At 43.6% G+C, this 115343-nt stretch carries 107 protein-coding genes and 4 pseudogenes (1 of these 111 running past the window's edge); 89 read left to right on the top strand and 22 right to left on the bottom strand.

What is annotated here, in order from left to right; genetic code table 11:
• Together ACUYLD_RS18860 and ACUYLD_RS18865 are read right to left on the bottom strand one after the other, a co-directional pair.
• On the bottom strand, window positions 1-806 hold an 806-nt coding region (locus ACUYLD_RS18860; RefSeq protein WP_446675724.1), incomplete at its 3' end, for an Ig-like domain-containing protein.
• A gap of 306 nt (window positions 807-1112) precedes the next feature.
• Window positions 1113-2873, bottom strand: a complete 1761-nt coding sequence (locus ACUYLD_RS18865) for a methyl-accepting chemotaxis protein (protein ID WP_446675725.1) — start codon at window positions 2871-2873, stop codon at window positions 1113-1115.
• 380 nt (window positions 2874-3253) lie between these two features.
• Here ACUYLD_RS18865 and ACUYLD_RS18870 point away from each other — a divergent pair, with 380 nt between their 5' ends.
• Window positions 3254-4456 carry an MFS transporter gene (locus ACUYLD_RS18870; RefSeq protein ID WP_250266394.1) on the top strand — a complete coding sequence of 401 codons (1203 nt, stop codon included), beginning with the start codon at window positions 3254-3256 and terminating at the stop codon, window positions 4454-4456.
• 105 nt (window positions 4457-4561) lie between these two features.
• On the opposite strand, the gene ACUYLD_RS18875 is transcribed toward ACUYLD_RS18870, so the two are convergent.
• Together ACUYLD_RS18875 and ACUYLD_RS18880 are read right to left on the bottom strand one after the other, a co-directional pair.
• The gene (locus tag ACUYLD_RS18875; RefSeq protein WP_446675726.1) at window positions 4562-5008 is read right to left on the bottom strand and encodes a hypothetical protein; all 447 of its coding nucleotides are present in this window, start codon (window positions 5006-5008) and stop codon (window positions 4562-4564) included.
• 215 nt (window positions 5009-5223) lie between these two features.
• Complete coding sequence (locus ACUYLD_RS18880; protein WP_446675727.1) at window positions 5224-5715, bottom strand: hypothetical protein; 492 nt, start codon at window positions 5713-5715, stop codon at window positions 5224-5226.
• Window positions 5716-6024: 309 nt separating this feature from the next.
• Here ACUYLD_RS18880 and ACUYLD_RS18885 point away from each other — a divergent pair, with 309 nt between their 5' ends.
• The 13 genes from ACUYLD_RS18885 (at window position 6025) to ACUYLD_RS18945 (ending at window position 18136) form a co-directional block, all read left to right on the top strand.
• On the top strand, window positions 6025-7035 hold the full coding sequence (locus tag ACUYLD_RS18885; RefSeq protein WP_446675728.1) for an ABC transporter permease: 1011 nt from the start codon (window positions 6025-6027) through the stop codon (window positions 7033-7035).
• Between the two features lie 36 nt (window positions 7036-7071).
• On the top strand, window positions 7072-7980 hold the full coding sequence (locus ACUYLD_RS18890) for an ABC transporter permease (protein WP_446675729.1): 909 nt from the start codon (window positions 7072-7074) through the stop codon (window positions 7978-7980).
• 35 nt (window positions 7981-8015) lie between these two features.
• On the top strand, window positions 8016-9608 hold the full coding sequence (locus tag ACUYLD_RS18895) for an ABC transporter substrate-binding protein (protein ID WP_025721038.1): 1593 nt from the start codon (window positions 8016-8018) through the stop codon (window positions 9606-9608).
• A 134-nt stretch (window positions 9609-9742) separates the two neighbouring features.
• The gene (locus ACUYLD_RS18900; protein WP_446675804.1) at window positions 9743-11014 is read left to right on the top strand and encodes a M20 family metallopeptidase; all 1272 of its coding nucleotides are present in this window, start codon (window positions 9743-9745) and stop codon (window positions 11012-11014) included.
• A gap of 13 nt (window positions 11015-11027) precedes the next feature.
• Window positions 11028-11963: a DUF1177 domain-containing protein gene (locus ACUYLD_RS18905; RefSeq protein WP_446675730.1), complete on the top strand. Its 936-nt coding sequence runs from the start codon at window positions 11028-11030 to the stop codon at window positions 11961-11963.
• A 64-nt stretch (window positions 11964-12027) separates the two neighbouring features.
• Window positions 12028-13017, top strand: a complete 990-nt coding sequence (locus tag ACUYLD_RS18910; RefSeq protein ID WP_023989675.1) for an ABC transporter ATP-binding protein — start codon at window positions 12028-12030, stop codon at window positions 13015-13017.
• Window positions 13001-14002 carry an ABC transporter ATP-binding protein gene (locus tag ACUYLD_RS18915; protein WP_272638634.1) on the top strand — a complete coding sequence of 334 codons (1002 nt, stop codon included), beginning with the start codon at window positions 13001-13003 and terminating at the stop codon, window positions 14000-14002. The genes ACUYLD_RS18910 and ACUYLD_RS18915 overlap by 17 nt, the downstream gene beginning before the upstream one ends.
• 214 nt (window positions 14003-14216) lie before the next feature.
• The gene (locus tag ACUYLD_RS18920) at window positions 14217-14660 is read left to right on the top strand and encodes an Hsp20/alpha crystallin family protein (protein WP_250266386.1); all 444 of its coding nucleotides are present in this window, start codon (window positions 14217-14219) and stop codon (window positions 14658-14660) included.
• Window positions 14661-14917: 257 nt separating this feature from the next.
• The gene (locus ACUYLD_RS18925) at window positions 14918-15925 is read left to right on the top strand and encodes a phosphotransferase (protein WP_446675731.1); all 1008 of its coding nucleotides are present in this window, start codon (window positions 14918-14920) and stop codon (window positions 15923-15925) included.
• An 84-nt stretch (window positions 15926-16009) separates the two neighbouring features.
• On the top strand, window positions 16010-16345 hold the full coding sequence (locus tag ACUYLD_RS18930) for a hypothetical protein (protein WP_446675732.1): 336 nt from the start codon (window positions 16010-16012) through the stop codon (window positions 16343-16345).
• On the top strand, window positions 16332-16850 hold the full coding sequence (locus ACUYLD_RS18935) for a hypothetical protein (RefSeq protein WP_446675733.1): 519 nt from the start codon (window positions 16332-16334) through the stop codon (window positions 16848-16850). The genes ACUYLD_RS18930 and ACUYLD_RS18935 overlap by 14 nt, the downstream gene beginning before the upstream one ends.
• Window positions 16851-16886: 36 nt before the next feature.
• Window positions 16887-17543, top strand: a complete 657-nt coding sequence (locus ACUYLD_RS18940; protein WP_322174558.1) for a DUF2625 domain-containing protein — start codon at window positions 16887-16889, stop codon at window positions 17541-17543.
• 56 nt (window positions 17544-17599) lie between these two features.
• Window positions 17600-18136, top strand: a complete 537-nt coding sequence (locus ACUYLD_RS18945) for an SMI1/KNR4 family protein (RefSeq protein ID WP_190297689.1) — start codon at window positions 17600-17602, stop codon at window positions 18134-18136.
• A 79-nt stretch (window positions 18137-18215) separates the two neighbouring features.
• Here the strand turns inward: ACUYLD_RS18945 and ACUYLD_RS18950 are convergent, their stop codons facing one another.
• A complete protein-coding gene (locus ACUYLD_RS18950; protein ID WP_446675734.1) occupies window positions 18216-18800 on the bottom strand; it encodes an RBBP9/YdeN family alpha/beta hydrolase in 585 nt (194 codons plus the stop codon).
• A 287-nt stretch (window positions 18801-19087) separates the two neighbouring features.
• Between ACUYLD_RS18950 and ACUYLD_RS18955 the strand changes: the two genes are divergently transcribed.
• Window positions 19088-20833, top strand: coding sequence for a methyl-accepting chemotaxis protein (locus ACUYLD_RS18955; protein WP_446675735.1), 1746 nt, complete (start codon window positions 19088-19090; stop codon window positions 20831-20833).
• A gap of 113 nt (window positions 20834-20946) precedes the next feature.
• On the opposite strand, the gene ACUYLD_RS18960 is transcribed toward ACUYLD_RS18955, so the two are convergent.
• Both ACUYLD_RS18960 and ACUYLD_RS18965 read right to left on the bottom strand, forming a co-directional pair.
• Window positions 20947-21516, bottom strand: coding sequence for a DUF1697 domain-containing protein (locus ACUYLD_RS18960; protein WP_446675736.1), 570 nt, complete (start codon window positions 21514-21516; stop codon window positions 20947-20949).
• Window positions 21517-21548: 32 nt separating this feature from the next.
• Window positions 21549-22199, bottom strand: a complete 651-nt coding sequence (locus ACUYLD_RS18965) for a hypothetical protein (protein WP_446675737.1) — start codon at window positions 22197-22199, stop codon at window positions 21549-21551.
• Between the two features lie 209 nt (window positions 22200-22408).
• Between ACUYLD_RS18965 and ACUYLD_RS18970 the strand changes: the two genes are divergently transcribed.
• The 7 genes and pseudogenes from ACUYLD_RS18970 to ACUYLD_RS19000 all read left to right on the top strand — a co-directional run bounded on the left by ACUYLD_RS18970 (window position 22409) and on the right by ACUYLD_RS19000 (window position 31872).
• Window positions 22409-23398, top strand: a complete 990-nt coding sequence (locus ACUYLD_RS18970; RefSeq protein ID WP_446675738.1) for a hypothetical protein — start codon at window positions 22409-22411, stop codon at window positions 23396-23398.
• A 32-nt stretch (window positions 23399-23430) separates the two neighbouring features.
• Window positions 23431-24369, top strand: coding sequence for an ADP-ribosylglycohydrolase family protein (locus tag ACUYLD_RS18975; protein WP_446675739.1), 939 nt, complete (start codon window positions 23431-23433; stop codon window positions 24367-24369).
• A gap of 234 nt (window positions 24370-24603) precedes the next feature.
• Complete coding sequence (locus ACUYLD_RS18980) at window positions 24604-26991, top strand: polyprenyl synthetase family protein (RefSeq protein ID WP_446675740.1); 2388 nt, start codon at window positions 24604-24606, stop codon at window positions 26989-26991.
• A gap of 227 nt (window positions 26992-27218) precedes the next feature.
• Complete coding sequence (locus tag ACUYLD_RS18985; protein ID WP_442434935.1) at window positions 27219-27758, top strand: CueP family metal-binding protein; 540 nt, start codon at window positions 27219-27221, stop codon at window positions 27756-27758.
• A 283-nt stretch (window positions 27759-28041) separates the two neighbouring features.
• Window positions 28042-30105, top strand: coding sequence for a methyl-accepting chemotaxis protein (locus tag ACUYLD_RS18990; RefSeq protein ID WP_446675741.1), 2064 nt, complete (start codon window positions 28042-28044; stop codon window positions 30103-30105).
• A 331-nt stretch (window positions 30106-30436) separates the two neighbouring features.
• Window positions 30437-31191: pseudogene (locus ACUYLD_RS18995) on the top strand (tyrosine-type recombinase/integrase).
• Window positions 31192-31404: 213 nt separating this feature from the next.
• The gene (locus ACUYLD_RS19000; RefSeq protein ID WP_061829661.1) at window positions 31405-31872 is read left to right on the top strand and encodes a GNAT family N-acetyltransferase; all 468 of its coding nucleotides are present in this window, start codon (window positions 31405-31407) and stop codon (window positions 31870-31872) included.
• Between the two features lie 292 nt (window positions 31873-32164).
• On the opposite strand, the gene ACUYLD_RS19005 is transcribed toward ACUYLD_RS19000, so the two are convergent.
• A complete protein-coding gene (locus ACUYLD_RS19005; protein WP_061829662.1) occupies window positions 32165-32452 on the bottom strand; it encodes a hypothetical protein in 288 nt (95 codons plus the stop codon).
• Between the two features lie 171 nt (window positions 32453-32623).
• Here ACUYLD_RS19005 and ACUYLD_RS19010 point away from each other — a divergent pair, with 171 nt between their 5' ends.
• The 11 genes from ACUYLD_RS19010 to ACUYLD_RS19060 all read left to right on the top strand — a co-directional run bounded on the left by ACUYLD_RS19010 (window position 32624) and on the right by ACUYLD_RS19060 (window position 42069).
• Complete coding sequence (locus tag ACUYLD_RS19010) at window positions 32624-32827, top strand: helix-turn-helix domain-containing protein (protein WP_010345194.1); 204 nt, start codon at window positions 32624-32626, stop codon at window positions 32825-32827.
• A gap of 200 nt (window positions 32828-33027) precedes the next feature.
• The gene (locus ACUYLD_RS19015; protein ID WP_061829663.1) at window positions 33028-33525 is read left to right on the top strand and encodes a hypothetical protein; all 498 of its coding nucleotides are present in this window, start codon (window positions 33028-33030) and stop codon (window positions 33523-33525) included.
• A 222-nt stretch (window positions 33526-33747) separates the two neighbouring features.
• The gene (locus ACUYLD_RS19020) at window positions 33748-34749 is read left to right on the top strand and encodes a hypothetical protein (protein ID WP_446675742.1); all 1002 of its coding nucleotides are present in this window, start codon (window positions 33748-33750) and stop codon (window positions 34747-34749) included.
• Window positions 34750-35131: 382 nt separating this feature from the next.
• On the top strand, window positions 35132-36067 hold the full coding sequence (locus ACUYLD_RS19025; protein ID WP_446675743.1) for a hypothetical protein: 936 nt from the start codon (window positions 35132-35134) through the stop codon (window positions 36065-36067).
• 247 nt (window positions 36068-36314) lie between these two features.
• Complete coding sequence (locus ACUYLD_RS19030) at window positions 36315-36974, top strand: hypothetical protein (protein ID WP_061829666.1); 660 nt, start codon at window positions 36315-36317, stop codon at window positions 36972-36974.
• A gap of 312 nt (window positions 36975-37286) precedes the next feature.
• A complete protein-coding gene (locus tag ACUYLD_RS19035) occupies window positions 37287-37763 on the top strand; it encodes a GNAT family N-acetyltransferase (protein WP_446675744.1) in 477 nt (158 codons plus the stop codon).
• A 337-nt stretch (window positions 37764-38100) separates the two neighbouring features.
• On the top strand, window positions 38101-38532 hold the full coding sequence (locus ACUYLD_RS19040) for an NUDIX domain-containing protein (RefSeq protein WP_061829668.1): 432 nt from the start codon (window positions 38101-38103) through the stop codon (window positions 38530-38532).
• A gap of 266 nt (window positions 38533-38798) precedes the next feature.
• Window positions 38799-39332 (top strand): YfiT family bacillithiol transferase, encoded by a 534-nt coding sequence (locus ACUYLD_RS19045; protein ID WP_061829669.1) that lies wholly within the window; start codon window positions 38799-38801, stop codon window positions 39330-39332.
• Between the two features lie 203 nt (window positions 39333-39535).
• The gene (locus tag ACUYLD_RS19050) at window positions 39536-40324 is read left to right on the top strand and encodes an aminoglycoside adenylyltransferase domain-containing protein (protein WP_061829670.1); all 789 of its coding nucleotides are present in this window, start codon (window positions 39536-39538) and stop codon (window positions 40322-40324) included.
• 198 nt (window positions 40325-40522) lie between these two features.
• Window positions 40523-41011, top strand: a complete 489-nt coding sequence (locus ACUYLD_RS19055; RefSeq protein ID WP_061829671.1) for a hypothetical protein — start codon at window positions 40523-40525, stop codon at window positions 41009-41011.
• 311 nt (window positions 41012-41322) lie between these two features.
• Window positions 41323-42069 (top strand): class I SAM-dependent methyltransferase, encoded by a 747-nt coding sequence (locus ACUYLD_RS19060; protein ID WP_025721319.1) that lies wholly within the window; start codon window positions 41323-41325, stop codon window positions 42067-42069.
• A gap of 217 nt (window positions 42070-42286) precedes the next feature.
• Here the strand turns inward: ACUYLD_RS19060 and ACUYLD_RS19065 are convergent, their stop codons facing one another.
• Window positions 42287-42574, bottom strand: a complete 288-nt coding sequence (locus ACUYLD_RS19065; RefSeq protein WP_341163552.1) for a DUF6809 family protein — start codon at window positions 42572-42574, stop codon at window positions 42287-42289.
• Between the two features lie 153 nt (window positions 42575-42727).
• On the opposite strand from ACUYLD_RS19065, the gene ACUYLD_RS19070 reads away from it, so the two are divergent.
• Together ACUYLD_RS19070 and ACUYLD_RS19075 are read left to right on the top strand one after the other, a co-directional pair.
• Window positions 42728-42952: a helix-turn-helix domain-containing protein gene (locus tag ACUYLD_RS19070; RefSeq protein WP_069291285.1), complete on the top strand. Its 225-nt coding sequence runs from the start codon at window positions 42728-42730 to the stop codon at window positions 42950-42952.
• Window positions 42953-43057: 105 nt separating this feature from the next.
• Window positions 43058-43513 (top strand): NUDIX hydrolase, encoded by a 456-nt coding sequence (locus tag ACUYLD_RS19075; protein WP_069292004.1) that lies wholly within the window; start codon window positions 43058-43060, stop codon window positions 43511-43513.
• A gap of 244 nt (window positions 43514-43757) precedes the next feature.
• Here ACUYLD_RS19075 and ACUYLD_RS19080 read toward each other — a convergent pair.
• Window positions 43758-44505, bottom strand: a pseudogene (locus ACUYLD_RS19080) (SDR family oxidoreductase).
• 239 nt (window positions 44506-44744) lie between these two features.
• Between ACUYLD_RS19080 and ACUYLD_RS19085 the strand changes: the two are divergent.
• The 8 genes and pseudogenes from ACUYLD_RS19085 (at window position 44745) to ACUYLD_RS19120 (ending at window position 48782) form a co-directional block, all read left to right on the top strand.
• Window positions 44745-45314: a TetR/AcrR family transcriptional regulator gene (locus ACUYLD_RS19085; RefSeq protein ID WP_446675745.1), complete on the top strand. Its 570-nt coding sequence runs from the start codon at window positions 44745-44747 to the stop codon at window positions 45312-45314.
• 128 nt (window positions 45315-45442) lie between these two features.
• Window positions 45443-45655, top strand: coding sequence for a hypothetical protein (locus tag ACUYLD_RS19090; RefSeq protein ID WP_104497136.1), 213 nt, complete (start codon window positions 45443-45445; stop codon window positions 45653-45655).
• A 174-nt stretch (window positions 45656-45829) separates the two neighbouring features.
• A pseudogene (locus tag ACUYLD_RS19095) lies at window positions 45830-46278 on the top strand (GNAT family N-acetyltransferase).
• Window positions 46279-46367: 89 nt separating this feature from the next.
• Window positions 46368-46787 carry a GNAT family N-acetyltransferase gene (locus ACUYLD_RS19100; protein ID WP_446675746.1) on the top strand — a complete coding sequence of 140 codons (420 nt, stop codon included), beginning with the start codon at window positions 46368-46370 and terminating at the stop codon, window positions 46785-46787.
• A 170-nt stretch (window positions 46788-46957) separates the two neighbouring features.
• Complete coding sequence (locus ACUYLD_RS19105; RefSeq protein ID WP_023989595.1) at window positions 46958-47455, top strand: GNAT family N-acetyltransferase; 498 nt, start codon at window positions 46958-46960, stop codon at window positions 47453-47455.
• 20 nt (window positions 47456-47475) lie between these two features.
• Window positions 47476-47655, top strand: a complete 180-nt coding sequence (locus ACUYLD_RS19110; protein ID WP_446675747.1) for a GNAT family N-acetyltransferase — start codon at window positions 47476-47478, stop codon at window positions 47653-47655.
• A 23-nt stretch (window positions 47656-47678) separates the two neighbouring features.
• The gene (locus ACUYLD_RS19115) at window positions 47679-48134 is read left to right on the top strand and encodes a DinB family protein (protein ID WP_235309201.1); all 456 of its coding nucleotides are present in this window, start codon (window positions 47679-47681) and stop codon (window positions 48132-48134) included.
• Between the two features lie 21 nt (window positions 48135-48155).
• On the top strand, window positions 48156-48782 hold the full coding sequence (locus ACUYLD_RS19120) for a class I SAM-dependent methyltransferase (RefSeq protein ID WP_446675748.1): 627 nt from the start codon (window positions 48156-48158) through the stop codon (window positions 48780-48782).
• Between the two features lie 152 nt (window positions 48783-48934).
• Here ACUYLD_RS19120 and ACUYLD_RS19125 read toward each other — a convergent pair whose 3' ends face one another.
• Both ACUYLD_RS19125 and ACUYLD_RS19130 read right to left on the bottom strand, forming a co-directional pair.
• The gene (locus ACUYLD_RS19125) at window positions 48935-49783 is read right to left on the bottom strand and encodes a sulfurtransferase (RefSeq protein WP_250260832.1); all 849 of its coding nucleotides are present in this window, start codon (window positions 49781-49783) and stop codon (window positions 48935-48937) included.
• A gap of 75 nt (window positions 49784-49858) precedes the next feature.
• Window positions 49859-50803: a DMT family transporter gene (locus ACUYLD_RS19130; protein ID WP_250260833.1), complete on the bottom strand. Its 945-nt coding sequence runs from the start codon at window positions 50801-50803 to the stop codon at window positions 49859-49861.
• 233 nt (window positions 50804-51036) lie between these two features.
• Between ACUYLD_RS19130 and ACUYLD_RS19135 the strand changes: the two genes are divergently transcribed.
• The 7 genes from ACUYLD_RS19135 to ACUYLD_RS19165 all read left to right on the top strand — a co-directional run bounded on the left by ACUYLD_RS19135 (window position 51037) and on the right by ACUYLD_RS19165 (window position 58059).
• On the top strand, window positions 51037-51945 hold the full coding sequence (locus tag ACUYLD_RS19135; RefSeq protein ID WP_250260834.1) for a hypothetical protein: 909 nt from the start codon (window positions 51037-51039) through the stop codon (window positions 51943-51945).
• 212 nt (window positions 51946-52157) lie between these two features.
• A complete protein-coding gene (gene dapD / locus ACUYLD_RS19140) occupies window positions 52158-52871 on the top strand; it encodes a 2,3,4,5-tetrahydropyridine-2,6-dicarboxylate N-acetyltransferase (protein WP_250260835.1) in 714 nt (237 codons plus the stop codon).
• Window positions 52872-53053: 182 nt separating this feature from the next.
• The gene (locus ACUYLD_RS19145; protein ID WP_250260836.1) at window positions 53054-54190 is read left to right on the top strand and encodes an N-acetyldiaminopimelate deacetylase; all 1137 of its coding nucleotides are present in this window, start codon (window positions 53054-53056) and stop codon (window positions 54188-54190) included.
• A 76-nt stretch (window positions 54191-54266) separates the two neighbouring features.
• The gene (locus ACUYLD_RS19150) at window positions 54267-55376 is read left to right on the top strand and encodes an ABC transporter ATP-binding protein (RefSeq protein ID WP_025720927.1); all 1110 of its coding nucleotides are present in this window, start codon (window positions 54267-54269) and stop codon (window positions 55374-55376) included.
• Entirely contained in the window at window positions 55366-56178 is an 813-nt protein-coding gene (locus ACUYLD_RS19155; protein WP_254325202.1) for an ABC transporter permease, read from the top strand. Before ACUYLD_RS19150 ends, ACUYLD_RS19155 begins: the two co-directional genes overlap by 11 nt.
• Window positions 56168-56989, top strand: a complete 822-nt coding sequence (locus ACUYLD_RS19160) for an ABC transporter permease (RefSeq protein WP_446675749.1) — start codon at window positions 56168-56170, stop codon at window positions 56987-56989. The genes ACUYLD_RS19155 and ACUYLD_RS19160 overlap by 11 nt, the downstream gene beginning before the upstream one ends.
• Window positions 56986-58059, top strand: coding sequence for an ABC transporter substrate-binding protein (locus tag ACUYLD_RS19165; RefSeq protein ID WP_446675750.1), 1074 nt, complete (start codon window positions 56986-56988; stop codon window positions 58057-58059). The genes ACUYLD_RS19160 and ACUYLD_RS19165 overlap by 4 nt, the downstream gene beginning before the upstream one ends.
• Window positions 58060-58573: 514 nt before the next feature.
• Here ACUYLD_RS19165 and ACUYLD_RS19170 read toward each other — a convergent pair.
• Window positions 58574-59737: an aminotransferase A gene (locus tag ACUYLD_RS19170; RefSeq protein ID WP_061829694.1), complete on the bottom strand. Its 1164-nt coding sequence runs from the start codon at window positions 59735-59737 to the stop codon at window positions 58574-58576.
• A 183-nt stretch (window positions 59738-59920) separates the two neighbouring features.
• Here ACUYLD_RS19170 and ACUYLD_RS19175 point away from each other — a divergent pair, with 183 nt between their 5' ends.
• From ACUYLD_RS19175 to ACUYLD_RS19225, 11 genes are all read left to right on the top strand, one after another.
• A complete protein-coding gene (locus tag ACUYLD_RS19175; RefSeq protein WP_446675805.1) occupies window positions 59921-63274 on the top strand; it encodes an S-layer homology domain-containing protein in 3354 nt (1117 codons plus the stop codon).
• Between the two features lie 115 nt (window positions 63275-63389).
• Window positions 63390-63791, top strand: a complete 402-nt coding sequence (locus ACUYLD_RS19180; RefSeq protein ID WP_061829696.1) for a VOC family protein — start codon at window positions 63390-63392, stop codon at window positions 63789-63791.
• A 109-nt stretch (window positions 63792-63900) separates the two neighbouring features.
• Entirely contained in the window at window positions 63901-64431 is a 531-nt protein-coding gene (locus tag ACUYLD_RS19185; protein WP_446675751.1) for an N-acetyltransferase family protein, read from the top strand.
• Window positions 64432-64631: 200 nt separating this feature from the next.
• Entirely contained in the window at window positions 64632-66041 is a 1410-nt protein-coding gene (aspA, locus tag ACUYLD_RS19190; RefSeq protein WP_254350347.1) for an aspartate ammonia-lyase, read from the top strand.
• A gap of 175 nt (window positions 66042-66216) precedes the next feature.
• Window positions 66217-66807 carry a restriction endonuclease gene (locus ACUYLD_RS19195; RefSeq protein WP_322160703.1) on the top strand — a complete coding sequence of 197 codons (591 nt, stop codon included), beginning with the start codon at window positions 66217-66219 and terminating at the stop codon, window positions 66805-66807.
• Between the two features lie 171 nt (window positions 66808-66978).
• Window positions 66979-67983, top strand: coding sequence for a BMP family lipoprotein (locus ACUYLD_RS19200; protein WP_446675752.1), 1005 nt, complete (start codon window positions 66979-66981; stop codon window positions 67981-67983).
• A 27-nt stretch (window positions 67984-68010) separates the two neighbouring features.
• A complete protein-coding gene (locus tag ACUYLD_RS19205; protein WP_061829704.1) occupies window positions 68011-69666 on the top strand; it encodes a methyl-accepting chemotaxis protein in 1656 nt (551 codons plus the stop codon).
• Between the two features lie 214 nt (window positions 69667-69880).
• Entirely contained in the window at window positions 69881-72286 is a 2406-nt protein-coding gene (locus tag ACUYLD_RS19210) for an AraC family transcriptional regulator (protein ID WP_446675753.1), read from the top strand.
• 165 nt (window positions 72287-72451) lie between these two features.
• A complete protein-coding gene (locus tag ACUYLD_RS19215; RefSeq protein ID WP_446675754.1) occupies window positions 72452-73459 on the top strand; it encodes a tripartite tricarboxylate transporter substrate binding protein in 1008 nt (335 codons plus the stop codon).
• Between the two features lie 48 nt (window positions 73460-73507).
• Window positions 73508-74509, top strand: coding sequence for a 2-keto-3-deoxygluconate transporter (gene kdgT, locus ACUYLD_RS19220; protein WP_254350445.1), 1002 nt, complete (start codon window positions 73508-73510; stop codon window positions 74507-74509).
• A 140-nt stretch (window positions 74510-74649) separates the two neighbouring features.
• Entirely contained in the window at window positions 74650-75003 is a 354-nt protein-coding gene (locus ACUYLD_RS19225) for a hypothetical protein (protein ID WP_013311244.1), read from the top strand.
• An 82-nt stretch (window positions 75004-75085) separates the two neighbouring features.
• Here ACUYLD_RS19225 and ACUYLD_RS19230 read toward each other — a convergent pair whose 3' ends face one another.
• Window positions 75086-75568, bottom strand: a complete 483-nt coding sequence (locus ACUYLD_RS19230; protein WP_446675755.1) for a DUF1641 domain-containing protein — start codon at window positions 75566-75568, stop codon at window positions 75086-75088.
• Window positions 75569-75580: 12 nt separating this feature from the next.
• Window positions 75581-78523: a formate dehydrogenase subunit alpha gene (gene fdhF, locus ACUYLD_RS19235; RefSeq protein ID WP_446675756.1), complete on the bottom strand. Its 2943-nt coding sequence runs from the start codon at window positions 78521-78523 to the stop codon at window positions 75581-75583.
• A gap of 651 nt (window positions 78524-79174) precedes the next feature.
• Between fdhF and moaA the strand changes: the two genes are divergently transcribed.
• The 8 genes from moaA (at window position 79175) to ACUYLD_RS19275 (ending at window position 86753) form a co-directional block, all read left to right on the top strand.
• Entirely contained in the window at window positions 79175-80191 is a 1017-nt protein-coding gene (moaA, locus tag ACUYLD_RS19240; RefSeq protein WP_061829715.1) for a GTP 3',8-cyclase MoaA, read from the top strand.
• A 40-nt stretch (window positions 80192-80231) separates the two neighbouring features.
• Window positions 80232-81044 (top strand): formate dehydrogenase accessory sulfurtransferase FdhD, encoded by an 813-nt coding sequence (gene fdhD, locus ACUYLD_RS19245; RefSeq protein ID WP_250268884.1) that lies wholly within the window; start codon window positions 80232-80234, stop codon window positions 81042-81044.
• Window positions 81045-81173: 129 nt separating this feature from the next.
• Entirely contained in the window at window positions 81174-81422 is a 249-nt protein-coding gene (locus ACUYLD_RS19250; RefSeq protein WP_061829719.1) for a MoaD/ThiS family protein, read from the top strand.
• Window positions 81423-81477: 55 nt separating this feature from the next.
• The gene (locus tag ACUYLD_RS19255; protein WP_446675757.1) at window positions 81478-82209 is read left to right on the top strand and encodes a molybdenum cofactor biosynthesis protein; all 732 of its coding nucleotides are present in this window, start codon (window positions 81478-81480) and stop codon (window positions 82207-82209) included.
• Between the two features lie 63 nt (window positions 82210-82272).
• Window positions 82273-83352, top strand: a complete 1080-nt coding sequence (locus tag ACUYLD_RS19260; protein ID WP_446675758.1) for a thiazole biosynthesis adenylyltransferase ThiF — start codon at window positions 82273-82275, stop codon at window positions 83350-83352.
• Window positions 83353-83454: 102 nt separating this feature from the next.
• The gene (modA, locus tag ACUYLD_RS19265; RefSeq protein ID WP_061829723.1) at window positions 83455-84276 is read left to right on the top strand and encodes a molybdate ABC transporter substrate-binding protein; all 822 of its coding nucleotides are present in this window, start codon (window positions 83455-83457) and stop codon (window positions 84274-84276) included.
• 27 nt (window positions 84277-84303) lie between these two features.
• Window positions 84304-84969 (top strand): molybdate ABC transporter permease subunit, encoded by a 666-nt coding sequence (modB, locus tag ACUYLD_RS19270; RefSeq protein ID WP_442436202.1) that lies wholly within the window; start codon window positions 84304-84306, stop codon window positions 84967-84969.
• Window positions 84970-85217: 248 nt separating this feature from the next.
• Window positions 85218-86753 carry a choice-of-anchor Q domain-containing protein gene (locus tag ACUYLD_RS19275; protein WP_446675759.1) on the top strand — a complete coding sequence of 512 codons (1536 nt, stop codon included), beginning with the start codon at window positions 85218-85220 and terminating at the stop codon, window positions 86751-86753.
• 236 nt (window positions 86754-86989) lie between these two features.
• Here ACUYLD_RS19275 and ACUYLD_RS19280 read toward each other — a convergent pair whose 3' ends face one another.
• Window positions 86990-88300, bottom strand: a complete 1311-nt coding sequence (locus tag ACUYLD_RS19280; RefSeq protein ID WP_446675760.1) for an amidohydrolase family protein — start codon at window positions 88298-88300, stop codon at window positions 86990-86992.
• A gap of 150 nt (window positions 88301-88450) precedes the next feature.
• On the opposite strand from ACUYLD_RS19280, the gene ACUYLD_RS19285 reads away from it, so the two are divergent.
• Window positions 88451-88885 carry a MarR family winged helix-turn-helix transcriptional regulator gene (locus ACUYLD_RS19285; RefSeq protein ID WP_419538109.1) on the top strand — a complete coding sequence of 145 codons (435 nt, stop codon included), beginning with the start codon at window positions 88451-88453 and terminating at the stop codon, window positions 88883-88885.
• 119 nt (window positions 88886-89004) lie between these two features.
• Complete coding sequence (locus ACUYLD_RS19290; RefSeq protein ID WP_134903409.1) at window positions 89005-89352, top strand: DUF2294 domain-containing protein; 348 nt, start codon at window positions 89005-89007, stop codon at window positions 89350-89352.
• Window positions 89353-89462: 110 nt separating this feature from the next.
• On the opposite strand, the gene ACUYLD_RS19295 is transcribed toward ACUYLD_RS19290, so the two are convergent.
• Window positions 89463-89897, bottom strand: coding sequence for a DUF4395 domain-containing protein (locus ACUYLD_RS19295; RefSeq protein ID WP_416381845.1), 435 nt, complete (start codon window positions 89895-89897; stop codon window positions 89463-89465).
• A gap of 235 nt (window positions 89898-90132) precedes the next feature.
• On the opposite strand from ACUYLD_RS19295, the gene ACUYLD_RS19300 reads away from it, so the two are divergent.
• The 5 genes from ACUYLD_RS19300 (at window position 90133) to ACUYLD_RS19320 (ending at window position 93548) form a co-directional block, all read left to right on the top strand.
• The gene (locus ACUYLD_RS19300) at window positions 90133-90870 is read left to right on the top strand and encodes a tRNA(His) guanylyltransferase Thg1 family protein (RefSeq protein ID WP_061830403.1); all 738 of its coding nucleotides are present in this window, start codon (window positions 90133-90135) and stop codon (window positions 90868-90870) included.
• A 2-nt stretch (window positions 90871-90872) separates the two neighbouring features.
• Window positions 90873-91325 carry an AAA family ATPase gene (locus tag ACUYLD_RS19305; protein ID WP_446675761.1) on the top strand — a complete coding sequence of 151 codons (453 nt, stop codon included), beginning with the start codon at window positions 90873-90875 and terminating at the stop codon, window positions 91323-91325.
• 10 nt (window positions 91326-91335) lie between these two features.
• Window positions 91336-92166, top strand: coding sequence for a siderophore biosynthesis protein (locus tag ACUYLD_RS19310; protein WP_446675762.1), 831 nt, complete (start codon window positions 91336-91338; stop codon window positions 92164-92166).
• Between the two features lie 701 nt (window positions 92167-92867).
• Window positions 92868-93344: a hypothetical protein gene (locus tag ACUYLD_RS19315; protein ID WP_446675763.1), complete on the top strand. Its 477-nt coding sequence runs from the start codon at window positions 92868-92870 to the stop codon at window positions 93342-93344.
• 24 nt (window positions 93345-93368) lie between these two features.
• A complete protein-coding gene (locus ACUYLD_RS19320; RefSeq protein ID WP_446675764.1) occupies window positions 93369-93548 on the top strand; it encodes a hypothetical protein in 180 nt (59 codons plus the stop codon).
• A gap of 555 nt (window positions 93549-94103) precedes the next feature.
• Here the strand turns inward: ACUYLD_RS19320 and ACUYLD_RS19325 are convergent.
• Window positions 94104-94319, bottom strand: a complete 216-nt coding sequence (locus tag ACUYLD_RS19325; RefSeq protein ID WP_025685628.1) for a helix-turn-helix domain-containing protein — start codon at window positions 94317-94319, stop codon at window positions 94104-94106.
• Between the two features lie 171 nt (window positions 94320-94490).
• Here ACUYLD_RS19325 and ACUYLD_RS19330 point away from each other — a divergent pair, with 171 nt between their 5' ends.
• The 5 genes from ACUYLD_RS19330 to ACUYLD_RS19350 all read left to right on the top strand — a co-directional run bounded on the left by ACUYLD_RS19330 (window position 94491) and on the right by ACUYLD_RS19350 (window position 104507).
• A complete protein-coding gene (locus ACUYLD_RS19330) occupies window positions 94491-95141 on the top strand; it encodes a hypothetical protein (RefSeq protein WP_446675765.1) in 651 nt (216 codons plus the stop codon).
• Window positions 95142-95225: 84 nt separating this feature from the next.
• Complete coding sequence (locus tag ACUYLD_RS19335) at window positions 95226-95339, top strand: putative holin-like toxin (protein WP_014282580.1); 114 nt, start codon at window positions 95226-95228, stop codon at window positions 95337-95339.
• 1796 nt (window positions 95340-97135) lie between these two features.
• Window positions 97136-98602, top strand: a complete 1467-nt coding sequence (locus ACUYLD_RS19340; RefSeq protein WP_446675766.1) for an Ig-like domain-containing protein — start codon at window positions 97136-97138, stop codon at window positions 98600-98602.
• Between the two features lie 212 nt (window positions 98603-98814).
• Window positions 98815-99693 (top strand): hypothetical protein, encoded by an 879-nt coding sequence (locus ACUYLD_RS19345; RefSeq protein WP_446675767.1) that lies wholly within the window; start codon window positions 98815-98817, stop codon window positions 99691-99693.
• Window positions 99694-99923: 230 nt separating this feature from the next.
• A complete protein-coding gene (locus tag ACUYLD_RS19350) occupies window positions 99924-104507 on the top strand; it encodes a fibronectin type III domain-containing protein (RefSeq protein WP_446675768.1) in 4584 nt (1527 codons plus the stop codon).
• A 49-nt stretch (window positions 104508-104556) separates the two neighbouring features.
• Here the strand turns inward: ACUYLD_RS19350 and ACUYLD_RS19355 are convergent, their stop codons facing one another.
• Window positions 104557-105066: a discoidin domain-containing protein gene (locus ACUYLD_RS19355; RefSeq protein ID WP_061830396.1), complete on the bottom strand. Its 510-nt coding sequence runs from the start codon at window positions 105064-105066 to the stop codon at window positions 104557-104559.
• Between the two features lie 791 nt (window positions 105067-105857).
• Here ACUYLD_RS19355 and sigK point away from each other — a divergent pair.
• Window positions 105858-106559 carry an RNA polymerase sporulation sigma factor SigK gene (sigK, locus tag ACUYLD_RS19360; protein WP_013311218.1) on the top strand — a complete coding sequence of 234 codons (702 nt, stop codon included), beginning with the start codon at window positions 105858-105860 and terminating at the stop codon, window positions 106557-106559.
• Window positions 106560-106887: 328 nt separating this feature from the next.
• On the opposite strand, the gene ACUYLD_RS19365 is transcribed toward sigK, so the two are convergent.
• Both ACUYLD_RS19365 and ACUYLD_RS19370 read right to left on the bottom strand, forming a co-directional pair.
• Entirely contained in the window at window positions 106888-107862 is a 975-nt protein-coding gene (locus ACUYLD_RS19365; RefSeq protein WP_446675769.1) for an alpha/beta hydrolase, read from the bottom strand.
• A complete protein-coding gene (locus tag ACUYLD_RS19370) occupies window positions 107859-108488 on the bottom strand; it encodes a TetR/AcrR family transcriptional regulator (protein WP_061830394.1) in 630 nt (209 codons plus the stop codon). Before ACUYLD_RS19370 ends, ACUYLD_RS19365 begins: the two co-directional genes overlap by 4 nt.
• A gap of 189 nt (window positions 108489-108677) precedes the next feature.
• Here ACUYLD_RS19370 and ACUYLD_RS19375 point away from each other — a divergent pair.
• Together ACUYLD_RS19375 and ACUYLD_RS19380 are read left to right on the top strand one after the other, a co-directional pair.
• Window positions 108678-108824: pseudogene (locus ACUYLD_RS19375) on the top strand (sigma factor); the annotation flags it as partial.
• A 140-nt stretch (window positions 108825-108964) separates the two neighbouring features.
• Complete coding sequence (locus tag ACUYLD_RS19380; RefSeq protein WP_446675770.1) at window positions 108965-109426, top strand: DUF523 domain-containing protein; 462 nt, start codon at window positions 108965-108967, stop codon at window positions 109424-109426.
• Window positions 109427-109529: 103 nt separating this feature from the next.
• On the opposite strand, the gene ACUYLD_RS19385 is transcribed toward ACUYLD_RS19380, so the two are convergent.
• Window positions 109530-110279 carry a YdcF family protein gene (locus ACUYLD_RS19385; protein WP_446675771.1) on the bottom strand — a complete coding sequence of 250 codons (750 nt, stop codon included), beginning with the start codon at window positions 110277-110279 and terminating at the stop codon, window positions 109530-109532.
• Between the two features lie 217 nt (window positions 110280-110496).
• On the opposite strand from ACUYLD_RS19385, the gene ACUYLD_RS19390 reads away from it, so the two are divergent.
• The 5 genes from ACUYLD_RS19390 to ACUYLD_RS19410 all read left to right on the top strand — a co-directional run.
• Window positions 110497-111384: a DMT family transporter gene (locus ACUYLD_RS19390; RefSeq protein ID WP_250268868.1), complete on the top strand. Its 888-nt coding sequence runs from the start codon at window positions 110497-110499 to the stop codon at window positions 111382-111384.
• A 242-nt stretch (window positions 111385-111626) separates the two neighbouring features.
• On the top strand, window positions 111627-112403 hold the full coding sequence (locus ACUYLD_RS19395; protein WP_250268867.1) for an NAD-dependent epimerase/dehydratase family protein: 777 nt from the start codon (window positions 111627-111629) through the stop codon (window positions 112401-112403).
• Window positions 112404-112637: 234 nt separating this feature from the next.
• Window positions 112638-113633, top strand: a complete 996-nt coding sequence (locus ACUYLD_RS19400) for an ABC transporter permease (protein WP_446675772.1) — start codon at window positions 112638-112640, stop codon at window positions 113631-113633.
• Between the two features lie 18 nt (window positions 113634-113651).
• Window positions 113652-114545, top strand: coding sequence for a carbohydrate ABC transporter permease (locus ACUYLD_RS19405; RefSeq protein ID WP_061830389.1), 894 nt, complete (start codon window positions 113652-113654; stop codon window positions 114543-114545).
• Window positions 114546-114655: 110 nt separating this feature from the next.
• A protein-coding gene (locus ACUYLD_RS19410; protein ID WP_446675773.1) for an extracellular solute-binding protein crosses the window boundary here: on the top strand, window positions 114656-115343 show its beginning. It continues 854 nt past the right edge of the window; only the first 688 of its 1542 coding nucleotides appear in the window; the start codon lies at window positions 114656-114658; its stop codon lies off the right edge, out of view.

The following is a 115343-nucleotide window of genomic DNA, read 5'->3' on the forward strand; positions in this document are numbered from 1 at the left end:
GAAGTTGTAGGCGCAGGTGCAGATGCATTTACGACCTGAATGTATGGCTCAGATGTACTGGGGGCAAATCGAGCATCTCCACTGTAAATAGCAGTGATCGAGTGACTTCCCACACTTAAGTCGCTTGTAGTGTAGTACCCATTGGCATAGCCATTCGAAATGCCCACTGGCTCCATCGTAAGCGTATCTAATACATCCGTGCCGTCCATAAGGATGACCGTTCCGGTTAAGTCGCCCGAAGTCTGTGGGTTTGAAGTTGTCCTCACGCTAAATCTTACTTCTTGACCTTGCTTAGACGGATTCAGCGAACTCAATACTGTAGTTGCTGTAGGTCTCAGTGAAGTTGTAGGCGCAGGTGCAGATGCATTTACGACCTGAATGTATGGCTCAGATGTACTGGGGGCAAATCGAGCATCCCCACTATATATAGCAGTAATCGGGTGACTTCCCACACTTAAATTGCTTGTGGTATAGGTCGCAGTGGCATATCCATTTGCAATCCCATTTGGCGTCATCGTAAGCGTATCTAATATATTCGTACCATCCATAAGAACCACGGTGCCAGTTAAATCCTTCGTAATTTGTGGGGTTGAGATGGTTTTGATGCTAAACGTTACGGATTGACCTTGTTTAGAAGGATTTGTCCAACTCGTTACCGTGGTTTCAGTAGCATACACAGCATCTGTTACACTAGGTACTGGTGAGGAGGTCGCATACACAGCACTCCCAGAAAAACTCCATGTCCAGGTCCCAAATAAGACGATAACAGCAAGATAAGATAAACAAAAAGACTTGATTTTACTCATAAACTTCCTCCATAAATTTCTGGTGTCACGATGAACAGACTAAGATCCTCCATGATGACTAACCTGCTAATATGATTTCTTACACTACTGGATTACTATACTAAATGCTTCTGAACCAATTCTGAACAAAATCGACAAAAACCATGCCCAATTAACAGATCACGATTTGCAAGCCCTTCATAAAATGAATGGTCAGTTTAGCGCGACGTTTTCGGAAAAAAATGAGCCTTCTTACCATGAACTAATGCTAATCTCACGGTAAGAAGGCTCTTCATGAAACCATATTGGAAACTACAGTTTATTCCACTAGTATTTAAATTTGACCGTTAGGTCCTGTAACTTCTGAGACATATCCGACAAGGTCGTTGCCAGGCTGGTGATCTGCTGCATTGAAGCCAGCTGCTCTTCTGCAGACGCTGCAATATTCTGCGAGTTGTCCGCCGCTTGAAGCGCTAGACTCGATACGTTCTCTCCGCTCGCTGAAATTTCCTGGACACTTGCGGTTATTTGCTCCGTAATGCTCGCGAGCTCTTCTGTTTGCTGTGCGATATGATTGGTGGACGCCACAATTTTGTTAAACTGCTGCTCCGTCTCATTGGCAATTTTAATACCGGAGTCTACATCATGTTTTACGCGTTCCATGGTCTTAAGCGAATGCTCCATATCTTTGCGCATATTCTGAATCAACTCGGAAATCTGCCCGGAAGACTGGTTCGATTGTTCGGCCAGCTTTCTCACCTCTGCAGCAACGACGGAGAAACCGCGGCCTTCTTCGCCTGCACGAGCAGCCTCAATCGAAGCATTTAATGCAAGCAGGTTGGTCTGCTGTGCAATATCCGTAATGGCATGCAGCATCGTGTCGATCTGTTGAGTGCGTTCATCCAACATTCTCATAACCGCATCGGTTTCATTGACGGAATGGTTAATCAGGTCCATTTGCTTCACCGTATGTTGTACAGCAGTACCACCAACGCTCGCCATTTCCATCGCGTCTGCAGACGAATCAGCAATGGCCAAGGAGCTCTCCGTGATCCGCTGCATACCTATTGAAATTTCTTCAAGCGAGCTGGTTGTCTTCTGGAGCATCATCTGCTGCTCCTTAGCACCGGCCGCCGATTCTTGAATCGCGATGGTGATGTGCTCGGTTGCCTGTCCAGTGTGCTCTGCTCCAAGGGTCAATTCTTTCGAGGAAGTAGCTACCTGCTTTGTGGACAGATTTACCTCACCGATCAGAAATCTAATATTTTTAATCATATGATTGAAGTCCTGTGCAAGCTCGCCGATCTCATCTTTTGAATGAATTTTGACTTCTTCGACCGTTAAATCACCGTCCGCAACTGCGTTAAGTCGTTTTGCGATCATGATGATAGGCTTCGTAAAACGTCCCGAAACAAAGCTTACGATAATTGCTCCCAGAATAACCGCAACAGTCGTAATAATCAGGACAATATAAAGGACTTTGGTCGCTCCGCTGTTAAATTCGTTAAAATATGCTCCAGAACCGATGATCCATCCCCAATAAGGATCCTTTTCAACATAAGAAATTTTCGTCTCCACTTGATCTGTACCAGGTAAAGCCCATTTATAAGTGACGAATCCCCCGCCGTTTGTACCGACTTCTACAAACTCTTTTCCCACATGCACACCGTCTTCCGACACGGCATTCATTAAATTCTGGCCTTCATTTGAAGGGTTCATCATTGAAACGGCACCTTGGTTGACTGCCCACGGATAACCTGTTTTACCTACAGTATATTTAATCTTTATCGGTCTTTTGTTATTAGCATCTTTTACGCCGAGCAGCTCGATGCGCAGTTTTTCCTGTGCTTCCTCCAATGTTAAATTACCGGCTTCGACTTGCCCATTGAGGAAACTAATCATACCAATTACCATTTGCACACTATTCTTAAGTGCCACTTTGCCTGATTCATTCATTTCATTCTTGGAAACAAAATAAGAACTGATTCCAATTACGAATGTGGGTACAATTAAAATAATCAAGCACATTATGGTTAACTTCGTTCTTAGTGATCTCACCTTCATATTTGATCCTATCTTTGTTTTCACTGCATTTCCCCCTTAGACATCGATATACAGACTCAACCCACAACTGCGCTAGTTACTAAAGGGTAAAAAGACTGTACATCATATATCGTAATAACATGCCAGGAAATTAAGCCCTTTCATCTTGTCAGCGATGAAACCGTCTAAACTTCGTATCATGTTACGGCCCCCAGGTGAACTATGCGTCAAGGCCACTATAATCAACGGAACCCATTGGATCATAGAATTAAGATCATCTTATACTGTGCTGAAGGCTGGCCGTTGTTTTATATGCTAAATTAAATCCGTTTAACCGCAAATTTATCCGTATACAGGCAGTAGTTTCTTGGTATGCTCCGTATACTTCTGCATAGAGAGAATCTATACCGGAGGAGTGTGCGAGGATGAATAGAATCAAAGGGAGCATCTTTTTCAGTGTTTTTGTGGCTATGCTAGGGCTCATGCTCATTGCTCCAATTATGCCGCCCCTTATTCGTGAGCTGGGGTTAAGAGAAAGTCATTCTGGGTTAATTATATCGCTTGGCTCCATAACGATGGCCTTAATGGCTCCAATTTGGGGGAATCTGAGTGATGCAAAGGGACGCAAGCCTGTGATTTTGCTTGGATTCATAGGGATGTGTGTAAGCTGCTTGCTGTTTACGCTTACTCTTTTTGCAGGATTAAAGGGTTGGCTCAGCGGCGGAATGCTGTTAGTCCTGCTGATTGTTACACGCGGCTTGATCGGCGGGTTTATCCCGGCGGTATTGTCATCCTCCCAAGCTTACATGGGAGACGTGACCGAGGGCGAAGATCGAGGTAGTGGGATGGCTATCATTAGCGCGGCCAATGGACTTGGATTAGTATTTGGGCCCGCTATTGCAGGCGCCTTTACTTTAATAGGCTTGCTGTGGCCTCTGTATTTTGGAATCGTGATTGCGGCTGTAGCATTTGTAGTGGCCTTGCTGGCAATTCCGTCTGCCAAGCCCGTTATTCAGCAAAAGCCAGCTCGGATTAATCCTTTTCAACCTGGTCTACGAATGTATTTGTTTGCAGGTTTGGTTACGATGATTAGTATTGTGACCATCCAGGTTATAGGTGGATTTTATTTTCAAGATCAATTAGGCCTTTCATCCGAAGAAACAGCAAGAGTGGTTTCCTTTGGGCTTATGTTTTCTGGGGCAGCGATGTTGATTGTACAGATCGTTCAAATGAAATGGCTTAAATGGCAACCCAAGCCGATGATTTTGCTCGGCTCTCTGTTCCTTATTGTCGGTATGCTGCTATTCCTCATGTCAGCCAGCATGGTCGTTTACTATTTTGCGTTCTTTATGTTTGGTATAGGTACAGGCTTGCTAATGCCTGGATTTATGGCCGGGGCTTCTCTTTCTGTCAGTAAAGAACAGCAAGGAGGAGCCGCTGGTCTGGTGGCCACTGTCCAAGGCATTTCTGCGATTATTGCTCCTATTTTGACAACGACGCTATATCGGGTGGATAAATATATTCCTTTTGCTCTTATAGCAGTTCTGGTAGCTGTTATGGCCGTCATTATGTTGGGGATAAGAAAGAGAAAAGGGAATAGTGAACTGGTATCTCAGAAGGCCAAATAAATAAAAGAGTGGTTTGATGAACCCATAGGCTTTCGCGCTATATTCACGGGAAGCCTATTTTGTTTGCTGGTTTGAATGATAGTCAAAAGGTCTCAATTGTCTATTTCATATTGGTGGCGAAGATGCGGTGAAGTGGGGGAAGGAATGTACAGGGTGCTGGAAGAAGAGGAGCGCGCTGCGGAATGGTTCGAGCTGTAGCCGAAGACAATACTGGATATACCTTTGAACCGCTGCTTCGAGGGGCGACCGAACGGCGAGTGCTGAGTCGAATGTCTCGTTCCTTAACCTCTGCTCCAATTTGGTATCTCCCATAAATTTGCTAACAGATATAGCAAGCTGATATTGATCGGTCCCCATATGGTTAGCGGCCGGTTGAAGAATCTCTTTTATCGTTTGCCATAACGAAGCGGCCTGCCGGCTTTCTGCTCCAAAATGGAAGATGATGTGGATAGAGGCCGTAATAATATTGCGTCCAAGTCCGTACAGAAACCATTCTTCTTCCTTAGTAATAAGCGAAATAATGGTTTCCATCGTTTCCCATGCCTCATCCAATGCCCTGCTTCAATGAACTTCTCTGCTAGGCTAGATGCAGTAGAACAGTAGTTATGATGATTCCCTTCGGTTTTATCTATTTCGGTCAGCTTTTTAAGAGCTTCAATTTCACCTTCTGCATGGTTGCGCCATCTCTCATGATAAACGAGTGTCTGCAAATTTCCTTTGTTCCAATCCGTCTGATCCTTGATCCACAAATCGATAAATAATGATAGTTAAACATCTTCCCCGAGCTCGCTCGCGATATTGATGCAATCCTCGATATTAGCTGCATCTTTGCTGAATAAATAATTTTCCAAAATCAACTCTGGGTCAAACCCGGCATATGTATCGAAATTGGCCTCCTTGGCCTGCTGGAACAAGATTTGGTCCTGCTCACGCTCATACTTTTGCAGTAAAAAAACGGCGTAATACAGAGCATCGCCAATCCCCTGAAAACTGTTCGTTCCCCTGTCTATAATCTCATTAACGAGCAACCTTCTAACAATCGGTTCGTAATGCGGGGCATATCGATCCTCGCGATTGTAAATAGCCAAAAGCACCTTCAAGCGATTGGTATAATTGGCATCACTCTTTCCATATTTCTCACTGTGCTTTTCCAAATAATCGACCTTCGAAAAATCGGCGTGATTACCTATTAGACTCTGCAGCATTTCATCATAGGGTGTCATCATCTGATCCAACAGCTTTCTGTAGTTCGTTTCCAATACTGTGATTCTCCTTTCCTGATCGACCTAATACTACAATCCATATTTACAAAAAACAAGCGATTTCCTTTTAAAAGGGGATTGCCTGTTTTGCATTATGCTGTTTTTGATTTTTCAAACCGGATGCATATATAACATTTAAACTACATATTGAGTCACTTTAGTGCACGGACGACAAATTTCGTCATTATTTTTAGTTATTCAGGACGTGGAAACCGTTCTTGTTCCTTAGTACAATGATAAAAATAACAAGTGATGAAAAGAAAGATGACAAAGAGACGAGGGATTACGGATAAGGGGGGACGGACTGTGGCCGTATACACACTACGTAGATTGGTACAAATGATTCCAGCACTGCTTGGTATTGTCGTCATTACATTCATGATCTCAAGAGTGCTTCCAGGTGATCCTGCTGTGATGCTTGCGGGGGAACAGGCTACACCCGAGACGATTGAAAATATTCGCAGCAGTATGGGACTGGATCAACCGAAGTACATTCAATTCTTTCATTATGTAGTGGGATTGTTCCATGGTGATCTGGGTCAGGCTTATCACACCGGACAGTCAGTGGCAAGCGACTTTGCTACCCGGTTTCCAGCAACCATCGAGTTGGCACTGGCAAGCTTGGTTATTGCGATTCTGGTGGCAATCCCGATCGGTATTCTGGCGGCAACCCGTAAAGAATCGATTGTTGATCACATTTCACGCGTGTTTTCCTTGATCGGTGCATGTATGCCCATTTTCTGGATTGGACTGTTATTCATTTATATTTTCTATGCTAAATGGGGCATCGCTCCTGCGCCGATGGGTCGAATTAGCGGTGACATCAATCCGCCGACGCACGTTACGGGACTTTATGTATTCGATAGTCTGATGACCGGTGATTTTGTAGCTTTAAAAAGCAGTTTATCCCATTTGGTTCTGCCAGCTGTCTGTCTCAGCACAGGCACCATGGCGATTGTGGCACGGATGATGCGCTCCAGCATGCTGGAAGTCATCGGTCAGGATTTTGTTCGCACAGCCAGAGCCAAAGGTCTGCGCGAAGGAATTGTCATCTATAAGCACGCACTCATTAACGCTTTTATTCCAACGCTTACCGTACTTGGTTTGCAGGTCGGTTACCTGATTGGTGGAGCGGTTATTACCGAAACCATTTTTACCTGGCCAGGAGTGGGCAGTTATGTGACGGACTCCATTTTGGCAGCTGATTACGCACCGATTCAAGCATTTACCCTCGTAAGTGCGCTGATTTACAGCTTTATCAATCTTGGAGTCGACTTGGTTTACGGATTGATTGACCCACGTATCCGGTACGAGTGATAACAATGAAGCACAAAAGTAGGGGGAGGTACTCGGATGAGCACTGCAAGTGATTTGGTGGCAAAAGCGGCTGTACCTCAGCTCAATGCAGCCGCTATACCGAAACGCAAGACCTTTTGGCGATTGCTGTTTGGCAATAAACTCGCTTTAATCGGATTCATTTTTATCGTTGGCTGGACGCTCATTGCCATCCTCTCATCATGGATCGTTCCACATGATCCTTATGTAACCGACCCGGCGAACAAGCTGCTGCCGCCAAGTGCAGAACATTGGTTTGGGACCGATAATTACGGACGTGACATTCTCAGCCGTGTCATTTACGGAGCCAGAATCAGCATATGGACCGGGATGATTGCCGTGTCGATCTCATTTATCATCGGCGTACCGCTTGGAGCCATCGCAGGTTTCTATGGCGGTCGAATGGGCAGCATTATTATGCGCTGTATGGATATTCTGTTGGCTTTCCCGTCGCTGGTACTCGCCATGGCCATTGCTGCAGCGATGGGACCAGGACTGATGAGTGCACTCATCGCCGTGGGCATTGTAGGCATACCCGAATTCGCCAGACTGATTCACGGACAAACCATCTCTCTCCGGGAAAAGGAGTTTGTTGAGGCCAGTCGGGCGATTGGTGTAACGAACGGAACGATCCTATTTCGCCACATCTTGCCTAATGCACTTGCCCCACTGCTTGTGAATGCAACGCTTGGAATGGGCTTCGCCATCCTCACCTCAGCCAGTCTCAGCTTCCTGGGACTCGGTGTGAAACCCCCGATTGCTGAATGGGGCGCAATGATTTCAGAAGGGCGAGCGTATATCATTTCCGGTGAGTGGTGGATTGTAACGTTCCCGGGTCTTGGAATTGCGACAGCTATTTTGGGCTTCAATTTGCTTGGAGACGGTTTGCGAGATGTTCTTGATCCTAGACTGCGCTCTAGCAAATAAAAATAAATAGATCATTAAAGGGGAGAACGTAAGCCATGTTGAAAAAAAGTCTTTCTCTAATTGTCGTCTTGTCTACGTTGCTATGGACGGCAGGCTGTGCGAGCAATGCTAACAGCCCGTCCGCTTCATCTGGAGAGAAAGGCGCAGATGCCCCATCCCCACCAAAGACGATTACACTTGCTTACTCGGAGGGAGGGTCAACCATGGACCCTGCTGAAGCGAGTGATCTTACATCGGACACCCTTGTGCTTGCGCTCTATGATCAGCTTGTGACCTACGGCAAAAAGTCTACGGATAGCGGCGAAGTGGCAGATACGGAAGCCATTAAGCCCATGCTGGCTGAAAAATGGGATGTGTCCGCTGATAACATGACTTATACGCTCCATCTGCGTAAAGACGTTAAATTCCAAAGCGGCAATCCGCTAACCGCCAATTCCGTGTTGTATTCCTTTGAACGGCTTAAAAATTCCGATTCAGGTAGCTTTCTGTATGGTATGAGCTCCATTAAAACCGCTACAGCGCCAGATGAGCACACCGTTGTCGTTACATTGTCCCAACCCAATCATATGTTTCTGCAAATCCTGTCATTGTACAACTTCTCCATTGTGGATGATGTGCTTGTCAAAGAAAATGGCGATGGTGACTATTTGAAAACACATGCGGCAGGTTCAGGTCCGTTCAAGCTTGAAAAATGGGACCCTGCGACAGAAGCTGTCTTTAATGCTAATGACAGCTACTGGCAAGGAGCGCCAAATCTGAGCAAAGTAACGATGAAGTTTACCAAGGAAGCTTCCAACCGTGTACTTCTGCTGGATAAAGGCGATGTCGACATGGCGATTGAGATTCCTGCAAAGGATGTTTCGAAGCTGGAAACCAACGCCGATCTAAAGGTTCAATCCAATGCAAGTAACCGGATTCTGTATTTCGCCATGAATAACAAAGTCAAACCTTTTAATGATCCAAAAGTGCGTCAAGCAATTGCTTATGCTATTCCTTACGACCAATTAATCGACGATGTCATGTACGGTCAAGCGAAACAAATGAAGAGTTCTGTAGCGAGTAACACGCCTGGCTACACCGATGCGGGTTACAGCTATAAGCACGACCTGGACAAAGCAAAACAGCTGCTTACAGAAGCGGGTTATCCTAATGGGTTTAATTTTGACCTGACACTGGGTTCCGGCTTCCAGGACTGGGCAGATGATGCCGTATTGATTCAAGCTGAACTTGCCAAGATTGGCGTAAAGATGAATGTTGTCAATGTTGCTCGTGCACAGTTCCTTGAACAGCAACGAGAAGGCAACCTGACAGCATACATTTCCAAATGGACTTCCTTCGTCAACGACCCTGGTTATCATCTCGGGTTTCTGATGTACAGCGGCGGTTCATCGAATTATATGCATTACGCTAATGCAGAAGTGGATAAGCTTTGGGAACAAGCAGGCAAAGAGCAAGATGAAAATAAACGTAAAGAGCTGTATGGCAAAGCACAAGAACTTATAAATCAAGATTCGCCATGGGCGTACCTGTATGAATACAATCGCGTTGTTGGCATGAGCAAAGACGTCACTGGATATGTCTACTACCCAGATGAGGTTATCCGATTCTATTCATTGAATAAAGAGTAAGTTGTGATCTTACCTTATGCCTTCGGTTTTTACAGCCGAAGGCTATCATTTTACACCTGAAGGAGGAAGCTGATCCCGATGGATCGTAAAAAATGTAGTTGGCTAAATGGAAAACGTGAAGGGACTGAATGGAAATGACAGATTGGAAAACGTTAGTTCTTGATGAAATAGATAAACGGCAGGACGAATTGCTTGAGCTATGCTCGCGGTTGATTCAATTTCCTTCGGAAAATCCTCCAGGTGATTCACGCGAAATTAGTCAGTTCATTATGGACTATCTTAAAGAAGCAGGTATAGAAACAACGGTGCATGAATCCGGGCCGAATATGTGGAATCTCATTTCTGATTATGGCGCTGAAACGGCGGACGGAAAAAAACTGATTTTCTGTGGGCATACAGACGTTGTGCCGGCAGGGGATCGTACTCGTTGGGATTTTGATCCGTTTTGTGGTGAAATACGTGATGGCTATCTCCTGGGTCGCGGTGCTTCGGACATGAAAGCCGGACTGAGCGGATTAATATTTACCGTTGCGCTGTTCTCCAAACTAGGCGTACCACTCGAAGGTGCGTTGTCGTTGCTTGTAGTTCCAGACGAGGAAACCGGGGGACATCTTGGAGTACCTTGGGTGCTGGAAAGAAAGCTGATTGAAGGAACAGCTGCTGTGATCGCAGAGCCCTCAGGCCCGCAAAACCCGACCATCGGGCAAAAAGGAAGCTGCTGGTTTGAATTTACTGTTGAAGGCACACCGGGTCATGGCAGTTTGCAGCCGATAGCAGGTGAAAGTGCTATTTTGAAGGCAGCAAAAGGAATTGAAGCGCTGCAACAACTGTGGGACATCAAGCCGGACATCCCGGAAGAAGTCAAAGAGATCATTGAAATTTCCAAGCGTTATGCAAGTGAACGGGAGAACCCAAGCTATGGACAAGCGTTTGATCATGTAACGGTGAACATTGGTACGATTCAGGGAGGCACCAAAGTCAATGTGGTTGCAGACCGTTGCACAGTGCAAGTGGATTCTCGTGTTCCATTTGGCGTAGACCACCGGGATGTACTGGCCAAAGCCAAAGAATTGCTTGCAAGTGTAGGCATTGACGCGGAACCCAAACAATTCGGATTTTATGGTAATGCCAACTGGACCCCTCCAACCGAGCCGATTGTACAGGAGCTTGTGGAATCTATCGCTGAGGTCAGCGGTAAAGAGGCCTATGGCGTACTGCAATGGGCAACCAGCGACGCACGTGCATTCCGCAAATACAATATCCCGGTATTGCAATACGGTCCTGCCGAACTGTCGACCATTCACAATTTTAATGAAAAAGCTCCGGTATGGCAGATCATTCAATCTGCGAAAGTATACGCCTTGACGGCGCTTAAATATCTGAAAACAACACAAAAAGAAGCATAAGGGGATCTGCCGTATGATGAAACAAGTTTTTGAAGTCTATGACCTTTTGGATAGTCCGTTTGCCAGCGGGGCAGAAGTCAAAGCTTATTTGGAACAACTGGGTCAAGCGGAGATTACGGTCTCCACCGTGAAAGGTGAAAAGGGAACTACGGATTTTATAAAAATTGTCATTGCCGGTAAAACGGGTCGCATTCAGGGGGGCGATTCTCCAACCTTGGGTGTAGTAGGGCGACTTGGTGGACTTGGAGCACGACCGGAGATGATCGGATTTGTATCCGATGGTGACGGTGCGGCAGCGGCAATTTCTGCGGCGGCTAAACTTTTGAGCATGCAGTCCAAAGGAGATGTGCTTGATGGAGATGTGATTATCTGTACACATATTTGTCCAGATGCACCTACTCAGCCCCATGATCCGGTTCCATTTATGGATTCACCCGTAGATATTTTGACGATGAACAAATATGAAGTGACACCCGAAATGGAAGCGATCCTGTCCATTGATACGACCAAAGGGAATCGGGTCATTAACCATAAAGGTATTGCCATTTCCCCTACTGTACGTGAAGGCTATGTGCTACGAATTAGTGAAGACCTCGTCGATATTGTTCAGACCGTTACTGGCGAACCGTGTGTCACGTTTGCTGTAACTACGCAGGACATCACACCTTATGGTAACGACCTGTATCACATCAACAGCATTTTGCAGCCAGCGGTGGCCACTTCCGCTCCAGTGGTTGGTGTAGCCATCACGGCCGCTGCTCCTGTCCCAGGCAGTGCAACGGGGGCCAGCCACGAAAGCGATATTGCGCTGGCGGCCAAATTGGCTGTAGAAACAGCCAAAGCTTATGGACGTGGGCAATGCTCTTTTCATTCGGAAAAGGAGTTTCAACATATTACTAAATTGTACGGTACTATGAAGCATCTACAAACGATGGGCAAGTCTGAATAAGCTTTATTCCCTAAGTTAAAAAGAACATGAAGGTTCAATGATGGACAAGGAGGAGGAAGAGGGCATGGCACAACTGCTTGAAGTAACCAACCTCCGGACGGAGTTCAAGACTGCGGCTGGCACCATCCGGGCTGTGGACGGCGTCGATTTATCGGTTGGCAAAGGCGAAACACTCGGAATCGTTGGCGAATCCGGGTGCGGCAAGAGCATTACCTCCCTTTCCATTATGCAGCTCCTCCCCAAGGGACTTGGGAAAGTAGCCGCTGGTGAAGTACGGTTTAACGGTGAAAACATGCTGGATTTTTCGGAGCGGAAAATGCGCTCGATTCGTGGCAACGAGATGGCCATGATTTTTCAGGAGCCGATGACTTCGCTAAATCCTGTGTTCAAAATCGGCAAGCAAATTGCGGAGTCTGCCCGCTACCACCACGGTGTAAGCAAACACAAAGCGAAAGATATGGCTGTGGACATGCTAACGAAAGTGGGAATTCCACGTCCAGAAAAAGTAGCCGCTTCTTATCCGCATGAACTCTCGGGCGGGATGCGCCAACGGGTGATGATTGCGATGGCGATGGTGTGCAATCCGAAGCTGCTGATCGCCGATGAACCGACAACGGCACTAGATGTAACCATTCAAGCACAGATTCTTGACTTGATGCGCGAGCTGCAGAAGTCCGAAGGAACTTCCATTCTGATGATTACTCATGACCTTGGTGTCGTTGCTGAAATGTGCGATCGGGTCGTGATTATGTACGCCGGACAAGTGGTAGAAGAAACCGATGTAAAAACGCTTTTTAAAGAGCCCAAGCATCCGTATACACAAAGTTTGCTAGCTTCACTGCCACAATTAAACAGTGATCAGGAGCGTCTGGCTTCCATTCCGGGCCAGGTTCCCAACCCACTTGATATGCCACATGGCTGCCGCTTTGCACCACGTTGTCAGTTTGCCAAGGAAATTTGCCGTGCAGAGGCCCCGGAGCTTACAGAAGTGGAACCCGGACACAAAAGCCGCTGCTTGCTACAGCAGGAGGGATATCATGAGTACACTGCTTGAAATACGTAATTTGAAAAAGCACTATCCGATCAAAAAAGGACTTTTTTCCAAACAAGTGGGAGCAGTCAAAGCGGTGGATGGTATTAACCTGACTGTACAGCAGGGTGAAACCCTAGCAATCGTGGGAGAATCCGGCTGCGGCAAATCCACAACCGGACGGGCAATACTCAGATTGATTGAACCGACGGATGGAGAGATTCTGTTTAATGGCACGGATATACGTAAGCTAAACACAGAGCAGCTGCGCAAATTCAGAACGGATATGCAGATGGTGTTTCAAGATCCGTTTGCTTCGCTTGATCCCAGATGGACAGTACAGCAGGTGCTGGAAGAACCGCTCATCACGCATGAAAAGCTAAGCAAAACGCAGCTCAAAGAGCGGGTGGAAGAGCTGCTCGAAGTAGTCGGATTGTCTCCTTATCATGCACATCGTTATCCGCATGAGTTCTCGGGTGGTCAACGCCAGCGGATCGGGATCGCACGGGCACTGGCGCTTCATCCCAAATTTATCGTGTGTGACGAGCCAGTCTCGGCCCTCGATGTGTCGATTCAGGCGCAAGTGCTCAATCTGATGAAGGACCTGCAAAAACAATATGACCTGACGTATATGTTCATTTCCCATGATCTGTCGGTCGTCAAATTTATCAGCGACCGCGTGGGTGTGATGTACCTGGGCAAGCTGGTCGAACTCGCACCGACCCAAGAAGTGTTCAAAGAGCCGCTGCATCCGTATACAAAGGCGCTAATGTCTGCGGTACCTGTAGCTGATCCGGAAGCGGAGCGTGATCGGATTGTACTTAAAGGGGATGTGCCCAGTCCAGAAAATCCGCCAAGTGGTTGTGCGTTTCATAATCGCTGCCCGGCAGCCATGGAGATATGCAGCAAAGTACAGCCCATCTTTGCCGAAGCTGCACCAGGGCGACAGGTAGCCTGTCACTTGTATCCAGCTTCCACGCCGGAACAAGCGATAGCAGGGCAAGCCTGAGTTGGCTGCCAAAGAATATGTAGTCTCTTGTGAAGTCAAAAGGTCAAAAAAAGTCAAATTGATTGAAATCTAAAACTATTTTTGACAGATCGCTTAGGATCGGGTTATTTCAGTATTTTCAGCCTCTTTTGAACTTTGAGCCTCGCTCTATTCGGTACTATAATATGAATCGTAAGGAACACAAACAACAACCAATTAAAAGGAGCTGATTTTCATGTTTGATCTGGTCCCATTTCGTAAAAGAAATGAAGACTTCTTTGGACAAATGTTTAAATCCTTCAATGGTATGGTTGATGACCACTGGCTTGCTCCATTTGGCAGCAACTCTCAGACGTTTCGGACGGATATTCGTGAAGAAAACGACAGATATCTGGTGGAAGCTGAGCTTCCAGGCATTGCAAAAGAAGATATCGACATCGATATTGCCCATAATTATTTGACGATCCGTGCTAAACGGAATGAATATCATGAAGAGAAGGATGATACGAATAAAATGATTCGACGGGAGCGCCGTTCTGGGGAATTTGTCCGACGCTTCTATGTGGATCATGTTGATGAAGAAGGCATTAAGGCAAAACTCGATCAAGGTGTATTGAAACTTGAAATTCCTAAACGTCAGGGTGATGATCGTTCCCGCAGACAGATCCAGATTGACTAAAGGGGTATGATGTACAAGACAGGGCTGATTAATCAGTCCTGTTTTTTGTGTACGTCCTGTTTAAAAGACTCGATCACATTGTAAGTGAGGTATTCCGCCTTCGGTTTAAATTCTTATGAATTAGAGTCGCTCTCTGCTATAAAATAGGCTATCTGCTATGCTAAAATAATGAAATTACCTGTAAAGCTATTATAACCATACTTCTCGCATGCCGGGGTCAGCCGATGCTATGGACACGAAGAAGGGAGGATACATCCTTGGAAGCAATACTAAGACGGCACTGGCCGGAGTGGAACGGAACGTTGCAGAGACGAACCGGGGGTTGGAATAATACGACGTATTTTGTTAAGAGTGGTGGACGAAGCGGGGTGCTGCGCGTCTACGATACACACAGGGATCGGGATAAAATTGAATTTGAGCATGCGGTTTTGCAGGAGCTGAGTAAGCATTCTCTATCATTCAGAATACCCCAGCCTATTCCGACGGTCACGGGAGAGACGCTTGCTCAACTGGAGAAGGAAAACGGTAAATATGTGTGTCTGTTCAAATACATAGAAGGTATATCACCCCTGGAGCAGGATTCAAGCTTTGCCTATTCTTTTGGCGAGGCTACGGGGGAATTATCGGCTGTGCTTGCGACATTCAATCTTGATATGACCCCAGTCTATCGACCGTATTATGCTTTGCAGCAATCCTATCCATTGTGTAACCGGGAAACGGTTCAAGGCTTTTGTTTACATCCGCCTGAGCCCCTAAAGGATTTGCATGAAGAGCTGCGATTGATAGGAGAAGTTTATGAAGAGATTACAGATTCGCTTCATGCATTGGAAGAGTTGCCGCATCAGCTTGTACATGGAGACTTGAACGCTTCCAATTTGTTAGTAAAGGATTCGGATCATAGTCTAGTAACTGCACTGCTTGATTTTGAATTTTGTACGCTAGACGTTCGGGTCATGGAGCCGGCAGTCATCTTATCTGGATTTTTGGGACAACCGGAGGAGGCGACAGCAGTTCGGGATTTTTGCCGGGGTTTCAGCCGCCAGGTTCATTTAAGCCACAACGAGATTGATGCTTTGCCTATATTGATGCTGCTTAGGAAGGTAGACGTATTTCTTCATTTTTTGAGTCGCTTTCTGGAAGGAACGGATCAATCACACGTATTGCAAGAGCAGGTCAAACAGATCTCTGCTGATTTGCTCCAACTGTCTACCAAAAGTAGCTGGATTCAGGAGGAGTTGATCCAAGCTGGAACAGTGTATGAATAAACGAGCTATATGCCGTGCTATGTTATAGTCTCTGGAAAAATTGAGCCTAAGTCCATTGAGATGTACTCGGAACTGGAGGAGTAGATGAATAGTTGGTTAACGAACACGTTACGACCGTACTTCGGGCTGGAGGCGCTGGAAGAACATTGGGATGTGGTAGAAATTAAAAATGGATACTTTATTTGTATGGACGGGGATGTCATTCGCAAGCGAATTTCTTTCACTGAGGATACCTATGGAGAAACCGATGTAGAGATTCTTACGCGTGACCGGGCATTTGTTTTGCCTAAAACGGCTCGTGGCAAAGAGAAAAAGCTGAATTACACAAGTGTTTCGAGCATCAAGGCAGAAGGCGTAACCTTTTCAGCAGGCATTCGAAGGTTTGATTTTTTAATAGGAGGAGCACATGAAATATCTTAAAGATTGCCCGGAGCCAGGCATGGGAACCTGGTATTTTGAAATAGATTCGGATGGAACAGCCTATCGACAAATTGTCATCCAGGATGATGGCACGTATATCGCCTCTAATCGGAAGCACGAGCAGTATCATTTCTTATTAGCTGAGAAAGCGATTGATGATACAGAGCCCTATTATACGCAAATTACAAAAAAAGAGTTTGAAGAAGTCTGGTCCAATTATCTTCACACCTTCAACCAGGAATGGCACCAAATCAAAAATGCACTGCCCGTTGGGACTAAGGTAAAGGGTTATATTGAAGCATTTTTCCCACACGGTACGATTATTCATATTTTCCAGCATCATGCGGTCGGATTGTCAGACACTCGTACATATGAGGAAAAGACACCATCCGAGTGGATGTATCCGAAGCATGAGGTCACGGCAATTGTAAAAGGATACGACGAAGTGAATCAGTGGGTGATTTTAGATCAAACGCAGGTTTTCAAAAATCAGTTCGCGGGTTGAAAGGGAATTTTAGGATATGCGGGAAGGGGAATGAACATGCATACTTTAACGGTTGATGAACTGGTGGATAAGGATAACCATGCATGGGAAGAGGTCACAAATATTCTGAAAGAAGGCCGGAATTCTCATCACATTGTATCGTCCAAATCGGAATCCGCTGGGGACACGCTGTACCGTTTGCAGGTGAGTACGAAATCGTATTTGGGAACAATTGCCTATGAGACAGGAGGAATCGTATTTGATTACGGTTGGATCACCTTGCTGGGTGCGGGTGGCTCTGGAATTTTTGGTAGCTTGACCTCATGGAACGGGCTTCAGGAGCCAGAAAGTGTTCCTGCACTTGAGGGGATGCTGATTGTAGCTTATGATGCAGCAGGTGGATTTTTTGGATTGGATACAGGGAAATTCGGACGTAGTGGTCATATCTACTATTTTGCACCAGATGCATTAGAATGGGAATCCACAGAGCTGGCCTATTCCGGTTTCTTGGGCTGGTTGGCTGAGGGAGATTTAGACTTGTTCTACCAGACATTCCGCTGGAACGGTTGGCAGAAGGATATGGAGCAACTTCAGCCGGGAGAGGTATTTGCATATTATCCGCCGCTATGGACTCAGGAAGGTGGAGGGGAGACCAGCAGCAAGTCGCCTATAGACATTACAAAAGCATGGCAGGCGGTAGTGGATAAGGAATAGCTTGCTCGGTAGAAATAACAACTCTTAGAGGCATCGAGGTATGGAGGTTGGCTGATATGTGGAGTATTCACTTTGAACAGCAGTTTGTAAAAAGTCTGGAAGCAACGGATGAACAAATCGCAAATTTTTTGAAAACATGGAACATAAAGCTATCGGAACAAGAGATTCACGAAATCAAGCAAAGACAAGTGAACCCTTTTCCAAAGTCGTCTCCATTCTATGATCAATATAAACCTTTAGATCCTGTGAGCTGGCATCTGCCCCAAGGGCAATTTCCTGACAGCTATATGGATTTTTTGAGATACTCTAACGGCGGGGAGTTTCAAAATGGAGAACGTTATTTTCAGTTTTTTAATACCGAAGATTTGAGAGAAATGAACCTTGCCTACGAGTTACCGGAATATATGCCGGGTGCTGTATCGTTTGCGATGGATGGGTGCGGAAACCACTATATGTTTGATATGAGAGAGGAAAAAAGAAACAATGAGTATCCCGTTCTTTTTGCTCATTCTGGTAGTTTGGGATATGACGAATGTGAACAGGTTGCCCATTCATTTATAGAGCTGTGTACGGAAAAATGGGCATTGTATTGATGTATTGAACCCGCAATAATGAACCCTTCGCCGGTTCCATTTTGCGGGTTATGTAAGTTTTCAAACTAAGCCTGTCATGCTACTTATTTGCATTCATCATACCAATTAACACTTGATGTACCATCGGTAAGGTGGTAAAACCGTCACTTTGTAAAAAGTGTCCTCCATGGTCTACTTCATGGAAATCGGCTTGGATGTCTTCAGCTAGTTTCTTACTGAGTGCAAAGGGCACAATTGTGTCATCCTTTGAAGCGATAACTGAACGCGCTTTTAGCGAATCCATGATTTGCTGATAATCCAAATGGCCATTTGTAAATTCATCTAATGACGGTAGACTCGGCACTGGATCAGTAAAACCGGAAACGAAAACGAGACCACCAAGTGGTTCTGGGATACTTACTTGCTGTAGGTATCTTAATATGGATACACATCCCAAGCTATGACCAATAAAATAGGTATCTTTATGTAGAACTTTAATATTTTGTAATAGATGCTCGATCCACTCATTAAGTTTGGGGGATTGCGAGTTGGGCATCTCCAGTATACCTACCGATACTCCATCTTCCTGTAATTTGTCTTGTAACCAAGGGAACCAATGATCGGCTGGCGAAGCTGTGTATCCGTGGATTATATATACTTGTTTTTTATTTTGTATGTTTGTCACAATACTTTCTCTCCCATCATTCAGCGTTCGTTGTTTATATGTGCCCTACTTCGTGTAAGGACTCCTCTTCTAGTTTAGCAAATTCTTTAAGCCCATGACTATCTAAAATTTTGAGTTACATAGCAAATCCAAATATGAAGTTGCCTACTATAATATTCTTATTTTTGCAGTACCGTTATTTTACTTATAAATTTAAGCGCTTTCTACCGATATATAGATATATATATCATCACGTTCTGTGATCTGCAGCGTGAACTATTATCCATAGACGATCTGGAGGGGTTTGGATGAGTAACAAGCTATCAGACAGGACTAAAAAAGGAAAAGGTTTTAGAGATTTAAAGGTTACGACAACGATGATCTCCATGATTGTAATCAGCTTAGTGGGTTTACTCATTGTATCGTTGGTAGGGGTTATCGGTATGTATCAAGCTAAAGAGGGTCAAGGTATTTTGTATGTGGATCGCTTTCAACACCAAACGAATATTCTTGAAGTCAAAAGTGATTTCTATAATATGCGGGCTAATTATACCAAAATACTTGACAATAAGGAGTACACAGACAAACAGTATAAGCAAGTGCAGAAAGGAAAAGATAGCGTTACAACCGGACTAAATGAATTCTCACAAAGGAATTTGGATGCTAAGGAACAGAAATTGTACGAGGAACTACGGGGGAGTATAGACACATATTATCAGGATATTGAGCAAATCATGGCAGTCAAAAAAAATAGCGGAACGTATGACACGGAAGAGAGAGGCCGGATTAATAAATCCAGTACGGCCATTGTTACGATGTTGACTACGATTTCAGATTATAACAATGAGCAATCCGCCAACTTATATCAAAATACGCAAAATGAGATTAAAATGCGTACAATTGTTTTGATCACGGTTCTGGCCCTCGTGCTGGCTATTCTTATCACCATCTCCTTTGCGGCTATTCGAAATATCCGTTTTCGGATGAGTACAATTACGAAATACTGTGAGGAGATTACCCAAGGGAATTTAGCGGCAGCACTTGATCCTACCTTGCTCAAAGGAAATAATGAGATCGCTGTCATTGCTCGTGCCATTCAACAAATGACAGATTCAACCTCAATGGTCATAACGGGGGTTATCAATGAGTCACGCCAAATTAACCAACTGAGTGACCAGACGAATCATAATATGACAGATCTCAATGAGCGGATTAGAGATGTATCTGCCACGGTCGAACAGCTGTCAGCAGCTATGGAAGAGACTTCGGCATACACCGAAAATATGAACCATTCTGCGGAAGAAATGCAGCGGGCAGCAGAGTACATTTCGGTCAAAACTCAAGAAAGAGCTCAGTCTGCCCATGATACAAGTGTAAAAGCCGAAACATTGAAGCATGCGGCTAGTGAATCCAATAAAGCAGCCAAGGAAATTTACCGGAAGGCCAATGAAAAGATGAAGGAAGCGCTAGAACGAGCCAAGGGCGTAGACCAAATTCGTTTACTTTCTCAGTCCATCTTAGAAATTACGGCACAAACCAATTTGCTGGCTCTAAATGCATCCATTGAAGCGGCTCGTGCGGGTGAGTCAGGTCGAGGGTTTGCGGTTGTGGCTAACGAGATTCGCAAGTTGGCAGACGGCTCCAAACACGCGGTAGACCAAATTCAGAGTGTTACTCAAGAAGTTGTGCAATCTGTAGAGAATTTAACTACTAATGCCGAAGAATTACTGCACTTCCTGCAAACCCAGATGGGCAAGGATTATCAGCTGCTTGAAGACACGGCAGGACAATATTACAATGATGCCGTGGAGCATACGAACACGGTCAATGATTTGAACGCCACCTCTAAGCAGGTGAATGAAACTATCCAAACCATGGTGAGAGCAATCCATGAGATTGCAACAGCCAGCGAACAGTCTGCTATATCCACTCAGCACATTGCAGAGAATATGGTTTCATCGACGGAGAAATCTCTTGAAGTGGCACACCAGTCTGATCAGGTGAAGGAAAGTGCTGCGCGACTGAATGAACTGGTCGAAGGCTTTAAAATTTAACGAGGCCCATCGTAAAGACTAGGGAAAACATTCCATCGAAGAAAAACAGTTGGGGAGCCGTAAATAGGCTCCCTTTTTGAGTTTACTCTTCCAAGATTGCTTTTGGACTACAGTCAGGAGCTCGTATCCCGTAGCTCTTCCTGTTCAGCCATTTGCATCAGCTTATAAATCTGACGAGTTGTGTTCACATTCCGCACCGTCATTTGCTGATACAGCTTGGAGCCGACTAATTTCGTTAACCCGCTTTTTGTGACTTGTTCTTTGCTGACAGAAAACAGAACGGCCCCGTTCGTATATATTACATGGCCTATTCCCGGTTTCAAAGGTAGCTTGTCCAGAACGGAAATATCGTTAATTTCATCCCACAGGAACAATACATCACTTTTCATCTGTGTATCATTAGACCATTCATTCGGCAGTGCCTCTATAATGGTCTGAATCTCCTTCATATTACGAACGATGACGCGGATGGGTAAGCTAAAATCCTCCAGAATCGCCTGTTCCAATATGAGCGACAATTCCTCGTTGGACTGACCTTGACTAGAAAAAATAATGTTTCCAGAATTAATGTAAGTTGTCACATGCTCCATACCTGCATGTTCAAACGTTTGCTTGAGCTTCTTCATCTCGATCTTGTTATTGCCGCCAACATTGATGCCCCGCAGTAATGCGATATAGATCATATAAGCTCCACCTCTCTTCAAAAAAAGGATTTCTAACAAAGGGATAGGTATTCCATTAAATACGTGGTTTGATTTTCGCTCAACAGCGGATGCAGCAATGGTTTTACGTGCTCGATATATGCTGTTTTGGTTTCGTATGTTTCTTCATCTTTCACTTCTCCCTTAAAGGTACAGGCACCTTCAATCAGGATGGAAAGAGCAGTAAAGAAGTTAGCCAAAGAGTCAGCCACCTGCTGCGGCGCACCGCCTTCGAATGCAGCATATACAGGGGAATCGGGTCCGCTAGTATCGACAATGACTGGATCGTCATTAAAAGTGGCAATCACGACATGATGGGGCGGCCACGAAGAAGATTCTTGGACAAGCTCACCAGATGTAATCCAGCGATAGCCTAGTTGTTGGCGATACAGGTGTTCTGGTGCAGCAAAAAAGAGGACAGCAGCATCCCCGATTTCAACTGCCGCATTTTTCAATTTGTGTGTTCCTGCTGCCTTAGCATCGATCATTTCATAATGGCTATACAGGTACTCAAGCTCAGGGGATACGGGAATCCGTCTGTCCCAGCAATCTGAAATTTTCTCCATCCGGGGCTGGATGTCGTGGTTTTGGAACAGCCCGTAGGCTTCATTATACAAGTTTTGTTGTTGTACAAAACGGGACAAAGCTTCACTTAGTTGTTTCAAGGATTTCCATTCCTTTCTAATTATAGGCTATGACCTCCGACAATAACGTTTCATTTAGCATAAAGATATCATAATACAGATATGGAGAACATATGTTTCTGTAATTGTGCCACCTTGCCAGTCTAACCAGATAATTTTACAATATAGGAGTTCGAACATGTTTTGTGCTTAGTTTAATATGCTCAGGCTTACTTGTAAGGAGGATAAGCATGTCATTTTCTAAAATATACGATTACAAATTAAGAGCTTATTTTAATGAGCGTATTTCTGATTTAAGTCATGAATATCTATTTTATTCTTATCCCGATCAAGAGCAAAATTTAAGAATATTAACCCTGAATATAAACGAGCAGGATTATGTTTCTCTAGTGCGATGGCATGATCTGTTTGACAGGTCGCAATTTACAAAAATGGATCATGTCATTCGAAGCGAACTGGATGCTGAACGCCTGATTCGATTGCTTTCGCTCATTTTTAATGTTTTTGATATACATAAAGATGTTGCTTATAGGAGAAAAAACTTATGTTGTTTTTATTATCAATATCAAGTTTCACATCTAGCAGAGAGAGGCAATGAATTCACGTTTGCTCAGGACAGACTATTTTTCCTTCAACATCTTTTATTTGAACTGGGTTTAGGTGACGACATTTATGATCGTTTAACGATTGAAAATAATAGGATCATGTACAGAATGGAAGACGCACAACATTATGATCTGCACATTCTTATTAACATTTTGCATGAGCATATTCACAAAATTAAGATGGATATGGATACACAAGCAGCGCTGGAAAAAATAAAATTTTTACAAGGCCAATGGGTTAACTTCATACTGGGTAGTCATGATGTATATGATTTTCCATTCGATGATTTCAACAAGCCGTTTGTAGAAGCAACGATGTTTATACAAGCCTATAACTCTAATAAAATTAGGGTATTAGAGGTGCTGATCGACTGTATCAATGAGCATCAATCTCCAACAGAGCAGTTCATCTCCAACTTGATCTTGATGAATTACTCCTATTTTGTTCTCAAAAGTAATCCTAGCGAAATTACATATCTTAAGTTGTTTTGCAAGAAAAAACCGGGAGTTTTTATGAAAATATTAACTGCATTGCTTGATATCAGATTTTTTGTTGATAAATCCAGCTTCACAAATGCGGGTATAAACCTGGCGAGATGGGAAAATATGCGTTAGTTATTACATTTGAAAAGGGGCGTAAAACCAAAATGGCACTTATCAAGGATCGTTTTTTGGGATGTCTGGTTGGGCTGGCTGTGGGCGATGCTTTGGGAACCACTGTGGAATTCAGCAGTCCAGGTACATTTGAACCTGTAACGGATATCGTGGGCGGCGGTGTATTTGGGTTAAAGCCGGGCCAGTGGACAGACGATACGTCGATGGCGCTCTGCTTGGCCGAGAGTATGGTACGTAAAGATGGCTTTGATCCGGCAGATCAAATGCGCCGATACACCAATTGGTACCACTTGGGGTATATGAGCAGCACGGGAACGTGTTTTGATATCGGTGGTGCAACGAGAGCAGCACTGCATCGCTTCGAAGCTACCGGAGATCCGTACAGCGGGTCCGTTGACCCCATGACTGCCGGCAATGGCTCTATTATGAGGCTTGCACCTGTGGCTATGGCCTATGCGAACCGTCCGGAAGAGGCGGTGATGTACGCTGAGATGAGCTCGCGAACCACCCATGGAGCAGTCGAAAGTGTGGAGGCTTGTGCTGTGCTTGCTTCAATCCTTGTGGCAGGTCTGCGAGGAGCGGACAAAGAATCCATGTTATCGGCGGAGGTCTGTTATAAGTGGCGGCAGGACGAGCCCGCTTATTCGGCAGCCATTGAAGAAATAATTCGGGGATCTTACCGGCATAAGGAGCCACCCGAAATACAAGGAACCGGGTATGTCATTCGTTCCCTTGAGGCTGCGTTGTGGGCATTCCACCATTCGAATTCATTTGAAGAGGGGGCACTGCTGGCAGTGAATCTGGGGGATGATGCCGATACGACCGGGGCGGTGTACGGGCAAATTGCAGGAGCTTATTACGGAATAAGTGGTATCCCGAGTCGTTGGCGCGAGAAGCTGGCGATGAAGGAGACGATAAATGAACTGACTGAGGCTTTATGGCAGAAGGTTGAGAAGGACCAAACACTCTAAGGAGATATCTATAAAATCAAGCTGGGCTGCTATTCTTATGAAGCAGAGCCCAGCTTTTTTTGTTCACTATATTTCATGACGATTCACCTCTTGGGATTACTTCTTATATCGCCTCGACCCCATTAAATTTCGTAACCTCACAGATTTTTTTCCGTATAAAGATAAAAACATGATCCGAATTCGTTCCCTTAGGGAGAAATGCAACCATGTTTAACAAAATGAGAAGTAGAGGTAATGCATCATATGAATGAAAAATTACAAGCCAATACAGGATATCAGCTGGCTGAGCGGAAGGCGATTCAGTATTTTGCATTACTGTATGATCAGGTCATAGACAAATCTTATGTGACTACCCTGACAGAAGACATTCAAAAGTGGAAAAAAAATCATCTTCAACATTCCTCATGGTTATCCTTTTTTTCACGGAGAAAAAGAAAACCTGATACTCGGGACTATAATAGATACATTCAATGGCTGAATTATACAGGCAAATTGGATGATTATCTGGACCGAAGTGTCTCCTATATTTATATGAGGGACCTAGGCAAAGCTCTGAATTCTCCTGATACACATACCCGGATTCAGCGTGTCATTGCAGACGTAAAAAAACACTTGATCCAATCCACCCGTGCAAACGGGGGAGACCAACCGGAATTTATGAATTTGGCAGGGGTGTATCGATGGGCCCAGAGGGAAGGTATAGAGACCGCGATAATTTGGGTGATCAACAAACTTAGGTCCGTATCCTCCCATATTCCCAAGGAGATGGATGCCGAGCAAGCCCAGCGCAAACTGATTAAGATCATTGTCGGGGTTATTCTGCATGTGATGGAAGAAATGGACGATACAGTGTCGCCTATGGAACGTGCTCGCAGACTTGATGAAGCCATCAGGCTTGGGTACTCCTATGGTCTAACCTATCCTTTCATTGATGATCTTCTCGATTCCCAGGTTTTGACCGCTCAAGAGAAAGTACAATACTCTCGTATGATACGTACCGCACTTCTCACTGGATCTGTGCCTGAGTTGGGCAATTGGACTGGAAATCATATGAAGTTGATTCAATACATACATTCGGAGCTCTCGGATGCATTTGAGTATATTAAGGAACATCAGCGACCGGACACACAGCAAACCTTTTTCGAGCAGGCCTATGTCTTTTTTCATTCTCAAGATATTGACCGTGTTAAGGATCTGACGCGAGCTACTTATACCAATGAAGAGCTTTATATACCCGTTATTTTGAAGTCTTCTTCGTCCCGCTTGATTGTACGTTCCGTGATTAGTGCTCCTGCGGATGAGGGTTTTGAGCAACGAACATTCTTTTATGGTATCTATAACCAGCTTGCTGATGATTTTGCGGATATGGTTGACGATATGAGAGACGGTGCGGTAACACCTTATACCTACTATTTAAAATTTCATCATCAGAGACCGGATTTGATCAATCCCTTTGAATTATACTGGGCGGTTATTTCCTATTTGATCCATAACGTATATGACTCCGATGCCATGGCTCGTGAGGTGATACTGGATCGGGCAATGAATGGACTCAAACGTTATAAAGAACGTGTAGGTATAGAAAAGTATAATGAAACGATGGAGATCTTTGCATCCGGAAATCCGGAATTTAATAATCTCATTCAGAAGATGGTACAAAAAGCGGATGATGTAGATTTCTTAGATAAGCTGCTTCGGGACCAGATGATTACCCATCTGAAAAACGATGCGAGGGAAAAGGAAGACTTTTTCAATACGGTCAAAATGGTCCGTGAGCAGATTAACAACCAATTGAAAATTACCAAGCCTCAAGGGATTCCGGCCATGAAAGAACAGCTTATTGAGGCTGCAAATTATAGTCTTGAAGGGGACGGGAAGCGGATACGGCCTGTATTGACTTGGGTCATGGGCGTGAATGAATATGGATTAGATGCATCGGCAATCGTGCCACTTCTGAGATCACTGGAGTATATGCATACCGCCTCCCTGATCTTTGATGATCTTCCTTCCCAGGATAATGCGTCTACCCGTAGAGGGCGTCAGACCTTGCATCAGGTGCACAATAGCGCTACCGCGGAATTAACCGGTCTGTATCTGATCCAGAAGGCGATTGGGGAACAATCGTCCCTTGACCAGTTCAATGCTGAAACGGTGCTTGCTTTGATACAGTACTCGGCCCAGAAAGCAGAAGATATGTGTATGGGGCAGGCGATGGATCTGGATTCCAAAGGAAAGGCACTGACCTTGGAGCAGCTGAATATGGTGTGCTTTTACAAAACCGGAGTGGCGTTTGAGGCTTGTCTGGTTATGCCAGCCATGCTTGCACAGGTCAAGGAGCCGGAAATTGCTGCTTTGAAGAAATTCGCCTATCATATGGGGATTGCTTTTCAGATTAAAGATGATTTGCTTGATGTGGAAGGAGATATGCTCTTACTTGGAAAACCTGTTGGCCAAGATTCTGATAACAACAATTCGAATTTCGTGTCCATCCTTGGTCTAGAAGGTGCCAGTAAAGAGATGTGGGAACACTATTGTCTCGCTATGGAAGCATTAGAAGAGATCCCACGCAATATTGCTTTTCTGAAGCACTTAATACATTATGTCGTGAACCGGGACCGTTAAAAAACGAATGTACCCCATTGCTCCACAAGAGTAATGGGGTGTTTTTACGTTGAGACAGAAGAACTACTCATGTTCCTTCGTTCATCGGTAATCCTCTAATGTTATACAAATATGACTGAATCACAGCACAGATATGTGAATATCTAGTGACTTCAGCACCCCATTTTGCTCATTATGGTGCATTCTCCCTTATAATAATACAAAACAGACGAGGAGATGAACTCCAGATGAAAAAAGGAATCTTGGTCGCTTCAGGGTTGGTTGTTGCCGCATTGGGGACGTACCTAATTGCAGGGAATATTCAGAGAGAAGGGACGGACAACCCGGGGAAGACAAATATTAAGCAATTGGTGCATGATATCAGTGCAGGCAAGGCAACAGCCCAGTCCGCTTCCATTAATTCCAGTCAGTTGATTGTCACAGAGGACGATACTCAGACCATGAATTATGATTTGCCTGACAACGAGTTTTTTGTTTCGATTGCGCCATATGTGGAACAGACCCACCCTTGTGCAACTCATAGTCTAACGGGCTGCCAAGGCGAAATAAAAAACGGAGCGTTCAATGTGACCGTTCACGACTCCGAAGGGAATGTCATCATGGAGAATGCCGCCATGAAATCACAATCCAATGGTTTTATTGATCTATGGCTACCGAGGGATAAAACATACCGTATTAGCGTGAATCATGAAGGTAAAACGGCTGAAACTGAATTCTCTACATATGAAAAAAACGATACGTGTATCACAACGATGCAGTTGGGTTAACGACGGAGTATGAGGGTTGAGCTTACGGATCGCTGAAACGCTCTAAATCCGCAAAACTCTGCGTTCTCATATATAGCTTTTAGTAAGAGCCTACGTCTGACGGAGGCTCTTTGTGCTGCCCTAATCTTTTGCTGGAGTTAACGAACAGGTTAGGAGGGAATCTATGAGGAATCAGATAGCAAAACTTTAAATTGTGTATACTAAAAACCTATTAAAATAGCTGCAAACTTCCGACATATTATCTAAGAGCTTTTCGCTCAATATTCCTCGGGGAGATGGCAGCATGTCACAAAATATAAAAAAGCGGGTAATCAGATCATCCAGCATCGCGAACACATTAGCCATGGTCTTGTTAATCATTATCGTTGTCGTCTTTGCAACCTTGGGGACGTTCATGTATGCTAGCACGCAAAGCATGCTTGTCAAGCAGCAAGAGGCCATGCTCCAGACCAAGACGCAGGCCACCGTCAGTCAATTTGATGCGTTATTTAAGGAAAAGGGCTCACTTGTCAAACAAATGGCAACAAATAATCTTTTTCGGCAGTATATAGAGACCACCGAATCAGCTGAAACGGTAAAAACTTCCCCACACGCTGCGGAAACCGAAGCGACTCTGGCAGCGATTGTAAAGGCAGAGCCATCATTTGCTGATGCTTGGATTGCGGGAATAGCTGGTAAAGGCTTCTTTCTACAAAATGATGGTGCTGTTTCCAAGCCGGATTTCGATATCAATACACGCCCATACTTCAAGCCAGCTGTTGAAGCAGACGGTTTATACTACTCAGAACCCTATAAGGACGTCAATACGGGGAATGTGGTCATGGGCATTTTCTATCCGATCAAGGATAGCGGTAACCAATTAATCGGATTTGCTGCTGTCGATATTGCTTTCAAAGACATCCCTGCTGTTATGCAAAGCTATTCGCTTGGAAGCACAGGCTATTCAATTCTTGCGTCCAAAACAGGTGATATTTTGTATCACCCTGATCAAAATAAAGTGCTGAAAGAAAAGATTAACGAAAGCACAGGTGATCTTGGCGAGATCGGTAAGAAAATGATTGCTGGTGAGTCTGGAGTACAGTTGATTAATGATAATGGCGAGCGTCGTTACATTGGGTATGCAACCAGTAAAGATACGGGGTGGTCCGTAGGCTTAACCATTTCTGAACAAGAGGCTCTCTCAGAACTAAGAACCTTTACCTGGATTACGATTGGCGGTTTTGCTGCAGCTACCATCCTGCTGGTTATAATTTGTTATATAACGCTCCGCTATCTGTTGAGATCAATCCCGAAATTGCTTGCCAAAATCAAGCTGATTGAAAATGGGGATTTGACCGTTCCGTTTGATACGCATTCCAACAACGAAATCGGGCAAATTTCTCAAGGAATTTACAATATGGTTCAAAAAATTCAAGGCATGCTCCAAATGGTGGGCGGCTCAGCTCAAGTCTTGAATCAGTCTTCAAATGATTTGCAATCCATTTCTTCCAGAACCGCGATCACGATGAACGATACGGCGACAGCAATTAATGAGATTGCCAATGCAACGAACTACCAATCCATGGAAACGGATAACATTTTACAAAAAACCGGAGCATTATCCGGCCAAATTGACGAAATTGCCAATGATGCCAAAGCCATCGAAACGATGGTGCAGATCTCTGCTGAGCAAAGCGGACAGGGGCTTGCTGTAGTAGATCAGTTATCCAGATGGGCGGAAGAAAATCACAATTCCACACAAGCGATGTCGTCTATTATTCAGGATATTGATCTGAGCCGTCATGAGATTTCAAGCATCGTGGATACGGTCAACCAAATTGCAACGCAGACCAACCTGCTGGCGCTTAATGCTTCCATTGAAGCTGCACGTGCAGGAGAACAGGGCAAAGGGTTTGCTGTTGTTGCCGGAGAGGTTCGCAAGCTGGCTGAGCAGACTGCACTGGCGACACAGGAAATCTACAAGAAGGTACGTGTGATTGAAGAAAAAACCAGCGTATCGGTTGAGCATACGGTTCACGGTCTGAAAATTGCAGAAGAAAATGCGAGATCGGTGGAGGACACGAAGCAAGTATTCTTTAGCATTAACAAGGATTTGGAAGATTTGAAATTGCGAATGATTCAGATCAGCACCAACACCTCCAAAGTCCACAAGCACAAAGATGAGATTTTGCAGGCGTTGGAGATCATCTCTTCTACCACCGAAGAGAATTCAGCTTCAACCGAAGAGGTCAGCGCCAGCACGCAGGAACAATTGGAGAGCTTCGAACAAGTTGCTGAACTATCCAAACAATTAAACCAATTGTCCAATAAGCTTCAAGACGAATTAAAACAGTTTAAGGTTGAGTAACATGGTAGGTGGCGGCGATGCTATGGTATGATGTGACGGAGGAACTGGACAAGTAAAGGTAAAACATTTTATGATAATGGGAATTGGACTTAATGGATCAATAATTCACTCTGAAAGAATCAGGGACTTAAGATGAATATCCATCTTAAGTCCCTTTTTTTGTGTAAAATTGGATTTCCAATTTTTTGAACGGCTGATATACTAAGGAGGCAAGTGAGATGAAGATAAACCTACTTTATCGGGATGAAAAAACGATTGGCGGGACGCGTAGGCTGATGCGGTTCCCTTTTCTTCGGAACGAGGTGAATGGAACCCGGATCAGCGGCAAGAAATGCGCGATGTATTGGTGGCAAGGGGCTACAGCAGCAAGACGATTAAAGCATACATATCGCAAACGGAACGCTTTTTTGCCGGATTGCAAGGGACCGAAGAAAGCATAAATGATGCGACGGTGCAAAAATATGCGTTGGCGCTGCTCGAAAAAGGCCTTTCGCACGCTTATGTTAACCAAGCGATCAGCGCGCTGAAATTTTACTTTCGCCATGTGCTAAAGCAGCCCAAATCCGCCGTCTATGTTCGTCCGAAAAAGGAGAGTAAACTACCAGATGTGCTGTCCCTGAATGAGGTTATGCGTCTGTTGAAAGCAGTGAAAAATCCAAAGCATAAGGCTATTCTGTACCTGACGTATACATCCGGGCTGCGGGTAAGCGAAGTGGTGAGGTTGCGTCTTGAAGACTGCGACCGTGAACGGAAAGTACTGAAAGTTCGTCAGGGAAAGGGCAGGAAGGATCGGCAAACGCTGCTATCCGAAGCGGCTTTTACGGTGGTCGAGCAGTATATAGGGGGGAGCGGCCAGAAGACTGGCTGTTTCCAGGGCAGAGGGAAGGCCGCCACCTGACGGAACGTTCAGCGCAGAAAGTGTTTGAAAAAGCGCTGGCTGAAGCGGACATTCGCAAACAGGTGAGTATCCATTCGCTAAGGCATTCCTTTGCGACCCACTTGCTGGAGAATGGGATTGATCTTCGCTATATTCAGGAACTGCTAGGGCATCAGAGTGTGCGAACGACGAGCGGTATACACATGTGAGCAGGCGGGACATTGGGCGGATTCAAAGTCCGTTGGATCGGAAGAGCGGGCAGGAGGATTGAAACGCAGAAAGTGCGGAAATCAGGAACAAAGTGCAGGATTCACGAAGTTCGTGAATATGACGAAGAGAACATTTTTTCTGAAGTTCGTAAATAAGACGTTAATACGAAACCACCCAAACATTTAATTCTATTCTAATAAGAGGTGAGATTATTGAATACTAATTTATTGATTCGGGATTTTATTGACGATGATTCCGGAATGGTATCAAGCATTATCAGAGAAAATTTAATAAACGTAAACATCAAAGATTATCCAGAAAAGATAATAAAGAATATGAGTAGAATCTTCACCTCAGAATATATATCTTCGATATCAAAAATCAGAAAAGTATATGTTGTAGTTGAAGGTAATAAGATAATCGGTACTGCAAGCCTTGATCAAGATACCATTTACACAGTCTTTATTGATATTCACCACCACAATAAGGGAATTGGTAGAGTTCTGATTGATTTTATTGAACGAATAGCTCTTGATTCCGGGACTACATCACTTAAGCTTCCTAGTAGCATTACGGCACAAGGATTTTATGAGAAGCTTGGATACCATGCATTAGAAATAATAGAGTCTGAAGATTTTGGTAGAGATATAATAATGACAAAGAATTTAATCAAGGAATAAGGTCTCGAAGAACGATTTTAAGAGATATCAAATAAGGATAGTGTTTTGATTTTAGGATTTTGAAAGTAAATTCGGTGAATTAAGTGACTTTGTATAACAACGTATTCCCGCTGTGAATGACTACGCCGAACCTTGGTCTGCCCGAGGTTTTCCAGTGAAGTGGAGTCAGGCAGACAACTCTGCGAGGCTAAGTGGCGGAGCCACCCGGTCCTGACGGACCTTAAGCCTCTCGGGTTCAGGAATACAACAACGTTATACGACAGAATCCAAATGAAAAAGAGCCAGAAGGCTCTCAATTTAAAGATATATGTAATTCGTTATGCAGGTGAAGAGCGTCCTTAAAACCTTGCAAATAAATTTCACGTTCTAAAATAGCTTGAACAGAAAGCTCAGCATCATCGTAAAGAAATAGGGTCTTCTGTATATTCTCCGGTACTCCTTCATGTAACTGCTTGAAGTAGAGATTCCGTTCGGATGAGAACTGGTTATAGCTGGGATTGTTTTTGATAAGCTTGCCATATAAAGATTCAATTCGAGTCTGAATCAGTGAATCAAGTAAGACTTCTAAAGAATTATGCATTTTGAACACCATCCAATGTATTTGATTTTATGAATAAAAGTTCAACTTATTAAATATAATTTTATCATGTCAAATAATTAAGTCAATACATGTTGAAGATGTTTTTGATAAAGAAAATATACTTTCATATAATTAAAGAAAAATTCACTTGATGTGTGAAAGGAATATCAGATGATTAGTTATAAGCCTTTTCAAAAATTATTGATCGACAGGGAGATTAAGAAGCAGGATTTATTGAAAATGACGGGTATTTCGTCTGCTACAATGGCGAAACTCAATACAAACGAATATGTATCGTTAGAAGTGATTGATAAATTATGTGCGGCTTTAGGTTGTCAGCCAGGAGATTTATTGGAACATATAGCAGAACAATGACAGATTAGAATCAAGAATGAATGTTGGTTAATCGTAGAAGATTCCATCGTATAACATAATATTCAAGCAGCGGCTCCTTTGGAGCCTTGGTCTGCGGGAAGGATTTCGGAGAGGCATTTCAGCAGACAACCCCTACGGGGTTCATGAATACAGAAACGTTATGTGAAATCAGCTTAAATAAGAGAGAAAGAGTGAGATAGATGATTCAAAGCAGATATTTATTTGTATCTCGTGCAGGCAAAGTTATAAAGATCGCCCGACCTAAAGATCATAAGCATAAATCTGTTCCTCAATTAGCAGGTGAGGAAGTACTTGAAGTGATCTTATATTACAGGAATAAAGACAGGAAGCCGCATAAACTACTTATGGTGGAATTTGATAGATTCCATTTAGATTCGGACGGAAATTATAAACAGACAGAAGAAGATAGAAAAAGAGCTATTCATAATTTTCTTTCTTTTGGGATGGCTGATTTGCATGAAGGAATAGAAGTAGAAGATAAGCCACTACCTATACCTGTTGCGCCGATAATTCCGACGACTGCTGAGAAAAAATCATTATACGATTACATAAATGAGAAACTACCCAGTTTTTCAGATGATGCTCCTTATGTAGTGGAAAGTAAAATTAAAGCTGCTAAAGAGAAATATGAAGAGTTTAAAAGCATGGCAAAGAAATCAAACAAGCTGTCTAAGTAGTTCGAAGAAGAAGCAGACATCACATAACATAATATTCACGCTGCGGACATTCGTCCTTGGCCCGGCATGCGCCGGACACCCAGCATATGCTGGGTCGTGAATACAGGAACGTTAGGTGAAACTCTTGAAAAACTATAAAAATGAGAAGATGGCTGGTATAAAAGCTGTGAGATTTGTTAGATAGATTTTAGAAGACCAAAACGTTATATAAGGAGACAGGTAATGAAAGAAGAACTTACATATATACAAAGTGGGAAATACAATTATTTGGATAGAACTAATATCACCAATATGGTTTATTTGTGCTCATGTTCTGCACTTTCATTTCATAAAAGTCTTATTGGTTTATCAGAATTAAGGGCACTTGAATCAGTTAAAGATGTAGAGAGTGCTGGGGGATTAAGAATTAGTAGGGCAGTTTTGACTTACTACTCGGTGTATCATTTATTTATTTCGTTAATGTTATTAGATGAGCGTTTTAACTTAAAAGTTCCCAAAAGGTTATGCTCGAACGGTATTGTAAATCTTGAAGTCAATTTTAATGATTTATCAGATCCCTCCGAATTACCAAATGTATGGAATGAGTTTAAATTACTTGAACAAGACCTTTCAACACTTATAACACATACTGACGTTAAAGAATATTGTGATTGTTTAAGAGAAGAAAGTGAAAAATTGGATGAGGTATTTAGAATACTTTATAACAACTTTATATTTGCTGATGAAAATAAACCAAATGAAAGTATTAAAGGGCTTTATGAAAAGCTTTGTTATGTAAGAGACAGAACTATATACCGACCTTCTAATGTAATTGATGTAGAGGGTGGATATATTCAAACTTCGAAGTATGTCAGAAAAGAAATAGATGAGTTACCTGATTCGGCATATATATTCGACGCAATCAGGAAAATTTACAGAGAAATATTAATAAAATCCAATATCAAAGGGAGGAGTATGTATAAATCGTTCTATTCCCTGCTTTGGGTTAGTCATGTTTTCGAAACGGTAGAAGAAGTCAAAAAACTCGGTATTACTGATAGCGAAATAGATAAATTGAGATTTATGAAGTCCTTCAATGCAGATGAACTGAGCTTTAGTAGTTATATTTCACAATTGATTGAATTAGTAAACCCAAACCGTCTATTTAGTGATTTGGAAGATTTTTGGAATGAATTAATTAGAATGTCCATGGAACATTATGGGACGTCAGAATGGCATTATTAGAACCGCACTCGCTCGAGTCCGTGTTGTTAAAGAGCGTTAGGAGAAATTGTTGAAGGTTTTTATAGAAACGATCAAAAAACAAATAAAAGGCTATTCTCCGCAAGCTAACTGAAGTTATCATCGGATTTGAATCAAGGTACTTGTGAATTTTGTCAAAGAAAGAATAAAAAGACTTACGAAGAACTGGTAAATTTATTCGAAGATGCCGTTAGCATCGCCTAACATAGTATTCAAGCAGCGGCTCCTTTGGAGCCTTGGTTTGCGAGAAAGGATTTCAGGGAAGCATTTCAGGGAAGCATTTCAGCAGACAACCCTTCGGGGTTCATGAATACAGGAATGTTAGGCGAAACTCTCAAAAATATTAACTGAAAGAGTGAATTACATGGAAGTTATTGATAACTATCTACAGAATGTATTGTTCCCACGATTTGAACAATATGAAATGAATAAAGACAACATTGAAAGAGTAGGACTTGATATAAAGACCCGGCTCTTGTCTTTATTTAATAACTGGAATAATTGTGATAATAGAAGAGCGTTGTTAGTTACGAGTGTTGAGGAAGCACATTATTATCAGCCTCCTGAAGACATAGAAATTCGATGTCTTGTTGTATTGACTATTAGAAATAGTCTAATAGAGGATCTTGCGAGCACTAATGAAGCCGCAAAGTTAATGGGGCTGCAGAAGACAATTATTCCTGAACGAGATATCAGAAAGTTTACCTCTGATGCAATAAAGTATTTCTGTTGTATTGATATTAGTACAGTCTCAAAAAGTGTTATTATTGATAATGATGTTTACGGTAAGCTAATGTCTTCATATCCACTAGCATGGGGCATTATAAAAGAATTAGGAAAAATCGTTTTTCAAAATAAGAAATATTCGATTATTGATGACAAGACTAACAAAAGCATAGTTAAGAATTCGAAACAGAAATCTGATAATTTATTAAGAAATGACCAATATTTTAAGGAGAATACAGTAGTCTTGAGTGGTATGGATCCTAATATTGACCCTTATTTGTCAAATGTGCTTAAAGCAATAAGCGAAGGTTATCCAATCTTCTTTACTGATTCTTTTAAAACAATAACAAGGAATCCTGAAAAATTGTTAAAGATAATTGATTATGTTCTAGCGAATAATGCAAGTATTGTAACATGTAATTTTTATATTAGTAGAGACTATGTGAGCGCTAGAAGTGAGCTTCAAAGACCGATGCATAGTGAGAGTGAGACAATTGAAAAACTAAAGAACAAAAACGGTTTATCAAAAACACATTTGAAGGCACTGAATTATATAATTAACAATATAAATTGAAGGTATTTCGAAGAAGTCGAGAGCATCGCCTAACATCGCATTCAACGCTGCGGGCCGAGACAAGCTCGACCCATGGTCCAGAAGGGGCATTTCAGGGAGGTCAATTCACCGGACACATTCAACCAGCTAAGTGGCAGAGCCACCCCGACCTACGGTCCTTAAGCTGCTTGAACGTCGTGAATGCGGGAACGTTAATTGAAATTCCGGCAAGTTCATGATTGAAGGAAATATCAAAGGAGGAATTAATTTGCCTTGGCCTATGGTACACTTTGCAATCTCAGAAAACCTTTCTATTAATGACCCCTCACCCAATTTTTTATTAGGCAGTATTGCTCCGGATGCGATTCATATGAGAGGGAAGGTATCCAGGGAAGAAAAAGGTGTGACTCATCTCGTACATAACGATAAATTACCAGCCAAGGAATTGATCATGGAGAAGTGCAAGGAATATTTACTGAAGCAAGCGGGGCCAGAATGGAAGGACTTTGTTATAGGTTACTTTTCACATATTTATACAGATTTAAGGTGGACAGATACCGTCTATTTCGATTTTGAGAAAAACTACAAAGGCGAAAAGAATGATATTAGAAAGACATATAACCTTGAAGTTAGCCAAGTAGAATTTGATCTCTTAAGATCAATGGAAAGTACTGAAAAACTGTTTACAAAACTCTTAAAAGCCAAGGGCTATACAATAAATCCTTACATTACGCAGCTTGAAGTCAATCAGTATAGGGATAGTAAGGTGAGATGGCTGCAAGATCTAAAGAATGAACCTCATATAGCACCTATCTATTTTAAAGCAGAAATTATTAAGATCTTTATTAGTGAAACATCAAGGGAATTGAAAGAACTATTTAAAGACCAGAGTATTGATTATTTCGAAGGAGGCCGCAACATCAGTTAACATCGTATATACGCTGCGGCCTGACGGCCTTGGTCTGCAAGAGGGATTTCGAGGAAGCCTATTCACCAGACAACCCTGCACCACCTAACCGCATCGCGGCCGGACCTACGGTCCTTAAGGTGGTGAGGGTTCGTAGATACACAAACGTTATCTGAAAGATCGGCCCCAAAAACTTTGAAAGTAATTCGTTTGCAACGTCCTGTTGCCTGATGTACAAAATTATTTAGAGGATTTTCTTTTTGTACAACTCAAACATGTTTTGTAGAAAAATAGGAACAAGGAATTCAAATTTAAATGAATAGGGGTTAATAAATGATAAAGATTCGAAATATGTCAGAAAAGGAATTTGAACAATTTAAAGAGTGGTCTGTTAATGACTATGCAAAAGATTTAATCAAATCTAAAATGAGTAGCGATAAAGATGCTTATAAATGTGCTGAAAAAGAATTCGATGAACTACTTCCGATGGGTTTATCAACAAAAAATAATTTCTTATATGTAATGATAAATCATAGTTTAGAAAAAATTGGTTTTATTTGGTATGAAAAAGAGAATACATCAGGATTCATTTGTGATTTTTTGGTTATGCAAAATTACAGAAATAAGGGATATGGATTTAAAACTATGAAATTGATTGAGAAGAATGCCAAAGATAAAGGAATTAGAAAACTCAGACTTAGTGTATTTAAATTCAATGAACCAGCCTACAATCTATATAATAAACTAAAATATAAAGTAGTTGAGGACAATGATGGAAATGTGATAATGGAAAAAATACTTGAGAACTAATATATGGGAAAATTCAAACGACCCTTGTGTACTGAATCAGTAAATGATCGGTGGGTAAATCGGAAATTAGATAAATATCATGTGGGCCGAGGTCCTGTCTCTATTTGAAGAAGTGGGACCGGTCAATCAGATAACAAAGTATTCACGCTGTGGGTCGGCTGCGCCGCCCCTTGGTTGCCCGAAGTCATTGAAGCAATTTCACTATGTAGATAATTCAGTGGCAAAGAAGTGAATCTATGCGACAACCCAGCACTACCTTAAGGCAGTGCTGGGTTCGTGAATACAGAAACGTTATACGCAACCCTTGCTAGAGTAAATAAAAGGAAAGAGGTACAAAATGAAGCGATCCCATGATGCCTCAGGAATTATCATTATTGATGAGCATAATAGAGTGCTATTGGTTCATCAAACATATGGAAAGAAACAATGGTCTGTACCAGGCGGAGTAGTAGAAGAAGGGGAATCAGTATGGGATGGTGCAAGAAGAGAACTGAAGGAAGAAGTCAATATTGAAGTCAATGAAATGGATTTATCAGGTATCTATTTTATGTCTCATCGGAATGGATACATTTATACTTTTAAGTCAGATGGATATGTTGGTCGCATAGAAGTTGATAATAAAGAAATAGATGAATATGGATTTTTTGATATTGATAATTTACCAAGACCGATTTCAAATTTTACAGTAGAAAGATTGATAGATGCAGTAACGAACAATAAAACCGTATTTAAAGATCAACACATTGATAATTACCTCGTAATAGAATGAATAAAGAACAATATGATAGTCACTTAAGAGGGCAAGGGCAGCGTATAACACCATATTCAAGCTTCGGTCCATCCGGCCCTCGGTCCGGCAGAAGTACGATGTTATTCGCAGAGGCATCTCAGTAGCGGGGAAGCATATTCGGCCCGACACATCCGGACCACCTAACCGCATCGCGGCCGCCCTTCGGGGTTAAGGTGGTGGGACGTCGTGAATACAAGAACGTTACGCGTAATTACTACAATTCTAAAGAAGAAAGGAGAAATACAATGGATCAAATCAAATATCCGATTGGTCAATTTCAACCCAAAAACAATCTTTCAAATGATGAAATAATAAATCTTATTAAACAAATTCCTGAACTAATTAAGCGATTAAATACATTGCTGAGTGGTCTCGAACAATACCAATTGGAGACTCCGTATCGGCCGAATGGTTGGACAGTAAGGCAGGTCATACATCACTTAGCTGATAATGATATGAATGCGTACCTAAGATTTAAAAGAGGATTAACTGAAAATAATCCATTAGCAAATACATATAGAGAAGATCTGTGGGGAGAATTAATTGATTACAAGAAGTTGCCCGTAGAGAATTCGCTATCACTTATTGAAGTATTGCATCATCGCTTTTTGGTGTTGCTGAATGAACTTAGTATAGAAGACTATAAACGGACTATACAGACTGAAGTATTAGGAATAATTACATTAGAGACAGCTATACAAAGATTTATTTGGCACAACAAACACCATGCATCCCAAATCGAAAACCTAATAAGAAGAGAGAAATGGAAAGACATATAAGAAAGAGGGTAATTGTAAGGAGTTCAAAGATGGCAGTAACAACGCATAACATAATATTCAAGCTGCGGCTCCTTTGGAGCCTGGGTCTGTGAGAAGGGTTTCGGAGAGGAATTTCAGCAGACAACCCCTTTAGGGTTCATGAATACAGAAACGTTATAAGAAAATGGCGCAAAACGTTAAAAAACCAAAGGAGAGATGACACATTGAAGAAACACTTTAAAGATGAAAAACTTCAAGAAACTCTTCGTATTTTCATTCAGGATATACGAGCTATATTCGGGGATAAATTAACTAGTGTTTACATATATGGTTCATCGTTACATAACGATTTGAGTCCTGGTTATGGAGATTTGGATTTTTTAGCTTTGCTTTCTGAGAATATTACTATGGAAGAGATCACGAGATTGAATGAACAGAGGGTCATATATAGAAATGTATTGGTAGATCTATATACCGATATGTTGGAAGGTGCATTTTTACCATATAAGTTGATTTTCGGCGAACAGGGACGAGCATTGTGGTGGGGAACGAGAGGAGAACGGATGTGGGAGAAGAATCAACTCGATACATTCACAATGTATTCAATTAAGAAACAAGGACTTTTAATATACGGAGATTTACAGGAACATATTTTTCCTGAGATCACAAAGGAAGAAATAAAAGGATTTCTTATAGAATTTTCTCTATGTATGAAGGAACATGGCAAGGGTGGAAGTTTACATTCAATAGATTGGTTGCTATTAGCTGCAAAATTCATAGGTTGGTTACGTGAGGAAATAATATTTTCAAAAAGCCAAGCTGCTGATTGGGGACTAAGACATATTACCTCTGATTGGAAGGAACATTTATTGAAATGTAAGGAATTGAGAAAGGAACCTATGGAAGCAGACTCTCAAGAATACACCGAGTGGTTGAATAAATTAGACTCAGTAATAATTGAAGCATCAAAGGATCTAGATAGAGAAATCGAAGAAGGCGCCAACATCTTATAACATTGCATTCAACGCAGCGGGTCGAGACAAGCTCGACCCTTGGTCCGGGAGAGGGATTTCGGAGGAGCTGATTCACCGGACACATTTACCGGCTAAGTGGCAGAGCCACCCGGCACTACGTGCCTTAAGCCGCTTGAACGTCGTGAATGCGAGAACGTTATCTGCAATTTCTCAAATACATTTAGGGAGGGAGAAGTAATGAAAAATCATGATGATGAAAAATCTGCCTTAGAAGAAGCTGCCGTTAGCATCTTTGTAGATTTATATAATTTAAATCGCGAAGATCACTTAGAAGTAATAGAGAGACGTGAGCGTCCAGATTATATCTTAAAGAGCATAAAAGATGGATTAGTAGGTCTAGAAGTAACTCACCTATTCTACGATGCCGCCGAAGCTAAAATGTTATTTGGAAGATCGGCTGAGGAAATGCATGGATTAGAAAATTCAGCAAGCTATATGCAGGTTCTTAATGAACTACTGAAACAGAAGGAAAAAAAGATAGAGAAGTATGATGCTGCATATCCAATAGCGCTTTTAATTAGGAACGCTTCTCCTATATTCGGAATGAGTGATTTTCTTAGAAATAAAAATGCAATATACAAGCCAGAAAAATACACTCATATTTGGTTTGTTTCAAAAGACGGAAATGATAATGAATGGTCGTTAAAAGACTTGCTTACTGTTTAGTCAAAGAAGAGAGAAACAGCAGATAACATAATATTCATGCATCGGACATTCGTCCTCGGTCCGGCAGTCGCCGGACATCCAGCATGCGCTGGGTCATGAATACAAGAACGTTATCTGAAATCAGCTAAATCATAGACACTTAAGTAATGAGGTGAACACCTTTGGATGGACACCAGATAATGTTACAACTAATTTTATTCTTTCATTTATTGCTGCTTACTTTATTTCAGATAAATTAACTAAACCTAATAAATGACTAATAGGTAAACACCTGAGCAGCGAACAAAATTTATATTAGAGGAGGTCACAGGATGAACAAGCATAGTGTTTATGAAACAAACAGCTTCTATTGGGATACAAAAGGAAATGATTTTTTAGGAGCAATCGTACTTCCTTTTTATGGAGCATTTGTCTCAGAAGAAAAATGCCAACTTTTTGGCGATGTCTCAGGAAAAAAGATGTTAGAGATAGGCTGTGGAAATGGTCAATCCTTGCAATATCAGGGGGATCGAAAAGCATCTGAATTATGGGGGATGGATATATCAGAAAAACAAATTGAGAAGGCAAAACAACATTTGACGGCGTGTGGTCTTTCGGCAAAATTGATCTGTTCTCCCATGGAAGAAGAATGTGACATACCTGTAGATTATTTTGACTTTGTTTATTCGATTTACACCATAGGCTGGACAACCGACCTAGAAGGCACTTTTTGTCGAATTGCTTCTTATTTAAAAAAAGACTGCGTTTTTATTTTCAGTTGGTCTCATCCTATACACAAATGTGTTGTTGAAGAAAATAATAGATTTGCTTTTAACAAGTGTTATTTCGATGAATCTTGGTATTCGGTATCTCCTGATTTTTGTCAAGGCGCGCTAACCTTATCTGACCGTAAACTATCAACCTATATAAATGCGTTGGCGAAAGCAGGGTTTGTTATTGAACAAATGATTGAAGAAACCGAGAATGAAATCATACAATTGCACGATGAAAATAATGATTTCGTAAAAAGAGCGAAGATGTTTCCTGTAACCTTCGTTATCAAAGCAAGAAAACTTTAAAATTACTGAAGAAGCCCAAAATAAGTGAGTTAGTGGCTCTAAGGAGGGCTGACATCAGATAACATTATATTCACGCATCGGGCATACGCCCTCGGTCCGGCAGGAGGATTTCGGGGAAGCGGGGACAGCCGGACACACCCAGCATTCGCTGGGCGTCGTGAATACGGGAACGTTAAACGACAGAATCAAACAACAGAAAAGAGGATCATATGATCCTCTAGATGTTAGAATTTTTCAATTCGCTAAAGAGTTGTAGAGCGTCTTTGAAACCTTGTATGTAGATGCTTCTTTCTAAGATGGATTGGAGAGAAATTTGAGCATCTTCGTACAGAAAAACCGTATGTTGAAGTTGATCGGGTAACGCTTCACTAAGTGTTCTAAAGTATCGATCTGTCTCCGAAGAAAGCTGATTGTACTCCGTATGGTACTCCAGAAGCTCAGCAAAGAGTAATTCTAAACGTATTCTTATAAGTGGCTCTGTCAATGATTCTAATGTATTAATCATATATTTTTCCTCCATCAATTAACTCTATAGAGTTATTATATAACCTTATAAAGTTAATTACAAGGTGGATATTTAACTTTGTAGAGTTAAATCTTTGCTTTTCGTTGATGATTACTGATATGGGAGATAAGATAGAATTATGGAGGGGAAAAGATGACCGTAATCAAGTGCAATATAAGGGAACTCATGGCAGAACATCGAATAGATGATATAACAGAATTGATGGCGAAATCTGGATTGAGTCGGAATTCAATTAATAAGCTATATAGGGAAACGAATATAGAAACAACAAAGCTGGAGACTTTATTCAAGCTTTGCGATACATTTAACTGTAAATTATCTGATTTGATTGAATATCTACCTGGAGATAATCAATAGTGAGGGCAGATTCAAGAAGTGAATCCGTCGTATAACGTCAAATTCTAGCATTGGCTCCTAACGGAGCCTTGGTCTGTTGGAGGATCTCAAAGGGGCGTGAAGATATTGAATTACATAAGAGAATTAAGAGAGTTAGTAGGTACCCGACCTATAATTATGGCAGGAGCATGTGTGATTCTCATAGATGATGAGGGACGATTATTATTGCAACAGAGAACTGACAATGGTCTATGGGGATTACCAGGAGGTTCAATGGAGCCTGGTGAGAATATGAAGGAGGTTGCAAGCCGGGAACTTTTTGAAGAGGTAGGCTTAGAAGCTGAAGAGTTAGAATTACTTGATATATTTTCAGGCCCGGAACTTTACTATCGATATCCTCATGGAGATGAAGTATATAACGTAGTTGCAGCTTATATATGTAAAGAATACAGTGGAATAATGAAAGGTGATGAAGCTGAAGTACAAGATATACGATTTTTTGATTTAAACAAGATACCTAATCAAATAAGTCCTCCCGACCTACCGATAATAACAAGATTTTTAAATGAAGTAAGATCATGAAAACATTTTTTTAGTAAATCGAGGATGTCCCTGACATCACCTAACAAAGGGCTGTTTGAACTTCAGGAATACCCAAACGCTATGTGAAATCAACTAAATTATTTAAGAGGTTAAACATGGGTGTGACCGCTAGGCGTGTTTTCTTACTTCACGAGCAAGTTGCAATAAAATGAACATGAAGTAGACGGAGCTGAGTGTCTACTTCATGTTCGCTTAAATTTTTGCAAATTGAGTCACAGGTGGATCAATGAATCTTTGGAGGTTCAGAGTTCATCGTATCGTTAAGCTGGGTCACAAAAACACCTTCGTTCGGGCCAGGGGTATTTCGAAACATTTTCGCTTCTTCCACCAGAACTTCGTCTGTATCCCTGCCAAGTATCTTTATTGTTGCATCAATGAATGAATCAAGTAGCATCGCACGCGGTTCATCGTTGTTGCTTTGAACCCATGGGGGCACAATTTCTATTACTTTGACCGATGTGTCTTTAAGCATGTACCTTTGGGACAGCGTATAGGTATGAAGTGCTGCCTTCGTCGCGGAGTATACAGCAGTTGTCGCTAACGGTACAAATCCAAGTATTGAAGTCGTGTTGATGACAACCGCTTCCTCTTTGGACTTCAAATGCTCGATGAATGCAGAAGTCAACCGAATGGGACCTAGCAAGTTTGTAGTGACAGTCGAAATCAAAACATCCTCATCGATCATGCCCGCCGCGCGTCGGACTGTATGATGCCGGCGTTGTTAATCAAGACATTAACATCCGGGTATTCTTTGATTAACTGCTTGGCGGCCGCCTTTATGCTGGCAGGATCTTGTACATTCAATTCCACTGCGGACATGCCGGGATTCGCTTTAATCGTCTCCTCCAGACGCTCTTTACGTCGACCGGGGATAATAACCTTGTTTCCAAGATTGTGGAGAGCTTCTGCTAACGCACGTCCAATCCCCGAACCGCCGCCTGTAATAAAAATGTGTTTCCTGTAAGTTTCAATTTTTAAACCCTCCTAATTCATTGTAAATTAAATTATCCAAAGATTGTAAAACAATAGATTTCATGAGTATGGCTCCTCTAAAATTGAACATATGTTGAATCATCAACATAAATTTTATAAAGTGAATGTATCAGAGCGGTATATGGGGTTCAATGGTTAAAACAAGCGTGGTTGTTGATTTTTCAACAGAGGACTTCGAAGTGTTCATTTTTTCGGATAGTACCAAGGGGAGAAGGATATGGACAGGCGTATTCAAAAATCGAGGCAAGCCATTATTGATGCTTTTATGAGGCTGATGTCAGAAAAGGAATTCGAGAGAATTACGATCATTCAAATTGCGGAGGAAGCGAATGTCAATCGCGGAACGGTTTATTTGCATTTCGCTGACAAGTATGATCTGCGCGATCAATGCATGGAAGCTCAAATTAACGAGTTATTACGCAATTGTATGTCTGAAGATAACTTCTTTCATCTCCCTTCCAAAACCGCATTACTGCGTACGTTTGAATATTTGGAGCAGCATGCTTCATTCTATTCTAGAATGCTGACGAACAAGGGAAGTACGATTTTTCGGAACCAAATGGAGACCATGTTTCGGCAAAGTCTGAGCGAGCATCTGGATTCGATCAACCTCGATCAGGAAATGAACAGGGACATTACGGTGCAATTTTTAATTTCAGCGGCAGTGGGGGTATTGGAATGGTGGATTACCCGTTCGATGCCATATCCGGCATCGGTCATGGTTGAACAATTTTGGAATTTGCTGAACTGTGGTGTCGAGGGACACGAACGAACATCGTCCATATGAGCCTCTAATTTAGAGGCTTTATACACAAACGTTATCAGAAATTCTTGAATTACTAAAACATAATAATAAGATCTCAAAAGTACTAAAAACTATAGTATAAAGAACGCGAAAGATCTGGAGGTCATTTTATGGATATACTCTTTGCCAAGTATGGGATTAATATAATCCGAAGAGATGGGGGAATATTCATTAGTTTTGATGCTGGTGGAATAGTGGTTCAAATGATAGAAATAGAAATAACAGAAGAAGAGTCACTAAAAGCTCAGAAAAGTGAAAGAGATGCATATGAACTAATAATCAAACTACAAAATGAAAAAAGACCATATAAGAAAATTCGCTGATAAAAAAATTTGCAGATTGGTTTTGAATGCATAGTGAAGAAGTTCGGTAACTTCTGATAACATAATATTCAAGCATTGAATCCTTACTGAGCCTTGACCTGTTGGGGTGGAGTTCGAAGAGGGATTTCAGCAGACAACCCCAGAAAAAATAAAAAGACAATGGAGGTATGTTTGGTGCTGACACTAGAAAAAGCTAGAAAAAATGATGCACAAAAACTTGCTGAAATACAAAAGGCCAGTTTTGAGGATGAGTCAAAGCATTTTAATAACAACGAAACCGTTGGGCCAATAGGATATGACTCCATAAGTTGGCAAGAAGAGATGATGCAAAATTGCGAATATTTCAAGGTGCTCTTTAATGGAGAAATAATCGGGGGAGCTTTGATATTCGTAGAATGTAATCAAGTGCATAATCTAGGAAGAGTCTTTATTGATCCAAATTTTAAAAATCAAGGAATCGGAACGAAGGTGATGGAGAAAATTGAAAGTAAATTTCCAGACAGCACTGAATGGTGGTGAATACTCCTAGCTGGAGTGTCAAGAATCATCACTTCTATTCAAAGTGTGGGTTTACCAAAGTTAGAGAAGAAGGTGACTTATACATTTTTAAAAAGACTTTATAAACTTATGTAATGTACAAACGTTATGAGACATCAGTGCTAAGTGTTACCAAGAAGATATTCAATGAGAAGAGTAAAAGGGAGGATTTACAATGAAGATTGATTTTGCGATTGAATCAGATTATGAGTATATCTCGTTAAGAGACAAGCACATACATAAGACACTGATAAGACCAAAAATAAAAGAAAATGAAATTCTAATATTTAGAGAATCCAATCAAGAAATAGGTTGGATGAGATATGGATTTTTTTGGGACAACACACCATTTATGAATATGATATGGATAGATGAGGATTATAGAGGAACAGGTATTGGTAAAAAAGTTGTCCACTATTGGGAAGAATTAATGAAACAAAAAGGATTTGAAATGGTCATGACCTCAACACAGTCGAATGAAGGAGCTCAACATTTTTATAGAAAGCTTGGATATAGAGATGCTGGATGTTTAATGTTTGAGAATGAACCTCTGGAAATAATACTGACAAAGAAGTTGAACAAAAATTTACGTTGAGGAAATCAATGAAGGAAGTGACATTTAAAATATTATTCAAGCTGCTGCTCAAATGGAGCCTAGGTCTGCGAGTTGGATTTCGAAGAGGAATTTTGCAGACAACCCCTTTGGGTTCAGGAATTCAGAAACGTTATGCAAACCTTTGAGAATCTAGAAATGAGGTAACTTCAATGATGCAATACAGAATCCGACCAATAATAGAAGATGATGTGTTTTTTTTATGGGAGATGTTATATGAATCATTATTTGTCCCAGAAGGTCAAGAGCCATTCGATAAAGCGATAATAAAAGACCCTTATATATCAAAGTATATTGAAGGTTGGGGAAGAGATGGGGATTTTGGATTTATAGCAATGAACCATGAGGGTGAACCCGTCGGATCAATAACAGTTCGATATTTTAACGAGGATAATAAGGGATTTGGATTTATTGATAATGATGTACCCGAACTAGGAATGGCTTTGTTAAAAGAATACAGGGGAAGAAAAATCGGAATGGCCTTAATGGATGAATTATTTAAAGAAGCTAGGAAGAGGAATATAAAAAAATTATCCCTCAGTGTTGATCCGAGCAATGCAGCGGCAATGAAACTCTACGAGAGATTCGGATTTAAAGAAGTTGGGAAAGTTGATTCATCAATCACGATGGTTGTCGATTTGAGAAGTTAAAATACAGTAGTAGAAGAGTATTGCAATATGGATTTGAAGAGTTAAAGGCTCATCGAATTATTGCGATGTGTAATCCAGAAAACGCTTCATCATGGAGATTATTGGAGCGCTTGTTGATGCGAAAAGAAGGACAACCCATTTGGTATAATGCATATCAATATGCGATTTTGGCAGATGAATGGCAAAGGAGCAATGAATAATTTGAAAAAAGGAGGGTGAAACCATGAATGAGAAGTCGCGGTTACTAGAGGAGTTCAAGGAATGGATTCGTTTTGTTTCTGAGATTCGTGAAATGGATTGGCAAATAACGATTGCTGAAGGTAAATGGTCAGTTCAGGATATCGTAAGTCATATACTGCTGTGGGATAAATACTTTTTTGAAGCAGCAATAAGTCCCATATTAAACAATACACCTTTGACATTAACACATATGGATTTTGAACAATTTAATCAAGATGCTATTGAATATGGAAAAACAAAAACGAAAGAAGAATTAATTAAAATGACTATTCAGTACCGTAACATGATATTGGAGAGTATAGAGAGTTTTGAAGACGATAAGTTTACTAAAGAATATGCTGACGGGAACTTTACTGTAATATCCTATTTAAGAGATTTTATCTGGCATGATCAACATCATATCAGACAGATTGATGAGCTTAAAAGAAGAGCTATGTGAGTATATAGGCGGGTGAATCATATGGAGGATTATTGGAACAAAAGATTTACTGAAGAAGGGATGATTTGGGGTTGTGAACCAAGTCAAACTGTAACCCAAGCTATAGATTTGTTCAAAAAGAATCATGTACATGATATTTTGGTTCCTGGTGCTGGATATGGAAGAAATACGAAGGCGTTCTCTTCTTATTTTCAGGTTGATGGAATTGAGATATCTAGTTCAGCTATAAATCTAGCAAAAGAATGGGATTTAAAAACGAATTTTATTCAAGAATCGGTATTAGAGTTTACTACAAGCCAAAGGTATGATGGAATATATTGTTATGATTTATTGCATTTATTTTTGTTAGAAGACCGAAAAAAACTGATACAGAATTGCGTGAAACATTTGAAGGAATTGGGAGTAATGTATTTCACATGTTTTTCTAATTGTGATTTTAATAACGGTGTGGGTAGGGAAATTGAGGAAGGAACTTATGAATACAAGGAAGGGAAATATGCTCACTTCTTTACTGAAGAAGATTTAAAAGGACATTTTAATGATTTGAATATATTAGAAACGGGTTCCATAAGAGAAACTCTGATATATGCAGAAAAACAACAGAAAAAATATGAATTAAGATATATATTTGTTCAAAAGATGGGATAGCTATTCAAAAAAAGCAAGCAACTTCAACTACATCGTTTTATTGCTTCACTCAGCTCAAGTTGTTTTTTAAACAAAGACAAATACACTGCCGTAAGCCTAATCGCTAGGACAGTGTATTTGTCTTTAGAACCTGTATATCCGTTGAAAACTTTTTATTCCTCTCCGGTCGCCACCGGATTCTCCTCATAACTGATCCAGTCGCTCCAGCTTCCCGGATATAAACGGACCTTACTAAATCCAGCTTCATTCAGGGCCAGTACATTGGGACAGGCGGATACGCCGGAACCGCAATACACGATAATTTCTGCGTTTGGATCAAGGTCAGCAAAGTGCTGCTGCAATTGTTCCGCATTTTTAAAGCTGCCTTGTTCGTCCAATACTTCTTTCCAAAAGAAATTCACCGCACCTGGGATATGCCCCGCTGCTTGATCAATGGGCTCCTCCAGCCCCAGGTAGCGAGGCCGCTCTCTCGAATCAATCAATATGGAAGAGCCACCAGGAAGCGAATCTTTGGATACACGGTGCACCTCTTGCATATTTGTGAGCATTTGCGGCTGTAAATTCGGTGTGAATGTACTTGGAATGCGAATTGGCTGGTCTGACGTAACGGGGAACTTCGCTTCTTTCCAAGCGCTGTAGCCCTCTTCCAGAACATATACCTGCTCATGCCCGAGATAGCGCAGGAGCCACCAGAAGCGGGAAGCCATCATACCGCCTTGGTCATCATAAGCGACGATGCGTGAAGATGCGTTGATCCCGGCACGACTTAGACGTGCGGCAAGTGTATTCACATCAGGTAAGGGATGGCGACCACCATGCTCACCAAGAGGAGCGGTAAGGTCTTCTTCCAAATCGAAGTGGATCGCCCCTGGAATATGGTCTTCATTAAATTGAGTCCGTCCAGCCCCGGCTTGTCCGAGCAGGGAACGGCAGTCGGCAATGATCATGTCCGGCTCATACAATCGGGCCAGCAGCCAGCGTTTGGATACGATGGATTTCATAGAGGATTCCGCCTTCCTTTATTTAACAGTAAATTTAATTCATTGAGTATGGTTTATGAAAATGGGGTAAATAAGTTAAGAGTTGGCCTTCAAGGGGTGCTCAGTGTCGGGCAACTCACTTTGATGGATGACTTTCTTTTTAAAATCCGCTCCGTATCGGATAAAAATCCATACCCCGAATAGGATAAAAAAGCCTGCACCAAATTGTAAGGCAGACAGCCTTTCACCGAGCAGCACCCAAGCTAGCAGGGAAGAAATAACAGGTTCGCCGAGAACCGCCATCGATACCGCAGTGGCGTTAATGTATTTGAGCAGCCAGTTAAACAGGTAATGTCCGAACAGCGTAGGCACAATGGCAAGCAGCAGGAACAGTCCCCATTCCCGTGGAGCGTATCCGGTAAAAGGAATGGCATTGACCATATTATACAGCGCAAGTGAGGTGGCTGCGATGGCGAAAACCCAAAAATTATACACAAACGCGCTCAAATGCTCGCGTAGATGCTTACCCATCAGCATATGGATGGACACGGCTACCATACCCAAGAAGGACAGTGCGTCCCCGAGCAGGGCTTGTCCCGAGACATGAAAGTCTCCAGCTCCGATGGCCAGTGAGCCGATAAAAGCCATACCCATTCCGATGAGCATAGCGCGATTCGTGCCCGTCCGGAAAAACAAAAAAGAACCGAGCATGACAAGGATCGGCTCCAATGTCATAATAACGGTAGAGCTTGCAACGGTGGTCAGTCGCAGTGAGCCCATCCAGAGCAAGAAATGCAGCCCCAGCGCTATGCCGGACCAGAGGATCAGCATCCACTGCTTGCGGGTCAGGCTAAACAGCTCGGTGCGGTATTTCCAGACCAAAGGCAGCATGATCAGATTGGTTAGGTACAAACGGTACATAGCGATGACGGACACCTCGGCTTCAGACCATCTTACGAAGATCGAGGAGAACGAAATAGCAATAATACCTATGATGTACAATAATTCAAAGGAAAACGACGGTTTGTGTGCTTGATTCATGTGGCAGCTCCATCCGTATGGAGGAAAATAAATACGTTTATGTTCCTTCCAAGCGGTATCTCGAAAATTGGGTTTAATACAGCCCATTATACCGTACCTGACATTCCCGTGGTATTAGGATTTTGCAAAATCCTGAGAATATAATAAACGGGAGCAGGAGGTAGGGGTTTAAGTGAGATGCTGCGTAGAACTTTTGCTGCACAAGCTCGTCTATCATAGTGGAGGTGGATTTTATGAAAAAACAAAACACATTTTCAATCATACTACTGACTGTAGTGGCAGTGCTGGCTCTGTCAGCCTGTGGAACGAAACCGCAAACCAATAACACCGCACCTCAAGGGTCAGACCAACCGCAAACGCAACAGCAGCCGCAAGTTAAACCGGAGCCAATCGCTGAGCCGGAAGTTAAAAAAGGCACAGGTGTATACAATGGAGCTGCTGACCCGCATACGGTAGAGATTGAAACCAATGGTGAAGCCCAATCCTTCCAATTGGGGGAGGGACTGGACACGGTAATAGCTGGACTTAAAGAAGGCGATACAGTAGCGTTTGAATACAACGAAAAAGCAGTAGAGGGCGACGCGACGGCGAAGCAACTGACTTTAACGAAAATACAAAAAACAGAGGCTGCAACAGATGGCAATCAAAACGGAAGTTCTGGTCAAGCAGTAGGCGGAGAACGCTCGAAGACTCAAACTTTTGAGCTTACCCTTGAAGGAAAAAAGGAAAAGCAGACAGCAACATTGGCAAAAGGAGAGGGATATTCACTGTATGTGTTTGATCCGATGTCCCTGTTTCCCGATCAAAACCGTGTTGCCTTGGCTGTAGATGATAACTATTATGCTGAAATTACGAAGCTGCCTTCCGATTTTAATCTGGATGAACTTCAGAAAGAAGGCGAAAAGGACCTAGCTTCCATCGGCAAAGTGCAAAAGCTGGACAAAGCAGCCGTACCTCAAGCGCTGTCCAGTAGCCGTCTGTTCTTGCAAGCGAGCGGTTCGAAGATGACACAGCAATATATTGTTGTAGAAAATAAAACAGGTGGTTTCATCGTGAAAGTGAACATTCCACAAGGTGAACCTGCTGAAGGATTCGAATCCTTCATTTATACATCGCTGGAGAGCCTGCAAGCTAATAAATAACCCTACTTTGCTGTGGGATGGTCGGCGGCTTACAATTATGAATTTAAGGCAGTCATGCCGCTGGAAATTGTTATTTTAAGGGTTAGATTAGAGCTATAAGGGTCTAATCTATAATTGCGAGACCTGCACTTTTGTGCTATAAAGGATGAGAGAATAAGATCATTCCGGCTTGCGAAGTCGTATGAAGCGATGAAGGAGTTGTTAGATTTACTATGTCCATCGAAATGAATACACAAGAAGTCATCAACGTGATTAAAAACAGCAAGAAAAAGACGCCTGTTAAAGTATATGTAAAAGGAGCTTTGGCTTCCGCATCTTTTGGCGAGAATGTTCAAGCTTTTATTTCTGGAGACAGTGGTGTTGTATTTGGGGATTGGGCTGATATCAAGCCTGTACTGGATAGCGCAAACGCGAAAGAAGAAGACTATGTGGTGGAAAATGACCGCCGTAACTCTGCTGTTCCTATGCTCGATCTGAAAGGCATCAATGCCCGCATTGAGCCAGGCGCATATATTCGTGATTTGGTTGGCATCGGTAACAACGCAGTCATCATGATGGGTGCAGTGATTAACATCGGCGTTACGATTGGTGAAGGCACGATGATTGATATGAATGCTGTGCTGGGCGGTCGTGTTAAAGTAGGTAACATGTGTCACATCGGTGCAGGCGTTGTCCTGGCGGGTGTCATTGAACCACCATCTGCACAGCCAGTTGTAGTAGAAGACGATGTATTGATCGGTGCAAACTCGGTTGTATTGGAAGGCGTGCGAATTGGTAAAGGTGCAGTTGTTGCAGCCGGAGCTGTCGTAACTGAAGATGTGCCTGAATACTCCGTAGTGGCGGGTACACCTGCACGTGTGATCAAACAGGTTGACGATAAGACCAAATCTAAAACTGAGATTTTGAAAGAACTGCGCGTTCTGTAAGAAGGCAAAAGTTTTTTAATGTACCAAAGGTGAACGATTCCTTGTCAGAAGCATGATGCACTGACAGCATAACTTAGGGACGAAGCACAACGGACAAGGCTCGGCGGCTGCGCCGGGCTTTTGTCCTTTTGTTCTTTTGCCCGATAAGAGCTGATGAGCTATAAAGAGGAGGCGTAGTAGCAATGAGTACGGTCGACTATCGTTCTTTTGTCCAAATACGAAGGGATTTACACCAAATTCCCGAACCGGGTTTTGAGGAATACAAAACACAACAATATTTGCTGGATTATTTGGAAACGCTCCCTCAGGAACGGTTGGACATTCGTACATGGCGTACGGGCGTGTTAGTGTTCATTCATGGAACGGCTCCTGAACGCCGCTATGGATATCGTTGTGATATGGACGGTTTGCCGATTGAAGAAGAGACAGGGTACGATTTCCGTTCGACCCATCCCGGCTATATGCATGCTTGTGGACACGATTTACATATGACGATTGGATTGGGAATTGTTACTCACTTTGCAAGCCATCCGATTAAGGATGACCTGGTTGTGCTGTTTCAACCTGCTGAGGAAGGGCCGGGCGGAGCCTTGCCTATGCGGGACAGCACGGAGCTGGCAGACTGGATACCCGATGAAATTGTCGCACTGCATGTTGCGCCCGAATATCCTGTTGGCACAATTGCGACTCGCCCGGGCATCCTATTTGCCAATACGTCGGAGCTTTTCATCGACCTGAAGGGTATGGGTGGGCATGCTGCGTATCCACACAAGGCGAATGATATGGTAGTGGCTGCTTGTCAGCTGGTGGGACAATTACAGACGGTTGTAGCCCGTAATGTGAATCCACTCGATGCAGCGGTCATTACCGTGGGTAAGGTTAGCGGAGGCACGAAGCAAAATATTATCGCGGAAACCGCCCGTTTGGAGGGTACGATCCGAACGTTATCAGCCGATACGATGAAGCTGGTTAAATCACGGATTGAAGCACTAGTGCGCGGTGTGGAGGCTGGATTTGAATGTCATGCCGAGATTCATTATGGCTCCAATTATTTGCAAGTGTACAATGAGGCTCAGGTAACCCAGGAATTCATGAACTGGGTCCGTAATCGGCAGGATGTGCAGCTTATTGAATGCGGAGAAGCGATGACCGGAGAAGACTTCGGGTATTTTCTGGAGCGAATTCCCGGTCTGATGTTCTGGCTTGGTGTTGATACGCCTTATGGTTTGCATCATGCCAAGCTGGAGCCTGCGGAGGAAGCGATTGGTGTAGCCATTCGTGTGCTGACAGACTATTTTACCTGGAAGTCTCAAGGGTAAATGATACGCCCTGAATAAATAGGTTTAATGAAAAGAATGAAATGGAATGAAGTCGAATTTTTTGAAGGAGGGTGTTATGGGAGAGCAAACCATCATCCGATTTGAACGGGTGACCAAGCAATATGACAACGATCCCCCAGTGCTGGCGGACGTCAGCTTTGAGATTGAGCGTGGTAAATTTTATACACTGCTGGGGCCTTCCGGCTGTGGTAAAACGACGATTCTGCGTATGATTGCAGGTTTTGCGGAGCCGACAGAAGGCTCTATTTATTTAAATGGAAAACTCATTAATCGTGTTCCAGCCAATGAGCGGCAGGTCAATACGGTTTTTCAAGATTATGCGCTATTTCCGCATCTGAATGTGTTTGAAAATGTAGCCTTCGGTCTGCGAATTAAAAAGATGAACAAAAAGGACATTCAGGAGAAGGTGACACAGGCGTTGTCCTTTGTCAATCTGGAAGGCTACGGCGAGCGGGAAATTTCTGAGATGTCCGGGGGACAGCGTCAGCGTGTGGCCATCGCACGGGCTATCGTCAATGAACCTGATGTTCTCTTGTTGGATGAACCATTGTCTGCACTGGATTTAAAGCTGCGTACTGAAATGCAGTACATTTTGCGCGAAATGCAGCAGCGCCTTGGAATTACCTTTATTTTCGTTACGCATGATCAGGAGGAAGCACTGGCCATGTCGGACGAAATTTTTGTTATGAACAAAGGTAAGATTGAGCAGAGTGGTACGCCTAATGATATTTATGATGAGCCGATCAATCGGTTTGTTGCTGATTTCATCGGCGAATCCAATATTGTCCCAGGACGGATGATTGCGGATTATCAAGTGGAATTTAACGGTCGACAGTTTGAATGTGTCGACGGAGGATTACGTCCGAACGAACCCATTGAAATTGTGATCCGGCCAGAGGACTTGGAGATTACGAATGTTGCTGAAGGCAAGCTGCGTGTGAAGGTAGATACCCAATTGTTCCGCGGTGTTCACTATGAAATAAGCTGCTATGATGATTCGGGTCAGGAGTGGCTCGTGCATTCTACCAAAAAGGCGGAGCTGGGCAGTGAAATCGGTCTGCGATTTGACCCGGAAGCGATCCATGTGATGCGGTTTGGGGAAACAGAAGAAGAATTTGATCGGCGTCTGGAAGCCTATGAAGAGGTGGATCAGCATGTCCGGTAATACAAGAGCAGCGTATCTGCTGCCTTACTATTTATGGATTGTGCTGTTCGTGGCAGCTCCGGTTGTACTTGTGTTTTACTATTCGCTATTTGATGTGGATGGTCATCTCACATTCAGCAACTATGCTCAGTTTCTGACACCCGTTTATTTGAGCATGACGCTTAGCTCGTTTTGGTATGCATTTCTGATCACTGTATTTTCACTATTAGTTGCTTACCCGGCAGCATATTTGCTTACACGTACCAAACATAAGCAGCTGTGGCTACTGCTCATTATTTTGCCGACCTGGATTAACCTGCTGCTCAAAACGTATGCTTTTATCGGGATATTTGGTACCTATGGCCCGGTGAATGCGGTGTTAGGTATGGTTGGGTTGGGAGGTCAGCAATTACTGTTTACCAGCTCCAGCTTTGTGTTTGTATCGGTTTATATTTTTGTGCCTTTTATGATTTTGCCCATCTATAACGCGCTGGAAGGGTTAAACCCTTCATTGCTGGACGCTGCCCGAGATTTGGGAGCCTCCAAGTGGACCGCGTTTCGTAGGGTTATTTTCCCGTTAACGCTTGCGGGTGTGCGATCCGGTTGCATGGCTGTGTTTATTCCAGCGTTGTCGCTGTTTATGATTACCCGCCTGATTGCAGGTAACCGTGTGATTACACTGGGGACGGCGATAGAGCAGCATTTTCTGGTTACTCAGGATTGGGGGATGGGCTCTACGGTTGCCGTGTTCCTGATTTTGGCGATGGGGATCATTATGCTGCTCACCTCGGGAACGAAACGGAGGGTGCGGCATGGTAAATAAAAACCGGTTCGGGAATATTTATTTGGTGATTGTTTTTCTCGTGTTATACGCACCTATTTTGTATTTGATGTACTATTCCTTCAACAGCGGCGGGACGATGCATGAGTTTGAAGGTTTTACACTCCAATATTACAAAGAGGTGTTTGCAGACACTCGCTTGATCATTATTGTTATTAACACCTTGGTGATTGCTTTGCTGTCGTCTGCGTTGGCTACAATTATTGGCATCATGGGTGCGCTGGCTATTCATCAGATGCAAAACCGTCGAGTCAAAAATACGCTGCTATCGCTCAATAATGTATTGATCGTGAACCCGGACGTCATTATTGGCGCTTCCTTCCTCATTTTGTTCACGATGGTCGGGATTAAGCTGGGTTTCTACTCCGTTTTATTATCCCATATTGCATTTAGTGTGCCGATTGCGGTCATTATGATTTTGCCGCGGTTGCAGGAAATGAGTCTATCTCTGGTCGATGCCGCGCGTGATTTGGGTGCCAGTCGAATGGATGTGCTGACCAAGGTGATTCTACCCTTTATCAAGCCAGGGATTTATGCGGGATTCTTTATGGCATTAACGTACTCGCTGGATGATTTTGCGGTGACCTTTTTTGTGACAGGCAGTGGCTATTCGACCTTATCGGTTGAAATATACTCACGTGCCCGTCAAGGGGTTTCCTTGTCCATCAATGCGCTATCCACGCTCATTTTTCTGTTTACAGTGCTGCTGGTGGTGGGTTACTACTTTATTATGCGCAAGGCGAATCGTAATGGTAAAAAAGAGCCTGCGGCAGAAATGGGGGTGCCTAGATGAAGTCACTTGTGCGCGTGTTTCTGGCGATTTTCATCATCTCGTTTGGGCTGATGGGGGTGGCCGCATGGTTGAATTCCAGTCAAGGCTACTCCGGTGGTAACACGCTGACGGTGTACAACTGGGGAGACTACATTGATCCTGAGCTGCTGGAACGGTTTCAAAAGGAGACGGGGATTACCGTCATTTATCAGACCTTTGACTCCAATGAGGCGATGCTGACGAAAATCGAGCAGGGAGGAACTTCGTTTGATGTAGCGGTTCCCTCGGAATATGCTTTGGCAAAAATGAAGCAGGAGCACTTGTTGCTCCCGTTGGACCACAGCAAGCTGCCGAATTTGAAGCATGTGGATTCTCATTTTCTAAACCTTTCGTTTGACCCAAATAACCAATACTCGGTCCCGTATTTTTGGGGTACGGTCGGGATTGTGTTTAACCCGGAGCTGACGAAAGGCATTGATTTTCATAGCTGGAACGGTCTGTGGAATCCAAAGCTGCGTAATAATCTACTGTTGGTTGATGGTGCGAGGGAAGTCGTAGGGATGTCACTGAACAGCCTTCACTATTCCTTGAACGATACGAATGAGGCACATTTGCAGCAGGCTTTGACGAAGTTGGAGATATTAGCGCCCAATGTCAAAGCGGTTGTCGGTGACGAGATTAAAATGCTGCTGGCAAACGAGGAAGCCGCTGCCGGGGTGGTATGGTCCGGTGATGCGTCTGAAATCATGGATGAGAACGAGAAGCTCGATTACATCGTGCCAGATGAAGGCTCCAACTTGTGGTTTGATAATATGGTTATTCCAAAAACCGCCACCCATGTGGATGCGGCCCATAAGTTCATCAATTTCATGATGCAGCCCGATGTAGCCGCTCAAAATGCCGAATTTGTAGGATACTCCACACCCAACGAGGATGGAAAGAAGTTGTTGCCTGAAGATATCTCTGGTGACGAGCGTTTTTACCCTCCGTCCGAAATTACAGACAAGCTGGAAGTATACAACAATCTAGGCAAGCGCATGCTCGCTCATTACAATGAATTGTTCCTGCAATTCAAAATGCATTTAAAGTAGGGGAGTGGCGTTGGGATTAGGGGTTGGTGCTTTAGAGGTCGCTGCGGTGGCGGATGGTGCTTACCATCGCTGTTAAATTCCGATTTTTTGATTGAATATTTAAAGGTTAAAATCGGAATTTAAAGGCGACCGCTTTGCTTGTCCAGCACCATTCCGCCCCCTCCGCTGCACCGTGCTTAAAGGTACGCACCCATGAATCCCACACCCAGGTGAGGGAGTAGAGGAAGAACGAACAGGCCCTTGAACCACCCGTGTAGGTGGTTCAAGGGCCTGTTTTGTTTATTCACCGTGTAAAGCAGTGAGTATTGTACTTCTTTTCCCCATACTTCACACACGTTAGAGAATCGTGGGACTTTGAGGCGGGCAGTGAGCGAAGCGGGCCATTTGAATCTGGAGAAGCGGTAGCGTTCGCCTTTGCTGAGGGATTCTTACCTATAAATGTTTTATCTAATCCAAGAATCCCCCAGCAACAGCGATCGGAAGATCAAATGGACTGCGTAGCGCCTCTGCTACCTTAACTCCTCACAATTCCCCTAACAAACCTCTCTATTTTATCCAACCCTTGCTCCAGCACATCCTGTCCGTAAGCATAGGACAAACGAATGTATCCTTCGCCATAGGAAGAAAAGGCATCTCCAGGTACGACAGCTACTCCATGCTCTTCCAGCAGCTTCAAGGTAAAATCCATCGAGTTTAATCCAAAATGGGCGATGGAAGGGAAAAGGTAAAAGGCTCCTTCGGGTTTCTCCAGCGGGATACCCATGTCTGTCAGCCTACCATGTACATAATCACGACGCTTGCGGTATTCCTCACGCATCGGGAGTGCATCATCGACACCAACAGTCAAGGCTTCCAGGGCAGCATATTGGCTAATCGAGCTGGCACAGGTTACGTTGTATTGATGGACTTTGACCAAGTGCTGTGTAATTTCAGCGGGTGCAAGTGTAAAACCAATGCGCCATCCCGTCATAGAATGTGATTTGGACAGACCGTTAATGACGATGGTGCGCTCCCGCATACCTGGTAGAGCTGCAATGGAAACGTGGGGTGTATCGTAAATCAGTTCACTGTATATTTCATCCGAAATGATAAACAAATCGCGCTCCTTCAGTAAATCCGCGACCGCTTCCAGTTCTTCACGGCTCATCACTCGTCCGGTTGGATTTGAAGGATATCCGAGAATGACTGCTTTTGTCCGTTCGGTCAGATAAGGCTCCAGCACCTCGGCCGTGAGTTTGAAGCCGCTACTGCGGGTATCGGCAAACACAGGAATACCGCCTGACAAACGGATCAATGGCTCGTACCCTGGGTAGATCGGGACAGGTAGAACAACTTCATCGCCGGGGGACAAAATCGTGCGTAAGGTAATATCCAGCGCTTCACTGGCTCCGTTCGTTACGATCACCTCATCCTGTCCACGGTAATTCAGGCCGTATTTACGAGCTACAAACGCCGCTGCGGCTTCTCGTAATTCCGGCAGTCCCGGATTAGGTGTATAGGAGGTGCATCCTTCGTTAATCGCCCGATGGGCAGCTTCCATAATATGCGCAGGGGTAGGGAAATCCGGTTGTCCGATCGTTAATGACAGGGTTCCGGGTAATGCGGCAACTTTGTTGGCGATTTTGCGGATGCCGCTGATTTGAATGTTTTTAACCTGATCGTTAAGCAAATGCTCCATAGCGTATGTGCCACCTTTTTCTGTATTAGAACAAGTTTACAATAATTTGATCTGAATATGCTACGGCAAGAAGAATTCATTTTACATAATTCAGGTACTAAATTGACTAATTTATGGTATCTTAAAAGAAGAATATATTTGTAAGCGTAATCATAGTAAAAATGGGGAGGGGAGTATCTTTTGATGAAACAAGAATACATAGAAAAAATATTACCTACGAAATTAAAAAGGTTCGGGATCACATGGCTCAGTGCTATACTGCTGCTTTCAGCTGGAGGGCCGGCAGGGTTGTCCAGTGGAAAAGCTTCGGCAGAGCCTGCATCTTTTGAAGGAAAAGAGGTGCAACCTTCACCCGTAACTGTAGGGGCAAGTGTATATGCAGATGTCTATTTTCCTAAAAAGCTTCGCATCCACGATGTACAGGGGGCAGCACACCGTTCTCCATATGAAGGACAAAAAGTAGCGGATATTGAAGGCGTTGTCACGATGGTGAAGGGGAGCAGTTTCTATATCCAAGAGTTGGATGCTCAAGTGGATCAGGATGAAAAAACATCCGAGGCCATTTTAGTGTACAAGCCTAGTCACGGTGCACAGGTAGGGGATGAGGTAAGGGTTAGCGGTTCGGTAAAGGAATACACGGAAAGAACATATGCAAGCAAGCCAATCGACTTGACGACCACAGAAATTGTGGCTTCTTCGGTTAAGGTAATTGCCAATGACCGTCCATTGCCAGCTCCAATTTTGCTAGGTGAACAGGGACGTGTGATGCCCACATCTGTTGTGGATCATGACGGAATGACGGTGTTTGATCCACAGGAGGATGGCTTGGACTTTTTCGAAAGCCTGGAAGGCATGCGTGTAGAGTTGAAGGATGCCACTGTGATTGGTCCCTATGGCTATGAAATTCCAGTCCGAATTGTTAACGGTCCAAACACAGGTGAGGTTGTAACGGAGGCAGGCGGACTCATGCTGACAGAAAGAAGTCTGAACCCGCAACGGATTCTGATTGATGCGAAGCCTTCGACACCGTTGAAAACAGGCGATCGTTTTGCGGGTTCTATCACAGGTGTGGTGAGCTATAGCTTTAGCAATTATAAGCTGCTGCCAGAGCGTCTGCCGGATATTGTACCTGGCGGCCTCCAGCCAGCCAATACGCGTTTGATAGGGGATGATCGTAAGCTGACAGTAGCTTCTTTTAATGTGGAAAACTTCGATCCCGGTGATGGAAAACGGATAGATCAGCTGGGGCAGGCTATCGCTGTAAATTTGAATCATCCGGATATCATAGGATTGCTGGAAGTGCAGGATAATAACGGTGAGAAGGATGATGGCACCACAGACGCTTCCGAAAGCTTCCGCGTGCTCATAGAGGCGATTCGTGCTCATGGAGGCCCGGAATACAATTTTACAGATATTGGCCCTGAAAATAATAAGGATGGCGGTGCCCCCGGTGGCAACATCCGTGTTGGCTTCTTGTACAATCCGCAACGTGTTACGCTGACCGACAAGCCCAAGGGGGATTCAGTTACGTCTGTCACTTATGGAGTGCAGGGACTTTCCCTCAACCCGGGTCGGATTGATCCCCTGAATGCGTCATTTGAAGACTCGCGCAAGCCGTTGGCCGCTGAATTTGAGTTTGAAGGCCAGCAGGTGATTGTGGTCGCTAACCATTTTAATTCCAAAGGGGGCGATCAAGCGCCATTTGGAGGAATTCAACCACCTGTGAGAAGCAGCGAAATACAGCGTGCGAAGATTGCAACGATTGTGAATGGCTTTGTAAAGTCGGTACTGCAAGTAAACCCTAAGGCCAATATAGTGGTGCTCGGTGACCTGAATGATTTTCAATTTTCGGAAACGCTGGCTTTACTACGGGGGCAGGAATTGACCAATCTGATTGACCATTTGGATGAAAAGGAACGGTACTCTTATATTTATGAAGGTAATTCGCAAACATTGGATCATATGCTGGTCAGCCCGTCACTGAGCAAAACATCCGTGCTGGATATCGTTCATATGAATGCAGACTTTAGTGCGGCGGACGGGCGGGTCAGTGATCATGATCCGTTGGTTGCGCAAATAGATGTGCCGCGCAAAACGGAAGAACCACCGACAGATGATGGGAGTGGCCGAAATGACGATGATGATGAGGATCAGCAGGATAACGAGGGAAATGGTAACACTGGAAATGGCAGTAGCGGTAACGTGAATGGAACGGTAAATGGACAGGGTCAGACTGCCAGTAGTGAGCCCAATGGAAGCAGCCTGTCTGGTACAAATGTGGTGCAAGTTAAGTCTGTAATGACCGGAGTGGAGAAAAACGGACTGAAAAAGGCAGTTGCTCAAGTAACAGCTGCTGAAATACAAAAGGCCATTCAAAATGGTGCGAAGGGTACGCTTGTGATCCGTGCAGGGGAGCAAGTAGAAGCGGGGACGTACGAGGTTCATTTAAACGGGGAAGCTTTGGGAGCCGTCTTGAACGACCGTATTCGTACCCTTCGAGTGGAAACGCCACAAGGTGGATATGAAGTAGCAACAAGTCGTTTGCCGGTGCCTGTAAAACAAATTTCCTTGAATTTTTCCATCGCTTTGAACGAAGAGCTGGCTAAACGCTTGGATGTTCCAACAGGGCGTACCCTGTTACAGGCTTTGGATATCGCCGCTGAGCTGAGAAGCGAGGATGGACGGAAACAGCTTTTGGCAGGTAACGGAGACTCTGGTAGTGGGTATGAACGTTATCTGTTACGTGTTCCTGCAATGGTCGATACAGACCAGCTTGCTGTAGTGAAGGTATCATCGACCAACCAAGCCGGACAGCTGTCCTATCAACCTGTTCCTTTTCACACTTCGAATGAGGAAATAACCGTGTATGGACGTTCGGGAGGGACTTACGCTGTGCTTGATGGCGGGTCTTCTGGTGAAGTCAGATCGTTCATGGATATATCCGGCCATTGGGCACAGCAGGACATTACACGGCTGGCGACTCGCCTGCTTGTGACGGGGACCCATTCAACAGCGTCTACAGCTAGTGCGACTCGTGAAAGGGACTTAGCGAACGTGCATTTTGAGCCTGAAGGCCAGGTACAACGCTCTGAACTGGCAGCGATGCTGGTTCGTGTGCTTGGACTGGAGCGTACTGATCGCACGCTGACGAGCTTTGACGACGTTCAACCCGAATCGTGGTATGCGGATTCCGTACGTACCGCAGCAGCAGCTGGGCTGATCAACGGCTATACTGACGGAAGCTTCCGTCCTGATACCCCGGTATCGAGGGAGGAACTGGCTGTGATCATAGAGAGAGCCTTGCGCTTCGTTGGGAACACAGAAGAAAATACAAGAGAAGTGAGTGAAAGTATATCCGTATCATTGTCGGATGCGCAGGAGATTTCTACATGGGCAGCTCCGGCTGTGAAGACTTTGTCTGGACTAGGTATTCTGAGAGGAGACGAGAAAGGCCGTTTTGGCCCGGCTACATCCGTGACGAGGGCAGAAGCTGCGGCTGTATTATCTCGCACGCTGGCTAAGCTTCATTGGGAATAGGAGATTTCCCTATACAAATGTTAGATTGATTGACTTTATACGATAGTTAAGTTATCTTTTGTGGAGAGGTAGTATGATAAATTAGAATGAATGACAAATGAAGAGGTGAAATGTCGTGGGAGTAAAAGCTAAACAAATTTTTGTGAATTTGCCAGTTAAAAATCTGCAACAGTCCATTGATTTTTTCACTACCATCGGATTTGAATTCAGTGCTCAGTTCACTGATGAACATGCAACCTGTATGGTTGTTAGTGAGCATATTTTTGTCATGTTATTGGTTGAAGAACGTTTTAAAGCGTTCACGACAAAGGAAATTTCAGATGCTACAAAAAGCACAGAAGCAATTGTTGCCTTATCGGTGGAGAGTCGAGAAAAGGTAGACGAGATCGTCCACAAGGCTTTGGAAGCGGGCGGCAAGCCCTCAAACGAACCTCAAGATCATGGTTTTATGTATGGATGGAGCTTTCAGGATTTGGATGGTCATCTGTGGGAGTTCTTTTATATGGCAGAGCAGTAATGGAAATGAGAATGATGAAGTAAGCGAAGTATTATGGAAAGTAAACTATCCTAAAAAGATAGTTTGCTTTCTTTATTGTATATTATCGAACTCATCGGGAGGAATCACAATGTCTAACGAAATGAGAGTCTACCCTGTTCAAGCTCTGGATGAAGCCCTGGTAGATTCGCTAAGTCGACTGTTAATCGACGTGGTTGCAGACGGTGCATCTATAGGGTTCTTACCCCCATTAGGTTATCAGGAAGCAGCAGCTTATTGGAACAATGTACTTGAGGACGGCGTAGTTCTGTGGATTGCCGAGAAGGACGGAGTACCTGTAGGGACGGTCCAGCTTCATTTGGCTCAAAAAGCTAACGCTATTCATCGTGCGGAAATTGCAAAGCTTATGGTACATCCGTCCGGTCGCAGGCTGGGGATCGCACGGCAGTTAATGAAGGCGGCGGAAGAAGAGGCACTAAGTCAGGATAGAACGTTACTGGTGCTAGATACGCGGGTGGGTGATCCCTCCAATGGACTATACGAGTCGATCGGGTTTGTAGAAGCTGGTGTTATTCCGGGTTATGCTCAATCAGCCGATGGTCAGCTTCATGCCACTCGATATTATTATAAGTCATTAAATCCGTATTCAAGTCATAGCTGAGCATTTACCGAATAAGTGTGGTATATACGGGTAATCATAACTTGTCATAGGATTACATAGCTTTTTCCGCGTTTATTCAACTGGAAAAGCACGGGAATAGAAACGTATAATGAAGAGGGGATCAGAGAAGGTCTTTTTATGTCAATTTGGCTGTACTGAATTGAAGAAACGTAGCAAACACAGCGGAGGAATCAGAGAATATGAGGTTGGAGCATGATTTTTTAGGTACCAAGGAAGTGCCATCAGATGCCTATTATGGTGTACAAACGCTGAGGGCAAAAGAAAATTTTCCAATTACAGGCCAAAGACTGCACCCTGAGTTGATTAAAGCCATGGCGATCGTGAAAAAGGGAGCAGCGACGGTGAATATGGAACTAACCCGTTTACACCGCCCCAAAGCAGAGGCCATTATTCAGGCTGCTGATGAGATTATACAAGGACAGTTGCATGATCATTTCATCGTCGATCCGATTCAAGGCGGCGCAGGCACGTCCATTAATATGAATACAAATGAAGTGATTGCGAACCGCGCGCTGGAGCTGATTGGCAAGCAACGCGGAGATTATCAGGAGATCAGTCCTAATAATCATGTTAATATGGCGCAATCGACGAACGATGCTTTTCCTACAGCCGTACACTTGGCTGTATTAAGTATGATTGATAAGCTGTTAGCTACCATGAGTGAGCTTCAGGAAGCATTCTCCCGCAAGGCAAATGAGTTTGATAGTGTGATTAAAATGGGGCGAACTCACTTGCAGGATGCAGTGCCGATTCGATTAGGGCAGGAGTTTCAGGCTTATGCGCGTGTGTTGGGTCGTGATATCGGACGCGTCCGTGCGACCAAGCAGCACCTGCTAACGATTAATATGGGCGCAACTGCGGTGGGTACTGGCCTGAATGCAGACCGTCGTTATATTCAGCGTGTCGCAGAGGTACTGGCAGACGTCAGTGGCTTCCCTGTGGAAGCTGACGAAAATCTTGTAGATGCTACACAAAATACGGATGCTTATACTGAAGTGTCTGCCGCCTTGAAAATTTGTATGATGAATATGTCTAAGGTGGCAAATGACATCCGTTTGATGGCTTCTGGACCACGTGCGGGTCTGGGGGAACTGAGTCTGCCTGCCCGCCAGCCAGGGTCATCCATTATGCCGGGCAAGGTAAATCCGGTGATGTGTGAGGTCATTAACCAAATTGCTTTTCAGGTCATTGGTAATGATCATACAATCTGCTTGGCTTCAGAGGCTGGTCAGCTCGAGCTGAATGTAATGGAGCCCGTACTGGTGTACAACCTACTGCAATCGCTGGAAATTATGAAGCAGGGCTTCCACGTCTTCCGCATTCATTGTGTAGAAGGAATTGAAGCGAATGTGGAGCGTTGTCGTGAATATGTAGAGAACAGTGTAGGCATTATTACAGCGCTTAATCCGCACCTTGGATATGAGGTGGTATCACGCATTGCTCGCGAAGCAATTACGACTGGGAAATCGGTGCGCGAGCTGTGCTTGCTGTACAATGTACTGACCGAGGAGGAGCTGGACATTATATTGGACCCGTACCAAATGACTCAGCCTGGTATTGCCGGAGAATCTTTGCTGAATCGCGAATAATGATGCGGAGTATGGAGTTTAGACAGCTTTGAGGCAAGACGAAGATAGCCCCGTCGAATCTGGCGGGGCTATTGTTATGTGATAAAGAGAGATGTAATACGGGAGCCAGCGAGCATAGAAAAGTTCCCTGTTAAGGATGATACAGCTACGCTTATGGTAGAAAAGGGAGAGTTGGATGTTGCTAGAGAAATTATTGGCATACAAGGAATTAGGAATAGGACTCATTGTACTTTTAGTGTTGTTTGCGCTCATCATCAGAGGATTGATACGTGGTCGCAGAAATCGGATTTTACGTGATCTGGACCCGCGCAAAATTGGAATTCAGGATATAGATCGTATGGAGGATGGGTCGGAATTTGAGCTTTATTTGCAGCGGTTATTATCCGCGCTTGGCTATAAGGACATCTATAAAACAACCAGTAGCCGGGATTTTGGAGCGGATCTGGTTTTTACAGACCGTGAAGGCGTCAGAGTTGTCATACAGGCCAAACGTTATGGGGTACAACATCCGGTAGGTTTGGGAGCAGTGCAGGAGATCTATACCTCTATGCGTTATTATGCGGCCGACAAGTCTGTCGTCATCACCTCCGGCCGTTATACGGAATCCTGTAAAACACTTGCTGCTGTCAACGGGGTTAAATTATTAGACCGCAACGACTTGATCGACATGATTGATTTATTCAAGGCTAGGCACCGCGAGGAGGTTATGGATCTCATAGAAAGTAAAACCGAAGTGATTGCTTCCAAATGGAGTAAAAGTAAATAAGATTGGGGACTGATTGTTAGGCGATGTTATTCAAGCCTGGTGGTCAGTCCCTTCTATTTTTTCATAATAAAATAGAAGAACTGAGTTTACAGAAATTATTATGAAAAAATATGCTTTTATAACCGATATAAAGATGTTGGGGATTTCCAAATTATGCTGAGGTGATATGTCATGAAGAAGCGAGCTGTATTATTAAATTTTAGGTGGATTCCCATTGTCACAATCTTTGCATTATTGCTAAGTGCATGTGGGCAATCGGCAGCACAAACCAAGGCTCAGCCCATTAAGGTGGGAATCGTACTGTCAGATATTGGTCTGGGTGACCAATCTTACAGCGACGCTGCTTTCCGAGGTTTGGTCCAAGCACGGGATGAGGGGAAAATTGTTTTTGAATACCGAGAAATAACGGAGACCAAGACGTATGATGCGGCTTTTGAACAGCTTGCTCAGGAAAAGGCTGATTTAATCATTGGGCTGGGTTACATGGTGAAGGACAGTTTGGAATCCATTGCTAAAAAATATCCAGACCGTAAATTTTTAATCGTGGATGAGAAATCAGATTTACCGAATGTGGCCTCTATTAGCTTCAAAGCAGAAGAGGGCAGTTTTATGGCTGGAGTCGTTGCGGGTTTGACGAGTCGCACCGAACAGGTGGGTTTTCTCGGAGGTGCGGAATCTCCTCTGTTGAAAAAATTTGAAATTGGGTATCGCGCAGGGGTGCAATCAGTCAAGCCTAATGCCAAAGTTACTACAACGTATGCAGGAGATTTTGGAAAGCCGGAACTGGGTACGGAAATTGCAGATGACATGATTAATCAGGATCAGATTGATGTCATCTTTGCAGCCGCAGGTCTTACGGGTGTAGGTGCGCTGCAGGAAGCGCAAAAGCAGCATAAATTCGCCATCGGGGTCGATAGCGACCAGTTTTTTATTGCGGAAAAAGCGGTAGTGACCTCGATGTTTAAAAATGTAGACATTGCAATTTATACAGCAGTCAAAGGATTTGCAGATCATCAAAGAAAATTTACGGAGAAGGATATGGTGTTTGGTCTTGCGGAAGATGGTGTAGGTTTGGCGCCTATTCGTGTCGTGACACTGAGTCCGGATCAGCAAAAGTTGTTGGATGATTTAAAGGAAAAAATCAAATCCGGCACACTGACTGTTCCCACCCAATAAATTTTCGCAAACGGAGGATGAAAGCTGATGAAACTGCAAGGTAAACTGGTTCTGAACGCGATGATTTCCTTGATCGCTTGCCTGGCTTTAGTGGCATATATCATTTTTGAATTAATTCGTATTAACTCGCAAAGTAGCAATCTGGTTCCGGCTATGTTGAATGTACAGCAGCTCAATGCCTATTTGATTCAGTCAGGGCAGGCACTGCAAAATTATTCAGCTTCCATGACGGAGAGCAACAAAGCCGATGTGCAAAATCAACTGACTCAGTCTGAAAAGACGATTGCTTTGCTTTCACAGGGCATGATGCAAACCGAAGCGCAGCAAAAGCGACTGAATACGATTAAAACAAAATTCAGCCAATTGAAAGTAGCAACGGAGAAAGCCATGAGTACCCAAAACAGCCCGGAGTCCAAGCGGGAGGCCATGCGTGCCCAAGGGATTCAGAACGATGTATTTATGCTGGATCTGCTGACCAAAGCACGTTATGACCAATACACAGAAGATTTGACCAAGAGCATTCGTTTTACATGGCAATTGGCCTTGGCAGGTGCAGTTATACTTCTGGTGGCAGTTGGGCTATATAATACATACACATCCAGGCAGCTTGCCCTTAGAACACGCAAATTAACGGATGCCGCAAAGCAAATTGCTGAGGGAAATCTGACAGTGCAGCTTGCCCAAACCAAGGGACGCGATGAGCTGGACGAGCTCAATGAATCTTTCCGGGTGATGATCGGGAACTTGCGCAGCATTGTACTCTCCATTGATCAGGCGGGTAATCGTGTCGATCTGATGGCTCGGGATATTGATCAGCATAATGAGGCCATGAAGGAAATTGTGACACAAGTCAGCACGTCAACAGAGGAACTGGCAATAGGCAGTCAGAAAATTGCTGAGGATCTGTCGTCGACAGTTGGCGTTGTGGACGAGATGCAGCAGAAGTTTGAATCGAATCTACTGGAGACCACACAATCGACCGCGTATAGTGAGGATGCTTTGCGTGTCATTGAGCAGGGTACGCGGGTCATGAGCGATCAACTGCGTATCGTTGCAGAAAATCGTTCAGCCATGTCCGAAGTGGAGCAGACGGTCAAGGAGCTGGAGGCTAATGCAGCCGAGATTACAACCATGACTGGATATGTATCCGAAATTGCCAGCCAAACATCACTGTTGTCCTTGAATGCCTCTATTGAGGCTGCACGTGCAGGTGAAGCAGGAAAAGGTTTTGCTGTTGTTGCCAATGAAGTGAAAAAGCTGGCGAATCAATCAGAGTCTGCTGTAAAGAAAATTTATACTGCTGTTGACAGTATCACGCAGGCTATGGATAAGGTGAAGACTTCTGTGGCGCAAAGTCAGGAGCTGTTCCGTGAGCAGGAGAAGGCAACCTCCTCGACTGGAGAATCGTTTACAGAGATTAGTGGTAAAGTGCAGCAAATCGCCAGCCAAGTCAGCAAGCTATCAACGGACATGAATGTATCGCGAGAACTGAGCGTACAGGTGCAGCAAGCTATCGAAAATATCAGCGCAATCACTCAGCAGTCCGCCGCAGGCAGTGAAGAGATTACGGCTTCCACGGTGGAGCAGAAGCGTTCATTTGAGGAATCGGCTGAGAAGGTAAAAGAGCTTCGTCAGATTCGCGAAGAGATGCAGCGGGAGCTAGATCGTTTTCAGGTGGAATAGACAAGCTAAAACCTGTGCAGCTAGTATCTGTTTTTGCTGAATAAGGTTACAAGCAGTGTCAAAGAAGGAGTTCTACCTTGTACAGTACAGGGAGGCTTCTTCTTTTTTATATGAATCCTTATATTAAGTTTGATATACATAGGCAGGGAATTCCAACTCTTACGTCAAATAGATTTAGGGAGAATATGTCACCACGTATATTGGCAAGAGGAAGATGGACAACGAAGTCCGGAAGGATGAAGTTACGGGAATGTTGCGACTTAAGCTTCGATTGATATTGAAAAATAAACAGACAAGATTGATTCTACTGCTCACTCTGTGCGTGTCGCTTGTAATTAGCGTGATCGGCTTGCTATCGTATTCACGATACCGTGAAGGTTTGGATACCGAGCTGAACACACCCAATATAGAATTGCTGCAAATCAATCTGGATGTGACCAATCGGGCTTTTCGTGAGTCTGATAACAAGGCGCTGGACGCAGCATATCATCCAGACGTAGAGGCCTTTGTACGTGTCCAAACAGATGGGGAATCGCTGGAAGACAAGGCCTCCGTCATAGATCGGCTTCACAAATACTTGAAAACCCTTTCTTCGCACGAAGAAATTTACTCGGTTGAAGTTATTTCTTTGGACAATCATGCTCTCGTATCCAGCAATTATGGTTACAGGCCTGATTGGAAGCAGGCACCGGATACCACATGGGTTCCCTGGATTCAGGATATTGAAAAAAAGCCGTTGTTGATTAAGCGGCGATGGTACGGCACCGATCGTGAGCAGGGGGCGGTAGAGCTGCTTTCGCTGGCCAGGCCCATAGTAGAGAATGGTCAGGTCATGGGTGCGGTGCTAATCAATCTGGATTATGACCGTTTTTTCTCCAAACTATATATTCATTTATCCAACTCGCAATACGTGTATGATCTGGAGGGCGAGTTGATCTATCCCAAGCTGAGATCGTCCTTACCCTTAAATGATATGGGCAGGATTTTAAAAGAACTGGATGTGAGTCCCTATGCTTATGTGGAGATAGGGGACATGGAATATATGGCGAACCAAACCTTTTCTGATGTAACGGGCTGGCGTCTAGTATCGCTCGTTCCGATGGACAAGCTGCTGAAAAATGTAAAGCTGGCGCGCAATATGATGCTGTGGCTGGCCTTTATCTCCATACTGGCTGGGTGCTCAGCAGTTTACTATTACAATTATGCAGCTTTTCGCCCCATGAAAAAAATTAATAGCCTATTAAATTCGGGCAATAAGGGAACGCGCCAAGGAGGATTGTATGACCTGGAACCTGTGATTAGCAAACTGGTTGGAGAGTTTCACCGCAAATCATTGGTGGTAGAGCGAAGCCTACCGGAGCTGCGTTCCAAATATATGGAAGATGTCATCCAGCGTAGAATGGGCATACAGGAAATGCGTATGAAATGGGAACAGTATTTTTCCGATTGGGACGGCCATTCTTTGTTTGTCATGATCGTGTCCATTGACCGGTATTCTGCGTGGGCCGCAAGCTTTCCAGAAGAAGATAAAATGCTGCTCAAGTATGCGCTGAACAATATTTTGCTAGAGATGCTCGAACCTCACTGGAAAGCAGTATGCTCGCCGGAGGAGGAAAGTGGTTTTATTGTGCTGTTACAGTTCAGCGAGAGTTCGAATGAAGTTGGTACAGAGACTGACCTCCAAGAGAGCATTTTGTTTCAAAAAAGCGTGGATAGGCTGATTCAGGTTGTCGGTGAGTATCTTCCTTTGACTATTTCTATAGGGATTGGTCATATGGTCACGGATATTCGAGAGGTACGGGCGTCTTTTATAAAAGGAAAAGAGGCCCTTAATTTGCGTTTGTATGAGGGGTATGGACGTTCATATACGAATATAGACAGCAGTATAAGTGTGAAAAAGGATAATACGGTGGATGAACAGTCAAAGGAGCAGATTCAGGATTCAACATTGCTGGACAATCGGCGTGTGGAAATGATCCGTGCCCTGGAGTCACAGGAACCTGGTGCAAGTGTAAAGCTAATCAGCCACTGGGTAGAAGAACTTCGACTCCACAGAACATCCCCAGCTCAGGTCTACTTGTTTGTTCATGAATTGCTGGAAGATTTGCTAAAATGGTGTGCCACTCAGAGTGTGACGCCGCCGGATCAGCTTGCTGATTACCACTGGAATCAGATTCTGACGCTAGACCTTCAAGACATGGAGGTATTGCTGGTCATTATGTTGACTGATATTGAAGAAAAATGGAATGGACGCATCCAGTCCAAAGATTTTGTGCGTGTACAAGAGATGATCGAGTATATGGAACATCATTTACATTTGAACATCGGGCTTCAGGAAATTGCGGATCATGTTCACATGAGCGTGTCCTCGGTGAGTAGCATGTTCAAGGAAGAAACGGGGACCACCGTTTACGATTATTTGACTGGATTACGCGTAAAAAAGGCATGCACATTACTATGTGAAACCCATTTGAAAATCGGCGAAATTGCAGAACAGGTCGGATACCGAAATGAGAACAGCTTTATCCGGGTATTCCGCAAGCACAAACAAGTGACCCCAGGGAAATTCAGACAAATCAGCAAATCTTCCAATGAATATGCAGATCGGTCAAAAGGTTGATACTTTGGCGAAATAGAAGATAAATACGAAGATTAAGCGATAGCTGTAGCCCTCCACGTTGCGGTACATTGACTTCATGTAAACGCAAACAACAAGACCGAAAACGTTGGAGGTGAAAACGGGCGCATGACGGGCCCAGTTCATTTTTAGAGAAGAGGAAACGTAATGAAGAAAAAGCCATGGCAAAAATATGTGCTGGTTGCGGCGGGAGTAGCTATGCTTTCTGCCTTGAGTATCAGTGAATATGTGGATCACCACACCTTGCAGGATCACAGCCGTATATTTCCTACGAAGCCAATAACACTCGTCGTTCCTTATGCAGCCGGAGGCGGTACAGATATTACCGCGAGAGCGTTGGCGAAAGCCGCCGAAAAGCATCTCGGTCAGCCGATCATCGTCGTTAATCGAACGGGAGGAGGCGGTTCTGTCGGGCTAATGGAAGGGGCTGAGGCGCAGGCGGATGGTTATACCGTAACGTATCTGGTCGCTGAGCTGACTACGTTGCCTCATTTGGGGCTGCTACCGCTCACCTATGAGCGATTTAAGCCGCTGCTTCAAACCAATATGGACCCTTCCGCCATTACGGTCCGGGCGGATGCACCATGGAAGACAGCGGAGGCATTTCTGGAGGATGCTGGGGCCCATCCCGGTAAGCTCAAAATGGGGAATGCAGGCACAGGGAGCATATGGCACCTTGCTGCCGCGATGCTGGAGCAGAAAAGCGGAGTTCGCTTTACCCATATCCCTTATGAGGGAGCAGGCCCAGCCGTCTCCGCTTTAATGAGCGGATTTGTGGATGCTGTACCCGTCAGTCCCGCAGAAGTGAAGAAATACGTGGACGAAGGGAAACTTCGCATACTGGCGATCCAGGCAGACACTATTTCGGAAGCGTTTCCAAAAGTGCCGACACTACAGCAATCCACTGGGCTGCGTGTACATTTTATCGGCACTTGGAGAGGGCTGGCTGTACCCAAGGATACACCGGATGAAGTTGCTCAAACGCTGACGGATGCACTGATCAGGGGGACGAAAGACGAGGAATTCAGGGAGGAAATGCGTAAGCATGGGTTGGGATTGCGTGTACAGGATGCAGAGGCATTCGCGCGGCAACTGAAAGAGAGTCACGATACCTTCGCGAGACTGATTCCCGAGCTCGGCTTGAGCCGCAAGTAACAAGGCCTTGTTTTTGCATTGGCAAAAACGAAAGGGTTGAACGAAGTTATGAAAATCAAACAAAACATTGATAAAATTCCAGGGGGCATTATGCTGGTGCCGCTGTTTATTGGCGCGCTTTTTCATACATTTACTCCATGGGCAGGCGACTATTTTGGATCTTTTACCAAGGGGCTGATGACAGGTACGGTACCCATCTTGGCAGTGTGGTTTTTTTGTATGGGTGCTTCTATAGATGTGCGAGCGACGGGTACTGTATTGCGTAAATCAGGAACGCTCGTATTGACTAAAATCGCGGTCGCGTGGGTAGTGGCGATCATTGCATCCAGATTGCTGCCTGTTGGTGGTATAGAAAGTGGGCTATTTGCAGGTTTGTCGGTGCTGGCGTTGATCTCGGCTATGGATATGACGAACGGCGGGTTATACGCCTCTATTATGCAGCAGTATGGCTCCAAGGAAGAGGCAGGAGCATTTGTACTGATGTCACTGGAATCGGGTCCGTTGGTGACCATGATTATTTTGGGTAGCACCGGGCTGGCCGTTTTTGAACCGCAGACCTTTGTGGGAGCGGTATTACCATTTTTGGTCGGATTTATGTTGGGCAATCTGGATCATGATTTCCGAAAATATTTTGGGAACGCAACGCAAGCTTTGATTCCATTTTTCGGTTTTGCACTTGGTTGTTCCATTGATCTGAGTGTCATTGTCCAGACAGGTATGCTTGGTATTTTATTAGGTATTTTTGTCATTATCGTTACAGGTATTCCGCTGATTTTGGCTGATAAATATATCGGTGGTGGCAACGGTACAGCAGGGATTGCAGCCTCCAGTACAGCAGGTGCAGCAGTAGCCAATCCAGTCATTGTGGCCAACATCAAGCCTGAGTTTCTGCCTGTAGCGCAATCTGCAACGGCCTTAGTTGCTGCTTCGGTCATTGTGACCTCGATTTTAGTACCTATTCTGACGGCATACTGGGCCAATTATATGAAACGTAAGGGGAAATCCCAAGGAGCAGGACCTGTAAAACCAGGTGTGAATGTGCCTAAATAAAGTTTGGATGATGATGGCTCAAACTCATGGAACTTTCCATTACCCGGGAAATGCTTTTGCAGTTGTACCTTCAATCCTAACATCACAAAACTTGTCCTAAAACGCTTCTGCAAACATACATATGTAAGCAGAGGAGCGTGATGGGATTGGAAAACAAGGTGCGTCGCTACTACCAGTTAAAGCAAAAGCAAAAAGAAATTGAAGGTGAACTGACTGATTTGCGTAATGACATTACCGCACATTGTGCACAGCAGGAAGTATCAGATTGGGAAATTGGCAACTACCGAGTCAAGATTATACAGCAGCACCGCAAGGAATATGATCATACAAAGCTGTATGATTCACTGCCTGATCCGCAGCTATGGCGCTTGTTTTCCAAGCCGGATACGTCGAAGATTGCCAGTTTGCTTAAGCTCAAGGTCATCGCAGAGGAGCAAATAAAAGATGCCGTTTCTCTTAAAACGGTGACGCTATTACAGGTGGATAAAAAATAAATAAAAAGAGCTGTCCCCGTTTTCGGAGCCAGCTCTTTTTATTATCTGTTGTTACTAGTCTTCCATCTTCACGCTCTATGAGCTATTTATCAGACAAACTTTTTCCCACTCCTTTGAGAAAATGAATGCCAAATCCCATTGCCCGGTTTACATCTGGATCATTCATCGCCTTCATAAGATCGCGCAGACGAGTCTTTTTATTCTGTTTTTGATGTTTATCGGCTTCGTTCAGGCCATTAGTAACACTGTTTGCCAGCTTTTTCATCAGCTCGGGATCTACCTCAGACAGCATCCCTGCTGCTCCCATGAGATTATTGATGATGTTCGTCACAGGCTTACGCGTTGCTTGTCCTACAGCGATTTTGGCGATGCTTTCTTTAGCCTTTAGCATAGACTGAGCTGCTTCGAGAAGACCACTATCATGCAGTTCACGTACGATTTCAAGTGTCTTCTGCAATGCCGCCCCATTGTCCGCCAGATCAGCAGTAAGCTGATCCAGCGATTGTTTTTGCCGTTCTTCTTCTGTCAAAATGCGTTTTCTCACAATTGAAATAGGCTTAGCCACGGCTTGACCTCCTTATTTTTGATCCACTAAATCGACGTAACCGGGACGATTCCACTTACGGTCCACTTCAACCCCATTTTGCGGATGACGCTTTTTGTAACGCGGATTGATACGTGGTAGTGGATTTTGACCGTCTACCTCCAAAATTTGCATCCGTACTTTGGCTTGTTTATAGGCCGGTGTACGGGTGACTACATCGAACGCCCCACCAGTTAACAGATTGACCGCACCATCATGGCTGGTAGAGTGCATCGGCACATAAATTTCAGTTCCCTGCACCCGGTCTGTAACCAGAACGCGTAGCTTGACCGCACCATAAGGGGATTCCAATCGAACCAGCGATCCATTATGGATTCCGCGCTCTTCAGCCAATTCAGGGGACACTTCTACAAATACTTTTGGAAGTTTGAGCTGAATGCCTGCCGATTTGGTCGTCATATTTCCTTCATGAAACTGTTCGAGCAGTCGACCATTATTTAAGGTCAGATCGAATTCAACGGGGTACTCTTTCGGTGGCACATATTCGAAAAGTCCCAAACGCGCTTTTTTATCTGGAAAGTTAAAGCCGTTGGTGTGCAATAGCGGTGTATTGCTACCATCCGGCGATCCCCAGTGGAAGCTGTTCCAGCCTTCCAATACGTCATAATTACATTGGGAGAAAAATGGAGTGAGCGACGCCATTTCCTCGAAAATTTCACTTGGATGGCTGTAATCCCAATCAAATCCCATGTGCTTGGCAAATTGGCTGAAAATCCACCAATCCGGCTTACTGTCTCCCATAGGGCGGAGGGCTTCATATAAACGCTGGACACGACGTTCGGTGTTCGTAAAGGTTCCGTCTTTTTCGAGTGAAGGTACGGCTGGCAAAATAACGTCAGCGAATTCAGCTGTTTTGCTCAGAAATACATCCTGAACGACAAGGAAATCCAAGTTCGCCAGCATTTCTTGGGTATGGTTGGAGTCGGCATCCACCCATGCCATCTCTTCTCCAGCGATATACATCGCTTTGAGCTTACCTGTTTCAATGGCTTCCAGCATCTGAATGTTGTCTAGTCCGCGTTGACCTGGAATTTGTACGCCGTAGGCCGCTTCGAACTTGGCACGAACGATATCGTTCGTCACGGGCTGATAGCCCGGGAAAATATCCGGCATTGTACCCATATCGGCAGCACCCTGAACATTGTTATGTCCGCGAAGCGGATATGCGCCTGCACCCGGACGCATAAAGTTTCCAGTCACCAGCAGTAGGTTGGCAATTGCAATCGAAGTGTAAGAGCCTGCGATGTTTTGCGTCACACCCATGCCCCAGCAAATGGCAGTGCCGTCGGCTTCGTGAATCATAGTCGCTACCTGAATCAGTGTCTCTTTGGAAATACCAGTTTCCTGTTCGGCAAATTCCAAGGTGAAACGATCTAGCAACTTCAAATATTCAGGATAGAAGTTTACATGCTCTTCAATGAATTTTACATCATGCCAGTTTTGCTCAATGATGTATTTGGCTACAGCGGATAACCATACATAATCCGTACCTTGCTTCGGACGAATGAACAGATCTGCGCGTTCTGCCATTTCATGCTTGCGCAGGTCGACCGAGATCAACTTTTGACCGTGTAGCTTATGCGCACGTTTGATACGAGTAGCCAGCACGGGATGTCCTTCTCCCGGCGCGCAACCGACCAGCATGACCAAACCTGCTTTGGCAATGTCTTTAATCGTACCGCTGTCCCCACCGATGCCTCCGGTGTATTGCAGCCCCCATGACGCAGGAGATTGGCAATACCGTGAGCAATTATCGACGTTATTCGTTTGGAAGACCTGACGAGCCAACTTTTGCATCAAATAGTTTTCTTCATTGGTAAATTTGGACGAAGAAATAAAGCCGAGTGCCTCACCGCCGTAAGTTTCTTGAATAGCTCCCATTTTGCTGGCCATCAGGCTCAAGGCTTCTTCCCAGGTAGCTTCCACAAATTCGTCACCTTGACGAATTAAAGGGGAGGTCAAACGCTGATCGCTGTTCACAAAATCCCAGCCAAATTTCCCTTTTACGCATGTTGAGATACCGTTAACAGGTCCCTCAGAGGTAGGTTGTACCTTCAAAATTTTGCGGCCTTTGGTCCAAACCTCAAAGCTGCAACCTACACCGCAAAACGTACAGACGGTTTTCGTTTTTTTCGTACGGGTTTCACGCATTGCTGCTTCGACTTCGGAAATAGCAAAAATCCCACTATAGCCCGGCTCCACTTCCTTTATTAAATCCACCATCGGATTTAATAAATCCTTGTTCATGCCACTCATGAAGCCTGCTTCTCCCAGCATGGATTTCTCCATCAAGGCATTGCATGGGCAGACGGTTACACACTGACCGCAGCTGACGCAGGAGGAATCGTTAATCGCAACCCTGTCATCCCATATGACGCGAGGGCGTTCAGCTTCCCAGTCGAGGGACAGCGTTTCATTGACCTGAAGGTTTTGGCATACCTCTACGCATTGGCCGCATGCAATACATTGATTGGGGTCATATCGATAGAAGGGATGAGACATATCTACTTCTGTCGGGTCAACTTTCGGTTGATACGGATATTTTTGATGTTCAATCTCCATAAGCTCTGCTGTATTATGCAAAGTACAATTACCGTTGTTGTTATCGCACACTGTGCAGTAGAGGAGATGATTTTCTAGCAATCGGTCCATAGCCTCGGTTTGAGCTGCTTTCGCGCGATCCGAGTGTAAATGAATATTCATTCCATCCGAAGCCAGTGTTGAGCAGGAACGCATAAGTTTTCCGTCCACTTCCACGATACAAGTGTCACAGGTGCGGATCGGATCGACTTCGGGAACGTAACACAGCTGGGGATGGGCGATGTTGTTTTCGTTAATCACTTCAAGAATCGTTGCGCTGTTCTTCGTTTTCAGTTCCTGTCCGTTTAATGTGATTTTGATCGTACTATCAGTCACGGTTCAGGCTCCTTTCAGATTTTAAATTTAAAAATTAGGAATAAAAAAACTCCACCATAAACACAAGTGCTCGTGTTTCAGCACTTGTGTTTATGGTGGAGTAGTGACCAAGCTCTAGGTCCTGGAGGCCAATCCGCCATTTGAATATGTATTAATAACAAACAGTACGCACCGTCTGTATATCAATAACTTCCGAATAACTTAGATATGTCATTTTCTGCATGTCATCTCGTGTAACTATAACGTAAAATTTAAGATAGTTCAACGGTACATTATTAATTTTTTAATTGATAATGATTATCGTTTGAGAAATCGAAAAATCATTGACAAACGTTCCAGGATTGCTAACAATAGGAATGTAATCTATTTCAGAGCAATCGTAAATGGAGTGTGCGTGGGAACCGCGTATATTTTATTTGTCGCAGCGCTTGTTAGTTTGATTTTTCTATATCACATGAAGTGGGATTCGTAAAATCCTGATGTAGATAAATTAACCGGCATTTAGCAGATTCTTCGATATTCATAAGCGAAGAAGTTGTTGTGATGCCGGTTTTTTGGTTCAGTATAAAATGAATGGAAATGCCGTTCCAATTTAGAGTGTAAAGAGTTTTATTAGAGTTTTATTAATGAAGACGGATTGAGGTGAACAGGATGGCGAACCGGAGCGACGATCAATGGAATCGTCCGTTACGGGACTTAAGAATATCCGTCATAGACCGATGTAATTTTCGGTGCCGATATTGTATGCCGGAAGAAATATTTGGCCATGACTATCCGTTTTTGCCAAAAGAAAAAATATTGACCTTTGAGGAAATTACGCGCCTTTCCCGTATTTTTGTCTCGCTGGGCGTTACGAAGTTGCGTATTACTGGTGGTGAGCCGTTGCTGAGGAAAAATTTGTCCTTGCTTATTCATTCGTTAACTCAACTCGATGGCGTTGAAGATATTGCAATGACGACAAACGGCGTATTTTTGCCTAAATATGCTGTAGCACTGCGAGAGGCGGGACTGAAAAGAGTGACGGTTAGTCTGGATTCGCTCGATGATGATCGGTTCCGCCAAATGAACGGGGGCAGAAGCAGTGTAAAGGCGGTGCTGGATGGTATTGAGGCTGCCGCTCAAGCAGGGATGCAGGTGAAAATAAATATGGTCGTGCAAAAGGGCTTTAACGATCAGGATATTGTTCCCATGGCTGACTATTTCCAAAAGAAAAAGCATATTTTACGTTTTGTTGAGTTTATGGATGTAGGCAACACCAATGGCTGGAAATTGGATCAGGTCGTTTCCAAGCAGCAGATCATCGAAGCCATTCATGAGCATATGCCGTTAGAGCCTGTTCCGCCCCAGTACAAAGGTGAGGTGGCGACGCGCTACAGGTATCAGGACAGAGACGGGGAAATCGGTATTATTTCGTCTGTTACGGACGCCTTCTGCTCCACATGTACACGAGCGAGAATTTCTGCTGAAGGCTCCTTGTACACGTGCCTGTTTGCCTCTCAAGGGTACAAGCTTCGCGCGATGCTGCGTTCCGAACAGTCCGATGACGAGATTAGAGCTTACATTGAGCGTGTTTGGAGAGAACGTACCGACCGCTATTCAGAGGAACGACTGAATCATACACAGCAACAAGCAACGTCTAAAATTGAAATGTCACACATCGGCGGGTGAGCCGAAGAGTCCGCCTGTCAGAAACAAGGGAGTGGAGCACATGGAAAAGCCAGCTGAGGTAAAACGTGAGATTCTACGTTATCGTGACGGTCAGATCAAGCGTTTTGAAGACACTGTGGTGACGGAGCATCCGGTGACCATCAAAATCAATCAGCAGGAATTTGCTACCATGGTTTGTACACCAGAGTATGTGGAGGATATGGCAGTAGGTTTTTTGGCCTCTGAAGGCGTCATCCAACGGTACGATGATATTGAAGATATTTGGGTTCAGGAAAAAGAAGGTTTTGTTCATATTAAAACCCGTCGAATGAATGAGTTTTATCAAAACTTTCATTCCAAACGGTACATTACCTCCTGCTGTGGAAAAAGCAGACAGGGCTTTTATTTTATGAATGATGCCAAAGTGGCAAAAAGAATGAATGATACCCATGTTACGCTGTCTTTTGACGATTGTTTCCGCTTGATGGATTTAATGCAAAGCTCGGCACTTACGTTCCAAGAGACCGGTGGTGTTCATAATGCAGCGTTGTGCGATAAAGACGGGATGATCCTGTCCAGAATAGATATCGGCCGACACAATGCGCTGGATAAAATCTATGGGCATTGCCTAAAACATGATATTGTATTACAAGACAAAATCATAGTTTTCAGCGGGCGCATTTCGTCTGAAATTTTGTTGAAGGTTGCAAAGATTGGCTGTGAAGTTGTTTTGTCCAAGTCAGCTCCTACAGAGCTTGCACTTGAGTTGGCTGAGGATCTGGGAATTACAACCGTCGGCTTTATACGCAGTCATTCTCTGAATGTATATACGCATACCGAGCGGATTGATGAACTGGTTGAATCTAAAATATAATATACAAATCCTCATTGTACACCGTCATAGTTAACCAGCATGAAATAAAACCTTTCGGGGTATTCATGTTGGTTTTTCTTGGTACATATGTGGTGGACAGTCACTGTACTGAAAAGGAGGGGATGTTAAATGAACTATCATATTCAAGTATTTGCCGGACTTGCGGAACAGATGGGAGGGCCTATAATCACGGTGCCTACTGATCAAGAAACGATGAGCGTTGCCGCGTTAAAAGACTTGCTATCCGAGTGTTTCCCTGAAGCAGCAGCCCAGTTGCAAGGTTCTTTTGTTGCCAGAAATCAAGCCTACGCCGCTCCTGAGGACCTCGTAAGTATCCATGATGAGATTGCGATTATTCCTCCGGTTTCAGGAGGGTAAATTCTATTAATAGAATGGATGAATTCGATAGAATAGGTGCAAGGGGGCAGATCATATGCAATACCGTATTCAGCTATTCGCAGGTATGGCGGAGCAACTTGGTGATGTGATCACGGTAGAACTTTCACAGGAAGCGGTGACCATTGCAGACATTCGAAAAAGGCTGAATGAGCTGTACCCGGAAGTAACTTCACAACTGCCAGGTTCTTTTTTTACCCATCATAAAAAGTTGGCTTCTCCAGATGAACTTGTGCTTCCATCAGATACAATTGCTCTTCATCAGTCAGCACCCGGGATGGAGACGGTCGTTTCAAAATGTGGCTTATTTGCCATTACGTACGACCCGATTGATGCCGATGAAGTAACCTCAAAGGTGCTCGACCCTTCTCATGGCGCCTCGCTGACCTTCAATGGTACGACTCGGGAATTTACGCAAGGTCAACGAACGGTGCTGCTTGAATATGAGGCGTATGTCCCGATGGCCATGAACACAATGAAGCAGATTGGTGACGAAATTGCAGAGCGTTGGCCTTCTACACGTACTGCGATTACACATCGGCTTGGTACGGTAAGAATTGGAGAGACGAGTGTGGTGATTGCTGTCTCTGCTGCACACCGCGATACTTGCTACGAAGCCAGCCGCCATGCCATTGAACGGTTAAAGCAAATCGTACCGATTTGGAAAAAGGAAGTGTGGGAGGACGGCTCAGAATGGAAGGGGCATCAGCTGGGTGGCTGGAACCCTCAAAATACTCCAAAGCTTTCAAATAAGGGCGAGGACATTTGAACTTTTAGCTTGTCTGATCAACTTGTAGCTATCAATGGATAAGTATGGAGGCGTAAATCAACGATGTCAGAAATGGACAAAAATCAGAAAATAGAAGTTGATGCACAAGCACATGCGCATGCGTCTCATGCCCGTTATTCTAGACAGGAATTATTCTCGAAAATTGGACCGACAGGCCAGCAAAATATCCGTAGTAAGCACGTGCTGATGGTGGGGGCCGGCGCACTGGGCACTGCCAATGCTGACATGCTGGTGCGAGCGGGCATCGGACGGCTGACGTTGGTAGACCGTGATTATGTAGATTGGAGCAATTTGCAGCGCCAACAGCTCTATGACGAAACGGATGCCCGTGATCAGATCCCCAAGGCAGTGGCCGCGCAGAAGCGATTGCAGCAAATCAATTCCGACGTGGACATTCGTGCGCTAGTCCGGGACGTCTCGCTGGAGGAAATCGACGATATCGCAGCAGGAGTGGATCTTATCGTAGATGCCACCGATAATTTCGATACACGTCTGCTTATGAACGATTATGCGGTCAAGCACCGAATTCCTTGGATTTACGGGGCGTGTGTGGGCAGCTATGGGACAACCTTTACCATCGTGCCAGGGCAGACACCGTGCCTGCATTGCCTGCTCGGGACCGTACCGCTTGGCGGTGCGACCTGTGATACGGTCGGTGTGATTAGCCCGGCTGTACAGATGGTGGCCGCTTATCAAAGCGCCGAAGCATTGAAGCTGCTCACCGGGGACGATTCGGCTTTGCAAAATAAGCTGATATCTTTCGACTTGTGGAACAATCAGCATCAGGCGATTCAAATCAGCGCCATGAAGAAAGCCGATTGCCCAACGTGTGGTGAGCACCCAGTGTTTCCTTTTTTACAATCGGAGCATCAGGCTAAAACGGCTGTCTTGTGCGGACGAGATACGGTTCAAATCCGCCCTGCCCCGGGTACTGTACGTGATCTGAATGAAGCGGCACGTTTGTTATCCCGTCAGGGGGGCAAGGTGGAGCATAATCCATACCTGGTATCCGTTGTTATCGGAACGCATCGAATCGTTCTTTTTCAGGATGGACGCGTCTTAATTCATGGCACGAAGGACATTGCCGAGGCGAGATCGATTTATCACAAATATTTGGGTTGACCCAATAGATTCGACCCGTTATGAGATGTACAATGTTTCCTTATTTTCGCTATCACATTTCGTCATCTCATTTTGGAATTTATAGGATAGGGGAAAAACAAGTTGAAAAAGAAATTTGGGTACATATTCACGTTCGTTGGATTGTTGGCATGGGTTCTGGCGGGCTGCTCGTCTCCGGCTGCTGTACAATCGGCACAGTCCGCACCCAAGACAGAACTAGTTGTATCTGCCGCTGCAAGTCTTCAAGATAGTCTGAATACGCTCAAAGGCCAGTATGAGAAACAGCACCCAGATATCAAACTTACCTTTAACTACGCTTCATCTGGTACATTACAAAAACAGATTGAGCAAGGCGCACCCGCTGACGTATTTATTTCGGCAGGCATGAAGCAAATGAAGGCATTAACCGATGCTTCATTGGTGGAAAAGGATAACGTGCTGCTTCAAAATAAACTGGTTGTGGTTATTCCGCAAGATAAGGCGAAAAGCACAGATAACAAAAGCATTACGCTCAATGACTTGATGGGTCCTTCTTTCCTGAAAGTGGCTGTTGGGGAGCCTACTACCGTTCCCGCCGGACAGTATTCCAAAGAATCGTTAACGAAGGCTGGACTATGGGACAAGCTGGAACCTAAGATGGTATTCGCCAAGGACGTAAGACAGGTATTAAATTATGTTGAAACAGGCAACGCCGATGCAGGACTCGTCTATCTAACGGATGCCAAATCATCCGATAAAACGGTCATAGCACTGGAAGTGCCCGAGGAATTGCATGCACCCATCCTGTATCCTGAAGGCATTGTAAAAGCAACCAAACATAGCCAGGAAGCAGGCGAGTTTCTTGATTTTCTACGGACAGATGAAGCAATGAGTGTGTTCAGTAAAGATGGATTTTCAGCCCCTACAGAAATGACGGGAAAATAGAATTTACAGATAAAGGAGGGGGTCCCGTTGGATTGGTCAGCTTTTCTTCCTCCGGTTATCGTATCTGTTAAAGTCGCTGTCGTCGCCAGCATCATCGTCTTTTTATTAGCTACTGTGGTAGCGCGAATGATGGCGAATTGCACGCCGCGGAGGGGAACCAGCGTGATCGAGACCGTCCTACTTCTTCCGCTCGTTTTGCCTCCCACTGTTGTCGGCTTTATTTTGCTCATCTTGCTGGGAAGGAAAAGCTGGATCGGCACTGCCTTCGAAAACCTGTTCGAGCAGACGATTGTATTTACGTGGGGAGCTGCAGTGGTGGCGGCCGTAGTTGTTGCTTTTCCACTGGCTTACCGTACGATTAAAGCAGGATTTGAAGCTGTAGACCCGGAGGTAGAGCAGGCTGCACGTGCGCAAGGTGCCAACGAATGGCAGGTGTTTCGCCACATTACGATGCCCCTTGCCTATCGACCGCTCATTTCAGGATACATTCTCGGATTTGCCCGAGGGTTAGGGGAATTTGGCGCTACGCTGATGCTTGCAGGTAATATTCCTGAACAGACCCAAACTCTGCCTACAGCAATTTACACTGCGTCCGAGGTCGGAAATATGACACTCTCCTGGAGCTGGGTAGCCGTCATCATTTTATTCTCTTTTATCATGTTGATGCTTTCTAATCGACTGGTAAAGGATTAGTCCGTCTGGAGTAAGAACATGCGCAGTCTGCCGATAGGGCAGCTGCGGCAACGTTATAGAGCAGCTTAGATCACCAAGAAACCCTGCGATTACTAAAACGCAGGGTTTCTTGTTCCTTTCGACAGCGATTACGGTGACCTCCCGGTCCTTGGTATCGCGCATTAGGTTGCACTAATGGCCGATGCCATAGAACAGATTTAGTGGAATTACGGTACAATTTACTAGAAAAACAAAGGGGGATGAGGAACATGAAGAAATTCGGGGAAATGTTTCTGGTAGGTTTAGCCATGGCTTTCGGGCTTGGTCTGGTGGCCGGAAATGTGCAACCTCCCGCCGCTTCCGCGGCTGGTACAGAATATTATGTGGCCACGAGCGGCAGCGACTCTAATGCCGGAACGAACGATGCGCCGTGGAAGACGTTGCAGCACGCGGCCGACGTGGCTCCTGCGGGCAGCACGGTTTACGTCCGAGGCGGCGTGTACAAGCAGAAATTAAAGATTACCCGCTCTGGCTCCGCTTCGCAGGGTCCCATTGTGTTCACCAACTATGGGACAGAGACCGCCATTATTGATGGCAGCGGACTTTCGGTTAGCGGGAACGAAGGGCTGATCGAACTGGCCGATGTCAATTACGTTACTGTTCAGGGGTTTGAAATCCGCAATTTTACCACTGCTTCCAAGAACGTGGTGCCTGTAGGTATTTATGTTCACGGTTCGGGCGGCTTCATTAATCTGTCCAACAACAAAATCCATGACATCAAAAACACGGTCACCCCGACCGGCAAAGATCGGCTGGGTCGGGATGCTCACGGTATCGCTGTTTACGGCACGAAAGCTCCGGCTTCGATTCACGACCTTACGATCAGCGGCAATGAGCTGTACAATCTCGTGCTGGGCTCCAGCGAATCGCTCGTTTTAAACGGCAACGTGGATGGCTTTGTGGCGACCAACAACCTCATTCACGATAATGACAACATCGGGATTGATTTGATCGGCTTTGAGGGAACTGCGCCGAATACCGTTTACGATCAGGCGCGGAACGGGTTGGTGAAGGGCAATCGGGTGTATAATAATTCAGTTCAAAATAACCCATCTTACAAGAGCGATGACAACTCGGCCGGCGGCATTTATGTAGATGGAGGCAAGGACAGCATTATTGAGCAGAACTACAGCTACAACAACGATATCGGCGTCGAAATTGCCTCCGAGCACGCCGGTAAAGCAACCAGTAATATTACGGTCCGCAGCAACGTGATATATAACAACCGACTGACCGGCATTGCCATGGGCGGTTACAATGAGGAGCGTGGCTCCACGGTAAACTGCAAGATCGTGAACAATACACTATACAAGAACGATACGTTTGACGACGGAAGCGGTCAGCTTTTGGTTCAATATGATACGCGAAACAACGTGATCAAAAACAATATTTTCGTGGCTAGCTCTACGGATATGCTGATCTCCAATGGATACACCAAAAATTCCGGCAATGTTGTGGATTATAATTTATATTTTGCTCCAGGCGGCAGCTCGGAAGCCAATTGGACTTGGAAAAATAAAGAGTATACGGGATTCTCCGCGTACAAATCGGGGACCGGCAACGATACGCATTCTCTATTTGCCGATCCTAAATTCGTGAATGCCGCGAACAGCGACTTCCATTTGCAGTCTTCGTCACCTGCGATCGATGCCGGGAACACGGACCGTGCCATCATTGGAACACTGGATATCGACGGGAAGCCAAGAGTACAGGGAGCCGCTGTGAACATCGGTGCCTACGAGTAAGTCCTATATTTTATGACAAACAGTGCATGGCGAAAGTATTTGGGGCCACTGTTTGTACGTCTTTACAATGTTCCTTGCAATTAAAACACCTTCAAAGTGAAACTCCATGTCGTAAGATATGGAGATAACCTTGAAGGTGTTTTTGCGTTGGCAACAAGATTAAGCTGTCCTCGGAAAGTAAAAATGGAAGTCATACAAATGAGATTAGAAAGTTGTTCCTGTTCGATAGGCTCCGATTAACATAGTTGCTGCACACCTTTTAACCATACGGATTTGATCGACAAAGTATCCGAGATGTTGGTTGTCGGATCACCGTTTACTAGTATAAGGTCAGCGAGCGAACCTTCGGCAATACAGCCGCGATCGTTAAGCCCAAAGCAACGGGCCGGTTTCGCGGTAGCCGACTGAAGCGCTTCTATGGGAGTAAATCCGGCCTCAACCAGCAATTGCATTTCATGATGAACGCTGGCTCCATGAGCAAGGCCGCCAAGATTGGGAACAGGAACGGGGGCGACATCCGTCCCGACCAGAATATCCACACCGGCACGGTGAAGATCCATCACATTTTTAAAGCTATTCTCCAAATTGCCTTGCGGGAAAGTATGGAAGCTTGAGTTCAAAATATCGATCCATTCCGGACTTAATTTGGAATAAACACGTGAATCATTCGCCAATTCTGATGCCGGATTCCCCAGAATGGATGAGTTCAATACCAAGCACGGTATAACAAATGCGTCTGAATCCGCTATGGATTTCACCAACTCAGATGTGAATTCGGGCCTGTCGAGAAATAAGTGACCCAATCCGTCGACTCCCATATCGATGGCGGTTTGCGAAGAATGAGCCGTCAAGACGTGAGCTATGACTATTTTATCGAATTTATGGGCTTCTGCCACGGCTGCTTTTAAAATCTCGTCGCTTAAAATAGGCAGTCCAGGGGCACCCAAGACCGTCCCTTCTTCAATCATGATTTTAATATAGTCGGCGCCACTCTCCACCTGGGTATGCACATGTTTGATCGCTTCTTCCACTGTCGTCACTTGGGGCACTTTTTCGTGATCGTGAGCGTAGGCGGCTAGCATAGCTTCCCGGTCTTCGTTGGGTAACTTCTCCAATTCCTTTAATACGAACTCAGGAATTTCATCCTCATCCTGCAATAATTCATCCGGATGACCACCTGGAGCAGTGATCGCTGTGCCGGCGGAACGGACTTCAGCGGCGTCATTCACGTTTTTCAACTGGATCTTGCGCCCTCTTTCTGTAAAACTGCCGTTCATTTCGAGTTCTGTCGTGACGCCGAATTTTAAAGCATCTCGTAACCCACCGATTGAAGTGTGGACATGCGCATCAATCAGGCCAGGCAATAATGTCGCATTTTCCCCATCGATGATCGTTGCATGTGTCGGAAGGTCTCCGCCTACCGAAATAATGGTTTCCCCCTGGATGACAACATTTCTGGGCTCAATAACTTTTTCTCCATCGAAAATACGTACATTCGTAATCGCTGTAACTTTTTCTACCGTAGAGCTTTGAGTTACATTCTTCATGTCGTTCCTCCTTAGTGTTCAGTTTTAAACACTTAGAATTCTAACTATTAGTTTTATAACTGTCAATAAACTGATTTTCATTTGACAAACAGTTTAGAGATTTATATAGTTTATTTACTGACAATTAGACTTCTAATAATTTGAGGAGGTATGATTATGGAAACCCAAAAGGATACGGTTTTTCTGGATTTGTTTCAGGTTATCGGTCTTAAGTTAAAGAAAAGAGCGGACGAGAGCATAAAAGAGTTGGGATTAAATGCTCAACAAGGAAAAATGATTAGATATATCTACGAGAATCAAGAAAATAATTTAATTCAGAAGGATCTGGCCGATCGGTTTCATCTGCGCGGAGCCAGCATTACAAGCATACTTCAAGGTCTTGAGCAAAAAGGATTCATCGAGCGCAAAATCCCGGCCAATAATGAGCGGCAAAAAAATATTTATGTTTTACCAAAAGCCATTGAATTGATTGAAGCTTTTAGTGACTCTTTTCAAAAGGTGGAGGACGAAATTGTTCAAGCCCTGACCGAAGAGGAGAAGCAAATCTTAGAGGAAATGTTAAACAAAATTAATGAACGTTTATAATTTTAGATAAAATCATGTTCCAAAAATCACTTTCGCTAGTCTCTGTTTTATAGGAGAGGAATCGGTTATGATGGATATAGTAATAGGGATTTTAGTAGATTTTAGGAGAGCGGTGCGATATGAGAAGGGAAACGGGTTTTAACGAAATTATTCGAAAAGTACGTAAAGAGCTGTTTGGGAAAGGCCCGGAGCGCATACATACAACCTTTGTAGATAATATGGCCATCACGATGCTGTATGGAAATTTAACCCCATCCGAAAAGTTTCTGGCACAAGAAGAATCTGGGAAAGAGATGGTGCATGCAGCTCGAACCAAAATGGTTCAAAAAATATATCCCACACACTTCAATAAAGAACTGGAGGATTACATGGGTTCGCGGCTGCTGCACCTCTTTTCAGATATTAAAGTGGAGGAAGATATAGCCATCTCTGTTTTTGTATTTGAAGATAATATTACCGCAAAATAAAAAGAAGGCGGAACCGATATAGCATCCATATTGTTGGAGAGTTCGGCTACACCCTCGATTTAATTAACGATGTCCTAATTGAAATGGAATGAATAGAGAGTTTTTTCTGTTTACACGTTTTTTCTTCTTCGATATTGATATTGGGACCATTGGTAGAGAACAAAACATCCTATGCAAAAACCAAGGATAGCCACCAAGGCCGCCACTAGGACCATGGCCGAAAATACATAAGCGACAATACTCCACTGGAGCATAAATCCTACCCAAGCGACCAGCAGAAAAAAGACGGCAAGAAGCTGATTAAACCTTTGCTGTTCTCGGTTCTCCTGCACATATGAGGAGGGGCTTTTCTTCAAGAAAAGCTTGGCTATCCGCATTACTGGATTGAAGTTAAAAAGGACGCCGAGCAACCCCGCGATAAGAGGAATTACTAGCACCCCATATCCCCCTGTAATCCAAGTGAAAACTACAGATAAAACAATTACCCATTGATTAGCCCTGACTAACGGGCGCGGAATGGATGGATTTTGGCTCAAATATATCATCCTTTTCATATCGGAATAAATTCAAAGATGGAAATATTATAGCCTAACATTTGGGGAATAGATACCAAAAAACCAAAGACTCTGCAAGCCCATCTGCTAAGGTTTTTTGTCTTGCTTAATTCCTAGCAATGCATAATCCAATTAGTTACAATTCTTATATACGCCTATTGGGGAAGATAGACATTGTTGTACTCTATGCGCAAATCACGGATCAGGAAAGGGACCTACATAGTTTATGAAAAAAAATGATTTTGGAAATAGGATGAAGGAATATGAAAATGCCTATAGATTAAGCCTACCACGCCGTTTACCCGTAATTATCAGAATTGATGGTGCGCATTTTCATACCTTTACACGTGGGATGACGAAACCTTTTGATGAGAAACTAATTTTTGCATTATGGGAGACGTGTAAATATTTGGCCTATAACATTATGGGGTGTAAATTGGTGTATCATCAGAGCGATGAAATCTCACTGCTTCTTACGAATTATGATAAATTAACGACGCAATCCTGGTTTGAAAATAATCTTCAAAAGATGGTGTCCATATCTGCCTCGCTGGCTACAGCCAAATTTAATGAGGAAATCCAAAAGGTTTACCCAGGTCAGCCTTTAGCCACTTTTGATGCGAGAGCATGGGTTTTGCCCCAGGATGAGGTTACAAACTACTTCCTATGGAGACAACAAGATGCTACTAAAAATAGCATTTCTATGGTAGCTCAAGCCCATTTCAGGCATTCAGAACTAGAAGGATTGAACGGAAATCAGCTCCAAGACAAGCTTTTTGTGGAAAAAGAGCTAAACTGGAACGATCTTCCGGTCTGGCAAAAGCGGGGAATTTGCATTACCAAACAACAGTACAACAAAGGCGAAGCCGTCAGAAGCAAGTGGGATGTTGATCATGAGACACCGATTTTTTCACAGAATAGAGATTATATTAACCAATATGTATACTTGGACAAGGATGTGTAGATTTGGAGTGTGTCATTTTTATAGGAATTCAGGCTTCGGGCAAGTCGACATTTTATAAAGAACATTTCTTCAAAACACATATGCGAATAAACCTTGATATGCTTAAAACACGGAATAGGGAAAATATTTATCTACAAGCCTCCATCGAAACGATGCAGCGCTTTGTTGTAGACAATACAAATGCCACTGTTATAGAACGGAAGAAATATATAGATGCTTGTAAAAATAGGGGGTTTAAAGTTATTGGCTACTATTTTGAGCCCGATTTTGCAGAATCTATTAAGCGTAATGAGCAGCGCACAGGCAAAGAGTATGTTCCTGAAATCGGTATTAAAAGTGTAATGAGTAAACTTGAGATCCCAAGCTACGAAGAAGGATTTGATGAACTCTATAGCGTGATTTCCATTGAAGGAACGTTTCAGATCAAAAGGCTACTGGAAAACCATACAATATAGGGGGAGTACCATGAACATACCTGAGAGATTCATCAAACGTTTTCCAGCATACGAGGACGTATTTGCCAGCGATCTGGAACATCATCGCAAGCACTTTCTGCCGATTTGCTCGATTAATCTTCAGTTTTTATTCCCGGAGCAGGACGAGTGGCTGCATTTTGTTTCCGTAAAAGAAATCTACGAAGGCTGTGTGGGTGAAAATACTCAGCAATTTCATACCTCATATACCAAGGAAGATATGCTGGGTTTCGATGTAATTGACGGCAAATACAAATTCGAAGCAGACTGGAATTATTTTAGTCTTCATCAGAAAGAGCAATTGGAAGCTACCTATGAAGCGCTGAAATCTACCGGGGATAAAGCGTACCTACGTATGAAGAGAGAAGTCATGGCGTTGGACGGACTGGAACAGGTGTACATGGCTAATGAACAAGACTACCAAGCTCGCAAAGCATTTTTCCTGGAAAACAATAAAATTTATCCATATTCCTCCTTTGGGGAGGCCAAAAAGTCTGTGGAAGAACTCACCCGTGATTTTGAGGAAAAGCAATCCAGTGGTTGGGGACTGAGTTTCCCTGAAGTTAACGGAATTTTGGATGATATCGCTTTTCAGTCTGATAAGGCTCAAAGCTACATCAAGGAATATGGGGAATCATTGGAAGAAATGCTCCAGTTTGAGCAAACCAATTTGCTCCATGTACCTAAACGTCCCAATGGTGAGACTTTTACCTATATCGGTTCCATTACCGGATATTATTTTCAAGCATGCGGGGCGGATACCGTCTATTTATTTTACGATAGAGAATTGAGTAAAGCGGTAATTTGCTTCGAGTATTCCTAGAATATAGAAAAAGCTCCCTATAAGGGAGCTCAGAGTGTCGAGAAAGTCCAAAGGACTTTCCGGCACTTTATTTTTTATTTGGGGAGACTCAACTTTTAAAACAAAAATCGATTTAAAACGATCTGAGGACCCATTTTTAATTGATCAAAATGACCATTTTAAACCTCATTAAAAAAACAGGGGGTTTCTCGACAGCCTGAGCTCCCTATAAGGGAGCTTTAAAATTTATTTCTTATTGATCTTCACATCGTGCTCTTTAGCCAGTGTGTTAATCTGTTCTTCAAAATCTCTAAATAGCTTTCTACCCTCGCTTAGCTTGGTGTTACCCTCATTAATTAAGTTCAGATCCCCTTTTTCTACGTATATCTATGGATGATTGGATGTGTTTATAGGCTAAAAGAACTGCCGTTATCCATTGGAGTATAAATCCTACCCAAGCGACCAGCAGAAAAATGTGATCCAAGTGAAAACTCCAGGCAGCACAACACCCACTGATTAACCCTGACTAAAGGACGTGAAATTTATGCTGAATCTTGACCCATATATATCGTCTTTTTCTTATCGGAATAAATAGTTGTGATTATTATAACGTAATGGTGGGGAATAGATAGCTGAAAAAATGGTTTGTTTGATTACTACTATAGACCTATTACCAAAGACATGGTAGAGTTTTGGTATATATTCGGTAAAGGGGTCAGTTTATGAAAAAGATATTTTTATGGTTATGTGTAGCAGGAATCGTTCTATCGGGCTGTACTACTTCCAAGAGCGATACTACGAGTACAGAGAGTGCTACAAGTTCAAATGCATCAGGAGGCTCTGCCAGTTCATCTGTACATGAGACGGTAGCGGCAGAAAATAGTGGATATCAAGGTAAAATTTCATTTCGTAACGTAGGCTGGGGGATGAGTAAAGAACAAGTAAAGGCATCAGAAGATATGGAAGTTGAAGAGGAAGATCATGAGTCAGTGGCCTATTACTCCAAGATATTGGGACTGGAAAGCGGACTTATGTACTTTTTTGTGGATGATCAATTGGCTCGTGCAGGTTATGTAGTGACCGAAAAACATACGAATAAAAATGAGTATATTGAGAATTATAATGACTTAAAAAAGAGCCTAACGGAGAAATACGGCAAGCCTAGCAGTGATGATACCCTTTGGAAGGGAGATTTATAGAAAGGCACGCCAAGCCAATGGGGAATGGCTGTAGCGACAGGCGAATTGCATTATCAGGCAGCATGGGAGACAGAAGATACAGAAATTTTGCTTGATTTACAAGGTGATAATTTCGAGCCCCGCCTGAGTCTATTGTATGACAGCAAGGAACTACAGCATTTGAGTGAGCAGCAAAAGGATCAGGAATTGAAAAAGAATTTATAGCAGTACATGCATGGGTTTCATAGGCTTTGAGTGCGAACCCCAAGTACACATGAAATCCCCGGAACATTCGCACTCCGCGCCAGACAAGGGATTTAGCGATTTTGGGGTGTGATTTTTAACATTTATTGGTGAGTTGAAAAGAGATTCGCGAAAAATCGTTTACAAAGTTTTGCTGGGTAAGGCTTTGTAACGCGTGCAGTCGCTCCCTATATGGGAGCGTGGATTGAAATTTTCACTCCAAATATCCGTCTTTTGCTCTTTCAATGTCGCTCCTTACGTAGGAGCGTGAATTGAAAGCACGTATTTCTCATACCACACATTTAGCACAGCTATGACGTTCCTCATTTTTCTTTGAAATATAAAAAAGATTTGCCTTAGAACTTGGCAAGCCTTTTTTATGTTGGTTATAAAATGCTAATAAACTCATAATGAACTAACATTTTTATAGATGTGGAACTGTTCGGGTCACCATTTTAAAAAGAGGAACACAAAAAAGAAGTCCGTTTTGAAAACAGACTCCTTAATGTATTTCCACGCTAACATGCACAAACCACGCTATTCTGTTTCTTCAAACTGCATTAACACGGAAATGTCTTTGATCTCCAGAGCATGAGCGATCTTTTCAAGCATAAGCAAGTTTACTTCTTGTCGGTCGTCACTGCTTAGTTTGGATATCCTTGCCTGTGAAACACCGGATAGTTCTTCTAATTGTTTTTGAGTGATACCTTTTTCTTTGAGAATTTCCTTAAGCTTGATTCTAATTTTTAACATTTGGATTTCCTCCATATATCGTTGACAAAATATGACCATAGGGTTATATTTATTTTATGACCTTAAGGGCATGTTAAGGGTTGACATGCTATCTTCCCAAAGGGATGTATCCAACATACCCTTAGCTTTGCTATTGCCATTTTACCAGAATTTCAATGGAGGATGATACCTATGACTGAAAAACTGAAAGCGAATGTGCAAGCGATTAAGGACATTGTACGCATGAATCCCGTGTGGGAGCAGGAAAAGGGAGAGCAGGAAGCAGCGGAGCTGCACTACTATCATATTGTGGATGCGCTCAATCGAAAATGGCAAACCATCGGTGTCGATGTTTCGGACGCGATTCAGGTTTTTGAAAGAGGGCATAACGATGCATGGACACGGATTATTGAACCAGCCCCCTGGAACCCGAATCTAACCACTAATGATTTAATTCATCTGCTCAAAATCAGTCCGGAAGCTGTACAGATTCGTCATGCTATGCAAATCATACTGAATACCGTTGAAAGACGCAATGCGTTTATCCGTCGTATCATGAATGTGAATGATCAGGCAATCCAGCATCTGCTCTATCTGATGAAAGACGAATACCTGCGTTATGAGCAACTCCCAGATGAAACCTTTATGGCGATGTATGCTATGAATCCGGTCGAAGCCTTATCTGTATATTTTCTGGAATCCGTAGATGTGCATATGTACTGGGAATGGTGTGATGCTGGCGGTACAGGCGAACAGGCCATTCAGTATAAGCAGGAAGATCCTTTTATGACGCTGATTCAAGCGATTGAAAGAGTAGAAGAGGAAATGTATGCCCGTACATAACAATCCATAGGTGTAGTTGCTACGCAGACGACAAAATGGCTTGGGCGGACAGTTGGCTAGTCTCCTGCAAAGGGTGTGGGGGCTGTGGAGGTTAAAGATGCTTTGACATTAATGATGATGTTCGGTACGCTGCTGGTTGCGCTAATCGGATTAATTGTTACCATCGTAATCGCATTGAACCAACACAACAGAAAGTAGACGGCCCACATATAGAGAATTTCAGACCCGTTCAACAAAAGGAAGAAGAGTTGGAGAAGGGAGGTTCATTTTCATACCTATACACCAAAAGGATCAGGCAATATAGGAGCCAGCTATGAGTATACCTGAGAAGTTCATAAGCGTTTCCAGCATATGAGGATGTATTTGTTGGCGATCTTGAACAATATCGGAAGTATTTTTTACCGATTTGCTCAATCAATCTTCAATTTTTATTCTCAGAGCAGGACGAGCGGCTGCATTATGTTTCTGTCAAGGAAATTCATGAGGACCGGGTAAGCGAAAATACTGATGGTAAATACAAATTCGAAGCGGAGTGGAAATATTTTAGACTCACCAGAAAGAGCAATTGAAAGCCATCTATCAAACGCTGAAATCAAACGGAGATAAAGCATATCTACACATGAAAAGAGAAATCATGTCGCTGGACGAACTGGAACATGCGCACATAGCCAACGAACAAGACTATCAAGCCTGCAAAGCGTTTTTCAGGAAAACAATCTATTCCCCCTTTCTGTGCATGTTTATGGGTAATTCGATGTGCTTTATAGTCAAAAAAGAACTATATATAAGTTTATTATATCGTATAAATAAGAGAGTTGTAGTTTTTTTGTGGTAGAATAGTATCTAAATAAAGTTGATTGACCTGCTCTTCAAAAATGGAGTGACCATAGGGAAGATGATCGGTGCGAACCCCAAGCGTACATAAAAATCCCGGTTCCTTCGCACCTCGAAAATTGTCGAAAAGTATCGAACTGGCTATCTATCCGCAAAAGTCAATAGCTGATTCAAACTTATTAGGCATCAGTTTTTGCGACAAGTGTGAAATTGATATCGTTAGGGTATGAATTACTACATTTTCGCTGTCGCACTCTATATGAGTGCGTGGATTGAAAGCTTTTCGAATACACTCCATTTCTTCTTCCCACATAGTCGCACTCTATATGAGTGCGTGGATTGAAAGGCTTGTTCTCCATCAACTATAATCTTTGTAGGTGTCGTCGCACTCTATATGAGTGAGTGGATTGAAAGTACATCTAGCAGTATATTATCAAATCGTTGCCGGTGTCGCACTCTATATGAGTGCGTGGATTGAAAGGTCACATAAAAACAATATAGATCTAAATCCTTCTGTCGCACTCTGTATGAGTGCGACGCATTAAAATCGCGAGCAATTGCAGATTTTATGACTACTTTACGTTGTTACTCTTTTTAAGGAAGTATGACGTATTCTCGCAAAGTATCGATACAAATCTTATTTAATCTGGCTCCCTTTTAAATCAGGAGAGCCTTTTTTGTCATGATTTTTATAGACAAAAAAACGAGTTTGATATAGCGGCAGGTGATATTAATTCCAATCCAATAGATGTTTCCAACTACGGGATTTATGTTAACAAATATGAACAAAGAACTACTTTTCTTCCAGAAAATCCAAGTACCTTCCATGCTTATAATTTTACTGTTAACGACAAAGGCTCCTCGTTTAACTAATGTACCATCCATTCCGCTTTACACAACGATGGGTATCAAGTTACAGTACCGGCCAGCCATACATTAAATGTGAAGCTTGGAAAGCACAAGTTAGTATTCAGCCGTGTTTATTCATCAAGGATAAGAAAATGGTCTTGTTTTCATATATTAAAACCAGAAAATCTTTTGCATAATATATTCCAATAGAATCAAAGATGATTTATGATAGAGCCATACAGCCTAGAAATCGCCCTGGTTCTCCAGGGAATAGCGGGAATTCCTTAAACCATTTGAGAGGGGATTTCGGTATGAAGAGGTTCAGAAAGGCTATTTCAGTTATGCTAAGCTTGATGCTCCTGTTTGCTTTTGGGATGACTGCAAACGCGAGTCAAGGTACAGAGTTGAACAAGGAAAAACAAGCTATTGAAGCTGATTCCAGTTTTCAGCTAACAACGAACAACGAAGATGTTATTGAGCATTTAACCCGGGTGGACAAGCCTGAAGGTATTACATCCTCCGTTTATAACATGCAGGAAAATATCAATTTCAAAGCACCAGAGACATTCTCTTTGAAAAGGGAGACCATTCCTTCCCTGAAAGCTAGTCCAACGGCAGCTACAGCTTCTTCTGCTACGTATTCAGGTACAATTACGGAAGAGGGAGGCACACAGTTTTTATATCCGATTTATGTGAAGCCAGGTGAATTGTTGCAGGCACAATTGGATGGTCCATTTTCAGAACAGCTTGACTATGACTTATACTTGTACGAATTTGATATGACGACAGGGGATATCAACCCCAATGCTATTGATGCCTCCACCTACGGGACCTATTTTAACAAGTATGAACAGGGATCGGCATCCCTTCCTGAAAACGTAGGGAGTCGCAATGCTACCGGATCTGAAAAAGCTTATGCGATTGCAGTCCATTCCAAAAAGGGATCGAGCATAAATGATCCTTTCTATTTAACTGTGGATGTAAGCTCTCAATATGATGCTTATGAACCGGATGAGAGTGCTTTTCATGCCTACAACTTTACATTTAGTACAGGGGGATCTACCCTTAATTCACGCTCTATTCATTCAGGAATTGACAACGATTGGTATCAAATCGCAATTCCTGCGAATCGCAATTATGATGGTTTGAATGTCAAACTGGACAGCACTTCAGAAAGCTACGGTTACAAAGCGGAAGTTTACGGGGCTCTTAGTGGCAACCAAATGGTGCTTCTGCCTCAAACCAATCATAATGTTACCTTGAATACGGGAACCTACTATGTGCGAGTGTACACCACAAATCAGTTTTCAGCTGATCACTTATATGCACTGACACTTAAACCAGTACTTCGGGCTGGTAAAATTGTAATTAACGGTTACGACTCTAAAAACGGTCCGAATGATTATCCATCCTACTCTTACGGTCGTCATTATCGGGTTAATGGAAACACCAACCTGACTGTAAAGGGTGTCGTTACTACAACGGATAATTACCCCGTAGCAAATGCGCCAGTTAATGTGACATGGTTGAACCAGAACTGGACTGAAAGCAGCGGGAATCGAACTCGTACAGGCACTGGTTATACGGATCAAAATGGAGCCTTTAGTGTGACCCTTTCCCTGCCGCATTCTACGGGAAGTATTGCGGAATACTTGTCGGGACCTATAAGTTTTACACATTACTATGATCTTTCAGGTGTAGCTGCCCAGGTGTCAGGTACTTCGCTTACAGCCACAGATATTGTATATCACTTTGCTTACAGCATTTATGGCGGCTGATGTACTGTTCTATTAAGCAGTGACAGCGCAACTTGTTTGTTTTAATAATTTACATTCAGAGTCAGGAGCTTGCTTCAGAAATTGTTCATTTTTAGGACAAAGCATATATTCATTCCATATATGCTTTGTCCGATATATATAGCAACAGGGTTACATTACAATTATACATACGCCTTAGATTGCCTGTTACAAACATGACAGGAGGAAATAGGATGAATTTTGAACCTCTTAGAGCACAACAAGCGGTTCTTAGCTCTGGTAGCCTACGGATAGACCCGGCAAGCAAGCAAGTTCCGTCCCCCCAGCTCCATGAAGAAAAAATCTCCAGGTTCGTCGTTCAGGACACCGTGGAGATCAGTGAAGCCGGTAGAAAGCTGGCTGAAGGGGATATTGTGTCACATGCTGCCAAGTATTTTGGTACAACACAGATCAATGATGCATTAAACCGGGTTTTGGAAGATCAGCCGGAAGAAGTGTCCAATGCAGTGTACAACATGATTCAATCCAATTTTATCGTCGACGGAACGGTAACGGATGATAAGCAGCGAGCGGTGCTGCTGGAGATGGGAGTTTCCCAATCCAAGTATATTGCAGATCATTACATGGAAGGCGATAAAGCCAAGGAATTTATGAAAACCATGAATCAGATAGCTGGGATTGCCCTGACACGTACCATAGATTCAGAGACCGGAGATATTAGCTACACGACTCCAGCAGATCGTCCGATAGGTGCACCTGAGGACTATGTCAATCTGTCTGAAGTGATGAAACAGGTTGATCCTCAGAAATTTACTACGTACATGAATGACATTAAGGGTGGAGGAAATGGATTAAGCCAGCTGCTAAGTTTTGCGCAAAAGGTTCCTAAAAACCCCGATTGGATTCATAAATACAAGGAACGTACAGGACAGACTGAAGAACTGTTAAATAAACCACAGTTAACGAATCGGTTTGACAAAGCGGATACATCCTCAGCCTCCGCGTTTATGAACAGCATGCAAAATCTTCTAAAGGAATCTTCTGTTACTGAGGATTCTTATACGCAGAATATGCGGGGATTTTTTCGGAACTTGGGTGTTCAGGTTGATTAAAACTCAAAACGATCGCTGAGATGAGAAATTCGAGAATTTTTCACAGTTCATTTTGCTGTTCTGTTTACATCCTGCTTGGAACGAAGTATAATAGCTTCAAAACATACTCGTGATATAGAGGAAGCACCTCAAACCTAGGCATTAACGCCTTCGTTTGAGGTGCTTTTTCTATTTTACTCGAAGCGAGTTTGTAAAACTCTTTGAAAATAAAATAAAGTAAGGAGAAGTGTATGTATCGAAAAAATAAGCGAAAGGTAAGGAAGTATAGGAAGTGGGTGTATGGATTTTTGGCTGTAGTCCTACTATTAACGATGATTCCCATATTTCCGGAAAGGGTATCCGCTGCTGCTCAGGAGATCATTGGGGGCCCTTTTTGCCAAAACAATTTGCCGGGTGGGGGCGATAGTTGGGGTTCTTGGTCAGGAAATGGGATAGGAGCAACAGAAGTATACACTGGCACGGGTTCGGCGAGGTATAAATGTGATGGGACTACACAGCCGACAAATCGTTTTATTGATATTGGAAGATCTATTAAGGCTTCGGATTACAAGATTTTTGTTTATATTGAGGGGTCTTATCATACCGATATATATACGTCTAATGCCGCCGCAGGCGACAGTTGGAGGCCTAACGGAACGAATCTATATACATGGATTAATGTAAGGAAATTCTATGCTGATAGCTATTACCAGGGAAAATGGATAGATATCACCGACTCAATTACATTAAGGGATGTTCGCTATTTCAGAGCGATGGGAACTAACCAACAGACAAGTAATGAAATATCCAAGTTTGGGGTCCGTGTTATTCCCAAATCGGACCTCATGCCTAAGCCACCCCAGATTCACGCAGACGCAGAGGGACAAGCTGTTACAGGGTGGACCAAAGACCCTGTAACCGTGTGGATCGATGGAGATGTGGCTCCTGAAGGATTAAAATACTATGAATATAGTCTGAACGGAGGAGCATTTCAGCCATACACCGGGCCTTTCACTGTCTATGACCATGGTGTAAATACAATCTATGCCCGGACAGTGGATGTGAATGACCAGTATAGTGGCCTTTCTTCCGGGAATGTCCGAATAGACAAGATGCCACCAACTCCCCCTAGCATAGAAGCAACAGGGAATAGTAATGACTATACGATTTCATTACAACCAGGTGTAGACGATTATTCTGGACTAGCCCATACTCAATTTCGGTTGACTGGCGTTGTAAATCAGGATTGGCGGGAATACGGTGGAGTGTTTCATGTGAACCAGGATGGCAAAAGCACGATTTATGCTCGTTCCATCGATAGCGTCGGTAATGTGAGCCGAGAGGTAAGCAAGGAAGTCACGATTGATAAAAAGGGGCCGACAGCTCCAGTTATACGGGCTAGCGAAACGGGTCCAACGAACCGTGATGTGAATATTTCCATTGAGTCAGGAAGTGACTCTACAAATGGAATTAAGATAACGCAGTATCGTTTGAGTCCAACAGGGGAGTGGCTGACATACAATGGCACTTTTACATTAGATGCAGAAGGGAGTTATGAACTATCAGCGCGGACGATCAATAATCTTGAGGTGTCTAGTCCCATTGTGACTCAATCAATCATGATTGATCGTACCAAACCAACCCCTCCGAAAGTTACGTTTTCTGAGGTGACGAATCCTACCCGATATATCAATAAACCAGTACAATTTACGCTCTCGGGTGCAACGGATACTACAGCCGTACATTATGAATATCAATTGGGTTCTGGCGCTTATGTGCCTGGTTCGTTGGGAATTTTAAAGGATTCGGGTATCATAAAAGTGACTGCCCAAGCTGTAGATGCAGCTGGGAATCGAAGTGATCCAGTATCCGTAATGTCTTATATTGATTTGGAACCACCGACGATCCAACTGACGCCGGATTCGCGTGAATGGAAAGATACCCATATTCCTGTAAGGATACGATATGCCGATCAGCATTCGGGGATTGAGTCATCCACAATGCAGTATAAAATCACGAACAGCCCTGATTCACCCGAAAACTGGGATGCTGCAGCCGATACAACAATCCAGATGGATCTTTCAGATGAAGGTGAATGGTATGTTCATGCCAAGGTCAAAGACAGGGTGGGTAACATTTATGAAACGGTCAGCAGTGCACTTCGCATTCAAAAGCAGCCCCAGTCGGTTGTGCTCTCTGCGACATCCATACGAAATACAGAAGCTGATTTGCAGTGGACTCTCCCGTCTGGTCTTGATGAGGGTTACGTTTATACAGTCCGAAATCTAACAACTAATGAGGTTTGGGATGTTACGCATCCGACAAACTCTTTTACAGATAGAGGGCTACAAGGAGGACGGCAATACGAATATGAAGTCCGTTCTAGTAATCATGTAGGAGGCAATGCGTATTCCAATCGAGTCCATGTATTAACGTTACCTGATGCTCCTGATCATATCCAGTTACGACCTGTCTCTCGTCATTCTACAGAAATCATGGCTGATTTTACGCCAGTTTTCTCAGCTAACAAATATAACATTACAGCAGCGGACGTAAGTACGGGAGAAATCATATTTAGGAATACCGTTACACAGGATGTGTATAATCCAATTACGGGAATTAAGCCTGGTCAATATTACGATGTTTCTGTATCAGCTATTAATGACACTGGAGAGGGTACAGCAAAGCATGTATCTTTTCTAAGCCTACCAGACAGCCCGAACGGATTCCGGAATGTAACTGTAAGAGAAGATGGAATCGATTTGAAGTGGAATTCTGTAATCACTGCCACCTACTACGCCCTAGAACGTGACGAAGTCTCGGTTTATAACGATGTGTATACAGAATTTACCGATACTGATCTTCAAGCAGGAACAGAGTATGGTTATAACGTTTCCGCTGAAAATGCAACAGGATTCGGAGACTATGCCCATCTAGGAGTCATCACTTTACCTGATCGAGTAACTACAATATCAAGTGTGACGAAGGATGTGTATGCTATCGGTGTTGCGTGGCAGGATGTGCAGGGGGCTGAAGGATACATCTTGAATGTTAACGATGAACCGAAGGTGCGGGTTGCACGTGGTATCCATTCATATACTTTTGAGGGATTGCCTGCGGGTAGATCTGCCAATATTAAAATACGAGCCTACAATCGAAGTGGTACAGGTAAAGATACATCTATCAACGCATTAACACTACCTGATTCAGCTGTGCAACTTGCAACTGAAGATGTTCGCGAGCACGATGCCACGTTGATATGGGCCCCGGTTGATGGGGCAACTCAATATAAGGTAACGATCAACGGTCAAGATTATTATAGTACGGAACCACGTGTGGTTGTATCTGGTTTAACAGGTGGGAGAAACTATGATTTTCAAGTGAGCAGTGGGAACAGTAGTGGTTTCAGCCAGCCAGCGTTGGGTAAGCTGCTGACACTTCCTCCTCAAGCACAAAATGTTAATGTTACAGAACTTGAGGATGGCCAGATTTCGCTGAGCTGGGATGAAATCAAGAGCGCTTATCAATATACTGTAACCCGTAAAGATACGGGGGAAGTTTTTAACACCAGAGATACTCATATTAAGCTTTCAGATATCCAGCCTGGTATGATTTACTCGTTTGGTATACAGGCCGTGAATACAACGGGGAGAGGTAATATAACTCCCTTTACGCATCGCGCTTTGCCAGGTCAAATACCAGACAATAGATTGACTGTGAAAGAAGTAACAGATACCGATTTGGTTGTTACGTGGAAAGAAGCTCCGGGTGCAGATGCTTACAATGTCTACCAAAACGGGGGGCTTATCGGTCATACGACCTCCCATGAATTTAAAGTAGATGGATTGGATAGTTCTACATTGTACCGTATTACCGTCAAGCCATTGAACACAAGTGGTGAAGGTAAGCAGACAGAAGGTCAGGTCGAGACGCTGCCGTCTCCAGCGTTTGCATTTTCGAAGACAGAAACAACGAATAGTGAGTTTATCATCCATTGGGAGTCAGACCATGAGAATGATATTTTCGTCCTCGCCAGTGAAGGAGTAGAACTATATCGTGGTAAGGAACGAAGCTATATCTGGAGAGAACTTAAAGAGAAGCAATTGTATAAAGTTCAACTATGGGCAGAAAATAGTCAAGGAAAACGCACAGAGGCAAAACAAGCGAATGGAAAAACAACGGGTAATACTGTGGACGCAGGGGGTGGAGCAGGAGGGGCGGAGAGTGTAAAACTGATTCAGCCTGTTGTAAAGGAATCGTTAGAAGCAGAGTATATTCAAGATTCAACCGTTGAGAAGAAGCCAAATCATTTTAGCGACATTGAACGGGTATTTAATAAAGAAAAAATAAATGTGCTTGCCGATTTGGGTGTAGTAAAGGGAACAACTCACATGTTATTTGAGCCGAACAGACCTGTGACGCGTATGGAGTTCACTTCTATGCTGGTCCGTTCCTTGAAATTACCGCTCGAAACGGATGTGACTTTAGGCTTCGAGGATATCAATCCATCGGCGTGGTACGTTGATCTGCTCAAAACGGCGATTAAAGATCAGGTCGCTCGTGGGTTTAGTAATAGAGAATTTGGCCCAGATCGGATCATTAACCGTGAGCAGGCGGCTAAAATGGTGAATAACATTATCAAAGCTACTCCACAGCAAGAAAGCAGTGCATACTCGGATTCCTCTCAAATTGTAGAGTGGGCCAGAAAGGATGTACTTGGCCTAACCGAGATTAATTTAGTACAAGGATATCCAGATGGTAGCTTCCGTGCCAAGCAGGAGGTCACACGGGCGGAAGCGGCAGAGATGATTTATAACATGCTTCAAATGAAATAGAATAAATCAAGGGGCGGCATTGGCCAGCCCCTTTTTTGTGTGTAGTAACTTATTCCGCAATAGCGGGGTTTATATTGGATGCTCTGTAGGCAGGAACGCCATTAATGAGTGCGGTTTTAAGCTGAATATATCGTATACCATAATAGGAGGTTGTACTACTCAAGCCGGATGAAAGTACAGTTATTTTATAATATGAAAAAGGAATCTCATTACTAAATTGATAAGTTGTTTTTGCAGTGGTTGGCAAAGTTTCAACTTCACCTAACCTAAACCAATTTTCTCCGTCAATAGAGCCGTGAAAAGAAAATGAAAGTATAAAAGCTCGAGAAGATGGCTGAGCTAAAAGAATATCATTGATCGTCTTGCCTGTATCTAATTTGAAGATGATTTCTCCACCTCTACCGCTTAAACTGCTCTCCCAATAGAGATTATTATCGACTAAAACATTTTTCGGAAAAGTATTTTTAGAATCCCCGTTGGTTGAAACATTTTCCTCTGCTATAACAACAGGATCTACAGAAAAAGTATAGTTGTCTGGATTTTGGCTGAATTTTGCCATGTTGAAATTCCCCTTTTAGTTTAATTTTTGAATGTGTTGAAAAGGTTGATTTATATCATTTATATGGAACTCTCTATGAATATATTCCTTGATGATGGAATGCATACTAGTGTTTAAGCGGTCTAACATCATAATTGCAAGCTCATTTGCGGGCGGGGAGTTGCATGTTTAGAATATAAATAACTAATTGAGGTGCGAGAAAGGAAATGGATAGAATATGAAAATATACACTTATTATTTGGGAGACGGCATATTCCCTTTGGATTGGGAAGTTTGTTTTAGTACTGTTGAGGAATATAAAAGAAAATTATTTGAGAAGTACACGGCTTCCCAAGAATATAATGATTTTGTAATAGGTGGATTTAATGTGCTTACCGACAAAATAGATGTGATTCTGAATTGAGGCGATAAAAGTAATGGTGCTGAGTTTGCTATTGTTTTAAAACGAGATGAAGATGGAGATACAACGGTCTATTCCCCACTCCCATTGTCACATTTAGAAAGAAGTTAATACTCTGCTGAAAGAAAAGGAGGAAACCAAGTGATGAATAATGTAAAGCTATCCCGGGTTTCCCTCTGGCTATATGGAGTGCGTTGATTTGTGTCGAAGATATCTCTACGTTTCGAATTAAGTATCGGAGGTTGCTCCAGAAGGTATCTGGCAAATTGTTACGGAGCAGTTTTCGGAGTACAGGCACGGATGGGCACCTGCCTACATACAATAAACAGACCGCAAGCCCGGTAAGTAACAAAGGCCGGTAAGTTCGCAACTACCTCAGGAGGTGTCATCCGTGCCCGGACTATTTAGCGCTATCGCTCTGTTCATCAAGGAATTGACGCTGCTCGTTTCCTACGTGAAAAACAACGCCTTTCCGCAGCCATTGACTGAGAAAGAGGAAGCTCGACACCTAAAGCTGTTTGCCGAAGGCAACGCACACTCCCGTAACACACTCATTGAACATAACCTACGGCTGGTGGCCCATATTGTGAAAAAATTCGATAACACCGGCGAAGATTTGGAGGATCTTATATCCATCGGTACCATCGGACTGATCAAGGCCATTGAAAGCTTTCAGACTGGGAAAGGCACCAAGCTGGCAACATTTGCAGCCCGTTGTATAGAAAATGAAATTCTTATGCATTTACGATCCCTAAAAAAAACACGCAAAGACGTATCTCTCCACGATCCTATAGGGACTGATAAGGAAGGCAACGAGATTACTTTGATTGATATCCTCGGCACCGAGGCGGATGATATTGTAGATAAAGTACAGCTCAAAATTGAGAAAAGTAAAATCTATCGCAACCTGGATATTTTAGATGAGCGTGAAAAAGAAGTGGTGATTGGCCGCTTCGGCCTGGAAGCTGGAGGAGAAGAACGAACACAGCGGGAAATTGCACGAGAACTGGGAATTTCGCGCTCGTACGTGTCACGAATCGAAAAGCGCGCGCTGATGAAGTTGTACCATGAGTTTTACAAGCAGAAGGGGTAATGGATAAGGAGATATATGAAGCCGCTTGAGGCCCTTAACAGGGCCTTTTTAGGTCTTTTTCATAATTCGATTACTTGCTTCTTTTCAGAGGCGTGTTTAAATTGCATCCCCCTCTACCCATCCAATATTCTTATCTAAGGCTATTTTATAAAAACAACTGCTCCTTTTCGCTTAAATAATAACTATTTTGCTATGTGTTTTTATTTAAAACGCAAATAAAAGCCTGTAGTGGTTTTCTACACTACAGGCTAAAAAATGCTTGATATTATTGGGTGTTTATACTTTGTCAGGACAAGCTCCTTCGCTAGTTGGCTCTCTTGGATTGAATTTATTTTCCTACATACTCATCCAAAAAGCGATCTACTCTTTTGAAATACTCAGTGGGGTAATGGTTGATGGCATCGATGTGCTCCGTATTTTGCGGGTACCATACTTCTGCTTTTGGGTTATCTTTTAAGGACTCGTAAATAATTTCTGTATTTTTATAACTAATTTGCTGATCTCCAGTACCATGAATGAGCATAACTGGCTTGTCTTGCATCTTTTTTACCGCATCCATAGGAGATATGGAATCAAGATCAACCTTAAAGGCCCAATTTGTCATCCATGTCGATGTATAACTGAATGGAAACGCAGGTAAACCTGAAAAGAAGGGCAAACCCTCTCTCAGAAATAGACCGGCATTACGAAAAGGACTATCCGCAATTACGGCTTTGATGTCATCACTTTCACTTGCGGCTAGCAAAGAAGTAGCAGCACCCATTGAAAAGCCGATAACTCCAATCTTATCACCCGTATGGTCTCTGGATTTTAAATAGCTTACAGCTCCTAGCAAATCGTATTTTTCATTGAAGCCCAGTGTAATCAAATCACCATCGGATTTACCTTGTGAGCTGAGGTCAAATGCCAATACATTGTAGCCTTTCGGAACGAAATGCTCTACTAACTTTTGGGTCCGCCCTTTGACTAAACGATTGCTCGTATATCCATGGACGACAATAATTGTCTTATTACTTGCTTTACCAGAAAGACGACTTGCAGGAAAGAAGGAACCTCTGATCGTATTATGATTTTTCAAACTCTTGAACTCGACCTCTTCGTAGGGAGTTTTAACGATATTCAATCCGTAGCTGACATTAGTATCTCTAGGATGGTGCAACAAGGTGTCTACTACTTTATAAGATATAAAAAATACAAGAGCCATCACAAGCAAAAGCACGATCCCTAGGCTCCATAAAATTTTCTTTCGTTTTTTCACACGAACGTTAAATGTCAGCTCGGGTTGTAATGATGCCTGACTCATTCAGACTCCTCCAGTTTTTCTTTAGGTTGTATGGGGGCGAACAAATAAAAGGCATGCCCCTTCAGATTTTCCCACTCGGGATGATGAATAATACTTTCTCCAAGAGTTAAGCCCACTCCATTTAAGAAAGAGATATAGGCACGAGAGATCATTGCTGGAGAAAAGCTTTTGTTGAATTCTCCCATTAACTGTCCCTTGGCATAGACGCATTCGATCGCATCTGTCATTACCTTTATACTTTCAAGGACCTTCTGTGTAAGTTCAGGGAATCTTATTCGTTGTCCTAAGACAGATTGAACAAGCCGCAATTCATTTATATAGAAGTAGATATGGTTGAATTGTTCTGCCACCATGTTCTTAATCAATACGCCCGGCGTCCCCTCTTGTTGTAGACAAGCAAGCGATTTCACCTGAATATCAGCAAGCGGCTCAAGGACAGCGGCGTAGTATAAAGCTTCTTTGCTGGGGAAATATTGAAAAATGGTTCCAGGAGTCACTCCCACACTCTGCGCAATGATAGCCGTTGTGGTATTAGAATATCCACTTTCTGCGAACAGGACAACAGCTTCTTCTAGGATACGTTTACGCCGCTCCAGTCTTTTTTCTTCATTGATGGGTCTTGCCAAATGTATTCCCCTCTCTTTAAACTAAACTATTATTAATTAAATGATTGATTATTTAATTAATAATATATCTTAAATTATGACTTATAGCAAGAGTGAATTTATCTTACTTACGAGCAGGATGAACCTTAACAAATAAAAAACCAATATACGCCTCCGGCTTGTTTTTATCAGGTTATTTTGGATGAATACATTGAAAGCTTTCGGACCGGGAAAGGCACCAAGCTGGCAACATTTGCAGCCCGTTGTATAGAAAATGAGATCCTGATGCATTTACGTTCCCTGAAAAAAACACGCAAAGACGTATCTCTCCGCGATCCTATAGGGACTGATAAGGAAGTCACGAATTGAAAAGCGCGCGCTGATGAAGTTGTACCATCGTAGTGGCGAGTCAAAATTTTCGTACGATGACTCTACTAGAAAATTTGTTTATACTTTAACTACTTAATAGTGAATGCAATGGATATGAGGTGGAACTAATGATTCTGGTAAGTTCGTGTTTAGCGGGCATGAAGGTACGATATAACGGGACGGATAGCCTGGATGTACATATTCAGAAGTTGGTAGAGGAAAAGAAAGCTGTGACGATTTGTCCTGAGCTTTTGGGGGGCTTTGTGACTCCGAGAGAGCCTGCTGAGATTGTTGGAGGGACAGGCGAGGATGTGCTGAACGGCACAGCCAAGGTGGTCGAGTTCTCAGGCAACGATGTTAGCGATATGTACATTAGAGGTGCGTACGAAGCCTTGAAGATAGCCAGAGAGGTTAACGCAACACTTGTTGTTTTAAAAGAAAACAGCCCGTCCTGCGGATCAGCAGCAATATATAATGGGTCATTCGAAAATCGTAAAATAGCAGGTAACGGGGTAACTTCGGCTTTGTTAAAAAAGGAAGGCTTTAAGGTCATATCGGAAGAACAAATATCAGATATTTTCTTGGATTAGAATATGTAAGGGTAGATCAAGCGCCTTGCTAGCTTACAGGCTTATACCTGCGAGCGCAAGACGCTTGTTTGTGCTATGTGCCGCTATACGATTAGACATCACATTATTTAAGCTTTAATGCAAGAATTCCTAGGTATTCCTTGAGGGCTGTTCCGGTTGTAGACATGGCCCCAGCAGACGGCGAGAGCTTGCCAGCATACAGTGACAGCTTTTCACTTGCTAGATAGTCGGTAGGATAAGCTATGATCTGCATGCCTGCACGCTGAAATTCCAGTGCAGCACGTGGCATATGGAAAGCGGAGGTCACCAGAACAGGTCTAGTGAGTTGATGTTTTCCCAAAATTTGCGATGTATATACGGCATTTTGCTGTGTGTTCAAAGAACGGTTTTCGATCAGGATATCCTTTGCCGGAATACCGAGTCCTAGCAGCTGCCTTTGCGCAATATTCGCTTCATTTCCACTGTCTCCAAACACTTGCCCGCCGGAGAAAAGAATGGGTAAGCCTGTTGCTTCGTGCAATCTGGCCGCAGTGAGCAGTCGATTGGCTGCAGATCCTAGCAGATTGCCTTGTCCATTGATGTCGGGGGTTCCCTGTGTGGCTCCGCCCCCAAGCACGACAATGACATCGCCTTGAACGGTACGGGGTTGTGGGTACTGTTTTTCCAGGCTACTGATTAACAAATCTCCAGCCAGATTGGTCGAGGAAACATACAGCAGCAATGTGACAAGAAGCAGCACGACCGCAGGTATACGTGCCCTTTTCCATAGCCAGATCACGAGTCCTGCCATCACGAGGATGAACAAACCGGGAGGGAGCACAAAGCTGTACAAAAATTTGATGATATAAATCAAGTGCAGACAACCTCCTATCCTTATAAGCTTTATAAGTCTTTTTGGTATATTGTAACATAGGCAAATGACTGGATTCCTCTGTCCGAAGACATACCTCGATGAACAAGCGGGCATGAAAGGTGGAGCTTTCCAATACATATTTTTTGTTTGATAAAGTTGTTCTGCAGGCGTAGTATATAAAGTCTAGTGATTTTTTTCATAGAGGAGCGATAGCGTCATGGGAGAGTTAACGACAGCCAAGCGGATGATGATGATCGCGCTACTGGTTGTATTGTGGGGCATTTCTTGGCCCATTTATAAAGTGGCATTGGAATTCACACCTCCATTGTTGTTTGCAGGGCTACGTACACTGCTGGGCGGTCTGCTATTAGGAGCAATTTTAGTACCGAGATGGAATCGCATTCGTTGGAAAGAAAATTGGCGGGTGTATGCTATTTCAGGTATTTTTAACGTGGTACTGTTTTATGGTCTGCAAACAGTGGGACTGATGTACGTCCCCTCCGGCTTGTTTTCTGTGCTGGTATATCTCCAGCCTGTGCTGGTCGGTATTTTTGCATGGATGTGGCTGGGAGAAGCGATGTCCAGACTCAAGGTGATTGGATTGATCATCGGATTTTTGGGCGTTGCAGCTGTCAGTGTGGGCGGATTTTCAGGGCATGTGGCTGTGGCAGGTGTAATCATCGCCATTATTACTGCCGTGAGCTGGGCATTGGGAACGGTATATGTGAAAAAGGTAAACCAGCGTGTCGATTCGCTGTGGCTGGTTGCATTTCAATGTACACTGGGAGGCATCGTGCTGACGGGAGCTGGAACGGTGACGGAAAGCTGGTCAGATATCGTATGGAATGTCCCGTATGTGTCAGGGCTGATATTCGGCACGGTGCTGGGAATTTCACTTTCCTGGTTGCTGTATTTCACGCTGGTCAATTCGGGGGATGCCAGTAAGGTCGCTTCCTATACGTTTTTGGTGCCTGTGATTTCAGTATTTGTCAGCTCGTTGGTGCTGGGCGAAGCGATTACGGCTTTCCTGCTTATCGGGTTGATCTTAATCGGGCTTAGCATTTATTTGGTTAATCGCAGAGTGAAAGTAGTACGACAAGCTTGAGCGTAGTAGTTGAAACAAAGAAATTGAAAGATAGAACTTGAAACATAGAATTTGAAACAAAGTAACAACAAGGGACTCTTGCACAATAGCAGGGTCCCTTTTTATATGCCGACAGGTGACACAGTTAAGTGGGTTATGACATACCGAATTCGAGAGTTTAAGGGGTTTCCTCCCTGGGGAGTTGGTTAAAATTATGATATGGATGACAGCATACAACCAAGCTAAGAAGGGAGATGCGGGCGATGGCACGAAAATTATTGATTACAGGTGCGGCAGGTACAATTGGAAAAGTATTGTATGAAGGGCTACAAGCGGAAGGTAAATATGAAATAACCGCTGCTGATGTGAAGAACGATGAAGAGGCAGGGATTGTGGAAATGGATATACATGATGCTGCACGACTGGATGAGCTCACGCGTGGAGTGGATACGGTACTGCATTTTGCATGGATCAAGGATGAAGGGGATTTTCTCGGCAAAGTGCTGTCTGGCAATGTTAGCGGAGCCTACAAGTTGTATGAAGCTGCGGTGAAAAATGGGGTAAAGCGCATTGTTTTTGCCAGTTCCAATCATGCCACAGGGTTTTATAAAGTAGGCGAAAGTATAGATGTAGAAGATCCCTACCGACCAGACAGTTTTTATGGATTGAGTAAGTGCTACATTGAACTGTTGGGACGACTGTATGCCGATCAGGGCAAAATATCTTCAATGAATATCCGTATCGGAAATTTTCCTGGGGATGATTGGCCCCATTCTGAGCGTGCCGCTCATATTTGGATCTCCGAGCGCGATATGATCCGTCTGACCGTCTGCTGTATCGAAGCTCGTCCAGAGATAAGCTATCTTAATTTGTACGGTACGTCAGCCAATACGGATAATTATTATGACATTGGCTACTTGGAAGAACTAATCGGATATAAGCCGCAGGATAATGCCGCTGAGGTGCTGGAGCAGGCCAAGAAAATAGGATTTCGGGTGAAACAGGATGAAACCACTTTTCAGGGGGGACAAAAGGAATAGAGTAGATCGTTCAAATATGCTTTGTGAATGGGCTCAAGGCGTCGATCAGGCGCCTCATATTACATAAAACTTCACAAATATCCGAATTGTTCACTCCTCCGGACACTCCTTTGTTCATGAAGCATAAGAGGCTTCACTTTTCATTTTGAATGCGCTTACATAAAATACACTTATACGGCGGCGGTGCTACAAACCTTGCTGTCGGCAACGTATACAGAGGGGGAGTGACTCACATTGAATCAGCCTATGCCCAAAAATTCTGCAATGCTTGCAACGGATTCCCACCTGAACGGTAAGAGGCTGGGAACGGGTAGAAAACACGGTTTTTTCTATGAACTGTTCCGCAATCGGGTATTATTTCTGATGTTGTTGCCCACTTTAATTTTTTTCTTCATTAACTCCTACATTCCTATGGTGGGTATTTATTATGCATTTACCCAGTTCGACTTCAATACCAGCCTGTTTGATGCCAAGTTCGTCGGACTCCAAAATTTTCGCTTTCTATGGCAATCCGGCACGCTGACAAAACTGACATTGAATACGGTCGGATACAACGCAGCGTTTATTTTACTCGGCAACGTGTTAGCGATTGTTCTCGCTATTTTGCTGAATGAGCTGCGAGGCCGCTACTTTAAAAAGATCGCTCAATCCGTGATGTTCCTGCCTTATTTTGTTTCTTTCGTTATTCTAAGTGTCATCGTGTATAACATATTTAATTATGATAATGGTTTTCTGAATACGCTGTTGCTGCAACTTGGTGGTGAACGCGTGGATGTATACAACAAACCATGGGTATGGATTTTCCTGATTATCCTGTTCTATTTATGGAAAAATCTCGGCTACAGTATGGTGATCTATCTGGCAGCAATTACAGGGATCAGTGACGAATATTATGAGGCAGCTAAAATGGATGGAGCTAATATTTTCCAACGAATCTGGTACATTACCGTTCCGATGCTTAAATCGACATTCGTTGTGCTGCTGTTGTTTGCACTTGGTAGTATTATGAAAGGACAATTTGATCTTTTCTATCAATTAATCGGCAACAATGGGGTGCTGTACAATACGACGGATATTTTGGACACTTATGTGTACCGTTCCTTGAAAGTGACTTTTGATGTGGGTATGGCTTCGGCAGCAGGCGTGTACCAATCCTTGTTCGGTTTTGTACTGATCATGACCGTGAACTACATCATCCGCAAGTTGAACGACGAATATGCCTTATTCTAGAAAGGAGGACCCAAACGGATGGCGATCAAAGAGGATGTATACACTCGAATTTTTAAAATCATCTCTTATGTGATTATCATTATTGCTTCCATTGCTTGTTTACTCCCGTTCCTACTTATTATTTCGGCTTCACTGACCAGTAATGAATCGATTATCAGGGATGGATATCACTTTATACCACAGCAATTCTCACTGGAAGGTTACCGGACGGTGTTCACCTTTCCTGAAGAGGTGTTAAGAGCGTACGGGGTGACAATTTTTACCACGGTTGTAGGCACGACATTGGGCCTGTTCCTGATGACGATGGCAGGATATGTGTTGGCACGCAAAGATTTTAAATACCGCAATGCGTTTTCATTCTATATATACTTTACGACGCTGTTCGGAGGCGGGTTGGTACCTTGGTACATTATGCTGACGAAGTATTTAGGATTGCTTGATACGTATACAGTGCTTATTTTCCCGGGATTGATGACTCCGTTTCTGATCATTTTAATGAAAAACTTCATTCGTTCTTCCATGCCGGAAGAACTGTTCGAGTCCGCTAAAATTGACGGCGCGGGTGATTTTAAAATTTACTATCGAATTGTGCTGCCTTTATCTACACCGGGGATTGCCACTGTGGGGCTGTTTCTGGCCTTGGCTTACTGGAATGACTGGTTCTCATCCTCACTCTTTATTAACGATCCGCATAAATACCAGTTGCAATATTATCTGTATAATGTAATTAACTCCATGCAATTTATCGCTCAAATGGGTGCAGGTACTGGTGTGTCTCTTTCCAATGATATGCCGACAGAATCGACCAAAATGGCAATGGCGATCGTGGTTACTGGACCCATTTTGCTGCTGTACCCGTTCATTCAGCGTTACTTTGTTAAGGGGCTGACCATAGGCGCGGTAAAAGGCTGAAGCGGCACTAAAAGGCTTTGATGGCATAACGTGCTGACGGTATGCCATCAAAGCAGCACTTTTTGTAAGCGTTTTAATAAACAGACTACCATTTCAAAGGGAGGATTCACATGACATTCACAAAGAAAAGAAAACAACGCATGTCCATCCTGATTGCAGTAATGGTTATCATGGCGCTATTAGCCGGATGTGGAGGCGGTAGCGGAAACAGCGCACAAAAAGCAAATGGAGAGGATGATAAATCCCAAAAAGTTCAGCTGCAATTTTATATGCTGGGGGATGCTCCTAAGGATCTGTCTACCATTGAGGCAGAGATTAATAAATTGGCAGAAAAGGATCTGAATGCCACCGTCAAATTTAACTATACGACGTGGACAGACTGGGATCAAAAATATAAGCTGTTATTGTCTTCGGGTCAGCCTATCGACCTGATATTCACTGCAGATTGGACGCAGTATCAGGCCTATGCCAAGAAAGGTGCATTCCTGCCGCTAGACGATCTGCTGCCTAAGGCTGCACCTGCCTTGCAAAAATTTGTACCTCAGGACATGTGGGATGGAGTTAAAATTGGAGGCAAAATTTATACCGTGCCTGGCACGTATAAAGAGTATGTCACTAACGGCTTTGTATGGCGTGAGGATTTACGAGAGAAGTACAATTTGCCTAAACCGACAGATATCAAAAGTTACGAGGCTTATATGGATGGGATACGTCAGCATGAGCCAAATATGAAAACCGTATCTCTAAACAGCGATATCAAGGGAAATCTGCATGATCGATATACCGAATTAGTAACGA

It is taken from the genome of Paenibacillus sp. SER-28 (assembly GCF_052906305.1).

Coding starts and splice junctions, on each gene's coding strand:
- ACUYLD_RS19125 (WP_250260832.1), bottom strand. CDS start 49,783: ATGAAATCCATCGTATCCAAACGCTGGCTGCTGGCCCGATTGTATGAG.
- ACUYLD_RS19215 (WP_446675754.1), top strand. CDS start 72,452: ATGAAGAAAAAGCCATGGCAAAAATATGTGCTGGTTGCGGCGGGAGTA.
- ACUYLD_RS18945 (WP_190297689.1), top strand. CDS start 17,600: ATGTGGAGTATTCACTTTGAACAGCAGTTTGTAAAAAGTCTGGAAGCA.
- ACUYLD_RS19255 (WP_446675757.1), top strand. CDS start 81,478: ATGCAATACCGTATTCAGCTATTCGCAGGTATGGCGGAGCAACTTGGT.
- ACUYLD_RS18915 (WP_272638634.1), top strand. CDS start 13,001: ATGAGTACACTGCTTGAAATACGTAATTTGAAAAAGCACTATCCGATC.
- ACUYLD_RS19070 (WP_069291285.1), top strand. CDS start 42,728: ATGACCGTAATCAAGTGCAATATAAGGGAACTCATGGCAGAACATCGA.
- ACUYLD_RS18910 (WP_023989675.1), top strand. CDS start 12,028: ATGGCACAACTGCTTGAAGTAACCAACCTCCGGACGGAGTTCAAGACT.
- ACUYLD_RS18870 (WP_250266394.1), top strand. CDS start 3,254: ATGAATAGAATCAAAGGGAGCATCTTTTTCAGTGTTTTTGTGGCTATG.
- dapD (WP_250260835.1), top strand. CDS start 52,158: ATGTCCATCGAAATGAATACACAAGAAGTCATCAACGTGATTAAAAAC.
- ACUYLD_RS18940 (WP_322174558.1), top strand. CDS start 16,887: ATGCATACTTTAACGGTTGATGAACTGGTGGATAAGGATAACCATGCA.
- ACUYLD_RS19405 (WP_061830389.1), top strand. CDS start 113,652: ATGGCGATCAAAGAGGATGTATACACTCGAATTTTTAAAATCATCTCT.
- ACUYLD_RS19225 (WP_013311244.1), top strand. CDS start 74,650: ATGGGATTGGAAAACAAGGTGCGTCGCTACTACCAGTTAAAGCAAAAG.
- ACUYLD_RS19120 (WP_446675748.1), top strand. CDS start 48,156: ATGGAGGATTATTGGAACAAAAGATTTACTGAAGAAGGGATGATTTGG.
- ACUYLD_RS18980 (WP_446675740.1), top strand. CDS start 24,604: ATGCATCATATGAATGAAAAATTACAAGCCAATACAGGATATCAGCTG.
- ACUYLD_RS19200 (WP_446675752.1), top strand. CDS start 66,979: ATGAAGAAGCGAGCTGTATTATTAAATTTTAGGTGGATTCCCATTGTC.
- moaA (WP_061829715.1), top strand. CDS start 79,175: ATGGCGAACCGGAGCGACGATCAATGGAATCGTCCGTTACGGGACTTA.
- ACUYLD_RS19005 (WP_061829662.1), bottom strand. CDS start 32,452: ATGCATAATTCTTTAGAAGTCTTACTTGATTCACTGATTCAGACTCGA.
- ACUYLD_RS18955 (WP_446675735.1), top strand. CDS start 19,088: ATGAGTAACAAGCTATCAGACAGGACTAAAAAAGGAAAAGGTTTTAGA.
- ACUYLD_RS19010 (WP_010345194.1), top strand. CDS start 32,624: ATGATTAGTTATAAGCCTTTTCAAAAATTATTGATCGACAGGGAGATT.
- ACUYLD_RS18960 (WP_446675736.1), bottom strand. CDS start 21,516: ATGATCTATATCGCATTACTGCGGGGCATCAATGTTGGCGGCAATAAC.
- ACUYLD_RS19205 (WP_061829704.1), top strand. CDS start 68,011: ATGAAACTGCAAGGTAAACTGGTTCTGAACGCGATGATTTCCTTGATC.
- ACUYLD_RS18920 (WP_250266386.1), top strand. CDS start 14,217: ATGTTTGATCTGGTCCCATTTCGTAAAAGAAATGAAGACTTCTTTGGA.
- ACUYLD_RS19315 (WP_446675763.1), top strand. CDS start 92,868: ATGAAAAAGATATTTTTATGGTTATGTGTAGCAGGAATCGTTCTATCG.
- ACUYLD_RS18930 (WP_446675732.1), top strand. CDS start 16,010: ATGAATAGTTGGTTAACGAACACGTTACGACCGTACTTCGGGCTGGAG.
- ACUYLD_RS19015 (WP_061829663.1), top strand. CDS start 33,028: ATGATTCAAAGCAGATATTTATTTGTATCTCGTGCAGGCAAAGTTATA.
- ACUYLD_RS18990 (WP_446675741.1), top strand. CDS start 28,042: ATGTCACAAAATATAAAAAAGCGGGTAATCAGATCATCCAGCATCGCG.
- ACUYLD_RS19085 (WP_446675745.1), top strand. CDS start 44,745: ATGGACAGGCGTATTCAAAAATCGAGGCAAGCCATTATTGATGCTTTT.
- ACUYLD_RS19310 (WP_446675762.1), top strand. CDS start 91,336: ATGAACATACCTGAGAGATTCATCAAACGTTTTCCAGCATACGAGGAC.
- ACUYLD_RS19055 (WP_061829671.1), top strand. CDS start 40,523: ATGAAAAATCATGATGATGAAAAATCTGCCTTAGAAGAAGCTGCCGTT.
- ACUYLD_RS19345 (WP_446675767.1), top strand. CDS start 98,815: ATGAATTTTGAACCTCTTAGAGCACAACAAGCGGTTCTTAGCTCTGGT.
- ACUYLD_RS19065 (WP_341163552.1), bottom strand. CDS start 42,574: ATGATTAATACATTAGAATCATTGACAGAGCCACTTATAAGAATACGT.
- ACUYLD_RS18900 (WP_446675804.1), top strand. CDS start 9,743: ATGACAGATTGGAAAACGTTAGTTCTTGATGAAATAGATAAACGGCAG.
- ACUYLD_RS19365 (WP_446675769.1), bottom strand. CDS start 107,862: ATGAGTCAGGCATCATTACAACCCGAGCTGACATTTAACGTTCGTGTG.
- ACUYLD_RS19165 (WP_446675750.1), top strand. CDS start 56,986: ATGAAGTCACTTGTGCGCGTGTTTCTGGCGATTTTCATCATCTCGTTT.
- ACUYLD_RS18970 (WP_446675738.1), top strand. CDS start 22,409: ATGTCATTTTCTAAAATATACGATTACAAATTAAGAGCTTATTTTAAT.
- ACUYLD_RS19285 (WP_419538109.1), top strand. CDS start 88,451: ATGATTATGGAAACCCAAAAGGATACGGTTTTTCTGGATTTGTTTCAG.
- ACUYLD_RS19350 (WP_446675768.1), top strand. CDS start 99,924: ATGTATCGAAAAAATAAGCGAAAGGTAAGGAAGTATAGGAAGTGGGTG.
- ACUYLD_RS18890 (WP_446675729.1), top strand. CDS start 7,072: ATGAGCACTGCAAGTGATTTGGTGGCAAAAGCGGCTGTACCTCAGCTC.
- ACUYLD_RS19340 (WP_446675766.1), top strand. CDS start 97,136: ATGAAGAGGTTCAGAAAGGCTATTTCAGTTATGCTAAGCTTGATGCTC.
- ACUYLD_RS19160 (WP_446675749.1), top strand. CDS start 56,168: ATGGTAAATAAAAACCGGTTCGGGAATATTTATTTGGTGATTGTTTTT.
- ACUYLD_RS19275 (WP_446675759.1), top strand. CDS start 85,218: ATGAAGAAATTCGGGGAAATGTTTCTGGTAGGTTTAGCCATGGCTTTC.
- ACUYLD_RS19020 (WP_446675742.1), top strand. CDS start 33,748: ATGAAAGAAGAACTTACATATATACAAAGTGGGAAATACAATTATTTG.
- ACUYLD_RS19130 (WP_250260833.1), bottom strand. CDS start 50,803: ATGAATCAAGCACACAAACCGTCGTTTTCCTTTGAATTATTGTACATC.
- ACUYLD_RS18895 (WP_025721038.1), top strand. CDS start 8,016: ATGTTGAAAAAAAGTCTTTCTCTAATTGTCGTCTTGTCTACGTTGCTA.
- ACUYLD_RS19195 (WP_322160703.1), top strand. CDS start 66,217: ATGTTGCTAGAGAAATTATTGGCATACAAGGAATTAGGAATAGGACTC.
- ACUYLD_RS19115 (WP_235309201.1), top strand. CDS start 47,679: ATGAATGAGAAGTCGCGGTTACTAGAGGAGTTCAAGGAATGGATTCGT.
- ACUYLD_RS19060 (WP_025721319.1), top strand. CDS start 41,323: ATGAACAAGCATAGTGTTTATGAAACAAACAGCTTCTATTGGGATACA.
- ACUYLD_RS19145 (WP_250260836.1), top strand. CDS start 53,054: ATGAGTACGGTCGACTATCGTTCTTTTGTCCAAATACGAAGGGATTTA.
- ACUYLD_RS19175 (WP_446675805.1), top strand. CDS start 59,921: ATGAAACAAGAATACATAGAAAAAATATTACCTACGAAATTAAAAAGG.
- ACUYLD_RS19260 (WP_446675758.1), top strand. CDS start 82,273: ATGTCAGAAATGGACAAAAATCAGAAAATAGAAGTTGATGCACAAGCA.
- ACUYLD_RS19395 (WP_250268867.1), top strand. CDS start 111,627: ATGGCACGAAAATTATTGATTACAGGTGCGGCAGGTACAATTGGAAAA.
- ACUYLD_RS19380 (WP_446675770.1), top strand. CDS start 108,965: ATGATTCTGGTAAGTTCGTGTTTAGCGGGCATGAAGGTACGATATAAC.
- ACUYLD_RS19045 (WP_061829669.1), top strand. CDS start 38,799: ATGGATCAAATCAAATATCCGATTGGTCAATTTCAACCCAAAAACAAT.
- ACUYLD_RS19250 (WP_061829719.1), top strand. CDS start 81,174: ATGAACTATCATATTCAAGTATTTGCCGGACTTGCGGAACAGATGGGA.
- ACUYLD_RS19295 (WP_416381845.1), bottom strand. CDS start 89,897: ATGATATATTTGAGCCAAAATCCATCCATTCCGCGCCCGTTAGTCAGG.
- ACUYLD_RS19170 (WP_061829694.1), bottom strand. CDS start 59,737: ATGGAGCATTTGCTTAACGATCAGGTTAAAAACATTCAAATCAGCGGC.
- ACUYLD_RS19325 (WP_025685628.1), bottom strand. CDS start 94,319: ATGTTAAAAATTAGAATCAAGCTTAAGGAAATTCTCAAAGAAAAAGGT.
- ACUYLD_RS19300 (WP_061830403.1), top strand. CDS start 90,133: ATGAAAAAAAATGATTTTGGAAATAGGATGAAGGAATATGAAAATGCC.
- ACUYLD_RS19090 (WP_104497136.1), top strand. CDS start 45,443: ATGGATATACTCTTTGCCAAGTATGGGATTAATATAATCCGAAGAGAT.
- ACUYLD_RS19025 (WP_446675743.1), top strand. CDS start 35,132: ATGGAAGTTATTGATAACTATCTACAGAATGTATTGTTCCCACGATTT.
- ACUYLD_RS19185 (WP_446675751.1), top strand. CDS start 63,901: ATGTCTAACGAAATGAGAGTCTACCCTGTTCAAGCTCTGGATGAAGCC.
- ACUYLD_RS19040 (WP_061829668.1), top strand. CDS start 38,101: ATGAAGCGATCCCATGATGCCTCAGGAATTATCATTATTGATGAGCAT.
- ACUYLD_RS19320 (WP_446675764.1), top strand. CDS start 93,369: ATGGCTGTAGCGACAGGCGAATTGCATTATCAGGCAGCATGGGAGACA.
- ACUYLD_RS19105 (WP_023989595.1), top strand. CDS start 46,958: ATGATGCAATACAGAATCCGACCAATAATAGAAGATGATGTGTTTTTT.
- ACUYLD_RS19280 (WP_446675760.1), bottom strand. CDS start 88,300: ATGAAGAATGTAACTCAAAGCTCTACGGTAGAAAAAGTTACAGCGATT.
- ACUYLD_RS19330 (WP_446675765.1), top strand. CDS start 94,491: ATGACTGAAAAACTGAAAGCGAATGTGCAAGCGATTAAGGACATTGTA.
- ACUYLD_RS18975 (WP_446675739.1), top strand. CDS start 23,431: ATGGCACTTATCAAGGATCGTTTTTTGGGATGTCTGGTTGGGCTGGCT.
- ACUYLD_RS19355 (WP_061830396.1), bottom strand. CDS start 105,066: ATGGCAAAATTCAGCCAAAATCCAGACAACTATACTTTTTCTGTAGAT.
- ACUYLD_RS19210 (WP_446675753.1), top strand. CDS start 69,881: ATGGACAACGAAGTCCGGAAGGATGAAGTTACGGGAATGTTGCGACTT.
- ACUYLD_RS19390 (WP_250268868.1), top strand. CDS start 110,497: ATGGGAGAGTTAACGACAGCCAAGCGGATGATGATGATCGCGCTACTG.
- ACUYLD_RS18905 (WP_446675730.1), top strand. CDS start 11,028: ATGATGAAACAAGTTTTTGAAGTCTATGACCTTTTGGATAGTCCGTTT.
- ACUYLD_RS18985 (WP_442434935.1), top strand. CDS start 27,219: ATGAAAAAAGGAATCTTGGTCGCTTCAGGGTTGGTTGTTGCCGCATTG.
- kdgT (WP_254350445.1), top strand. CDS start 73,508: ATGAAAATCAAACAAAACATTGATAAAATTCCAGGGGGCATTATGCTG.
- ACUYLD_RS19150 (WP_025720927.1), top strand. CDS start 54,267: ATGGGAGAGCAAACCATCATCCGATTTGAACGGGTGACCAAGCAATAT.
- fdhD (WP_250268884.1), top strand. CDS start 80,232: ATGGAAAAGCCAGCTGAGGTAAAACGTGAGATTCTACGTTATCGTGAC.
- ACUYLD_RS19155 (WP_254325202.1), top strand. CDS start 55,366: ATGTCCGGTAATACAAGAGCAGCGTATCTGCTGCCTTACTATTTATGG.
- aspA (WP_254350347.1), top strand. CDS start 64,632: ATGAGGTTGGAGCATGATTTTTTAGGTACCAAGGAAGTGCCATCAGAT.
- ACUYLD_RS19135 (WP_250260834.1), top strand. CDS start 51,037: ATGAAAAAACAAAACACATTTTCAATCATACTACTGACTGTAGTGGCA.
- ACUYLD_RS19035 (WP_446675744.1), top strand. CDS start 37,287: ATGATAAAGATTCGAAATATGTCAGAAAAGGAATTTGAACAATTTAAA.
- ACUYLD_RS19100 (WP_446675746.1), top strand. CDS start 46,368: ATGAAGATTGATTTTGCGATTGAATCAGATTATGAGTATATCTCGTTA.
- ACUYLD_RS18935 (WP_446675733.1), top strand. CDS start 16,332: ATGAAATATCTTAAAGATTGCCCGGAGCCAGGCATGGGAACCTGGTAT.
- ACUYLD_RS19290 (WP_134903409.1), top strand. CDS start 89,005: ATGAGAAGGGAAACGGGTTTTAACGAAATTATTCGAAAAGTACGTAAA.